A 112,500-nucleotide genomic window follows, 5' to 3' on the forward strand; every position below is an offset into this window, starting at 1 on the left:
GGGGACGGCCTACCCGAAAGTCATCGGCCTGCCCGAAAGCAAGGCGACGATGGTCGGCATGCCCGTGCGTGAACAGCGCCTGCCCCGCGCGGAAGCCCTGGCGCGGCTGGGCCTGCGGGACGGCCCGCTGACCCTCTTGATCATGGGCGGCTCGCAGGGGTCGCTGGCCCTGAACAACGCCGTGCCCGACATCCTGCGCGAGATTTTTGGACCGGAAGGGCGCTCGCCGGAGGGGCCGGTGCAGGTGCTCCACTCCACCGGGCCGCGCTGGCTGGAGGAGGTGGCCCCGCGTGTCGCGGACCTGCCCTGGTACAGGCCGGTCGGGTACACCGACGCGGTGGCGGCGTGGTCGGCCTCCGACCTGGCGATCACCCGCGCGGGGACGGGCACGCTGGCCGAGGCGGCCTTCCACGGCATCCCGCTGGTGATGGTGCCGCTGCCCGAGTCGGCGGAAAACCACCAGTTCCACAACGCGCTCAGCGTGCAGGAGGCCGGGGCGGGGCGGGTGGTCGAGCAGGCCGATCTGGCCGGGAAGCTGGGCGGGGCGGTGCTAGAGTGTGCGGTGCCTGGCACGCGCGCCGCGATGCGGGAGGCGGCCTGCTCGCGCTCGCCCGCCGGGGCGGCGGGCCGTTTCGCGGACCTCGTGGAGCGGCACCTGCGCTGAGGGCGGGCCTTGTTCCGCCGAGCGCGCGTGCCCCCGGACCCCTTCCACCATGACTGATTCCCCTCCCCCCTCCCCCGCTTCCCCGGCCCCGCCGTCCTCCTGCCCGCCGTCCCCGCCGCCGCACTACCACCTGATGGGCATCGGCGGCATCGGCGTGAGCGCCTTCGCGCGGCTGCTCGCGGCGCGGGGCGTGCGGGTCAGCGGGTGCGACGCCCAGACCTCCGAACTCACCGAGCAGCTGGAACGGGAAGGGATCGCAGTCGCGGTCGGCCATGACGCCGCGCACGTGGTGGGCGTGGACGTGCTGATCGCCTCCGAGGCGGTGCCCAAGGACCACCCCGAACTGGCCGCCGCGCGGGCCGCCGGGGTGGAGGTCCGGCCCCGCATGACCCTGCTGGACGAACTGCTGCGCGCCTCGCCCTCGGTCGGCGTGATCGGCACGCACGGCAAGACCACCACCACCTCGATGATCGCGGTCGCCATGCAGGGCGCGGGGCTGGACCCGGCGGCCTTCGTGGGCGGCATCGTGCCCGAGTTCGGCAGCAACGCGCGCGTCGGCAGCGGGCCTTTCGTGGCCGAGGTGGACGAGTCCGACCGGGCCTTCGCGGCCCTGCACTGCGAGACCGCCGTCTTCACGAACGCCGAGGACGACCACGTGGGCGGCAACCAGGCGACCTACTGGGAGACGGTCGAGGAGCAGCACGCGGGCTTCGCGCGCTTCGTGGGCCAGGCGCGGCGGGTGCTGTTCTGCGCCGACTGGCCGGGGCTGGAGGCGCTGTGCGCCGGGGCACCCGAACGCCTGAGCTACGGCCAGTCGGAGGGGGCCGACTACCGCGCGGTGAACCTGCGCCCCGACGCGGACGGCACGACCTTCACCGTGCTGAAGCGGGGGGAGCCGCTGGGCGAGGCCCGCGTGGGCCTGCCGGGCACCCACAACGTGCTCAATGCGCTGGCGGCCCTGGCCGTGACCGACCTGTACGGCGGGAACTTCGGGGCCGCCGCCGCCGCGCTGGCCGCTTTCCGGGGGCCGGGCCGCCGCTGGCAGCGCATCGGGGAACTGAACGGCGCCCTGGTCATCGACGACTATGCCCACAACGCCACCAAGGTCGCGGCGGCGGTGCAGGCCGCGCGGCAGACCGGCCGCCGGGTGCGGGTGGTCTTCCAGCCCCACCGCTACCTGCGCACCCAGCAGTCCTGGCCCCGCCTCGCCGACGCACTGATGGCCGCCGACGAGGTGCTGCTGCTGGACATCGCCGCCGCCTCCGAGACGCCCATTCCCGGCATTCACGCCACGCTGGTGAGTGGCCGCATGGTGCAAAACGGGCACGCGGGCGTGCGCTACCTGCCCGACCGCGCGGAGGTCGTGCGCTACCTGCGCGAGACGGCCGGCGCGGGCGACATCATCGTGACGATGGGTGCGGGCGACGTGTGGAAGCTTTCGCGCGAACTGGCCGGAGTGAGCGCGTGACCGCCCTCCCCGGGACCGTCAGCCGCACGGGGGCGCGGGTGGAGCGCCTGCCCCTGGCCCGCTTCACCACCCTGGGCGTGGGCGGCGAGGCCGAGGTGTGGTTCGTCGGCCACGCGGAGCAGCTCGCGGAGGCGCTGGAGGCCCCGTACCGCATCCTGGGCGGCGGCAGCAACCTCGTCATCGCCGACGAGGGCGTGCCCGAGCGGGTTTTGCGCCTGACCGGCCCGCTGGCGGTGGCCGACCTGACGCCCGACCCCGCCCTCAGCGACGCCGAAACGGTCGTGACCGGCTGGGTGGGCGGCGGCGTGCCCCTCCCCGGATTGATTCGCAAGCTGCAAAAGCTGGGGCTGTCCAACCTGGAAGGCACGGTCGGCATTCCCGCCCAGGTCGGCGGCGCGGTCTGGATGAACGCGGGCACCCGCTTCGGCGAGATGTTCGACGGCCTGCACACCCTGGAGATCGTGACCCCGGAGGGAAGGCGGCAGGTCACGCCCGCACAGCTGAGCTGGGGCTACCGTCAGAGCGGCATTCCCCGGGGCCACGTGGTCTCGCGCGTGCGCCTGAAGCTGCGCCGCGCCGCGCCGGAGGCGGTGCTGGCCAAGATGGACTTTGCCGACGTCGCGCGCAAGGGCCAGCCCAAGATGAAGACGCCGGGGTGCGCCTTCAAGAATCCCGGCGGCGTCTCGGCGGGCCGACTGATCGACGAGGCCGGGCTGAAGGGCACCCGCGTCGGGAATGCCATGATCGCCCCCGAACACGCCAACTTCATCGTGAACCTGGGCGGGGCCAGCAGCGCGGACGTGCACGCCCTGCTGCGGTTGATCCGGGAGCGCGTCGGCGTGCCGCTGGAACTGGAATACGAACTGTGGCCCGGGCAGGACTGAGGGGAACCCGGGCGGCCTGGCCGCTCTCTCCCGCTGCGCCCGATTTGATGACAGGATAGGCCCCATGACCGACCCTGAGCCGCGCGTCAGGAACCGCCGGATCACTGCCGTTCCTCCCGCGCCGGAACCCACCCCCGTCTCCCCCGACCTCTCCCCCGAGGTCCCGGCCCCCGAAGTTTCCCCGGAGGGCGCGCCCCCCCTCCCCCGGGGCCGGCGGTCCCGGATCAACCGCCGCCGGCTGTGGTGGAGCCTGGGGGCCGTGCTGGTGGCCGGGTTGCTGGCCGCGAGCTGGTTCGCGTTGCCGGTCCGCAGCGTGACTATCGGGGGCAACCACCAGCTCCCGGAGGCGCAGGTGCGGCAACTGGCGGGGCTGACGCCGGGCTTCTCGTGGCCGTACTACGGCGCGTGGCGGGCGCAGGGCCTCGCGCACAGCCCCTGGGTGCAGTCGGCGGTGGTCACGCGGCGCTTCCCGGACGCGGTGGACGTGCGGGTGGTGGAGCGCGTGCCGTTCGCGCGCTGGCAGCGCCCCGACGGGAGCGTGGTGGCCCTGGCCGAGGACGGGACGGTGCTGCCCGGCGCGCGCCTGCCGGACACGCTGCCGCTGCTGAGCGGCTGGGGACCGGACCGGCTGCGCGACGCCCTGTTCGTCGCGCGCGCCCTGGGGCAGTACAATGTCCAGTCGGTCGCCTATACGCCTTCCGGCATCACGGCGAAAACGGCGGGCGGGACGGTCTGGAGCGGCGACCTCAAGAATCTGCTGAAGTATGCTGGGGCCATCGTGCAATTTCCCAGCAAGCAAATCCACATCTACCCCTGGGGGGTGAGCGTCCAGTAATGAAGGACAACCCGATCATCGTGGGGCTGGATATCGGCACCACCAAAATCACCACCGTCATCGGCGAGGTCGCGCCGAACGGGACCGTCGACATCATCGGTGAAGGCAGCGTGCCCAGCGAGGGCATGAAGCGCGGCGCCGTCGTGAATCTGGAGCGCGCCACCCACGCCATCCGCCAGTCGGTGCAGAACGCCGAGCGCGTCAGCGGCGTGCGGGTCGGCAGCGTGTTCGTGTCGGTCGCGGGCAACCACGCCAAGGCCATCACCAGCCACGGTCTGGCCGCGATCCGGCGCAATCAGGAAATCACCCAGGCGGACGTGGACCGCGCCATCGAGAACGCGCGGGCCGTGCCGCTGGACCCCAACCTGGAGATCATCCACACGCTGCCGCAGGAATACGTCGTGGACGGCCAGGAAGGCATCAAGAACCCGGTCGGGATGCACGGCGTGCGGCTGGAAGTGGACGTGCATATCGTGGCCGGGACCGCCGGGCCGCTGCTGAACCTGCGCCGCTGCGTGCAGGAGGCGGGGCTGAAGGTCGAGGGCTTCGTGCTCCAGGCCCTGGCCTCGGGCCTCGCCACGCTGGAAGCCGCCGAGCAGTCGCAGACGGTCATCGTGATCGACATGGGCGGCGGCACCACCGACGTGGGCGTGTTCAAGCGCGGGAATCTGGCGCACTCGGCCTGCATTCCCATCGGCGGCGAACACGTCACGGCCGACCTCGCGCAGATCCTCAAGATTCCGCACGAGGAGGCCGAGAACGTCAAGCGCAAGTACGGCGCGGCGGTGCCCGAACTGGCCGACCCCGACCTCACGTTGGAGATCACCAGCGCGAACGGCAGCACCCACGCCATCAGCGCCTTCGAACTCTCGCGCATCATCAAGCCGCGCCTCTCCGAGATTTTCGGCCTGGTCCGCGACGAGATCGACCAGGCCCTCGGGCCGGTGGAACTGGTGGCGCAGGGCGTGGTGCTGACCGGCGGCGCGAGCCTGCTGCGCGGCATCCCCGAACTCGCCCGCGACCGCTTCCGGCTGCCGGTGCGGCTGGGCCGTCCGCGCGGTATCGGCGGCCTGACCGACATCGTGAGCGGCCCCGCGCACTCGACCGGGGTCGGCCTGGTGCTGTACGGCATCGGGCAGGACGGCAAGGTGCCCCTCTCGGTCTTCCGCGACGAGCCGGAAGCGGCACCCGCCCCCACACCGGCCACGACCGGCGGCAAGGGCAGCGCGCCCCAGGGCGGGACACAGAGCGGCGGAGCACAGGGCAGCGCAGGCCAGGGCGGCCAGCCCGAGGTCACGGTGGTCACACCTGCCGTAGCCGCTCCCAAAAAGGACAAGGACGACAAGGGCAGCAGCTTCATGGACCGCGTGCGCGGCATCTTCAAAGACTGGCTGTGAGGGAACGGGCGGTCAAGGCCACGGCCTTCTCCCCTCTTCCCGGCCAGTTCCGGCAGGTCCTGGCCTTGAACTCGGTTAAACTACAGCGCATGACAGTGGCCGCCACCAGAGGCAGGCCGCTTCCTAAGGAGACATGATGCAAGCGGCCAGAATTCGCGTGATTGGCTTGGGTGGGGCGGGGAACAATGCCGTGAACCGCATGATCGAATCGGGACTCGAGGGCGTCGAGTTCGTCGCCGGGAACACCGACGCGCAGGTGCTCGCCAAGAGCCACGCCGAGGTCCGCATTCAGCTCGGGGACCGCCTGACGCGCGGCCTGGGCGCCGGGGCGGACCCCGAGGTGGGTGAAAAGGCCGCCCTGGAGGACCGCGAGCGGATCAAGGAGTACCTGGACGGCACCGACATGCTGTTCATCACGGCGGGCATGGGCGGCGGCACCGGCACCGGCAGCGCGCCGGTCGTGGCCGAGATCGCCCGCGAGATGGGCATTCTGACGGTCGCCATCGTGACCCGGCCCTTCAAGTTCGAGGGACCCAAGCGCCAGCGCGTGGCTGAAGAGGGCATCAATAAGCTCACCGAGCGCGTGGACGGCATGATCGTGGTGAACAACGAGAAGTTGCTGACCGCCGTGGACAAGAAGGTCTCCTTCCGTGAGGCGTTCCTGATCGCCGACCGCGTGCTGTACTACGGCGTCAAGGGCATCAGCGACGTGATCAACGTGGAAGGCATGATCAACCTCGACTTTGCGGACGTGCGCAACATGCTCTCCAACTCGGGCACGGTGCTGATGGGCATCGGCGCGGGCCGGGGCGAGAAGGTGGCCGAAGAAGCCGCCATGAGCGCGATCCACTCCCCGCTGCTCGAACGCGGCATCGAGGGTGCCCGCCGCATCCTGATCAACGTGACGGGCGGCTACGACCTCTCGATGACCGACGCCAACGAGATCGTGGAAAAGATCCGCGAGGCCACCGGCTTCGAGGACCCCGACATCCTCTTCGGCATCACGCCCGACGAGGCCGCCGGGGACGAGGTGCGCGTGACCGTGATCGCCACCGGCTTTGGCGAGGGCACCTTCCCGACCGGGCTGAGCCTGGGCAAGCCGGGCAGCCGGGGCACCAGCATCGACACCATCGTGCGGCCCGTGCGCGGCCAGGGCAGCAGCTACGACCCCAAGGACTACGACATTCCCGCCTTCCTAAGAAACGTCGGGCGCGAGTAACAACCACAGGGGATAAGAGGGGTCGGGGCAGCTGCTCGCGGCCCCTCCCGCCTTTCAGGGCGCTGGGACTTTTCCGGGTGCTGACACCTTTCCGGGAGTGGGGAGCCGCAACTCGGTCAGCAGGGCGCGGTGGTCGCTCAGCACGTCGGGGAGCGGGGTGGACCGTTCGGCGGCGGCTCCGGCCGTCCAGAGAAAGTCAATGCGCGAATGCCCGAAGCGGGCGTGGTGCGTGAAGCCGAAGCCCACCCCGACGGCCGGAAAGGCGTCGGTCAGGCCGAGGGCACGCAGCCGCCGGTGCAGTTCACCGCGCGGCGGGGCGTTCAGGTCGCCCGCCAGGATCACGGGGCCGGGCGCCGTTCGCAGGACGCCCTGGACCACCCCCACGAAGTCGCGCCGCGCCGCGAGCCGGCGGGCCACCCGCTGCGGCAGGGAACGCCGCAGCCGGGTATCACTGGCACCGGGCAGGAGGCCCAGCGTGGGAAGGTGGGTGTTGACCACCGTCACCGTCTGCCCGGCGACCCGCACGGTCGTCACGAGAACCGCGTGCGGCGAATGCGGAAAGGTCAAGGCCCGCGACTTCAGGACGGGCCGCCGGGAGAGCGTCAGCAGCTCGTCGTGCCGGGTGAGGGTCCAGCCAGGAAAGGCCGCCCGCACCCGCGTCTCGTAGCCCGCCTGCCGGTCATGGTCCAGGGCTTCCTGAAGGGTCAGGAGGTCTGCCCGCTCGCGCCGGGCAAGGGCGGCCAGCCGCAGCGGGTCCGCACCCGCGAAGTCCGCATTCAGAGACAGCACGCGCAGGGAAATCCCGTTCGCTCCCTTTCCCGGAGGCACACGGGGCAGCACGAAGCCGACCTGCAAGACCGTGAAGACCAGGGCTGCCGCGATGTTCCACGCCGCCCAGCCCCACCGCTTTCGCCTCAGGGCCGCCCAGGCCAGCCCCAGCGGCACGGGGAGCAGGAGTTGCGGGGGCACACTGTCCAGGCCCGCCACCCACCACCACGTCTCCGAGCGGGCGCGGGCCAGCAGGCCCCAGGCGAGGGCCAGGAGGGCAAAGGCGAGCGAGAGGGCGGGCAGGCGGCGCATCCGGGGAGGGCGCGGCCGCCTACACGCTCAAGGTCTTGGCGCAGCTGTACAGGTCGCGGCTCACGTCCTTGCGGCGGTCCCAGGTTTCCGGCAGGGGCGTGAGGCTGATCTCGCCGTTGGTTCGCCCGACCATCACGTCACTGCGGCCGTCCATCAGGGCGTACACGGCGGCCTCACCCAAACGGCTCGCCAGCACACGGTCACTGCTGACCGGCGAGCCGCCGCGCTGGATGTGGCCCAGGATGCTGACGCGCGTTTCCAGCCCGGTCCCGGCCTCGATGGCCCCGGCCACGCCCAGCGCGCCGCCCGGATAGCCCTCGGCCACGATGATGATGGAGCTGGCCTTGCCCTTCGCCACGCTGTCCTTCACGATCTGCACGACGCCGTCCACGGGCTTGGGGTCCTCGGGGATGAAGACTTCCTCGGCCCCCCCAGCCACGGCCACCTCCAGGGCGATGTGCCCGGCGTGGCGGCCCATCACCTCGATCACGAAGATGCGCTCGTGGCTGGCCCCGGTGTCGCGCAGCTTGTCCACCGCGTCCAGCGCCGTCTCGACCGCCGTGAAGTACCCGATGGTGTGGTCGGTGCCGTACAGGTCGTTGTCGATGGTGCCGGGAATGCCCACCACCGGAATGCCGTGTTCCTGTTGCAGGAGGTGCGCGCCGTGAAAGCTGCCGTCGCCGCCGATCACGATCAGGCCGTCCACCCCCCACTCGCGGAGGTACTGCGCGCCTTTCGCGCGGCCCTCAGGGGTGCGCCAGGTGTGCGAACGGGCGGTCAGGAGAACCGTGCCGCCGCGCTGGATGGTGTTGGCCACGTCGCGTGGCCCGATCAACCGCAGGTCGCCTCGGTGCAGGCCGGAAAACCCCCGGCGCACGCCCACGACCTCGACCCCCTGATGGGTCGCGGTGCGGACGACCGCGCGGATGGCGGCGTTCATGCCGGGCGCGTCGCCGCCGCTGGTCAGGACGGCCAGGCGCTTGATCCCGGCGGGGTTGGGGTGTTCGGTCAGGTGGGGGATATCGGTCACGGGGAAACTCCTCGGGCAGAGGGCTTGGAGGGCCAGGCGGGTTCCGCTGGAACGCTCTCGCGGGGGGCTTCAACGCCGAGCGGCGGCGAGCAGGAACCGGGACGAAGTTCGGGAACTGGACGGAATCCGGATCAGGCGTCCTGCGTGACCTGAAGGGCCAACGCATAAGCGTCATTCTTACGCAAACCCCGGGCGGTCAGCAATTCCCGGATTTCCCGCGCGCCCCGGCCCTCGCCCGCCCAGGTCTGCGCCAGGGCCGCATAGTCGGGTTCCTCCTCGCCGGGGACAGCCTCGCCCACCGCGCGGCCCGCGACGACCACCACGATCTCGCCGCGCACCCCAGCCCCGAAGCGGGCGGCGAGGCCGGTGAGTGTTCCCCGGGCCGTCTCCTCGAACTTCTTGGAGAGTTCGCGCGTGACGCTGGCTTCCCTCGTCTCGCCGCAGACTCCGGCGAGATCGGTGAGGGTGGCGGCGAGGCGGTGCGGACTCTCGTACAGCACGGTCGTCTCGGGGCGGGCGGCGACGGCGGCAAGGCGCTCCTTGCGCTCGCGGCCCGACCGGGGCAGAAAGCCCTCGAAGGTGAAGCGGGCATTCGGCAGGCCCGACAGCACCAGCGCCGGAACAAAGGCGGTGGCGCCCGGCAGCACCTCCACCGGGATGTCGGCGGCCACCGCCGCCCGCACCAGCTCCGCGCCGGGGTCACTGATGCCCGGCGTGCCCGCGTCGCTGACGTAGGCCAGGCGGGGGTGCTGCTCCAGCACCTGCGGCGCCCGGTGCATGGTGTGCGCGTCCAGACGCACCAGCGGACGGCTGATGCCCAGATGCGCCAGCAGCAGGCCCGTGCGCCGCGTGTCCTCGCAGGCGACGGCGTCCGCCACGCGCAGCACCTCCACCGCCCGGAGGGTGATATCGCCCAGATTGCCCACCGGGGTCGGGACCAGCCAGACGTGCGGGGAGGCAGGCCCGGCGGTCACGGACGCCCTCCGCCGGACCAGTGCTCAGCCACCCGTCCGCTCCTAATCATTGCCCCCATTGCCCAGCCCGCCCAGGGCGGGCACCGCCTCGGCCACCAGGCCCGGTGTGGGCTTGAGGCGAATGCGGACCTTGCGGGGGCGATTCAGGGCGCTGGTGATGCGTGCGCGCAGCAGTTCGGCCTCACCGACCGTCACGGTCACGACCGTCCCCTCGGGAAGCCGCGCCCCGATCAGCACGACCACGCCGTCCTCCACGATGCCCTTGTAGGCCCTCATATGCCCCCCACTCTATGCCCAACGCCACGCGCCGCTGCCGGGGAGGCGCGCCGGGGGGATCCGGACCGCCGGTTCACCCTGCTCCGGCTCACGCTTCCCGTCCCTGGGCATGACGCTGCCGCCGCTCCGCACTGGAGAGGGCTTCACGCAGCGCCACGATCTCGCTCTCGCGGGCACCCCCCAGCCGGGCGTAGCGGTCGATGACCTCCGACGCCTCGCGCCGCCGGTCCAGCCGCAGCAGGATCGTCCCGAGGTGTTCGCCGCCCACGAAGTACGCGCGGGGATTTTCCGGGTCGGCCACGATCTGCGCCCGCGCCGCTTCCAGGCGTGCCAGCGTGGCCCGGTGGCGGTTGACCTGCCAGCGCACCAGATAGGTGGCCAGCGCAAAGGTCAGCAGCGCCCCCAGCACCGACGCGCTGTAGACCTCCGGCACCCCGAGCTGCACGCCCAGCCGCACCGTCAGCGGAAAGCAGAAGGCCAGCACCACCAGCACCGCCAGCGTCGCCGCGTAATTCACCGTAGCTCCGGCAGGAAGGCGAGCATGGGGAACAGTTTAGCGTGTGGGCTGTAGGATGGAAGGTGCAGGCAAGAAAAGCCGGGTGGGAGACGCCCCCTCCGCCTCCCACCCGGCTTTTTCCCACAGCCCTTACCCTCTATCCTCCCTCCCATGCGCCTGCACCTGATCACCGTCGGCGAACCGAAACTCGCCTATGCCCGCACCGGGTGGGACGAGTACGAGAAACGGCTGCGGCGTTATCACAAGGTGCAGGTGACGCGCGTGGCCGGCAAAACGCAGGCGCAGGAATCCGAAGCGGTGGCGAGGGCGGCGGGGCGCACCCCGCTGGTCCTGCTCGACCCACGCGGCGGCCAGTTCAGCAGCGAGAATCTCAGCGCCTATCTGGACGCCCAGGCCCTCGGCGGCACCGGCGAACTCGGCTTCGCCATCGGCGGCCCAGAGGGGCACACGGACGACCTGCGGTCCAGGGCGCACCGGCTCTGGAGCCTCGGCCAGCTCACGCTGCCGCACGACCTCGCCATGATCGTGCTGCTCGAAGCGCTGTACCGCGCGGCGACCATCAGCGCGGGGGAACCGTATCACCGGGGGTGAGTGGGCTGTGGGAAAAGAGGAAGGTGGGAGACGCACGCCGCGCCGCCCACCCCTCTTTTCTCTCCTGCCACTGGCAGACCCTCAGAACCGGAACAGCACCCCCGCCCGGTACACGTTCTGCCGCCCGAAGTTGCCCTCAGCAAAGCCGTCGAGGGGGCCGGGCAGGCCGAAGCGTGCGCCCAGGGTGGTGTGCAGGGACGTGCTGCTGACGGAGCCGAGCGGCACCGTGACGCCCACGCCCGCATAGGGCCGCAGCAGAAGCAGATTCACGCTCAGCAGCGCGTCCGCGCCTACCCACAAGCCACCTTGCCCCCGCAGCGAGGTCTCCAGGGTGCCGCGCACTTCGGTCTGTACGGGGCCGAAGCCCGCCACCCGGCCGTAGGCGCCCGCATGCAGGCCCAGATTCCCGCCACCCGCCGTCACCCCAGCCTGCACGCCGAACCGCTCCGCCCCTGCTGCGCCGCCCATCAGGGCCGCCAGCAGCAGGACTGTCCCAAGTCGCTTCATGCTCAGAGTGTCGGCAAGCGTCATGCGAGGGAGATGTGAAAGCACTCATGTGAGGGGTTGCAGGGTGTGGCCTGTGGGAAAAGACAGGGTGGGAGACGCTTCCCAAGCCGCCCACCCCTCTTTTTCTCCTCCAACCCACGCCCCACGATCTAGATCGCCTGCACCTCGAACCGCAGCCCCAGCGCCTCCGTCTCGGCGTTCGGATCGCGCCCCGCAACGAGGGCGTACCCGGCGCGGCCTTCGGTCAGCCAGGTGTCGGTGACGCGCTTGAGGTCGTCCAGTGTGACTTTCAGAAGCCGGGCCTTGTACGCCTCCTGCACCTCGGGTGTGTACCCGGCCTGATCGCCGTAGAAGCGCAGGCGGCCCGCCGTGTCGGGGCTGGTGAGGGGATCGAGGGTCTTGCTGGCCCCCAGGATGGCCTCGGTCAGCTCGCGCTCGCCGAGTTCCGTGTCGAGGAACGAGCGGACGGCGCGGAAGACCTCGTAGGTGCGCGTGATGTGCGGGTCGCGGTAGGAGCTGAGGCTGAACACGCCCGCGCGGGCATCGAAGGCCGCGCCGCCGCCGTATGCACCGCCCTTCTCGCGGATTTCCTTGAGCAGGTACTCGCTGCGGAGCAGGCGGGAAAGCACCAGCAGCGCCGGGCTGTCGGCGTGCGTGTAGGGCACGGTGCGGAAGGCGACCGCGTTGAAGGCGACCGGCGAGTCGGTGATGCGGGCCTGCGGGCCGCCCGCGAGGATGCCGGGGTTGGGATGGCCGACCGGCGCGTCCCCGGTAAACTCGCGCGTGACCGGCGTGAGATCGAGGCTCAGGTCGTCCTCGGTCGCGGTGAGGCACAGCAGGGGCCGCCCCTGCAAGAGCAGCTCGCGGACCCGGTTCAGGCGCTCCAGCAGGGCGTCCAACTCGTCGCCCTCCACGATGCTCTTGAGGTAGTCCAGGGCGCTCAGGCCACTGAAGTGTTCCTCTACAAACCCAGCGGGGCTGACCTGTGCGGCGGCCAGACGCTCGGCGTAGGCGTTTCCGGCGTTCACCACGCTGGCCTTGAGGCCCGCCAGGCGCTGCTTGAGCAGTTGCTCCAGCCGCTCGCGGGTGAACTCGGGCGCTTTGATCAGGTCGTGCAGCACGCCCACCAGCGCCTCGCCGTTGCGGGCCAGCGCCTTGCCGCTGAAGGTCAGGGACAGGCGCAGGGTGTCCAGGTCGTCGGGCTTCCCGCCCACGCCGACGCTCGCACTCACGCCGCCCGTCACGGCCTCGATACGGCGGGCCAGCGCCCGGGAATCCTGTCCGGCCGCGCCGCTGCGGGTGACGGCGTAGGCGTACAGCGGCAGCGTGTCCAGCAGGTCGGCGGGAAGGACGGGCAGCCTCACCTGGACGTCCAGATACGTCAGGCCCCCGGTGGGCTGGGGCACGCGGCCGATCAGCGCGCGGCCCGCCTCCTCGGTGGTGTAGGGCACGCGCTGGACGGTCGGGGGCACGTCGGCCAGGGTCAGGGTGGGCAGCACGTCGGGGCTGCTCTCCTGCCCCTGGAGGGACTGGAGTTGCAGGCTCTCGCGGACGATGCGGGCGCGGTCCTCGTCGGTGAAGTCTGCGCTCAGGCGCTCCACCAGTTCGCGCTCGGCCTGCTCGGTCCGCGCGGCGAGGTCGGGGTCGGGGGCCAGCACCAGCGTGACGCGGTGGGGGTTGTCCAGCAGCTCCGTCCGGATCATCGGCTCGAAGACCGGCCCGGCCTCCAGGTCGGCGCGCAGGCGCTCCAGTTCGGCGTCCAGGCGCAGGCCCGTCACCGGGTCGCCGCCGTAGAGCCACGGCCCCAGCAGGCGGAACATCATTTGCAGGCCGTAGGGGTAGCCGCTGTTGGACACCTCGCGCTGGCCGATCTCGAACTGGTGCAGGCTGCTCTCGATCAGCTCGGGGTCGATGCCGCCTTCGGCGATGGCCGCCAGCGTGTCCAGCACCAGCGCCTGCACCTCCGCCGCCTTGCCTGCGCTCAGCCCCTTGAGGCCCGCCGCGAAGGCGCCCTCGCGGAAGTCGTCGCGGTAGCCGGAGAGGTCGGCCAGCGCGCTGCCGATCCCCGACTCGATCAGGGGCCGGGTGAGGGGCGCGGCGGGATTTCCCAGCAGCACGTCACTCAGCACGCTCCAGCGCAGGTGCCCGTCGGGGTCGGTGGTGTGGCCCAGCTTCCAGGCCACGCTGACCTGCCCGCCGCGCTCCACGTCGCTGCCGGGGTAGGTCACGTCCACCCGGCGGGGTTCCGCGAAGTCCGGCTGGTCGGGGATGCTCACGTCCAGCGTCTGCGGGCCGAACCTGGACATCACCTGCGCCCCGATCTCCTCCAGCACGCGGGTCAGGTCGAGGTTGCCGTAGGTGTAGAAAAAGGCGTTGCTGGGGTGGTAGTGCGCCGCGTGAAAGGCCCGCAGCCCCTCATAGGTGAGGTTGGGGATGTCCTCGGGCGAGCCGCCGCTGTTGTTGGCGTAGGTGAGGTCCGGATACAGCGCCTTGCCGAATGCCCGCCACATCACCGAACCGGGCGAGGCCATGCCGCCCTTCATCTCGTTGTAGACGACGCCCTGGAGCTTGAGGGGCGTGGAGGGATCGTCGGGCGTCTCGAACTCGAAGCGGTGGCCGTCCTGGCGGAAGCTCTCGTAGCGCAGGAGGGGAAAGAAGGCCGCGTCGAGGTACACGCCCAGCAGGTTGTAGAAGTCCTTCTCGTTGCGGGTGGAAAAGGGGTAGGTGGTCCAGTCGCTCGCCGTCATCGCGTTCATGAAGGTGTTCAGCGAGCGCGGAATCATCGCGAAGAAGGGGTCGGCCACCGGATATTTCTGGCTGCCCATCAGCACGACGTGTTCGAGGATGTGCGCCACACCCGTGCTGTCCTGCGGAACGGTCGGAAAGGTTACGCCGAAGGCGAGGTTGTCGTCGTTGCGGGCGACGTGCGCGTGCCGCGCGCCGAGGTCGTGGCGCAACAGCACCAGCGTGCCCTGCATCTCCGGCAGGTCTTCCACGCGCTCGACGGTGTAACGGCCCAGCCGCTCGCCGGCGGCGGGCAGGGCGGGGAGGCGTTCGGTGGTGGTCATGGGAGGGAGTCTAGCGCCGGGGGGCCAGCCACTTTGGGTGCTCTCCCCCCGGGCCACCCGCTAAGGGCTGCCTCCCTCATGAGAGGCCGCTAGACTGCCGGGTATGCGACAAGCCTTTCCCGGAGGGGCGCTGCTGGCCGCCTCCGTGCTGCTCGTCTCCTGCGGCAGCAATCCTGCCAGCACCAGCGGCACGACCAGTGTCAAGGACGCCCTGTATTTCACGACGACGACCATGCCCGTCGGCTACCTCGCGGAACCCTACGACGCGGCCGTGACGGTCGCGGGCGGCGCGGGGCCGTACGGCGTACGGGTCACGTCGGGGGACCTGCCCCCCGGCCTCAGCCTGCGCAACCTGCATGTGATCGGCACCCCCACCCGGGCGGGCACCTACAGGTTCACGCTGGAGGCGTCCGACGCGAATCTCAGCAGCAAGGTGCAGGAGTACACGCTGAACGTGAACGAGCTGCCGCCGCTGGCCCTGAAACCGCAACTGCCTGCCGGCGAGCTGCGCGGTGAGACGCGGATTCCGCTGAACATCACCGCCCCCCGGACGGTGCGGGCCGCGCGGGTGACCTGGGACCTGCCGGAAGGCGTGGCCGTCACGCGCGTGCAGCCCGCCGACGCGGGGGGCGTGCTGTTCTGGAAACAGGCGGGGCGCACCCTGACGGTGGACGTGGGCTTCAAGGCCGTGCCGCGTTCGGGGGCGCGCGTGGCGCTGGTCAGCCTGAAACCCCAGCGGGTGGTCACCCTCGACGCGGCCCGCTTCGCCTTCGAGGCCCGTGACGGCGAAGGCAAGATGCTCGCGGAGGTGAAGTTGCCCGAGCTGGTCAAGCCGCCCGCGCCGGCAGCGCCCGCCAACGCCGCGCCCAGCACGCCTGCGGCGACCCCGACTCCAGCCGCGACCCCGGCCACACCTGCGACGCCTGCGGGCACCCCCACCACAACGCCGCCGGCTCCCTCCACTGCGCCGGAAACGACGCCGGGCACAGGCACGCCGGCCACGTCCCCGACCGACCCGGCGAATCCGGGCACCCCGGCTGCCCCGACCCCCGTCACACCGGCCCCGTCCACCCCTGGAGGCCCTTCGTGAGGCGGGGCAGCACTCTGCTGGCGGCGCTGGCCCTGGGCACCGCCGCGCTGACGGCCCAGGCGACGACCGCGCCCACCCTCACGCTCGCGCAGCAGGCGAAAAAGGCGGACGTGATCGTGCGGGCCAAACTCGGCACGTCCAGCACCGTGAAAGAAGGGGAAGTCTCGTGGCTGGTGTATCCGCTGACCATCACCGAAACCATTGCCGGAGACGCCGCCAGTCTGCCGCAGCGCGACGGTCAGCCCGTGCTGTATCTGCTGAGCGGTGTGGAAGGTCTGCCGCAGCTCCGCACGGGACAGGAAGCCTTTCTGCTGCTGTACAGCCAGCGACTGGACAGCCCCATCGTGGGCTTCAACCAGGGCCTCTACCCGGTTGAAAACGGGAAGGTAACACGCCTGGGTGAGACCGCCGGCACCAGCACTGGCACGGCGACAGGCGCGACGGCCAGCCCCGCGCTGCCCAACTCCACGACGCCTCCCACCCCGGCGACGCCCACTCCAGGTTCGTCCACTCCAGGCACCGCCACCCCCGTTCCGACGACCGGCCCCACGGCCCCCACCCCGGCCCCCGGCACCAGCGCGGCCACCGCCACCACGACACCCGCCACTGCGACCAGCCCAGCCCCCGCCCCGACCCCGGACAATCCCCTGACGGACCCGGCGAAGTTCCGCGACGTGCTGCGTGCGGCACGGGAGGCGAAATGAAGCGCCGGACGGGGCTGCTACTGGCCTTCACCCTCCTGCTAGGCGGCGCGCAGGGGGCCACCGTCAAGTTCCGTCCCCAGGGGGCGGACCTCACCCGGGCCGTGCAGGCGGCGCTGGCGGCGATCAGCACCAAGGAGACGCCGCTCACGCTGGACACCAGCGGCGGCCCCGTGCTGACCCTGGGCGGCAGCGGGGCCACCGCCGTGCCCTTCAGCCCGGATGTGGTGGCCCGGACCCTCAACGTGGGGGGTGAGCGCCGCATCGAGTTCAATCCGCAGGGGCCGGTGCCGCTGGTGCAGGCGGTCCGCGACGCCCTCGCCCAGGAACTCGGGCTGAAGGAATGGACGACCGCCGCCGCCCGCGTGCGCCTCAGCGGCGCAGACCTGAACGGCGACGGCCGGATCGACCTGACCGACCTGGCCCTGCTGATGAACAACTACGGCAAGACCGGCGTGACCGTCGGGGACCTCAATCAGGACCGCCGGGTGGACGATGCCGACCTGCGCCTGTTCAGCACGCAGTACCGGCCCTGAGGGGGCCTGCGGCCCGGTCCAACGGTCAAACGGTCTGACGCTGCGGGGGACACTTCCCCCAGGCTGTTGGACGGTCAGACGTGTTCGACCCTCAGACAGCGCTGTCGGCACTCCAGGCGCTACCCTGTACCCATGACCCCTCCCGAACAGCCCGCCGAGCGCGACACCATCGACCTGCAAGACTTCCTGAAGCTGCGCGGGCTGGTCGAGACGGGCGGTGAGGCGAAGTTCCGGGTGCAGGGCGGCGAGGTGCGGCTCAACGGCGTGGTGGAGACGCGGCGGCGCAAGAAGCTGCGGCGGGGTGACGTGGTGGAATACGCGGGCGAGCGCCTGGAAGTGGACTGGTGAGCGGCGCGGGCCACACAGACGCAGGCCACGCAGAGGCCCTCCTCGACTTCCGGCGGCGCAAGGACGACCACTTCGCGGCGGGACGCGGGCCGCTGTCGGGAGAGACGCTGACCCGTTTTCGGGGCCTGAGCTACTACCCGCCCGACGTGGCCTGGGCGTTCACGGTCCCGGTCGAGCGGGCGGACGGCGCGGAAGTTCCCCTGGGCACGAACAGCGGCGAGACGCGCGTGATGGCCCGCTTCGGCACGGCGACGGTCGATCTTCCGGGTGGGCCGCAGACCCTCACCCTGTATGCCCCTCCCGGCGACGAGGCCCCGGCGCGCGTCTTCGTCCCCTTCCGCGACGCGACGGGCGGGACGGAAACCTATGGGGCGGGGCGCTACCTCGACGCGCCGCTGACGCAGACGCCGGAGGGCCTGGCCGTGCAGCTCGACTTCAACCTCGCCTATCACCCCTACTGCGCGTATGGCGAGGGCTGGACCTGTCCCCTGCCGCCGCGCGAGAACTGGCTGGAGGGGCCGGTGCGGGCGGGCGAACGGTTGCCGGAAGCGTAACCGTTTTTCCTCAGCCGCCCACCCGTCCCGGATTCGGCCACAACCGCACGTTGGCGGGACCGGCGGCGTCACGCAGGTCCACCGGACCGTAGGCACGTGAATCCAGGCTTTCGCCCACCAAGCGGTTGTCGCCCTGCACCCAGACCCTGCCGGGCGGAACGCGCTGGGGCGGCTGGTCGCTCAGCACGCCGTCATTCACGTAGCTCTCGGCCAGAGGTCGCCCGTTCACGGTGACGCGCCCCCCCACGATGGCGACCGTGTCGCCGGGGAGGGCCAGCACACGCTTGACGTTGTAGGGCCGGTGCCGCACACCCAGCAGCGTCTCGTAGCTGTACGGGCTGTCCGCCGGGGCCTTGAAGATCAGCAGGTCGCCCCGGCGGGGGTAAGACGTAGGCAGGCCCCAGGCGCGCAGCCAGCGCGGATATTTCAGCAGCAGCAGCAGGTCACCGCTGTGCAGGGTGGGATTCATGCTGTTCCCGTCCACCCGGGCGAGGGTCGCCCCGAAGGTCGTGACCAGCCAGACCGGGAGCAGCGCCCCCAGCACCCAGACCCGCCAGAAAGCCCGGAACCCGCCAGGGTCGCGGCGGTGAGCGGTGGGTGGGAGCGTCACGCGGCGTATGGTAGCAGCCGCCCCGACAACTCAGGCGACCTTCACCGGGGCTTCAGATTCTGGGGGAACAGCGGAGGGCGGGTTTACGCTGGGCCGCATGACTGGACAGGAATTGGTCGTCGACAAGTACCACGAGGGCAACGGCACGCCCGCCCAGGCGGGCAAGATGGTGCGCGTGCATTACACCGGCACGCTGGAAAACGGGCAGAAGTTCGACTCCAGCCGTGACCGGGGCGAACCCATCGAGTTTCCGCTGGGCGTGGGCTACGTGATTCCCGGCTGGGATCAGGGCATCGCGCAGTTGCGGGTGGGCGACAAGGCACGTCTGACCATTCCCGGCCACCTCGCCTACGGGGCAGCGGGTGTGCCCGGCGTGATTCCGCCCAACGCCACCCTGGTCTTCGACGTGGAACTGATGGACGTCCGCTGAAGTCCGGCAACCCCATCTGAGGCGAGCGCCCCACACACATCGTTGTGGGGCGCTCGCCTTGCTCCGTTCATCCCTCAGTCGAGGGGGTCCACCAGATTGTCGTCGCGCTTGTAGTTGCCCTGGTCGTCCAGCAGGCTGCCGCCTTCCAGCTCTACGCCCGGTGTGCCGGGGCTGTCCTGCACCACCCGCTGCTGCTGCGGTGTGGGAAAGGTCGGCTGGGTGGCACTCTCGGAATCGGTGCTGCGCTGGGGCAGCGGCACATCCGTCTGTTCTTCGTCGCGGCGTCCGGTCATGGCAGGCAGCGTAGGCGCAGCCGGGCCGGGGCGCATGTGCCGGGCGTGAAGTGAAGTTCACGGCGCAGCCTGCACGGGCCAGATGTGGGAGGCTGAAGCGTGACCGAGTGGACGCTGGACCGCCCACCCGCCGACCTGCGCGTGCTGGTGAGCGGCTACCAGTCGTGGAGTGAGGCGGAACTGCGCCCCCTGACGGACCGTCCGTCGGTGCCGCTGATGCCCTGGCGCCATCAGCAGGGGCACGACCCGGCCTTTTTGCCCAGCGGCGAGGCGGGCGTGTGGCGCAGCCATACCCTGATCGCCCTGATTCGCCCGGATGGGGGCGGCTGGGTGGGCTGCGCGCTGGACGCCGCGCACACCTTCACCCACTGGGAAGCCCGCGCGGAGGGTGATGCCGTGCGCGTGACCTGCACGCCCGAGGGGCCACCCGTGGAGGTCGCCTGGAAGGAAACGCCCGACGTGATCGGCACCGTCGAGCGCCTGAGCGCAGAACTGGGCCGCCGGATGAACGCCCGGACGCCCGCGCCGCTGCGGGTCTGGTGTTCCTGGTACGCGTATTACCGGCAGGTAACGCTGGACGCCGTGGTGGACAACGCGCGGCTGGCCCGCAGGCTGGACCTCCCCTTCGACGTGTTCCAGCTCGACGACGGCTTCCATGCCGACCTGGGCGACTGGCTGGAACCGGGCGCGCACTTCGGCGGCCATGCCCGCGACCTGCCCGGGCGGCTCCGGGACCTGGGCTTCACGCCGGGGCTGTGGCTCGCGCCCTTTCTCGCCTCGCCCACCTCGCGGCTGTTCCGCGACCACCCGGGCTGGATGCTGCGAGGCCAGGATGGGCGGCCCCTCCCGGTCGGCCACAACTGGGGCGGGCCGTATTTTGCGCTGGATACCACACGCCCAGAGGTGCTGGACTGGCTGCGGAACCTGACGGCCACGGTGCGGGGGTGGGGCTATCCGTACCTCAAGCTGGATTTTCTGTACGGTGCAGCGCTGCCCGGCGTGCGCCACGACCCCGGCGTGGGCCGGGCGCAGGCCTACCGGAACGCGTTGACAGCGCTGCGGGAGGGAGCCGGTGAGGACGCCTTCCTGCTGGGCTGCGGCGCGCCGCTGGCCGCCAGCATCGGCCTGGTGGACGCCATGCGGACCGGGCCGGACGTGGCCCCCCTCTGGGACGACGAATCCCGCCGCCTGTGGCTGGGGGACGCCTCCGGGCCGAGCGCGCGCAACGCCGTCCACACCAGCCTCTCGCGCTGGTACCAGCACGCCTGGTATCAGCCCGACCCCGACGTGATGATCGCCCGGCGGGAACTCAGCCTGCTCAGCCGGACCGAACGCCACACCCTGCTGGGCCTGCTGGACACGGTGGGCGGCCTGCGCGCGAGCAGCGACCCGCTGGCGCTGCTGGACCCGGAGGGGCTGGACCTGTTGCGGGCCAGCCTGCGGGTCAGCAGGCCCGACCGTCCACGGACCCTGACTGAGAGCTTCGGCGGCGCGGTCACGCACTTCACGCGCGGCACCTTCAACCTGCTGGACGTGCCCATGGCCAGCGTCCCGCCCCACGGCTACCGGGAGCGGGACGCCTAAGTGGCAGGCGGCTACAGTTCCGCCCTTCCGGGAAACGACACCCGGAAGCGCTCCACCTCCGCCACCCGCCACTTTTTGGCTTCTCGCTCCGCTCGGGGTGATGATGGCATCATCACCCGCCAGCTACTTAGAATGCCCGCCATGACCTCCTCTGCCCGTCCCTCTCCTGGCCTGCCCGTGATTCTGGACGGCGATCCCGGCCTCGACGACGCGATTGCCTGGCTGCTCGCGCTGGGCAGCCCCGAGGACGTGCAGGTGCTGGGCGTGACGACCGTCCACGGGAACGTGGGCCTGGACCTCACCACGCACAACGCGGGGGTTACGTTGGCGCTGGCAGGGGCGGTGGGCGCGCAGGTGCCGGTGTACGCCGGGGCCGACCGCCCACTGGTTCGCCCGGCCATGACCGCCGCGCAGGTGCATGGTGACAGCGGGTTGCCCGCCTCCGGCCTGCCCGACCCCGTCCGCGCGCCGGAAGCGGAACACGCGGTCGACTTCCTTATCCGCACCGTCCGCGCCCGCCCGCACGAGGTCACGCTGGTCGCCACCGGGCCACTGACCAACGTGGCGCTGGCTTTCCGGCTGGCCCCCGACCTGCCTGGCCTGCTGCGCGAGGTCGTGTGGATGGGCGGCAGCACCGGCCAGGGCAACCGGACCCCCGCCGCCGAGTTCAACGCGCTGGCCGACCCCCACGCCGTCAGGATCGTGCTGGAGTCCGGCGCGCCCCTGCGGATGTTCGGCCTGAACGTGACCATGCAGGCCATCGCCACGCCCGAGCGCATGGAGCGCCTGCGGGGGCTGGGCAACCGCGCCGGGGCCGTCAGTGCCGAACTGCTGACCTTCTATGCCGCCGTATACCGTCAGCGGTATAGCCTCCCGGGCGGCGCACTCCATGATCCGGTCGCGGTCGCCGCCGTCATTCGCCCCGACCTCTTCCAGATGCAGGCCATGAACGTGCAGGTCGAGACACAGGAAGGCCTGAACTTCGGGCGGACGGTGTGCGACGTGTACGGCGTGACGGAGCAGCCCGCGAACGTGCAGGTGGCGGTCGGCGTGGAGGACGCGGCCTTCTTCGAGCTGCTCGTGGACCGGCTGGCGCGCCTGCCCTGAGGAGGGAGCACGCCTCACCCTTCCACAACCGCCGCCGCCTCATCCGCCCCCAGCGGCTCAAAGCGCGCCCGGAACAGCGCAAACGTCTCGCTTGTGATAAAGAGCGCGCCCGCTTCCAGGTTGCGCTGCCGCACCCGCCGCAACGCCTCCTCCTCCGGCAATGTCAGCGCGTACAGCGTGAGGGGAACGTTCAGAGCAGCAGCCTTCGCGCGCAGGGCATCCCGGCCCGCGCGGGTCCAGAAGCCATGATCCAGAATCACCGGGACACCGAGTTCCAGGGCGCGGGTCCACTGCGCCTCCATCACGGCCATCACGCGGGCGAAAGACACCGGAAAGAGGCCCTCGGGCGGGTCCGGGCCGTACAGGGCGACCATCCACTCGTCCGGCGTGAAGCGCATTCCCGGAAGCGTGCGCTCCAGGTGCCGCGCGAAGGTGGTCTTGCCGAGGCCGATAAAGCCGTGCAGCGCGTGGATCCCCGGCTCAGGCACGGCGGCCTTCTCCGTTCAGCGGCACCGGCGTTCCCTCGGGCAGACGGTACGCCTGGAGCGTGCGCGTGCGGAGGTCGGCGATCACGTAGGGGACGGGGTACGCGGCGAGGCGGGTATCCGTGGGGCTGGGCCACGCCGGGCCGCGCGGGTGGCTGTGGTACAGGGCCACCAGCGTCAACCCGCCCGCTTCCATGGCCCGCAGGGCGCGCAGCAGGTGGCCGGGGTCGGCCAGGTAGGTGCGCTCGGGGTCGGGCGACAGGTTGGCGAGGGGATAGAGGGCGACCGCCTCCGCCCCACCGGCGTCCACGTCCACATGCCCGCCGAGCGCCCCCACACATTCGCGGGGCGCGTCACGCTCGGCGTGCGCCCACAGGGCGTCCAGCAGGACGGGCGGCAGAATCAGGGCCACGCGGCCATTATCACGCGGCGCGCGGGCAGCCGGATACCCCGCGGCGCAGGCGGGGGCAGGCGGGACGGGAATTCTGAGAAAACCGCGCTGGGCGCGGAATCACAGGCCCTGGGCGCTCAGCTCTTCAGGTACACTGGACACCATGGCGAAGGCTCGTGCAAAGGTGGCTCCACCCGTCAACCGCTTCGATGGGGAGGCGCTGGGGCTGGTGCTGTTCGCGCTGGGCATCTTCCTGGCGGTCACCCTGATCCTGCCCCAATTCGCGGACGGCGGCTTCATGACCCAGGCGCACGCGGCCCTGACCGGCTGGCTGGGGTGGGGCGCGTACCTGCTGCCGGTCATTCCGGTGGCCTACGGCGTGCTGGTGTTCCTGGGCCGCGACCTCGCGGGCCTGACCCGCCGGGTGCTGGGTGGCGTGCTGGTGGTGGCGTCGCTGCTGGCGCTGCACGAGGTCTTCGTGCCGGGCGCGGCGGGCGAGGGCGCGGCCCGCCTGATGGCCCCGCTGACGGGGGGCCTGAGCTACGCGGCGGCGCTGCTCCCGCTGGTCACCCTCACGCTGGGGCTGGAAATCATGCTGCGCTATCCGGGCTTCACGCTGCTCAAGACTTTTTTCCGGGGCCTGAGCGTGCTGCTGGGCGGCGCGACCTCCCAGGTACAGGGGGCCATCGAGGCGCGGCAGGACGGACGCGACTCGGCGCGCACCCGGATTCCGGTGCGGCAGGCCCTGGCGGCCCACACCCGCGACCTGGAGTTGCTGCGCAAGCTCTACCCGGAAGACCGCGACCTGAAGGCGCAGCAGGGAGAGGTCCGCGCCGCCGGGCGCGAGTTGCGTTCTCTGGACGAGGCCGGCCTCAAGGCCCTGGAGCGCGACCTGGCCGGCTGGCGCGAGGTCACGGCGACCTTCGTGGCCCACGCCGCGCGTGACCTGCGGGAGGCCGTGGCCGCCGAAGCCCCCGCCGCAGGGGCGGACGCCGAGACCGCCGCGAACGATGTGCGGGCTGGGCGGCACGAGTTGCGGGTGGAACTGCCCAGCACGCTCGCCAGCGGCGCGGTGGAGCGCCTGCGGCGGGTCATGATCACCGACCTGCAACGCCTCGCGCAGCGGGCCGGGAAGCTGGAGCGCGAGCGGCAGGCCGCCGAAAAGGCGCTGGCAAAAGCCGACGCGGGCATCCTGACGCGCGAACTGCCCGCCCGACGCGAGCGCGAGCGGGCCTGGCGGGAACTGGCCGAGGACTTCACGGCCTGGCGGGCACGCGAGCGGCACTACCCCGGCTGGCCGGACCTCGCGGCGGCGTTCGACCGCGCCCCGACCGAACTGGCCGCCGCCCTGGCCGAGGCCCTGGCGGCCGACCCCGAAGGCACGCTGGCCGCGCAGGAGGAATGGCGCGCCCGCCTCGACCGCGCGCAGAAGGAGGCGCTGGAACGGGCGCAGGCGATGGCCGTCCAGACCCACGTCATGCCCACCGCCGAGGACGCCGGCCCCGCGCCGACCCTCGATTTCGACTTCACGGGAACGTTTCCCCAGGACCCGCCGCAGCCGCCAGAGGAGCCGGGCGGCCTCCCTCTCCCCTCCTCCACCACGGTCCTGACCGCCGTCATGCCCCGGCCCGAAGCCCCGCCCGGGGCGGGCGGCGGGCAGGCCAGCACCCCGGCCCGACCGGCGGCCCAAGCCACGTTGGAGACGCAGAAGGACCGGGCGCAGGAGGACGCCGCCCCCTGGGAAAGCGCGCAGCCGGAACGCCGCCGCCCCACTCAGGGGGCCGTGGATCTGGCGCTGCCGGGGTACGACCTGCTCGACCCGGTGCCGGCGGCGGCCCTCAACACCGCGCAGCTTGATGTGGCCGCACGGCAGCGGGCGGCGGTGATCGACCAGACGCTGCGGCACTTCAACCTCCAGGCGAAGGTGGTGGATTTCGCGCGCGGGCCGACCGTCACGCGCTACGAGATCGAACCGGCCCCCGGCGAGAAGATCAGCCGGATCGCTTCTCTCTCCAACGACCTCGCGCGGGCGCTGGCGGTGGGCGGCGTGCGCGTGGAGGCCCCGGTGCCCGGCAAAAGCGTGATCGGCCTGGAAGTGCCGAACGTGGACCGCGAGCCGGTCACCTTCCACCAGGCGGCGGCGGCCCCCAGCTTCCGGAGTTCGCGCGCCCGGCTGCCGATCATCCTGGGCAAGAGCATCGACGGCGAACTGATGGTCGGGGACCTCGCCAAGATGCCGCACCTCCTGATCGCGGGCAGCACCGGTTCGGGCAAGTCGGTGTGCGTGAACACGCTGATCACCTCCCTGCTGTACCGCTACCTGCCTGGCGAGCTGCGGTTTCTGATGGTGGATCCCAAGATGGTGGAACTCACGCCCTACGACGGCATTCCGCATCTGGTGCGCCCGGTGGTGACCAACCCGATGGACGCGGCGGGCGTGCTGCTGGGGGCGGTCGCGCACATGGAGCGCCGCTACAAGATGATGAGCCAAGTCGGCGCGAAGAACCTGGAGCAGTTCAACGCCAAGATGCGCCAGGTGAATGAAGCCGAACTCCCGCACCTCGTGATCATCATCGACGAGCTGGCCGACCTGATGATCACCTCGCCCAAGGAGGTCGAGTCGGCGATCATGCGCCTGGCGCAGATGGCCCGCGCGACCGGGATGCACCTGGTCCTCGCCACCCAGCGGCCCAGCGTGGACATCCTGACCTCGCTGATCAAGGTGAACGTGCCCGCCCGCATCGCCTTCGCGGTCAGCTCCAGCCACGACTCGCGCACCATTCTCGACAGCGTGGGGGCCGAGCGCCTGACCGGCATGGGCGACATGCTGTTCTACCAGCCCGGCCTGATCAAGCCGCTGCGTCTCCAGGGGCCGTACATCTCCGAGGTCGAGTCCGCGCGCATCACCGACGAGCTGCGGCGGCAGGTCTTCGACGACGCTTTCGTCGAGCAGTACGGCTCGGACTTCGACGGCACCGTCGAGGCGAGCGGCCCGACGCTCGACAAGGGCAATATGGACTTTTCCGACCCGCACCTGCGCCAGGCCGCCCTGATCTGTATCGAGGAGGGCCAGGGCAGCGTGTCGAGATTGCAACGCCGCCTCTCGGTCGGGCACGCCCGCGCAGGCAAGCTGATGGACATGCTCGAAGCCATGGGCATCGTCTCCAAGCACCAGGGCAGCAAACCGCGCGAGGTGCTGATCACCGAAGCCGACCTGCCGGAGTATTTCGGAAAGTAGCGGGGGGAGGGGCGCTTTCTGGCAGGAAGCGCCGTCCTGAAGGGCAGCCATTCGGAAGGAGGGCTGCCTTTTTGCCTATGGGAAAAGGGAGGAGAGAGACAGGACTCCTCTCCCCAGCCCCATCCCGGGAGCGCCCCTTCAGGACCGCAACGGGCACCGGAACGCGAGCAGCCTGAGATTCTCATGAGACGAGGCCAAAAGCCGTCCGGTCCTTCGTTTAGACGTTCTGTCTGAATCGCTCCCGAAGTTGCTTTTTGTACGGAGGTGGTGAACATTGGAAGGCGGACAGTTCCACCCAGAGGTGATTTCATGAAGAAGCAGACCAGCTTGATCACGCTTAGCCTGATGCTCGCCACGCCTGCCCTGGCCGGCGGCGCAGGTGCGCCCGTGGCCCGGCCCAGCACGCCCGCGACCTGCCGCAGCATCGCGCAGATCATCACGACCGATCCCCAGTTCAGCACGCTGCTCACGGCCGTGCAGGCGGCGGGTCTCAGCCAGACGTTGATGGGGGGCCAGTACACGGTGTTCGCACCCACCAACGCGGCCTTTGCCAAGGTCCCCAGCGACACCCTGGCCCAGGTGCTCAACGACCCGGACATGCTGGGAAGCGTGCTGCTGTACCACGTGGTCCCCGGCAAGGTCACCTCCAGCCAGGTCAAGAGCCTGCAAAACGTCAAGACGGCCCAGGGGGCCAACCTGGCCGTTCGCATGAGCGGCAATCGCGTGATGATCAACAACGCGAACGTGACGCGCACCGACATCCAGGCCTGCAACGGCGTGATCCACGTGGTCGACGCGGTCCTGATGCCGCCCACCATGGCGGGCACCGCGCCCGCGATGCCTGCGGCACCTGCACCTGTCACGGCCGCACCGGCGGCTCCTGCTGCGCCGATGGCGCCCGCCGCCACCGACGTGACCCGCATTCCTGCCCTTCCGCTCAGCGGCGCGACGATGAACACCGGCATGACCAGCACGGCGACCACGACCACCACGGGGACGGCGACCGATACCACCGCCGCGACCACCACGGACACGTCCGCGACCACGGATACGACCACAACGACCACAACGACGACGGACACCACGGCGACGGCCACGACCGACACGTCCACGGCCACCACCGATATGTCCACCGCGACCACCGGAACGGCGACCGACACCACCGCCGCGACCACCACCGAAACGGCGGCCGAAGCGAACACGCTCTATGACGTGATCGCCGACGACGACCGCTTCAGCACGCTGCGCGGGCTGCTCAGCGATGCGGGCCTCACCGAAATGCTGATGAGCGGCGAGTACACCATCTTTGCCCCGACCAACGAGGCGTTCGACGCCCTGCCCGCCGACACCCTGGCGACGCTGGAGGCCAACCCCGACGTTCTCAAGCAGGTGCTGTCCTATCACGTGGTGCAGGGCCGCGTGACCGCCGAGCAGCTCGGCAGCGGCACGGCCCTCAACGCCGTCGAGGGCGGCGCGCTGCCCGTCAGCATGAACGGCAGCACGCAGATGATCGGCACGGCCACCGTGGGTGACCCGATCACCACGGCCAGCAACGGCACCATCTACGTGATCAACCAGGTGCTGATGCCCCCCGGCCTGACGCTGCCCGCCCCCACCACCGTGGAAGCCGCTCCGGCCACCACTGCGGCAGACACGAGCGGAACGGCCACCACCGCCACAACCGCGACCACGACGACGACCACCACCACGGCGGCCCCCACGACGACCACCCCCGCCACCACCGCCACACCTGCGGCTGGAACGGCGACGACCGGGACCACCGGGACGACCACGACAACGACCACCACCACGGCGACTGCCCCCACCACGGGCAGCAGCACCAGCACCACGCCCACGTCGGGCGACAACACCACGCTGGCCTCGCTGATCGCCACCAACCCGCGCTTCACCACGCTGGCCCAGCTGGTGCAGCAGGCGGGACTGGCCGACACGCTCGCCACCGGGGAATACACCCTCTTTGCGCCGACCAACGACGCCTTCGCGAAGGTGGCCCCCGCCGACCTGACGGCCCTCTCGGCCGATCCGGCCCGCCTGAAAGACCTGCTGCTGTACCACGTGGTTTCGGGCCGCATCACCGGCACCGCGCTGGCCAGCAGCCCGCAGCTGAACAGCGTGCAGGGCGGCGCACTGACGCTCACGCGTTCGGCCAGCCCCGAGCGCACCATGATCGGCACCGCGATCATCGCACCCGGCTCGGCCATCGACACGGGCAACGGGACCCTCTATGAGATCGACACCGTCCTGATGCCCCCCGCGCGCTGAGCAGCGCCAGCCCCGGAACCGTCCGCCCCGTGCGGGCGGTTTTTCTATGCCCCTGACCCTGCGGCGACGGAGGCCCAGGCCCGTTCACCCGTGCAGGCCGGGATCAGGCCCGGGGCAGCAGGTGCTGACGCTGAAAGGCGGCCCAGGTGCGGGCGTCGCGGGGCTGGCCGTGGGCCTCGGTCCAGGACCAGTAGGGGGTGTAGAGGCTGCGGGCCGTGCGAATCTCGTCGCGGAAGATCTCGGCGCTCAGGCCGGTGGTCAGCAGGCCGCTGGTCTCGAAGCGGCGCAGGACGCCCGAGCGGTCGTAGGGCACGGCGCGGAACTCGGGCACCCACCCGGCGGGCGTGGCGGTTAGCAGGAGGTACTGGGCACGCGGGTCGCCGTTGGCGGGCGCACCGACCGCCCCGGTGTTCAGCACCAGCACCTCCCCACGCGTGGCCTGCGCCGGACGGTGGATGTGCGAACCGACCAGCACACCCGCACCGCCCGCCAGCTCGGCCACCCGGGCCGGGTCAGTCCGTTCGCTGAGGCTCTCGCGGTAGTGGGCGGGGGTGCCGTGCGCGATCCGCACGCCAGGCAGTGCAGGCCCGGTCAGCGTGAGGGTCATCGGCCAGTCCTGCGGCACATGCAGCAGGCCCGCGCGGTCAAGCTGCGCGGCGCTCCAGTCGGTCGCGCCCCAGAAGGGGTCGGTGAACCAGTCGCCGGGCAGCGTGTCGCTGCGGGTGTGCCAGAGGTGCAGCAGGTCGTCGTGGTTGCCCAGCGTAAAGGCCACGTCGTCCCGGGCAAGCAGCAGCGAGAGGGCCTCCACCGAATCCGGCCCCCGGTTCACCACGTCGCCGTTCACGATGACGCGCTCTGCGCCCTGCGCGTCCGCGTCGGCCAGCACGGCGCGCAGGGCGTCGGCGTTTCCGTGGATGTCAGCGATCAGGGCCAGGCGCACGGGGCGCATTCTAGGGTCGGTCGCGGTGTGGGCGGCGGCACGGATTTACACTTCCGGGATGATTGACGCACTCGTAGGAAACACGCCGCTCGTGCAGCTGCGGCGGGTGGTCGAACCGGGCATGGCGGACGTGTTCGTGAAACTCGAAGGCCAGAACCCGGGCGGCAGCATCAAGGACCGCACGGCCCTGGGGCTGGTCGAGGACGCCGAGCGGCGGGGCGCCCTGTTGCCGGGCGGCACCATCGTGGAGCCGACCAGCGGCAACACCGGGATCGGGCTGGCGCAGGTCGCGGCGGCCCGGGGTTACCGGCTCATCCTGTGCATGCCCGCCCAGATGAGCGAGGAACGCAAACGCACCCTGACCGCCTACGGTGCGCAGCTTGTCCTGACCGATCCCGAACGCCGGATGCTGGCCGCCATCGAGGAGGCGCAGCGCATCGAGCAGGAGCAGGGCGCGGTGATGCTGGGCCAGTTCACCAACCCCGCCAACCCCGCCGCGCACGAACGCACCACCGGCCCCGAGCTGTGGGAGCAGATGGACGGGCGGATCGACGCCTTTGTGTACGGAACGGGCACCGGCGGCACCATCAGCGGCGTGGGCCGGTACCTCAAACGGCAGGACCCGGACGTGCGCGTGGTGGCGGTGGAACCCGCCCGCAGCAACGTCCTCTCGGGCGGCGAGCGCGGCGAACACGGCTTTCAGGGCATGGGGCCGGGCTTCATCCCGGACAACCTCGACCGCAGCGTGATCGACGAGGTGATCCCCGTCTGGGAGGAGGACGCCTACCCTCTGGCCCGCCGCCTGGCCCGCGAGGAGGGGATCTTCGTGGGCATGAGCAGCGGCGCGATGGTCTGGGCCGCGCTGGAGGTGGCCCGCCGCCTCGGCCCCGGAAAGCGGGTGGCGACCATCGCCGTGGACACGGGCGCGCGCTACCTCACGACCAGCCTGTTCGACGGGGAACAGACCGGGACACCCAAGGGGTACAGACCCTACTCCCGCGAGAGGCTGGAGGCCGTCCCCGTAGCAACTGAAGGGTGAAGTGGAAAGGGCCGCCCCAACACCCCGGGCGGCCCTCCTTGCGCTTGAAAGCGGACGGCTCCCCTTACCTCCGCCGTCCGCCGAACATACCGATCAGGTCGTTGAGGGCATTGCCGTCACCATCGCGGTCGAGCACGTTGTTCAGCGTGCCGACCATTCCGCCCAGGTTGCCCATCTGGCCCGTCCCGGCGTGGCCCGGCTGACCGACCGGGTTCTGCATCCCGGCCGTCTGGGGATAGCCGGGCAGAACCGAGCCACCGCCCAGGCCGCCGCCCTGCGTCTGAGCCTGGGGTTGCGAACGGCTGCCCCCCAGCATGCCCCCCAGGCCGCCCCCGCCCAGGATGCCCCCGAGGATGCTGCCCATATCGATGCCACCCAGACCGCCCGTCTGGCTGCCCATCTGTCCCCCTATCTGGCCACCCATCTGCCCGCCGGCCTGGCCCTGCCTGCGGTGGCTGAGGTACCCCAGCACCAGCGGCGCGACCATCGAGAGAATCTGGAGGGCCAGTTGCGGGTCGATGCCCGCGCGGCGGCTCACGGCATTCGCGGCGGCCTGCTGCTGGTTGCCGAACACGTGCCCCAGAATCTTCTGGCCGTCCTGCACGTCCGGCACCTGCCCCTGCCCGAACAGGCCCAGGGCCTGACCGTCATGCTGGTCCAGCGCGCCCGCCAGGGCCTGCGCCCCGTCAGGGTCCTGTGCGTTGCGGGTCAGTCCGCTGAGGAGCAGGGGCACAGCGGCTTCCAGTGCGGCCTCCGTCTGTTGCGGCGTGGTGCCGAGCTGGCTACTGATCGTCTGCTGCGCCTGGCCCATGCCGCCGAGCATGTTGAAGATGTCCATCATGGTGAGGTCCTCCTGGGACTGAGTGGGGGGATGAAAACGGAAGTTCGGTTCTCAGCCTAAGGGGCTGCGGTGAGCGGGGGGACCGGGCGGGCATTGAGGGTTCCCTGACCTTTGCCGCGCCGGCCCTCCGCCATCCGGCGCATGTGCCGGGCTGGACACCCCACGTATCCTTCCCCTTCCCGGTTCGGCAACTGGAGAAGGGGAGGACTCTTGAATGCGGCACTTCTGAGGTGGGGCCTGCTGGGGCAGGCGGCTGGGATCAACGCGCGCCTATACTGCGCGGCGGCCCGGCTGAGTTTCCGGCGGCAGTTCGCCTACCCGGCGGCGACGTTCTGGGGCTTGCTGACCAACCTGTTTTTCGGGGCGCTGCGGGTGGCCGTGCTGCTCGCGCTGTTCGGGCTGAAACCCCAGGTGGCCGGGTATACCCCCGCCGACGCCGTGACCTACACCGGCCTGACTCAGGCCTTCCTGGCGGCCTTCAGCCTGTTCGGCTGGTACGACCTGATGCGCACCGTCCACCGGGGCGAGATCGTCACCGAACTGCTGCGCCCACACAGCTTCCTGGGGTTCTGGATGGCGCAGGACGCGGGCCGGGCGGCGGCACAGTTTCTGCTGCGCGGCGTGACCATTCTGACGCTGTATGCCCTGCTGTGGGGCCTGAAGCTCCCGGAAGGCGCGGCGGGCTGGGGGCTGACGCTCCTCAGCGCGGGGCTGGCCTGGGCCTGCGGCTTCGCCTTCCGCTTTCTGGTGAACGGCGCGGCCTTCTGGTCCCCGGACGCGGTCGGCATCGGGCGCTTTGCCTGGGCACTGATGGGCCTGGCCTGCGGCTTCCTGATGCCGCTCGCCTTCTTTCCCGCCTGGTTCCAGAGCCTGCTGGCCTGGACGCCCTTTCCCAGCATGATGAACAGCACCGTCGAGCTGTGGCTGGGCCACGTCAGCGGCACACAGGTCCTGCGCGTGCTGGGGGTGCAGGCCGCCTGGACGCTGGTTCTGCTGGGCCTGGCACGGCTGGTGCTGGCGCGGGGCCTGCGGCGGCTGGAGGTGGCGGGTGGGTAGGCAGGGCAGCCGCCCGCTCCCTGCCCTCTATCTGCTGCGCCTGTATTTCCGGCTGCTGGGCGCACAGATTCGCTCGCAACTGGTCTACCGCACGGCCTTCGCGCTCGACGCGCTGGCGGCGGCGCTGGTCACGGGAGCCGAGTTCGCGGCGTTCGTGCTGGTGCTGCCGCGTTTTGGCGCGCTGGGGGGCTGGACCCTGGGGGAAGTGGCGCTGCTGTACGGCCTGGCCGAACTGGCCTTCGTGCTGATGGACCTCGGCTTCGGGGGCTTCGACGCACCGAACCTCAGCGCGCACGTCCGCAGCGGCAGTTTCAGCACCTTTCTGCTGCGGCCCGTGCCGCTGCCCGTGCAGGTGTTCGGCTCGGACTTCGCGCTGCGCCGCCTCACGCGGGTGGTCCTGGCGGCAGGCATCGTCGCTTACGGCGTCTCGCGGGTGGACGTGGCCTGGAGCGTGGGAGACGTGGTGCTGCTGGCCGGCAGCGTCCTGGGCATGGTCGCCTTTTTCGGCGGCCTGTTCGTGGTGGGCGGCACCCTCACCTTCTGGACTGTGGAGAGCGTGGAGGCGATGAACGTGCTGACCTACGGCGGGCGCACCCTGATCTCCTACCCCATGAGCATCTACGGCGAATGGCTCCGCAAGACCTTCACTTTCCTGATCCCCGCCGCCTTCCTGAGCTACTTTCCCGTGCTGCACGTGCTGGGCCGGCCCCTGCCCGACGGCCTGCCGGGTTGGGCCGCCGGCCTCTCCCCCCTGGTCGGCCCGCTGCTGCTCGCCGCCGCGTTCGCCTTCTGGCGGGTGGGGGTGCGGCGGTATCACGGCACCGGGTCGTAGGTCGCGCCGCCTTTCCTCTAGCCCACAGCCCACAATGCGGCAGCCCACAGCCCCTCTGAAGGAGTTCCCATGATCGAAGTCGAGCACCTCCACAAGTCCTTCCAGACCCGCTCGGGCGGATTGCTGCGCGGCCAGCGGCGCACGGTGGAGGCGGTGCGGGACGTGAGTTTCCGGGTCGCGCGGGGCGAGGTGGTGGGCTACCTGGGGCCGAACGGCGCGGGCAAAAGCACCACCATCAAGGTGCTGACGGGGCTGCTGGTGCCCACGTCCGGGCGAGTAGAGGTCGGGGGGCTGGTGCCCTGGCGGGACCGGCGGCGGTATGTGGGGCGGCTGGGTGCGGTGTTCGGCCAGCGGACGACGCTGTGGTGGGACCTGCCGGTGCGCGACTCGCTGGACCTGCTGCGCGACGTGTACCGCGTTCCCCCCGACCGCTTCCGGGAAAACCTGAAGGCGTTCACGGCTCTGCTGGACCTGGGGCCGTTCCTGGGCACCCCTGCCCGCGCGCTCTCGCTGGGGCAGCGGATGCGGGCCGACCTCGCGGCGGCGCTGCTGCACGACCCGGACCTGCTCTTTCTGGACGAGCCGACGGTGGGACTGGACGTGGTCGCCAGGGAGCGCATCCGCCAGTTCGTGGCGCATGTGAACGCCGAACGGGAGGTGACGGTGCTGCTCACCACCCACGACCTGACCGACGTGGAGCGCCTGGCCCGGCGGGTGATGATTATCGACCATGGGGCGCTGCTGTACGACGGGAACCTGCCCGACTTGCAGGCCCGCTTCGGCAGCGCGCGGGAACTGGTGGTGGACTTCGAGGCCCCGCCCGCCGACCCCCGGGTACCCGGCCTGAAGCTCGTGAGCAGCGAAGGCCCGCGCGTCACCTACGCCTTTACCGGCGCGGCGGCCCGCCCCATTGCCCTGGCGACCGCGCACGCACCCGTGCGGGACGTGACCGTCCGCGAACCGGACATCGAGGCGACCATCCGCCGGATCTACGAGGGCGGGTTGCTGGGGACCGTAAGCTGAGGCGTGACGCCGGAAGACTGCGGCGTGAACACAGGCGATCTGCGTGGACCAGCACCCAGCGTGGGGCTGCCCGTCCTGATGCTGGTCTTCATGACCTTCGCGGGAATGTTCCTGGTGGCCGCGTTGGCCTTCCAGTCCGGACCTGACGCGCTGAGATTCGTCTTCATGGGGCTGACCCTCGCCCCCATCCTCGCTGGCTGGTGGCTGCTGTGGCGTTCGCGGCGGGACGGTCGTCTTCTCCCCCTGTTCCCCGTGGTGGTCGTGCTTGTTTGCCAGGTGGTGCAGGTGGTCGCCCGCCACACGTTCGGCCTCGTGGATGGCCGCCGCCCCAGCTCGGTTGACCGTGGGGCGCTGCTTCTTTTCCTCGGCGGGCTTCTCCTGGCCGTGTTCCGGAACCGGCGCAAGGCCTGATACGAACTTAAGGTGAGTCGAAGACGAACCCGAGCGGAGCGAGAATAAGAAAATACCGGCTGGCGGCGATGGAAGAACATCCGGTGTTGTGCCCGGATGTTCTGGAATCAGAGCAAGTCGGTATGACCCCTCACCACAACGTCTGCACCCGCACGCCAAAGCTCAGGCGGTCCAGCCGGGAGGTCAGCGAGGCGGAATTGGCCCCCAGCCGCAGGGTGCCGCCCGCGTACCAGCCCCGGTCATAGCCCAGCAGCACGCGCACGGGGCGGCCCTCGCCGGGCAGCACGGGCAGGGCGTATTGCGCCTCGCCCCGCAGCGCGCCTGCCGGGGCCAGGGTATATTCCGCCTTGAGCCGCAGGTAGTTCAGGGGAATCAGTTCCGCACCGACCGCCGACGAGCCGTCCAGATACCGGCCCCAGACCTCGCCGTAGCCGCCCAGCGCGACGGCCACACCGGCCACGGGGCCGCGCGTGCCGTACCCCATGGCCAGCGTGACCGGGGCGAGGTTATAGGCCAGGGTCGCGCCGCCGTAGGTCTCCCGGCCCCGCAGGAAGTTCAGCCCCAGCATGAGGCTCCCCTGCCGGACCAACAGCCGCGTGTCGCGCACGCCGCCCTGCCAGCCGAGGCTCAGTGCCCCCGACCCCACCAGCTCGAAGGCGGCGGGATTCCAGAGGGGCGGGGCAGCCTGCGCCGCGCCGGGTGCGCCCAGCAGGACGTTGCCGCCCAGCCCCAGCAGCACCGGCACCCGCAGGTCTAGCCCGGCCCCCGCCCGCAGCGGCAGCAGCCAGTCGTCCCAGGGGGAGGCGAGCGGGCCGGGGAGGGCGTACGGCTCGCCCCGCACCCCGAACGCGCCCCCCGCGCCACACGTGAAGCTCTGCCGGGCGGCCCGCCGCACCCGCGCGTCTTGCAGGTAGAAGGGGTAGGCCACGCAGGGCAGGGCCGCCTCACCCGGACCAAGTTCCCAGGCGAGGCGGCGGGGGGCCAGATCGATCAGCGCCGCGTGCGTGCGGGTATGCGAGCCGATCTCCCACCCGGCAGCGCGCAATTCGTCCAGCTGGGCCTGCGTCATGTGGCCGGGTTGGCCGATCAGGTCCAGAATCGGGTAGACGGTGGCGCGCACGCCCAGCTCGCGCAGCACCGGAAAGGCGACGCGGTAGATGCTCTCGAAGCCGTCGTCGAACCGGAGGGAAGCGGTCTTCACGGGGTGCGGATAGGTCAGCACCTCGCTGCTGGTCACGAACAGGTAGCCCTGCGCCCGCAGGTTCAGCACGCGCCGCCGCAACGTCTCGGCCGGCATGCCCAACGTCACGCCGCCCTGCTGGCCAATCTGGTGATACACGAGCGTCAGGTTGCCCGCCCGCGCCGGGGAAGGCAGGGTCAGGGCCAGCAGGGAAAGCAGAGTCAGGAACAGGGACAGCAGGCGCACGGGTGAGAAGTATAAAAGTTCCTTCATCTTCGGGGGTGTGAACCCCGTGGGCCAGCCGCCAGTTGAGCCAGGCGCGAACAGCACCCCTGGGCTACGCGGCGCGGTCCATCAGGTTCGAGCTGGGCCGCCGTTGAGGGCTGCTGGGCCTGGGCATGGTCGGCCTCAGCCTGGTTTTGCTGCTGGACCGGACACCCTCACTGCCCACAGGGTTTGCCTGCTGCTGTTTGGCCTCCTGGCCTCGGCTGGCCTGGGATGCAGGGGGCAAAGCCAGGGCGACTGGCCGCACCCTTCTGGTGGACTGCTCCCCCACTTCTGGGAGCTTTCCTCTTCCCCGGCAGCCAGGGCAGCGGCGCTAGGCTCTGGCCTATGCCCACGCCCCTCTCCCCCGCCTTCTTTGACCGCGACCCCGTGAAGGTGGCCCGCGAACTGCTGGGCGGCACGCTGGTGCGTGTCCTTCCGGGCGGTGAGGTGCTCTCGGGCCGCGTGGTGGAGGCCGAAGCGTACGACTGCCCGCGCGACCCCGCCTGCACCGCCGGACGCTTTCACGCCGCCCGCAGCGCCGGGATGGCGATTCCGGCGGGCCACTGGCTCTTCTGGACCGCGCATGGTCACCCGCTGCTGCAAGTCTCCTGCCGCGAGGAGGGCGTCTCGGCCAGCGTGCTGATTCGCGCGCTGGAACCCCTGAGCGGCCTGGGCACCATGCTCACGCACCGCCCCGTGACCCGCGAACGCGACCTTACCAGCGGCCCCGCCAGGCTCGTCTATGCGCTGGGCCTGAATCCGCTGGAGGTGTCGGGAATGCGCGTGGACAGCCCGGGCCTGCACCTCCTGCCCCCCGAACCGCCCCTCCCCGACGAGGCGGTGACGGTCACGGCCCGGATCGGCATCCGGGAAGGCCGGAATCTGCCCTGGCGTTTCGTGTTGCGCGGCAATCCCTGGGTGTCGCCGGCGGTGCCGAGCATGGACCTGCTGGCGGTGGACCGGCCGACGGCGGAAAGCTGACGGCTTCCCCACGCTACCCTCCCCCCATGCCCGACCATCCCGCGCCCCTGACGCCCGCCGCCCTGCGCGCCTTCGCCCTCCGCACGCTGGACAGGCAACCCACGCTTCAGGGGGCGCTGGACCGGATGGGCTTCGTGCAGGCCGACCCCATTCGTGCCCCGGCGCGGGCACAGGACCTCACGCTGATGGGGCGGGTGCGCGGCTACCGGGCGGGCGACCTGGAACGGCTCTACCCCACGCTGAACGCCGAGGAGGACATGCTTCCGAACTACGGCTTCGTGACGCGGCAGGTGCAAGCGCTGCTGCATCCGCGCGAACCGGGCGAGACGCGCGTGGAGCGCGAACACCCGGGGCTGCTGGCCGAGGTGCGCGCGCTGGTGCAGGCCCAGGCAGAACTCCATCCGCGTGAAGTGGCGGCGGCGGTGGGCCGGGGCCGGGTGGTGAACGCCTGGGGCGGGCAGTCGGCGGCCACGACGCGGGCGCTGGACGCGCTGCACCGCCGGGGCGAGGTGCGGGTGACGCGGCGGGTGGGGGGCGTGCGGCTGTACGGTCCGGCCCCGCATCTGGACACCCTGCACGCCTCGCCCCTGACCGATGCCGAGCGGGTGCGCGGCGCGGTGCATCTGCTGGCCGCGCTCTACGGCCCGCTGCCCGAGGCCAGCCTGGGCTACCTCGTGGGCCTCTCGCACTTCGGGCTGCCGCACCTGCGCGGCGCGCTACGGGGGGCCTACCGGACGGCGCTGCGGGAGGAATTGACCGGCGCGAAGGTGGACGGTGTGCGCTACGTCTGGCCCGCCGAATGGGACCCGGAGACCCGCGCCGGGCCACGTGGCGTGCGGATTGTCGGACCGTTCGATCCGCTGGTCTGGGACCGCCGCCGCTTCACCCACCTGCACGGCTGGACCTACCGCTTCGAGGCGTACACGCCCGCCGAAAAACGGCAGTTCGGCTACTACGCCCTGCCGGTCTTTCAGGCCGAGCGCGCCGTGGGCTGGGCGAACCTGAAGGTGGCGGGCGGCGAACTGCTCACGGACGTGGGGTTCGTGCCCGGCGTGCGCGAGACGGCGGCCCTGAAAAGAGGGGTGGAGGCGGAAGTGGAGCGGTACCGGCAGTTTCTGGGCCTGGGGACGGAAACGCCTAAGGGCTGAGGCCTTCCGCCTCGCCCCACGCCTCCGCCACCCGCCGCAGCGCCTCCCGCACGCCACTGCCGCCCCCCCGGCGGGCCTGCCGCGTGGTTGACAGCAGGTTCAGGGCCAGGCCCGCGCGTTCCTCGGCGGCAAGTCGGGGCGGCGTGAGGGGATGCCCGTGCGCCGCGAGTTCCGCCCGGTACGCTTCCCGCACGCCGGGACCGAGGCGGGCACGGTCCGCCGCGTCCAGCCGCACGTACAGCAGGTGGGCGAGGTCCTCACCCAGCGGGGCGGCGTGTGCCTGACCGTAGTCGATCAGGACGGGCGGGCCGCCTGTCGTGGGCCACAGCACCTGCCCGGCGTGAATATCCCCATGCGCGAGCGTCAGGCCCTGCGTCTGCTCCAGCAGCGTCGGAAGCAGGCGGGCGGCCTCTTCCACGGCGCGGCCCTGGGGGGACGTGCCGCCGGAAGCCGGCGCAGTGGCGGCGCGCTGTGCTCGCCGGACGGCCCGCTGCGCATCCCAGCCCCATTCGCCCCGCAGTTCCGGGCGGTTCAGCCAGAAGGCGTGGTGCCGGGCCAGCAGGCGCGCGACCTCCCGCAAGGCCGCCTCCCGCCCGGCGCCGGTCTGGAACGCGCCCCAGCCGGTCGTTTCGTCGGTCAGGTCACGGGTGACGAGATGCGCGCGAAAGTGCCGCCGGCCAGGGGGGCCGGGGTCCAGGGCCAGGTGCCGCAGCGGCGCGTGGGGCACGGGCGACAGCGGCGCGAGGTCGCGCAGGTAGACCGCCTCACGCGCCAGGCGGCGAAAGGCGCGTTCGTCCCGCCAGCCCGCCGGGAGGTACTTCAGAAAGAGGGGGCCGTGCGCGGTCGCGTAGCGGGCAAAGGCGGCCCCCTCGCCCACCCACGCTTCTACGCGGCGGCGGGGGCCGGGAAAGGCCGCGCGGAGGTCACGCGGCCAGATGGGGGCAGAAAGGGCAGGCCCCCGCCCCGCCAGCATGTCCCACCAGTCCGCCAGCCGCGCCCGCGTCAAGCGAGCAGCGAGAGCACCCCGGCGACCGAACCGCCCGCGAGCGCCGCGCCGGCCAGCAAGGCCCCCAGGCAGCCGCCCCGGCGGTGCGCCACCTGCCGGTAATGCCCGCCGCGCCCGTACTGCCCCCGGTGCCCGCTGCTGTGGCTGTGGCCCAGCACGCCCCCCAGAAAGCCCGTCCCGCGCCCACTGCTGTGGCTGTAACTGTGGCCGCGGGAGCCGGAGCGCCCACGAAAGCGCCCGCGACCGTGACTTCGGCTGTGGCTGAACGAGAAGGAACCGCCGGAAAATCCACTCATGTCCCCGGGTACGGGGGAACGGCCCTGCGGGTTCCCCGACCCTGCCTCATGAGCATCATGCACATCACACTCACGCGGGTATGATGGCCCCCATCATGAGTGAACGGAAGTATTTCGGGACGGACGGCGTCCGTGCCGTTGCGGGCGAGTTTCCCCTGACCGCCGCCTGGGTGATGGACCTCGGCGCGGCGGCGGGCGAGGTCCTGAAGCGGCAAAGTGGGCGGGCCAGCGTGGTGATCGGCAAGGACACCCGCAGAAGCGGCGACATGCTGGAAGCGGCGCTGGCGGCGGGCCTGACCAGCCGGGGCGTGACCGTGATCCACGTGGGCGTGCTGCCCACCCCGGGCGTCAGTTACCTCACGCGGCAGCTCGGGGCCGACGCGGGCGTGGTCATCAGCGCCTCGCACAATCCGTACCAGGACAACGGCATCAAGTTCTTCGGGCGGGACGGCCAGAAGCTCAGCGACGCGACCGAACTGGAGATCGAGGCCGCCATCGACGCCGTGCCGACCTTTGCCCCGGTGACCGGCGTGGACCTGGGGTCGGTCACCAACTACACGGAAGCCGAGCGGCTGTACGTGGATTTCCTGCGCGAACACGCGCCCGACCTGACCGGGTTGAAGGTGGCGCTGGACTGCGCGAACGGCGCGGCCTACCGGGTGGGGCCGAAGGTCTTTCAGGCGGCGGGGGCGGACGTGTTCGCGATCTACACCACGCCCGACGGGCGCAACATCAACCGGGGCTGCGGCAGCACGCACCTGGATCACCTCCAGCAGATCGTGCGGGAGGGCAACTACGATCTGGGCGTGGCCTTCGACGGCGACGCCGACCGCGCGCTGTTCGTGGACTCGCGCGGCCACGTGGTGCAGGGCGACCACATGCTGTTGCTGAACGCCCGTGCCCGCCAGGACCGCGCCGTCGTGACGACGATCATGGCGAACATGGCGCTGGAAGTGAAGCTGCGCGAGGCGGGGATTCCGCTGGAGCGGACCGCCGTCGGTGACCGCTACGTGCATGAGCGGCTGCATCAGCAGGGCCTCACGCTGGGCGGCGAGCAGAGCGGCCACTTGCTGTTTCTCGACGTGGCCCCCACCGGAGACGGCGTGCTGACGGCCCTGCTGACCCTGAGCGCGATGCGGCAGCTCGGCACGACCCTTGACGCCCTGTACGACGAGCTGGTGATGTTTCCCCAGACCCTGGTGAACGTGCGCGTGGCCGACAAAAAGGCCATTGCCCGTGATGCCCAGGTTCAACTGGCCGTCAGCGCCGCCGAGGCCCGCCTGAGCGGCAGAGGCCGCGTGAACCTGCGCCCCAGCGGCACCGAGAACCTGATTCGCGTGATGGTCGAGGGACCCGACGAGGCCGAGATCCACGAGATCGCTCGGACCCTGGCAGGCGTGGTCGAGGCCCGGGGACAGGTCGGAGCCTAAGAGCGAGGCGTTCGGAGTCGCAGGCCTTTCCGGGTCCGCATTCCCTGCTGTCCTAAGAACACGAACGAGAGCGGCTGTTCCTCCCCCTCTTGCCGGGAAGGAACAGCCCTCGGCGCTCCGCATCTTTGTCTAGACAACTCAGGACCGGGGCGGACTTTTTATGAGTCTGGCTTTCGTGTCGCAGGCCACATTAACAAAAATGCCTTTCCAGACAGCTTGGAGAGAGACAGAAGCCTTTTGACTGTAAAAAACCCCATAAAACTTCTGTGAGAAAGCTCATTCTTCCAAGAGGCAAAGGTGAGGTTTTCAGAAAAAATGATGAGACCTATTCACGACTGCTCATAAAGGCCTTATAATTAAAGCCAAGCTTCATCTTATCTTTACCTCACAGCCACAATGCAGCCTTCCGCTCGCGGCAGTGGGTTGCTCTTGTCCAGCAAGGAGACGCATGAAGAATGTGAAAAGTGCCCTCGGTCTGACCCTCGCCCTCACGCTCGGCCTGGTGGCGTGCGGGACCAGCCAGCCCAGCGAGAGCGGCAGCGCCAACCCCACCGGTACGCCCAGCGCCAGCATCCCGCTGACCCAGACCAGCAACTACCGGTACGACGGCTACAACCTCAGCCTGACGGTGGGCGAGAGTGTCAGCGGGACCTATACGGCCGGGGCCACCTGGAGCAGCACCAACCCGGCGGTTGCCCGCGTGACCTCGGCGGCCAGCGGTGTCTTCACGGTGACCGGCGTGTCGAACGGTACGGCCTATGTGCGCGCGTTCACGAACGGCACCGTCGCCGAGATGCGGGTCACGGTGACGGGCGGGACGACCGCCACGGTCAGCGGCGTGACCCTGAGCGCCAGCAGCGTGAGCCTGACGCCCGGCACCAGCAAGACCGTCACGGCTACCGTGCAGGGCAGCGGCAGCGTCAGCCAGGCCGTGACCTGGAGCAGCAGCAACACCGGCGTCGCCACGGTGGACGGCACGGGCCGCGTGACCGGCGTGGCGGCGGGGAGCGCCACCATCACCGCGACCAGTGTCCAGAACGCCACCAAAAAGGCCAGTCTGACGGCGACCGTCACCGCGCCCACGCCGACGCCCACACCGACCCCGACCCCCACTCCGACGCCCACCCCCACGCCCGGCGCCGACACCTTCAACATCACGGTGATCTTCCCGGCGAACAGCAACCTGACCGAGGGGCAGAAGGCCGCCTTCACCAGCGCCGCCAACCGCTGGTCGCAGGTGATCGCCGCGGGTCTGCCCGACGTGGCGAACGTGCGGATCTCCACCGGCCAGACCATCACCGTGGACGACGTGGCGATTGTCGCCAGCGGCGCCGACATCGACGGCCCCGGTCAGATCCTGGGGCAGGCCGGACCGCGTCAGGCCCGCTCGGGCGGCACGCTCCCGCTGTGGGGCGAGATGCAGTTCGACTCTGCCGACCTGGCCAGCATGGAGGCCAACGGCACCCTTCAGGGCGTGATTCTGCACGAGATGGGCCACGTGCTGGGCATCGGGACGCTGTGGAGCAAGTTCCTGAGCGCCAACGCCTCACCCTGCACCAGCGCCACCAAGGTGCAGTACAGCGGCACCAACGGCCTGCGCGAGTACAAGAACCTGAATGGGCAGGCGGCGGGCGTGCCGGTCGAGGACCAGTACGGCGCGGGGACCAAGTGCGGCCACTGGAAGGAATCGGTCTTCCAGTCCGAACTGATGACCGGCTTCGCCAGCCGGGGCGGAATGCCCATGAGCAAGATCACCCTGGGCGCGCTGGCCGACCTGGGCTACACCGTGAACTACGCCGCCGCCGACGCCTACACCATTCCCAACGTGGCCGCCCAGTCTCTCGGCGTGGAGATCAAGGAGCGCCTGATTACGCCCGACGGCATCATCAACCCCTGAGGGCCTGACACCCCCACACCGACACAGAGCAGGGAGCCGAGGCGAAAGATGCCCGGTTCCCTGCTCTTGCCGTGCCGCTCGCTGCCTCCCCGGGCGGCACGTTACGCCCACAGTAGAATGCCCGCATGACTGCCCCCTCTCCCGACACGCTGGTGCTGATCGACGGGCACGCGCTGGCGTACCGCTCCTACTTCGCGCTGCCGCCGCTGCACAACAGCAAGGGCGAGGCCACGCACGCGATCCTGGGCTTTTTGCGGCACACGCTGCGGCTCGCGAGGCAGGCGGCCAATCAGGTGATCGTGGTGTTCGACCCACCGGTCAAGACCTTCCGGCACGAGCAGTACGGCGGCTACAAGTCGGGCCGCGCCCAGACGCCCGACGACCTGCCCGCGCAGATCAACCGCGTCCGGGAGATCGTGGACGCGCTGGGCTGGCCCCGGCTGGAGGAACCCGGCTTCGAAGCCGACGACGTGATCGCCACCCTCACCAAGATGGCGGAGGGGAAGGGCTTTCAGGTCCGCATCGTGACCAGCGACCGCGACGCCTACCAGCTGCTCGACGACCACGTGCGCGTGCTGAGCAGCGACTTTTCCCTGATCGGCCCGGAGGAGGTGCTCGCCAAGTACGGCGTGACCGTGCGGCAGTGGGTGGACTACCGCGCGCTCACCGGCGACGCCAGCGACAACATCCCCGGCGCGAAGGGCATCGGGCCGAAGACGGCGGCCAAGCTCCTTCAGGAATACGGGACGCTGGACGCCGTGCTGGACGCCGCGCGGGCGGGCACGCTGGAACCGAAGGGCACCCGCGAGAAGCTGCTGGCCTCCGAGGCGGACGTGCTGTTCAGCCGCGAGCTGTCCTGCATGGTGACGGACCTGCCGCTGAAGGTGGAACTGGGGGCGCGGCGCGGCGCGGGCGATCCCGCCCGGCTGGAAGCCCTGCTGGACGAGCTGGAACTCGCCTCGCTGAAGCGCGACGTGCTGACGCTGACGCAGGGGCAGACCGACGCCGGTGCGGAGGCGGCCAGCGCGCCCAGCTCCACCGCTGACGCCGTCCAGACCCCCCAGCTCGCGGAGTGGCGTACCCCCGCTGGAGACGTGACCTGGGGCTACGTCCTGTCGCGTGAGGACGACCTGACCGCCGACCTGATCGCGGCGGCCACCTTCGACGGACAGGTGGCGCGCGTGGCCCCGGTGGAGGAACGCGCCGGAAGCACCGCCGGCGCGGTCGCCGTGCTGGATGCCGCCGCGCCGGGCGGACCGCTGTTCACTGACCCGGAGGCGGACGAGGCCCCGAAAAAGCCCAGCAAGGCGGAGCAGAAGGCCGCCGAGAAAGCCGCGAAGGCTGCGCAGAAGGCCGCCGAGCGTCAGGCGGCCCTGTTCCCCCCCATCGTCAACGAGGCGGAGTTCATCGGGCAGCGGACGGTGACGGCGGCGGGGGCGAAGGCCCTGGCGGCCCACCTCAGCGTGCGCGGCACCCAGATCGAGCCGGGCGAGGACCCGTTGCTGGTCGCCTACCTGCTCGACCCGGCGAACACCAACATGCCGGTCGTCGCGGAACGCTACCTGCGCGCGGCCTGGCCGGACGACGCCGCGACCCGCGCGGCCATCACGCACCGCCTCCTCGCGGAGCTGCCCCCGCAGCTCGACGGCGCCCGCCGAAAGCTGTACGAGGACATGGAAAAGCCGCTCGCAGGCGTCCTGAAGCGCATGGAGGTGCGCGGCGTACGGCTCGACAGCGCCTATCTGCGGGGGCTGTCGGAGGCCACGGCGGGCCGCATCGCCACGCTGGAGGCCGAGATTCACCGGCACGCGGGCCGTGAATTCAGTATCCGCAGCCGCGACCAGCTCGAAGCCGTGCTGTACGACGAACTGGGCCTCGCCAGCGGCAAGAAGACCAAGCTGACCGGCAAGCGCAGCACCGCCGTCAGTGCCCTCGAACCGCTGCGCGACGAGCATCCCATCATCCCCGCGCTGCTGGAATACCGCGAGCTGGAAAAGCTGCGTGGCACCTACCTCGATCCCCTCCCCAACCTGGTGAACCCGCGCACCGGGCGGCTGCACACCACCTTCAACCAGACGACCGCCGCCACGGGCCGCCTCAGCAGCCTGAATCCCAACCTCCAGAACATCCCGATCCGCTCGGAACTGGGCCGCGAGATTCGCAAGGGCTTTATCGCGGACGAGGGCTTCTGCCTGATCAGCGCCGACTATTCCCAGATCGAGCTGCGGCTGCTGGCCCACATCGCGGGCGACGAGCTGATGCAGCAGGCCTTTCAGGAGGGCGCGGACATCCACCGCCGCACCGCCGCGCAGGTGCTGGGGCTGGAGGAAACGGGCATCACGCCCAACCAACGCCGCGCGGCCAAGACCGTCAATTTCGGCGTGCTGTACGGCATGAGCGCCCACCGGCTCAGCAACGACCTGGGGATTCCCTATGCCGAGGCCACCGGCTTTATCGAGGTGTACTTCAGCACCTACCCCGGTATTCGCCGTTATATCGACCAGACGCTGGAATTCGGGCGCGAACACGGCTACGTGGAAACGCTGTATGGCCGCCGCCGCTACGTGCCCGAGCTGAAGGCACAGAACCGCACGCTCCGCGAGGCGGGCGAGCGGCTGGCCTACAACATGCCAATTCAGGGCACCGCCGCCGACATCATCAAGATCGCGATGGTGCGCCTGGCGGACGAACTCGACGCGCTGGGCGCACGGCTCCTGCTGCAAGTCCACGATGAACTGCTGATCGAGGCCCCCAGTGAAAAGGCCGACGAGGTGGCCCGCCTGACCCGCGAGGTGATGGAGGGCGCGGCGCAGCTGAGCGTGCCCCTGGCGGTGGAGGTCGGCACCGGACCGAACTGGTACGACACGAAGTGACCCCGCGCACCACCTGACCTTGAGGCCCTCTTCAGACGGGGGGGACGCCTACCGTCCACCCGGCAGGGGTGCAGTCTGCTGGGCGGCGGAGGTTCCAGAGTGAACGAACAACTTGCATCCACCCTCGCGCTGCTGACCGGCGGCGTGCGGAACATCGATCCCGGCGTCGCGGTGCCCCGGCTGCGGGCGACCCAGGCCGCTCTGGCGGGTCAGCCCCTCACCGACATGCTGGCCGCCCAGCTCGGCAAGGTGGCCGAACTGCTGGAGGCCCGCCAGCTGACCGAAGCCGCCGTGTCCATCCCGCCCATCGCCGCCGAGGTCGAGAACTACGCCCGCGCCCTGCCCGAGGAGGACCGTCCCCCGCTGATGGCCCTGGCCGAACGCCTGCACCTCGCGGACGGTGGCCCGGACGCCTGAACGGCCCGGCCGAGCGCCCACCTGACTGGACACCTGTTCAGGCAAGGGGGCGTTCTCTGGCGGCGCCGGGGTACCTTCAGGCATGACGATTCGTGCGGTGTTCTGGGATATCGGCGGCGTGCTGCTCACCAACGGCTGGGACCGGGAGCAGCGGGCCACCACGTCCGCCCGCTTCGGCCTGGACGCCACCGACTTTGCCGAGCGGCACAAGCTGGCCGCGCCCGAACTGGAACGGGGCCGCATGAGTCTGGCGGAGTACATGGAGCAGACGGTTTTCCACACGCCCCGCGACTTCACGCCCGGCGACTTCCGGGCCGCGATGGAGGCCGAGAGCCAGCCGCAGGCGGACACGCTGGCCTACGCGCGTGACCTGGGCCAGCGCTGGCGCATGTACGCCCTGAACAACGAGGGCCGCGACCTGAACGAATATCGCGTCCGGACCTACACCCTCAGCGACTTTCTGCTGGGCTTTTTCACCTCCTGCTATCTGGGCGTGCTGAAGCCCAACCCGGCGATGTACCGCCTGGGGCTGGACCTCGCCCATGTCCGCGCCGATGAGGCCGTCATGATCGACGACCGCCCGCAGAACGCCGAGGCCGCGCGCTCGGTGGGGATGCACGCCGTCCGGTACCAGAACGCCGCCCAGCTCCGGGAAGAACTGGCGGCGCTGGGCGTGAAGTAGCCGGAAAGGCGCAGGGCCGGCGCGCCGGGCCTCACAGCATTTCCAGCGGCACCGGCCCTGTCGGCGCGGGAAAGGCCCGGTCGAGCTGCGCGAGGTCTTCCCCGCTGAGCTGCACGGCCAGCGCCGCGCGGTTCTCGCGGACATGCGCCTCACGGGCGGCTTTGGGAATGGCGATCACGCCCGGTTGCCGCAGCACCCAGGCGAGCGCCACCTGGGCGGGCGTGGCCCCGTGCCGCCGCGCGACGTCCTGCAAGGCGGGCTGCCGCAGCAACCGCCCCTGCTCCACCGGCGAGTACGCCATCAGCGGCAGCCCGCGCGCCTGACTCTGCGGCAACAGGTCAAACTCGATCCCCCGCCGCGTGAGGTTGTAGAGCACCTGGTTGGTCGCGGGCTGCCCGCCGCCCGTGACCCGGTCCAGGTCGCGCAGATCGTCCGGGCCGAAGTTGCTGACCCCCCAGGCGCGAATGTCACCGGACGCCCGGAGGTCTTCGAGCGCCGCGACTGTTTCTTCCAGCGGCACCGCGCCGCGCCAGTGCAGCAGGTAGAGGTCGAGGTGGTCCGTGCCCAGCCACCCGAGGCTCCGGTGGCAGGCCCGCACGGTGCCCTGCCGGCTGGCATGGCCCGGCAGCACCTTGCTGACCAGAAACACCTCGTCGCGGCGGCCCCGGATGGCTTCCCCCACCAGGCGTTCCGAAGCGCCGTCGCCGTACATCTCCGCCGTGTCGATCAGCGTCAGGCCGAGGTCCAGCCCGGTCTGCAAGGCGCGCAGTTCTTCGCGGTAGTGCTCCGGGCGTTCCCCCATCATCCAGGTGCCCTGACCGAGCACCGGCACCGGCTGGCCGCCCAGCGACAGGCCGGGCAGGGGCTTATGCGGCTGGGACATCGTCTACCCCTCCTCTCTTTCCCCCTCAGACCTTGACGAACTCCTGCACGCCCATCACGAACATCACCGCGCCGCCCACCGCGACCTCCACCGGGTCGGCGGCCAGGCCCTCGCCCTGCTCGCCCATCGGGACGCTGGGGGACACCAGGCGGGTGCGGGTCCGGCAGGTCTGCTGCACGTGGCGTTTCAGCTCCGCGAGCCGCTCGTCGGAGACCCCGATCATCAGGGTGGTGTTGCCCTCGCGCAGAAAACCGCCGGTGCTGGCCAGCTTGGTGACCTCGAAGGCGTTCTCGGACAGCACGCGCACGAGGGCGGCGGCGTCGGCATCCTGAATCACGGCGAGAACCAGCTTCATGAAGCTCAGGATAGCAGAGGGGGTGTAAGGGGCCGGTCAGACGACTGGGCCAGGGCAACGGAGCCAGGAAAAGTGGCCCCCAGACAGGCGGCCTAACAAAAAGGCCCCCGCAGAGGGGGACCAGAACAATGGGGAGAGGCGCGCCGTGAGGCTTACGCGACCTGCTTTTTCTTGCCGCTGGCCGCCGGGGCCTGTTCCTGGCCGAGGGCCTGCGTTTCCTTGAGGCGGAAAATCACCAGGCTGCCCACGAAAGTGCAGGTGACCATGCCGTGCGCGTTCAGCAGCGACAGCGCGCGCATCACGTCTTCACGGGTCATGCGCAGCTGCTCGCTCATGTACAGCGCACTGTCGGCCCGGCCTTCGAGGTAGTCGCGGACCTTCCTGGCGTCCTCGGTCAGGGGCGTGGCGGGCACATCGGCCAGACCGGGATCGGCCAGGCCATACACGGCGCGGGTGCCGGTGCCGGGCAGACGGCGCACGCGCCCCTGGTCCAGCAGGCTGGCGAGGGCGGCGCGCAGGTGCGACAGGGCCAGGCCGGTCGTCTTGGCGAGTTCGGTCTCGACCCATTCGGGCTTGCTTTCCAGCGCCTTGAGAACCAGCTTCTCATTGGCGCGGCGGGTTTCTTGCAGATCTTCGAGGGTGGGGGGGTTGAACATGCGCTATCCTCCGAACAACCAGAGCGGCCAGATGACATCCAAGGGGAGGACCGCTGCGGTCAGGGCGTGAACTCGGTACAAGTGCGCTACTAGGCGCAACTTTCCTATTGTGACAGATTCTCATGCTGGTTGCATGAGGTCACTGATGCCGGGTTGATCTTTGTCAAGAGGGCGCCGCACAGGTAGAAGGGACAGCGCAGCAGGGACAGCACGGAAAAGAGGCGAGCCAGGGAAACCGCGTGGCCGAAAAGGTGGCCCATGGTAAACGGTCGCGGGGCGCCTCACCGTGAGCCGGGCTGCCTTTATGGGTAGACCCGGGGGCAGGCCATACGGGGCCGACCCGGTCGGCGGCAACGTTTTGGCCCCGACTCCCGTACCCGCTCCCTGGGAGGCACCATGCTGGAACTACGGAACCTGAGCAAGACCTACGGCAAACACGCGGCGCTGCGGGACGTGACCCTGGGCGCCCCAGAGGGCGAGGTGTTCGGCCTGCTCGGTCCGAATGGGGCCGGAAAAACCACGCTGCTGCGGATCATCGCCACGCTGCTGCAACCTTCTGCGGGCACGGCGGTGCTGGCCGGACACGACGTGGGGCGCGAACCGGAGGCGGTCCGGCGGGCGATCGGCGTGGTGAACGGCGGCATGGGCCTGCCCGCACGGCTGACGGGGCGGGAAGTGCTGCGCTCCTTCGCCGGCCTGTACGGGCTGACGCGCACGCAGGCCGACGCACGGATTGCCGAACTGGACGCCGCCCTGGACCTGGGCCGCACGCTGGACACCCGCGCGGGGGAGTACAGCACCGGCATGAAACAGAAGGTGGTGATCGCGCGCGCCGTCATCCACGATCCCCAGGTGTTGATTCTGGACGAGGCGGCCAGCGGCCTGGACATCTTCGCGCGGCGCACGCTGCTGGACTTCGTGGCGGCGGCCCGGCAGCCCGGCAAGCTGACCCTCTATTCCACCCACGTCATGAGCGAAGCCGAGGAAGTCTGCGACCGGGTGGCGATTCTGCACGAAGGCGCGCTGGTGACGGTCGGCACCATCCCGGAGATCCTGGCGCAGACGGGCGAACGGAATCTGGAACGGGCCTTTTTTGCCCTGGTGCGCGGTGAGGGGGTCAGGCATGCGTCCTGACTACATCTGGCGGGTGGCCTCGCGCGACCTGCTTTCCACGCTGCGCGACCGGCGCACCCTTACCAGCACCATCCTGATTCCGCTGCTGCTGATTCCGCTGTTCACGCTGGGCCTGCCGCTGCTGTTGGGCAAGTTCATAGGCGGCCAGGCGCAGGAACGGCAGCAGGTGGGGGTGGTGGGCACGCTGCCCGAGTCGCTGCGCGCGGCGCTCACCCGCGACGAGAAGACGCCGGACGGGACCGTCACCCGCGCCGGGGTGAGGCTCGTCCCCGTGACCGACCCGAAGGCCGCCGTGCAGTCCGGGGACGTGGACGCCGCGCTGCGTGCCCCCTCTCCCCTGCCGCGCCGCGCGGGGGACGGAACGGGCACCCTGGAGGTCTACGCCAAGCTGGGAAACCTGCGCGCGCAGACGGGCGCATTTGCCAAGGTGCAGTCCACGGTCGAGGCGTACAACCGGGAGCTGGCCGTGCAGCGCCTGGGGACGCTGGGCCTGGGCGCGCAGACCCTGACGCCGGTCACCCTCGCCCCCATCGACGCCAGCCCCGAGCAGGAGCGGCGCAGCGGGCAGCTCGCCTTCCTGATTCCGCTGCTGATGCTGAACTTCATCCTGACGGGGGCGATGGCGACCGCGCTGGACGCGACGGCGGGCGAGAAGGAACGCGGCACCCTGGAAAGCCTGCTGGTGTCCCCGGTGCGCCGCAGCGAGGTCGTGGCCGGGAAGCTGCTCGCCACCACCGTCACGGCCCTCACGACGGCCCTGTTCAGCGTGCTGGGCTTTTTGCTGAGCGGCGTGGTGATGCGGGCGGTGCTGGCACGCGGCGACACGCCCGCCGAACTCACGCAGGCGTTCGGCGGCCAGCTCACGCTGACCCCCGGAAGCGCGCTGGCCCTGCTGGGCACGGTCGTCAGCGCCGCACTGCTGATCAGCGCCGTCCTGATCGCCCTGAGCATCTACGCGCGCAGCTACAAGGAGGCGCAGACCTACGTCACGCCCCTGAGCCTGCTGATCGTCTTTCCCGCCGTGATGCTGCAATTCAGCGACTTCCTGACCCTGAGCAGCGGCATCTACGCCCTGCCGCTGTTCGGCAGCATGGTCGCCATTCTCGACACGGTGCGCGGCAACCTGAGCACCGGGCACGCCCTGACCGCCATCGCCGCGAACCTGATCGGCGCGCTGCTGGTCGGACTGCTGGCGCTGCGCTCGTTCGGGCGGGAGGAAGTGATTTTCAGAAATTAGCCCTGAAGACACGGGGCGGGCCTTCCACCTTCGGAAGGCCCGCCCTGTTCCGCTTTGTCCTCAGCTCTGGGTCTTGGGCGCCTGGGGATCGGTGATGATCCGGCTGGCGGCGGGCTGCTCCTGCTCGGCTTCCGGGGTCAGGTCGGGCTGACCTTCCAGGGCGGCGCTTCCCGTTTCGTGGGGGCGGGCGGCGAGGGGGTCGATCGTCACCGTCTCCTTGCTCACGCTGTCGAGCAGGATGTCCAGCACATTGCCCGAGCGGGCGGCGTCGATCGCCTTGTGGGTGATGATCTCGCCGACGTTCAGGATGATGCTGTCGTCCGGGGCCAGGATCACGCGGGTGACCGGGCGGCCCAGGGCGTCGCGGATACGCTGTTCCTGCATCTCCTCCTGCCGCTGTTCCAGGGCCTGCCCGGCTTCGTCACGCTTGTCACTGAACCAGGCCTTGGCGCGGTCGAGCAGGTTGCTGGCGCCCTCGCTGACGCTGGCGACCCCCCCGGCGAGGGCGGCGCTCGCCCCCGGCGTTCCCCCCGCCGCAGTGCCGCCGGTGGTGGCCGCGATCAGCGCCTGGTCCACGTTCAGGTGCCGGGCACGCTCGGCGATGGCCGGGGTGACGATCTGCCCCTGCGCGGCGACCAGGCTGCCCCCGGGGGCACGCACGTCGGTCTTCACGCGGCGGCCGATGGTGGCTTCCAGACTGTTCGGGTCGAGACCCTGCCGCTCGCGGATCTCCTGCACGCTGTCCCCAATGGCCCCGCCCGTCGCCGCCGCCACGAGCGCGCCCAGCTTCCCGGCCTGCTCGGCGCGCTCGGCCTGGAACGTGGTGATGGTGCTGCCCTTGTGGACAATCACCTCGCTGACGCCGTCGGCCATCTCGGCGGTCACGTCGTTTGCGGCGGTCTTGCCCACCACGTACTCCTTCTGGCGCTCGGCGGTGGCCCCCCGCAGGTCGTCCACGCTGCCCTGCACCCGGTCGCGGACGTTGCCGTACGCCTCACCGAGGACCCCACCGGTCGCGGCGGTGGCGAGCGCCGTCAGCTTGCCCGCCTGCTCGGCGCGCTCGGCCTGCGCGGCGGTGATGGTGTCCCCCTGGTGGACGATCACGGTCCCGTCCTCCAGGGTGATGTCGCCGCCCGCCGTCTTGCCGACCACGTATTCCCGCTGGCGGTCCTTGGTGGCCTCGGCAATGTTCTCGTAACCCTGCTTCACGCTGTCGGCGGCGTTCTGGTAGACCCCGCTGAGGCTCTGCCCCGCCGACTGCACCGCGCCCTTCAGGCCGCCCGGCTCCTGCTCCTGCATGGCCGCCGCGACGCTCACCGGCACGATGGCCGCGTCCTCGCCGATCTGCACGGCTTCGGGGGCGGGCACAAAGGTCCGGCCACTGCTCATGTCGCTGAACAGGCCGCCGGTCGCCTCGTAGCCCTCGACCTGGCCCGTCTGTTCGTCGAAATACACGTCTGCGATCTTGCCGAGGTTCTCGCCCTCGGTGGTCAGCAGCGTCAGGCCGATCAGGCTGGTCTTGGAATCCAGCACCTCGGCCAGCCGCCCGTCCTCGCGGGTGGTGGTGACCGAAGCGGCGCTGTCGACCATGATCGCGTCCTCACCGAACGAACGGACGGCCTCGAAGGGCACCACCCGCGCCGCGCGGAACCAGCCGCCCTCGTCCACCAGCAGGCCCAGCAACTGGTTGGCCTGGTGGTCGAAAATCAGGTCGTGTACGCTCTCCACGCGCTCGCCCGTATCGATGGCCACGATATTGCGTCCGAGCAGTTCCTTGCCTTTGATCATGGGGATTCTCCGTTCAGGGATGGGGGTGGGGCCGCGCGCCCTCGGCGCAGGCGGGAACAACAGAAAAATGGACCTGGGAATGAGGGTGTTCAGCGTTCTCAGGAAAGGGGGGCGGGCGAAGAACTTCCGTGGACCTCACCCCACAGAGGCGCGGCCCACCGCCCGCTCAGAACCCCAGATTGAGCAGACCCCGGGGCTTGAGGTACAGGAAATAGAGCAGCAAGAACAGCACCACCAGAATCAAGATGATGAGGACCGCTGTCCGGCCTCCGCCGCCCCCGTTGCCTTGCAATCGAGCCATCAGTATTCCTCCACTTTTCAGTCTAGAAAGGCCCCCGGCTGAATGTGAGGCCCGCCTGCTCACCCCGGGTTGACTGAACCTTGCGCCAGCCTTAAGGCAGCCGCTCGTCCTAGACTCCAGGCATGACCCTGCCGCTGGATCACCTGTATGCCGCTCCCCCGCGAGGCCCGCACCAGGCGCGGCTGGCGGACCTGCCCCTGACCGTGCTGGTGGGCGTGACGGGCGTGGGCAAAAGCACCGCGCTCGGGGCCCTGCGCGCGGCCAGTCCGCAGGCCCGGGTGCTGCCCGACCGCCGCGAGGTCACCGATCAGGTGATGATCCTGCCGCTGGCCGGTGGCCCGGTCACCGACCGCGCCGAACGCTTCCGGCTCACGGCCCGCTACCGGGAGCAGCATCCGGGGGGCATGGCCCACGCGCTGGGCACCCTGACGGCAGACACCGGGTACTGGGGCGAGCGGCCTCTCTTCGACGGGCTGCGCGGGCTGGCCGAGGTGCAGTACGCGGCGGACACCTTTCCCGCCTGGCGGTTCGTGGCCCTGCACGCGCCGGACACGGTCCGGGTGCGCCGCCTGCTGGGCCGGGCGGATACCTTCGACCGGGTGCGGGGGACGGCGGCGGCGGGAAGTTTACGCGCACAACTGGACACCCTCCCCGGCGTGGACAAAGTGTTCACGCCCGCCGACCTCGGTGCCCTCGCGGCGCTGGAGGCGGAGGGACACGCGCCCACCGACATCCTCGCCAAGACCCGGATCGTGGTGACCGAGCGCCAGCATTACGACCCGGACGCGGCGGCGGCCTTTCTGGGTACGCTGCCCCGGCAACGCGCGCTGCTGCTCGACACGGTCACCCTCTCGCCCGGGCAGGTGGCCGCCGCCACCCAGGCGTGGGCATGAGCGCACCCAGGGTCGCGCGGATCGAGGGCGTCCCCTACCGCCTTCCCCTCCAGGGCACGCTCGCCTGGGGTGCCCACAGCGCCCTGAGCGCCGCCGAACACGTCCTGGTCAAGGTCACGCTCGACGATGGAACGGTCGGCCTCGCGGAGGCCACGCCGCGCCCCACGATCTACGGCGAGACGCAGGCCAGCGTGGTCGCCATCCTGCGGCACCTCGAACCCGCGCTCAGGGGCCTGGCGATCACGGACGAGGCCGCCCTGAACCGGGGCCGCAACAGCGTGGCGAACAACCACACCGGACGCGGGGCACTCGATATGGCGCTGCACGACGCCCGTGCCCGCGCCCAGGGCCTCACGCTGTGGGACACGCTGCTCGGCCCGAACCCCCGGGTGCGTGTCAGCTTCATCCTGGGAATCGGCACTCCCGCCGGAATGCTCGCGGAGGCCGAGCGGGTGGTCGGGGCGGGGGTGCGCTGCCTGAAAGTGAAGGTGGGCCGCGACCATGCCCGCGACCTCGCGGTGATCCGGGACCTGCACCGCGCCTTCGGGAACGAGGTCCAGCTCTATGCCGACAGCAACGAGACGCTGACGCCGGAGACGGCCCCCGCCGCCCTCGCCGCCATGCGGGACGCAGGCCTGACCTACGTCGAGGAACCGCTGCCCGTGCGGGACCTGCGGGCCAGGGCCGACCTGCACGCGCGGGGCCTCCTCCCCATCGTCGCGGACGACTCCTGTTTCACGCCCGCCGACCTCGTCCGCGAACTGGGCTTCGGCACCTTCGACATCCTGAACGTGAAGACGGCCCGCAACGGCTTTACCGACGGCCTCGCCATGCTGCGGACCGCCGCCGCCCACGGCAAACGCGGCATGGTCGGCTCGCAGGCCAGCACCGGCCTCGGCACCCTGCATGCCGCCCTGCTGTCTACACAGTCGGAGGTCACCGAGCCGTGCGAACTCAGCTTCGTGCTGAAGCTGCAAGACGATCTGCTGGACCGGCCCATCACCTTTCAGGACGGCTGGCTCGATGTGGCTGGCCTGCGGCATGCCTCCCTTGACCCGGCCAGACTGGAGCGGTACCGGCTGTAGGCTGGGTGCGGCGCTCCTCCCCCTGTCTGGGGCACAGCACATTTGTCCCCGGCCCGCTCCCGTAAAAATGAGATATGAGCCAAGAAATGCTCAATGCCCTGGCCCTCCCCCTGCTGTTCAGCATGATCGGCGGCACCTATGCCTATCTGCGTTTTCCCGACCGGCGCTCGCGCGTGCTGCTCACGCTGATCCTGTTTCAGCTCGTCGGCGCGTACGGCCACGCCGTGCAGCCCGGCGCGGCCCTGTTCGGCCTGCTGGCCCTGCATATGCTGGTCGTGTTCGGCCTGCTGCTGCACGGCCTGCTCACGCCCAAGGCCGAACTCGCGCCCGAGCGGGTGCGGCGGGAGTAGAGGTCCGGGAGGTCGGGGGACGCGGTTTCGGCGACGGCTGGGGCCGCGTTTCCTTTGGGGACGGGGCGCGTAGCATGAAGGCATGAGCGACCCCTTGCTGCGCAAAATCAGCGAGGAAGACTACCTCCGCACCGAGGAAACCAGCCCGGTCAGGCGGGAGACGTGGACGGCTTCGTCTAAGCCCAGGCCGGAGCGAGCCTGCCGCACAACCGCATCGCCACCAACATTCAGGCTGTCCTTATTCCCGCGGCCAGAGGGCAGGACTGCTGGTCCTACTCGAGTGCTATGAAAGTGCGGGTCAGTCGCCCCGGACAGCTCCGTTACTGTTACCCCGATATCGTCGTGGTCTGTGAACCGCACGAGAACCTGAGCCAGGCCGAGACCCGCCCCTGCCTGGTCGTGGAAATCCTGAGCCAGTCCACGCGGCAGGTGGACATGACCTACAAGGCGCAGGACTACCTGAGCCTGCCGAGCCTTCAGGGCTACCTGCTCGTGGACAGTGAAAACCGGGCCGCCGAACTGTACAGGCGTCTTCCCCACGACTGGACCGTGGAAGCCGTGCAGGACGAGGTGACGTTGCCCTGCCTGACCATTCCCCTCTCGCTGAACCCGTCTACGCGGGTATCACGCTCTAGCCGCCCAACAAAGGGGAAGGGCCACCCGGCAGACTGGGTGGCCCTTCCTGCTTTTGCGGGGCGTCAGGCTTACGCCTTCACTTCACCCTGGCTGCGCTCCATGATGCTCCGCAGCACGGTCTGGAGGATGCCGCCGTTCTTGTAGTAGTCGATCTCGACCGGCGTGTCGATGCGGCACTGCACAGTGACGTCGCGGCTCTGGCCGTCCTTGCCGGTCACGCGCAGCGTCACGTCCTGACGGGGCTTCAGGTCCTGGGGCAGCAGGACATCGAACATCTCGTCACCCACGATGCCCAGGCTGTCGGCGGTGTCGCCGTTCTTGTACTGGAGGGGAAGCACGCCCATGCCGACGAGGTTGGAGCGGTGGATGCGCTCGAAGCTCTCGGCCACGACCGCCTTCACGCCCAGCAGGAAGGTGCCCTTGGCGGCCCAGTCACGTGACGACCCCATGCCGTAGTCCTTGCCTGCAAAGACGAGGAGCGGGATGTTCTGCGCCTTGTAGTTCTGGGCCGCGTCGAAGATGGAGGTCACCTGGCCGTCCGTGTAGTCGGTGGTGAAGCCGCCCTCGGTGCCGGGCGCGAGCTGGTTTTTGAGGCGGATGTTGGCAAAGGTGCCGCGCGTCATGATGCGGTCGTTGCCCCTTCGGCTGCCGTAGGAGTTGAAGTCCTTGGGCGCAATGCCGCGCTCCAGCAGGTACTTGCCGGCGGGGGTATCGGACTTGAACGACCCGGCCGGGCTGATGTGGTCAGTGGTCACCGAGTCACCGACCTTGACCAGCGCGCGCGCGCCCTCGATGCTCACAATGTCGCTGGGGCCGCCCGCCAGATTCTCGAAGAAGGGCGGGTTCTGGATGTAGGTGGATTCGGGGTTCCAGTTGTACAGCGCGCCCTCGCTGACCGGAATGGCGTTCCAGTCGGCATTGCTCTTCTCGATGCCGTCGTAGACGCGCCGGAACATCTCGGCGTTGATGGCCTGGTCCATGATGGTCTGGATTTCGGCGCTGGTGGGCCACAGGTCGCGCAGGTACACGGGCTGGCCGTCCGCGTCAGTGGCGATGGGGTCGTTCACGATGTCGTTCACGACGGTCCCGGCCAGGGCGTAGGCCACGACCAGGGGCGGCGAGGCGAGGTAGTTCGCCTTGATGTGGGGGTTCACGCGGCCCTCGAAGTTGCGGTTGCCCGACAGCACCGACGCGGCCACCAGGTCGCCTTCCTGAATCGCCTGCACGACAGGTTCGGGCAGCGGGCCGGAGTTGCCGATGCAGGTCATGCAGCCGTAACCCACCGTGTTGAAGCCGATCTGGTCGAGGTAGGTCTGGAGGCCCGCGTTTTCCAGATACTCGGTCACCACGCGGCTGCCGGGGGCCAGCGAGGTCTTGACCCAGGGCTTGGGCTTCAGGCCCTTCTCCACGGCCTTCTTGGCGACCAGACCCGCCGCGATCAGCACGCTGGGGTTGGAGGTGTTGGTGCAGGAGGTGATCGAGGCCAGCGTCACCGCGCCGTGTCCGATCCGGATGTCGGTGCCGCCGATGGTGCCCTGGGCGTCCAGTTGGTCCGCGGGCAGCTCGAAACCGCGCGCCTTGATGGGGGCCGTCAGCGCCTCGGCAAAGACGGTGTGCATGTCCGTGAGGTTCACGCGGTCCTGCGGGCGCTTGGGACCGGCGAGGCTGGGCACGATGGTCGAGAGGTCGAGTTCGATGGTGTCGGTAAAGACCGGGTCGGGCGTCTCGTCGGTGCGGAACATGCCTTGGGCCTTGTAATACGCCTCGACCAGCTCGATCTCGTCTTCCAGGCGGCCCGTGCGGCGCAGGTAACGCAGCGCCTCGTCGTCGACCGGGAAAAAGCCCATCGTCGCGCCGTACTCGGGGGCCATGTTGGCGATGGTCGCGCGGTCGGGGAGGGTCATGTTGGAAAGGCCCGCGCCGTAGAACTCCACGAACTTGCCCACCACGCCCTTCTGGCGCAGCATCTCGGTCACGCGCAGCGCGAGGTCGGTCGCGGTCGCGCCGCCGGGCATCGCGCCCGTGATCTTGAAGCCGATGACTTCGGGCATCAGCATGTAGATGGGCTGGCCCAGCATCACGGCCTCGGCCTCGATACCGCCGACGCCCCAGCCCACGATGCCCAGGCCGTTGATCATGGTGGTGTGGGAGTCGGTGCCGACGAGGCTGTCGGGGTACACGACCACACCGTCGTCCTCGGGGCGACTCTGCACGCCTTTGGCGAGATATTCGAGGTTGACCTGGTGGACGATCCCCGAGGCGGGCGGCACCACGCCGAAGTTGTCGAAGGCCTGCTGGCCCCAGCGCAGGAACTCGTAGCGTTCGCGGTTGCGCTCGAACTCCAGCGCCATGTTGTTGGCGAGCGCAAAGTCGGTGCCGAACTCGTCCACCTGCACCGAGTGGTCGATCACGAGGTCCACCGGAATCAGGGGGTTGATCTTGTTGGGGTCGCCGCCCAGGGCCACCATCGCGCTTCTCATCGCCGCGAGGTCCACGACGGCGGGCACGCCGGTGAAGTCCTGAAGGATCACGCGGGCGGGCTTGAAGGGAATCTCGATCTCCTCGTTGACGGGCTTCCAGCCTGCCACGGCGCGCACGTCTTCCTGACGCACGTCGTAGTCGTTGGCCTCGCGCAGCACGCTTTCGAGCAGCACCTTCACGCTGAAGGGCAGGCGGCTGATGTCGGTCCCCTGCTCCTGGAGCTTGTTGAGGTTGTAGTAATACAGGGTCTGGCCGGCTTTGGTGGTGAGCGTGTCGCGCGCACCGAACAGGTTCATCGCCATGTCTGGGTTCCTCCTTGCCCCGCAGGGGCAACCCGCGTCGGCGGGGTTGATGCGTCTATCATAAGCCGCCCCGCGCTGGGCGCACCCCGTTACTGCCCGAGGCACGCCGTTACCACTTTGGGGACAACAAATGCGGGGGGCTCCCACGGCCCCTTCAGGCTCAGCATGGCCCCGCCGGCCTGCTTCTGGTTCAGGATGGGAGCCATGCCCGGTCCCCTGCATGGTCTGACGGTCCTGAGTCTCGCGCTGAACCTGCCCGGCCCGCTGGCTGCCGCCGCGCTGCGGGACGACGGCGCGCGGTTGGTGAAGATTCAGCCGCCCGGCGGGGACCCCTTCGAGCAGTTCGCGCCGCAGTGGTACGCGGCGCTGACGCGGGACGTGGCGCTGCACACCCTCGACCTCAAGACGCCGGGGGGCCACGCAGCGCTACACGCCTTGCTGGCGGGCACGGACCTGCTGCTGACCAGCAGCCGTCCGGCGGCCCTGGCCCGGCTGGGGCTGGACGGCCCGGCGCTGGAGGCCGCGTATCCCCGGCTCTGCCGCGTCCTGATCGTGGGCGATTCCCGGGACCCGAATACACCCGGCCACGACCTGACCTATCAGGCTGAGGCGGGCCTGCTGGACCCGACCCGGCCCACCATGCCGCGCACGCTGCTGGCCGACATTCTGGGGGGACGCGATGCCTACGCGGCGGCCCTGGCCCTGCTGCTGGGGCGGGAGCGCGGGGGACAGGAACGGGAGCGGGTGGTGGGCCTGGCGGACGCGGCGAACCGGGCCGCCCTCCCGCTGCGGCACGGGCTGACCGCTCCCGGCGGGCTGCTGTCGGGCGCGTCCCCGGTCTACCGCCTGTACGCCACTGCGGACGGGACGGTCGCCCTCGCCGCCCTGGAAGAGCATTTCGCGCGGCGGTGGCTGGCCCTGACCGGCCCCGACCCGGAGGCCGCCGTGCGGGCACACCCCACCGCCTACTGGCTGGCGCTGGCGCTGGAACACGACCTGCCGCTCAGCGAGGTGCGGGCCGGACCGGGTTGAGCCGGACCCGGTATTCCCACTGTTCCGCCCGGGATGCGGCGTTGAGTTGGGGGCATGGACAGGGTAGACTGCGCTTATTGAGAATCATTCGCAATAAGCAATGATGAAGCCCCATTCGCCCTGACCCCGGAGGCCCCATGACCCTTCCCCTGACCTCTCCCCGGCAGGAGGCACCGGCCTCCGCCCGCTTTCGACCCGACCCCGGCCTGCGCCGGGCCATGCTGCTGACGGCCCTGACCCTGGTGGGACTGGGGCTGGGGCTGGTGGGCCAGCACTTGCTCGGCAGTCCGGCCCTGGCCTGGGGTGGCTTTGCCCTGGCGTATCTGGCCGGGGGCGTGCCCGCCGCGCGGGAAGCCCTGCACACGCTGACGCACGAGCGCAAGCTGGACGTGGACCTGCTGATGGTCCTCGCGGCGCTGGCGGCGGCCAGCATCGGGCAGGCGGCGGACGGCGCGGTGCTGCTGTTTCTGTTCAGCCTGAGCAATACCCTCCAGGACTGGGCGCTGGGCCGGACCAGGGGCGCGGTCCAGGCGCTGATGAACCTCAACCCCCAGGGAGCCACCGTGCGCCGGGACGGTGTGGAGCGGTGGTGCGCGCTGAACGACATCCGCGTCGGGGACCAGCTGGTGGTGCGGCCCGGCGAGCGGATCGCCGCCGACGCCCGGGTGGTGCGGGGCCAGACCAGCGTGGACGAGTCGCCCATCACCGGGGAGAGCGTGCCGGTGGACAAGGCGCCCGGCGCGGCCCTCGCCAGCGGCACCGTGAACCTGAACGGCAGCGTGGAGGCCGAGGTGCTGCGGCCCGCCGGGGAAAGCACGCTGGCGCGGCTGGTGGCCCTGATGGAGCAGGCCCAGACCCAGAAAAGCCGCGCGGAGACGCTGGGCGAGAAGTGGGAAAGCCCCTACGCGACGCTGGTGCTGCTGAGTGTGCCCGCCGTGTTCCTGGGGCTGCGGTACGCCTTCGGCCTGCCCGCCGATACCGCGTGGTACCGCGCGATCTCCTTCATGGTGGTCGCCAGCCCCTGCGCGGTGGTGATCTCCACGCCCGCCGTGATGCTCAGCGCGATGGCCGCCGCCGCCCGCGCCGGGGTGCTGTTCAAGAGCAGCGCCGCGCTGGAGGCGCTCTCTCACGTGCAGACCGTGGCCTTCGACAAGACCGGCACGCTGACGCAGGCGCAGATGACGCTGACGGAGGTGGTGGCGGACGACGAACGCGCCGCTCTGACCCTGGCCGCCGGGCTGGAGGCCCACAGCGAACATCCCATCGCGCGGGCCGTCGTGACGGCGGCGCAGGTGCGCGGGCTGGCCCCGCTGCCGCTGACGGACGCACAGGCGGTCCCCGGCCACGGCATCGTGGCGCTGACCCCGGACGGCGAGCGGGCCTGGGCCGGAAACCGCCGCCTGGCGGCGCGGGAAGGAGCCGGACTGACCGCCGCGCAGGAAACCGCGCTGGACGAACTGGCCCGCCGGGGCAGCAGCAGCGTGATCGTGGGGCGGGGGCCGCGTGTGCTGGGCGTGCTCGGGGTGGCCGATGCCCTGCGCCCCGGCATCGGCCAGGCCCTTGCCCGGCTGCGAGGCAGCGGCGTGCCCCATCTGGTGATGCTGACCGGCGACCGGCGCGAGGTGGCCGAGACGGTGGCCCGCGAGGTCGGCGTGAACGAGACGCACGCCGAGCTACTGCCGGAAGACAAATTGCGGATCATCGGGGAGCTGCCCGCACCCGCCGCGATGGTGGGCGACGGCGTGAACGACGCGCCCGCCCTGGCCCGCGCCGACCTGGGCGTGGCGGTCGCCAGCGGCACCGACGTCGCCATCGAGAGCGCCGACGTGGTGCTGATGCAAAACGACCTGGAGAAGCTGGCGGGAGCGGTGCGGCTGGCGAGGGCGGCGCGGCGCACGGTCACGCTGAATCTGACCTTCGCCTTCGGGGTGATCCTGCTGATCGCGCCGCTGGCGGTGGCGGGCCGGGTGCCGCTGCCGCTGGGCGTCCTGGCGCACGAGGGCGGCACGGTATTCGTGGTGTTCATGGGGCTGCGGCTGCTGCGCTTCCGGGTGTGAGGGGCGATTCCTAAAGCCTCTCCGCCCTTCCCCAACCCTTCTCCCACCTCGCGGGAGGGTAGGCTGAAACCTCAAATCCCACCGTTCAGGGAGGTTCACCTATGAGTGAGGACAAGCCCCAGCCGCCGCAGGACCGCAGCCCGCAGGGCGGTGCCAAGGACACCGACGATCTCAGCGACATCAAGGACGTGCAGCGGCCCGGCATGGCCGAGAAGGCCCGGCAGGTGGAGCAGACGCCCAAAGATGTGACCGGCGAGCACGACGCTCTCCAGCCGCAGAACCAGCGCCGCTGAGCGCCCAGAGGAGCCGACATGAGCGAGGGCAACCCCGGAACCGGACCGCAGGACAACGTGCCGCAGGAACAGGTGCAGACCAACGCCAACTGGGACACGGGCGGCGAGAAGACCCCCAGCCAGGGCAAGCAGGACCGTTACTGGGACCAGACCAGCGACAGCAACCGGGACGCCGGGGCGGGAACGGCGGTCACGGCCGATGACCAGCCCGGCGATCAGAGCGTCACCGGTGCCCAGGACCGCAACCCCAGCACCTACGGCGGTATGGGGGAGGGCCTCCCGGCCAGCGGGGCCACCACCAGCCCCGACAAGACGGTGGACGGCGAGCAGGGCAGCTGACCCCGCAAGGGGCAGGGGGCGGAGGCCACGCAGGCCCCGCCCCCTTGCGCTTCATGTTCCGGGAAACTCGATCAGCACGTGCTCGGCGCTGAAGCCCGGTCCCATCGCGCTGAGCAGGCCGCGCCCGGAGGGTCGGAGCTTCAGCACTTCCTCCAGCACGAACAGCACGGTCACGCTGCTCATGTTGCCATGTGCGGCCAGCACGCGGCGGCTGGCGTCCAGCGCCCCTTCCGGCAGGCCCAGCGCTTCCTCGTAGGCGGAAACCACCTTCGCGCCGCCGGGATGAACGACGAACGTCCCGATGTCCCCGCGTGACCAGCCCTGCCCGGTGACGGCCTCGGTGACGTTTTCCTGCATCATCGAGCGCACCAGGGTGGGGATATCGCGGGAAAAGCGGACCTTGAGGCCGTCGTCGATCACGTCCCAGCCCATGATGTCCTCAGAATCCTCGATCAGGGTGGAAAAGCTGCCGTGCAGGGCCAGCAGCGGGGGCGGGCCGGGCACGTCGGGAGCCGTCACGACCAGCGCCGCGCCGCCGTCCGAGAAGAGCGCCGTGCCCACGAAGTTGCTCTTGGACTCGTCGCCCGCCACCAGGGTCACGCTGCACAGCTCGACCGCCACGTACAGCACCCGCCGGTGCCCCGCCCGAACCAAGTCCGCTGCCCGCGCGAGGCCCGCCGCACCCCCCGCACAGCCCAGGCCCCACACCGGCAGCCGCGCCGCGTGGCGGTTGAGGCCCAGCGCGCCGATCAGGTAAGCGTCCAGGCTGGGGGCACTGATGCCGCTGGTGTTCACCACCACGACGGCGTCCACGTCGGCGGGCGCCACCTCGGCCCGCGCCAGGGCCTCGCGCGCCAGGCGCAGGGTCAGGGCGCGCGCTTCCTCGACGAAGACGGCGTTCTTCTCCCCGAACCCACGTTCTTGCTGATACCACTCCAGCGGGCGGGCCAGCGCGCGCGACTCGATCAGGGCGTTGTCGAACACGTCGAGCATGTGGGCGCGGGCCGCCATGCGCGGAAAGAGGGTGCGGGCCGCCTCGCGCACCTCGGCCTGCGGGGCGCGGTAGGGCGGGTTCCCGGTGACCAGGGAACGCACGACGGGGTCAGAAAGCATGGGGCATTCTCTCCCCTTCCCCCCGGCACACCGTGCGGGAAGGCACGGTGGACCTGACGCTTCCTTTACCTCCGGAAACATGGACCTCCGCAAAAGCCAGGATGGCGGGGCGGCGGCCCCACCCCCAGCGGGTCCCCCGGCGGCCCTCAGTCCTGCGGGGCTTGCTGCCGCTCCCATTCCTCGCGCCCCACCGCGTCCAGCGCGCGGAAGTCCTCGTCGGTGAGGTGCAGGGCGGCAGCGGCCACGTTTTCCTCCAGGTGCCGCACCTTGCCGGTGCCGGGAATGGGCAGCATCACGGAGCTGCGCCGCAGCACCCAGGCGAGCGCCACTTGCGAGGGGCTGGCCCCCAGCCGGGCGGCCACGTCAGCCAGCACGCTGCCGTCCCGCGCCAGGCTGCCCGCCGCGAGCGGGAACCAGGGCAGGAACCCGATCCCCTCACGCCCGCAGTAGTCCAGTACGGCCTCGGACTTGCGGTTGACCAGGTTGTAGAGGTTCTGAACGGTCGCCACCGGGAACACGCGGCGGGCGGCCTCGATCTCCTCGGTGGTCACCTCGCTGAGGCCCGCGTGGCGGATCACGCCCCGGTCCATCAGCTCGCGGACGGCACCGAACTGCTCGTCGCGGGGCACCTGCGGGTCGATGCGGTGCAGTTGCCACAGGTCGATGCGGTCCACACCCAGGCGGCGGCGCGACAGCTCCGCCTGCTGAATCAGGTATTCCGGGCGGCCACACGGCGGCCAGACGTTCGGCCCGGTGCGGGTCAGGCCGCCCTTGGTGGCAATGACCACCGTGTCGTAGGGGTGCAGCGCCTCGCGGATCAGTTCCTCGCTGACGGCGGGGCCGTAAGAGTCGGCGGTGTCGATCAGGTTGACGCCGAGTTCGGGCAGGCGGCGCAGGGTGGCGAGCGCGCCGTCCACGTCCGCCGGATCGCCCCAGATACCTTCACCGGTAATCCGCATCGCGCCGAAGCCCAGGCGGTTGACCATCAGGTCGCCGCCGATGGCGAAGGTGCCGCTCTGGGCCGCGTTCAGGGTGGTGATGTTGGTCATGTCCTCTCCTCCACCGCGCATTCTGACGGCCCGGCTGTGAGGGAAGGGTGGCGGGGCGAAGCGAGAGCACTACAGCGTCCCTTCATCTGTGGCCGCCCGGCAGGGAGAAGGGGGCACTCCAAACCACGAACGGCGTCTTCGGAAACCCGTCCGCCACATGAAACAGTTGCCATCTCGACTTCACCCCGTAGGTTCCGGCAGGCAGCTCCGCCAGGTTCCATTCCAGCCTGTTCCGCAACACGGCGGCCCTGGCATGCGGGGCGACGCGGATCGTCACGTACCTCGCCTGGCAGGCGGCATCTGGAGAAGGGGAATGCCGCACTTCCTGTCCTGCCGCATTCACCAGCCACAGGTCGAGCAGACACGCGTGCGCCGCCACAAAGGGCCGGTTCGTGGCGTTCTCCAGGAAATACCGATAGAACAGCGTGTTCCCTGTGCGCTCCACCTTCAGCGAAGCGCGCAGCATCGTCCGACTTTCCCCCGCCCAACTCCCCAGTCTGCATGCCAACGCGGCCAGCGCCAGTCCCTGCGCCACCCTCAGCCCTCGACCTCCGGCACATCGCAGGTCTCGCGGCTCACGAACTGCCCCAGCCGTTTGCGGTGACGGCTGCTCCAGTCGATGGTGGGGCGTTTCTCGCCTTCCGGCAGGTAGCCCAGGCGGTACACGGCCATCAGTTCGAGGTCGTCGGGCACGCGCAGCAGGTCGCGGATCGCCTGCCAGCGGTGCGGCAACTCCATCGGCGTGCTGATGAACTGGATGCCCATGCCCAGTGCGCCGACCGTGTTCCAGATGTTCTCGATGGCCGCGCCCAGGCCGAACACGCTGTAAAAGCCGCTGAGTTCGCCGGGGCGGTACTCGGTGCGGTCCAGCAGCGCGGCCAGCAGCAGCGGACTGCCCGCGACCAGCCTGCGGTTGTCCTCGCCCAGTTTCTTCGGCACGCCGAGCTGCCGCATCAGTTTCAGGCCGGCGTCCGAAAAGACCTGCCGCGTGAAGGGCCGCAGCGGTCCCGGCAGGTGGTCGATATGAATGCCGTCGCGCCGGGCGTCCATCTCGGCCGCACTGAAGCGGAAGTAGCGGCGGTAGCGCTCGAAGAACACGCCCGCCTCGATCAGCTCGGTCATGCTCGCGCCGGAGATGTCGGCCACCTGGGCGATGGTCTGGGGCTGCTCGACCAGCACGAAGCGCCAGGGCTGGCTGTTGAAGTGGCTGGGGGCCGCCTGCGCCACCCGCATCAGCAGATGCTGGTGTTCGCGGCGGACCGGGTCCGGCAGAAAGGGACCGTTGGTGGTGCGGCGGGCCAGTATCCCCTCGATCAGCGGGACTTGGGAAGGGTTCACGCGGGCAGGCTAGCAGGCCGGGGGTTAGCGCAGGGAGGACAGAAAGGCCAGCAGCGCCTGCCAGTACGGCTCCGGGGCGGCATTGCCCAGCGAGGTCAGGGCCGAGGCGCCATGCGGTCCCGCGCGCGGCACGAACTGCGTTTTTTGCGGACTCGCCACCGCCCGCAGGACGGCGCGGGCCGCCTCGATCTCAGTGGCCGAGCCGGCGGAGGTCACGAAGACGGGCACCTTCACGCGGGGCGCGGCCTTCAGCACGCTGTCCTCAGGGGTGGGCGAGAACGCCATCACGGCCCGCACGTCCTGCGGATGCTCGGCGGCCAGCCGGAACACCAGATTGGCGCTGTAGCTGCTGCCCAGCACCAGCACCCTGCGGCCCGGCGCCGCGGCTTTGGCCCACTTCAGGGCCGCCTCCAGGTCGGGATACGCCTGCTCGAACCCCGCCGTGGTCCCGGTCTTTTTCTCGTAGGCCTCGGCAGTCAGGTTCCGTTCGTCTCCGGCCTGGGTGGCGTGGCCGCTGCGGGCATCGACCGCGAGCGTGCCGAACCCCGCCCGGTTCAGCCGCGGCGTGACCTCACGGTACTCGCTCTTGTTGCTGTCGGCCTGGTGAAACAGCAGGATCAGGGGCGCACCCGCTGGGCCGGGCCGGTACTGCGCCGCGACGGGCAGGCCGTCGGCGGCCCGGAACGTGACCAGTCCGGGCTGGGCCTGTCTCGGTTGGGCCTGCGCGGCCTCGCCCACGTCGCCCGCTCCCAGGGCCGCCACCAGCACCAGCGCAAGATGTCGCATACCCCGACGGTAAGCCTAAGCTGGGTGACATGGACAGCGGCCCATCATGCAGCGCCCAGGCGCACGAACCGGTGGTCGTCAGGAGCGCGGCGGCGGCCCAGCTGCTGCTCGACCCCGACGCGCGCCGGGTGCTGAAGCCCTTTTTCGGCTCAGGGGCCACCGTGACGCAGGCGGCGCGGGCGCTGGGTCTGAAACCGAATACCCTGCTGCGCCAGGTGCAGAGGCTGGTGGCCCTGGGCCTGCTGCACGTCAGCGGCGAGGAGCGGCGGGCGGGGCGGGCCATCAAACACTACCGGGTGACGGGCGAGGACTTCTTCGTCCCCTTTCACGTGACGGACGCCCTGACCCTCGAAGACCTGCTGATGAGGGCGGTGGAGGAACCCAATCGCCTGATTGCGCGTTCGCTGGCGCGCCTCTGCGGCGCGCAGTCGCCGCGCCTGGGCTATCTGGTCACGCGGCTGCCGTCCGGGCGGATCGCCCACGACCTGAGTCTGGACGGCGCGGCGGCGGCCGCTCCCCTGGCGATGGAGCGGCCCTGGCTGCGGGACGGCCGGACGCTGCGGCTGACCCAGGGCCGCGCCCGCGAGTTCATGCGCGAGCTGGGCGCGCTGCTGGACCGCTACGACGACCCGGCGGGCGACCCCCACTTGGCCTTCGTGGCCGTAGCACCGCTGCGCTGAAAGAGGCCGCTTCCCCCGGCCCCGACCTACCAGGCCCCCCACAGGCCCAGCCCGAACGCCGCCGCACATACCAGCGCCAGCCGCCAGTGGTCCGCCCGTCCGGGCCGGGTGCGCGGCATCAGCAGCAGCAGGGCCAGCGCGGGCAGCAGCGCCCAGCCCCGCGCGCCCGCCCACGCGCTGAGGCCCGCCGAGAGCAGCACCCCCACGCACACCGCGAAAAACAGAGCATGGTGCGGCCAGCGGGCCAGCCGTGCCCCCGGGGCACCGCGCCGCCCGCCCACCTGCAACCTCAGGCCCAGCAGCAGCAGCAGGGCCAGCAGCGCGGCGGTCACGAGCAGGGCAAGGTGGGCGGCCAGGGGAACCACGCCCGCCATGCTCGCACACCGCCCCCCCATTTCGCGCCGACTCCGGGCGTATCGTGCAGGCCATGAACCGCCTGCCCGCCGCCGTCCTGATGCTCGCCGCGCTGCTGGGTCCGGGGCTGACCGGCTGCGGCCCCCGCGCGGAACCCGACCTGACGGCCCGCGTGCTGTTCACGGCCAGCGGCAGCTACGACGCCCGGGCCGACGTGCGGGAGCGGACCGGGGGCGGCCTGCGCCGGGTGGTGTGGCAGAGCCGCCCGCCCCTCCCCGCCGGGGCCGTCACGGTGCGCTATGACGGCGACGCCCGCACGCTCGCCTGGGACATGCGGGTGCAAGCCCCCCAGTTCAGCGCCCGCAGCCTCGCGGGGGAGGACGCCCGGACCGTGCAGACCCCGGCGGGCGAGGGGCTGCGGCCTACCGGAGGCCGTCTGGCCGAGGTGCTGATTCTGCCCACGCCCGAAGGGCTGCGCCTGCTGACGCGCGGCTACGCCACCCAGCAGGAACCGGCGCTGCTGCCCGCCTTCGGGGGGCGGTAAACAGCGGGCCAGCCCGGGCCGTCTCGTGATCGGCCCGGGCTGGGATGTTGACTGCTGCTCTCGGTGGAGCCGCGAGGTCAGACGGCTTCCGTCCGATTCCTTCTCGCGTCCACCTGGATTGAATCACCCCGTCAACACTTCAATGTCAACGCGTCAATCGGAGTTCGTCTCAGACCCGCGCGGGCACCTTCAGCAGCGGGGCGAGCGCCTCGGCAAAGCGGTCGTACCCGGCGAAGTCGAGTTGCTGTTCGTTGTCGCTGAGCGCCGTGGCGGGGCTAGGGTGGACCTCGACGTGAATGCCGTCCGCGCCGACGGCGAGCGCGGCCTTGGCGAGCGGAATCAGCAGGTCCCGGCGTCCGGCGGCGTGCGTCACGTCCACGATGACGGGCAGGTGCGTTTCCTGCTTGGCGAGGGCCACCGCCGAGAGGTCGAGCGTGTTGCGCGTCCACTTCTCGAAGGTGCGGATGCCGCGCTCACACAGAATCACTTCCGGGTTGCCTTCCGAGAGGATGTATTCGGCGGCGTAGAGCCATTCCTCGATGGTGGCGCTGAGGCCGCGCTTGAGCAGCACCGGGCGGCGCGCGCGACCCACCTCGCGCAGCAGGGCGAAGTTATGCATGTTGCGTGCGCCCACCTGCAGGATGTCGGCGTGCTCGGCCACGACCTCCACGTCGCGGGTGTCCATCACCTCGGTCACGAAGAGCATGCCGTTCTCGCGCGCCGCCCGCCCGCCGATAATCAGGCCGTCCACGCCCATGCCCTGGAAGCCGTAGGGGCTGGTGCGGGGCTTGTAGGCACCGCCGCGCAGAATCCGCACGCCCTTTCCGGACAGGTAGCGCGCGGTTTCCTCCATCTGCTCGCCGGACTCGATGGAGCAAGGCCCGGCGATGATCACGGGCGGCGCACCCCCGCCGATCTGCACCCCGTCAATGTCCAGCATGGTGTCGTCGGGCTTGACCTTGCGCGACACCAGGAGCTGCTTTTTGTCGTTGCTCTCCTCGAGGTCCAGGCTGGCCTTGAAGATCTCCTTGAAGATGGCCTTGACGGCGGCGTTCGTGAAGGGGCCGGGGTTCAGGCGCTCCAGTTCGCGGAACTGCTGTTCCTCACGGGCGGGGTCGTAGTGCTGGGGACGGCCTTCCATCGACTTGGCGCGCCCGATCTGCGCGACCACTTCGCCGCGTTTCGAGAGCAGGGTGAGCAGGTCGCGGTTAATGGCATCGACTTCCGAGCGGAGGTCATCAATGCTGCGTTGGGGTGAAGTCATTGCGCCAGTGTAGGAAAGAGGTTCACCCCCCGCCCCCACACTGCTAGTCAATTGAAAAAAGCTGTCCAGGTTCGGCGGCCTCCGGGGAAGGGTCCTCCAGCGTGTTCACCATGTGCGCCGCGACCCGGGCCAGTGCCGCGTACAGTTCGCGGGCGTCGGCCTCCGCGATTTCGGGCGTCTCGCGCAGCGCCGCATTCATGCAGGCCAGCCAGGCGCGGCCCCGCGTGGGCGTGATGGGGTGCGGCAGGTGCCGGGCACGCAGGCGCGGGTGCCCGAAACGCTGGTGGTACAGCGGCGGTCCCCCCAGAAACCCGGTCAGGAAGGCGAGCTGCTTCTCGGCGGTCAGGGTGAGGTCGGTGGGAAAGATGGGCGCGAGGTCGGAGTCGGCGGCGACGCGGGTATAGAAGCGCGTGACCAGGGCCGCGAGCGCTTCCGGGCCGATGCGGTCATACAGGCTGCCGCCCTCGCGGAGTGGGATGGGGGCCGTCATGGGCGCAGGCTAGCGCGCGGGCTGAACCGGGACTGGAGCCGTCTCCCGGTTGCCCCCCCGGCCCAGCCCGTACAGGCCCAGCCCCACGCTCATCGCCGGGCCGCTGCCCAGCGCAAAGACCAGCGTGCCCCACCCCACCAGCCCGCCCAGCAACCACCCCAGCCCCAGCACGAGCAGTTCGGTGCCGGTGCGGACCCGCGCCACCGGCCAGCCGGTGACCCGGCTGAGGCCCAGCACCAGCCCGTCGCGCGGTCCCGCCCCCAGCCCTGCGGCGACATAGGTGCCGGTCGCCAGGCCCAGCAGCGCCACCCCCAGCACGAACTGCACCCAGCGGGCAGGCAGCGAGGCGGGATCGGGGACCAGCGGCCCCAGCAGGTCCAGAAACAGGCCGATCAGCAGCACGTTGATGACGGTGCCCGGCCCGATGCGCTCGCGCAGCCGCAGCGCCGTGAAGGCCGCGACCAGCACGCCCGTCAGGATGCTGACCAGGCCGATGCTGAGGGGCAGCTGCCGGGTCACGCCCAGGTGAAAGGCTTCCCAGGGGGCCAGGCCCACCCGCGCGTCGAGCATCAGGCGCAGGCTCAGGCCGTACAGAAAGAGGCCGGACACCAGCAGCCCGTACCGCCCCGCCAGCGGGAGGCGGGTCAGGGCGGCCAGGGGCGCGGAGCGGGACACGGGGCGAGGGTAGCACCCCCACGTCCGCCCTCCCCCGGCGGGGCGCGTCGGCACAGGTCGGGGCCGGCTGTGTCTGGGCTGGCTGTGTCTGGGCTGTAAGAGGCGCTGGCATACTGTGGCGGTATGTCCACCATCCCAGGAGCCTGCCAGACCTGCCGGACTCCGCCGGAACGCCCGCTGGCGCTCGCCATGGCCTTTCAGCCGATCGTCGATGTCCAGGCGCGTGAAATCTATGCCTACGAGGCGCTGGTGCGCGGGCCGGAGGGCCAGCCCGCCGGGTGGGTCTTCGAGCAGTTGCGGGACGGGGACATCTATCACTTCGACCAGGCCTGCCGCGTCACGGCCCTGCGGTCGGCGGCGCGGCTGGGGCTGCATCGCCAGGGCCTTCCGACCCGGCTGTCCATCAACATGCTGCCGAACGCCGTGTACGAACCGGCCAACTGCCTGCGGTCCACGCTCCGCACCGCGCAAGAGGTCGGCTTTCCCCTGGAGCGGCTGATGTTCGAGATCACCGAACACGAGCAGGTGGGCGATCAGGCCCACCTGCGCCGCATCATCGACACCTACCGGGCGTACGGTTTAACGACGGCCCTCGACGACTACGGCTCGGGCCACGCCGCCGCCGGGCTGCTGCTGGCGCTGCGTCCGGACGTGCTGAAGGTGGATATGGGCATCGTCCGGGGCGTGCATCAGGACGCCTGGCGCGAGGCCCTGATCCGGCACCTGACCCACTTCGGGCGGGAAACCGGCCTGCTGATGATCGCCGAGGGCATCGAAACCGTGGAGGAAGCCCGCTGCCTGCTGGCCCTGGGCATCACGCACATGCAGGGGTATTTCTTTGCCCGGCCAGGCTTCGAGTGCCTGCCGGAAGTGCCCGGCGAGGTGTTCGACCAGCTGGGCCGCTGACCTCCCGGGACCCGGGCACGGCGCTGCCGGGGTCACATCCTCTACACTGACAGGGTTGCCGCGCCCGCGAGGGCCTGCGGAAAGAGAGGTTGTTATGGGACTTTCAATTGGAATCGTCGGTCTGCCGAACGTCGGAAAAAGCACACTGTTCAACGCCATCACGCGCGCGGGGGCGCTGGCCGCCAACTATCCCTTTGCCACCATCGAGCCGAACGTGGGCCGCGTGACCGTGCCCGACGAGCGCCTCAGCGCGCTGAGCCGGGTGTTTACCAAGGGCGAGCGGGTGCCGCCGATCATCCCGACCTTCGTGGAGTTCGTGGATATCGCGGGGCTGGTCAAGGGCGCCAGCCAGGGCGAGGGCCTGGGCAATCAGTTTCTGGCGAACATTCGCGAGGTGGACGCCATCGCGCACGTGGTCCGCTGCTTCGAGGACGGCAACGTGATTCACGTGGCGGGGCGGGTGGACCCGGTCGACGACATCGAGACGATCAACACCGAGCTGATCCTGGCCGACCTGGCGGGCCTGGAAAAGCGGCTGGCGAACCTCCAGAAAAAGGCCAAGGGCAACGACAAGGAAGCCCGCGAACAGGCGGCGCTGGCCGAGCAGATCCTGGCCGTGCTGGGCGAGGGCAAGCCCGCCCGCGCCGGGACCTACGACGCGCCCGTGCCCAGGGACTTCGGCCTGATCACCACCAAACCCGTGATCTACGTGGCGAACGTGGGCGAGAACGACCTGACCGAAGACAACAGCTACGTGCAGCAGGTGCGTGAATACGCTGCCCGCGAGGGCGCGCAGGTCGTAAAGATCAGCGCGCAGATCGAGGGCGAGCTGGCCGAGATGCCCGAGGAGGAGGCGCGCGAGTTCCTGGCCGACCTGGGCGTGCAGGAAAGCGGCCTCGACCAGCTCGTGAAGGTCGGCTACGAGACGCTGGGCCTGATCACCTTCATCACGTCGGGCGAGAAGGAAGTGCGCGCCTGGACGATCCACCGCGGCGAAAAGGCCCCCGAGGCCGCCGGAGAAATCCACTCTGACCTGGAGCGCGGCTTCATCCGCGCCGAGGTGATCGAGTGGGACAAGATGGTCGAGGCGGGCGGCTGGGCCAGCGCCAAGAGCAAGGGCTGGGTGCGCACCGAGGGCAAGGAGTACGTGATGAAGGACGGGGACATCATGAACGTGCTGCACAACATGTAAGGGGAAAGCAGAAGGCAGATGGCCGGAACTTCCCGGAGCCATCTGCCTTCCGCTTTCCCCCTTCTGCGTCAGTCTGCCGCGACCGGCACCATGTCCGGCGACGCTTCGAGGGCCGGGAGGTGGCGGCGCACCTCGCGCATGGCGCTGTGGATCACGCCCAGGGCCAGGCTCATGGTAAGCATCGAGGAAAAGCCGTAGCTCACCAGCGGGAGCGGCACGCCGGTCACCGGAAAGATGCCCGCCGCGACGGCCAGATTCACGAAGGCCTGACCCACCACCATGAACATCGCGCCGGTCGCCATGATGGTCGCGCCGTGGATCTCGGGCGTCATCGGGCGGACGCGGGTGGCCAGTTGCGAGACTTGCAGGGCGGTGGACACGATCAGCCAGTAGGCGAACAGCAGCATGGCGACGCCCAGCAGCCCGGTCGAGAAGCCCACCGAGGCGACCACCATGTCGGTGTGCGCCGCGAAATAGGTCCAGCGGGGGCCGTCCGGACCAAGGCCCCACAGCCCGCCGAAGTTCAGGTCGCGGTGCGCCATGCCGATCTGGTCGAGGCCGACCTCCATCGTCTCGCCGCGCTGCACGTGCCCGAAAAAGCGTTCGAGGATGTAGCTGTGGCGTTCCAGGTAGCGGCCCAGGAAGGGAATGCCGATCAGCCCCAGCGCGAACACGAACCCGGTGATGTTGGTGATGCGGACCCCGGCGGCGTACATCAGGATGATCCCCAGCCCGAAAATCAGGACGCTGGACCCCAGGTCGGGTTCCAGAATGACCAGCGCGGTCGTGAAGATGATCATCAAAGTGGCGCTGATCAGCTTGTGCTGCACGCCCCGGCGCGAGAAGAAGGACGCCAGTTGCAGCACCAGCCCCAGCTTGGCGAGTTCGGACGGCTGAAAGCGGACCGGGCCGAATTCCAGCCAGCGCTTGGTGCCCTCGCTCGTCTCGGTGCCGTGCCCGATAAAGAGGGTCAGCAGCAACAGCAGCAGCGTCACGCCCCAGAAGTAGGGGGCGACTTTCAGGAAGGCCCGGGGGCGCAGGCGGGCCGCCGCGAAGGTGAAGACCAGGGCCAGCAGCGCCTTGCTGCCGTGGTCCAGAATCAGGTCGGGTCGGGCCGTCGCCACTCCCAGCAGCCCCAGCGTGAGCAACAGCACCTGTGCGATCACCAGCTGAACACTCATGCCCGCACCTCTGCCGCTTCTGCGGCCAGGGCGCGCGCGGCCCGGGCAAAGCTCGCGCCGCGCGCCTTGTAGTCCGTGAACAGGTCGAAGCTGGTGCCGATGGGCGCGAGCAGGACCGTCCCGCCGGCCTGCGGGCCGCCCAGCGCCTCCAACCCCGCGCGGACGGCGGCCCTCATCACGGCGTCCCCATCCGCGCCCGTCACCACCTCGAAGGGCAGGCCCAGGGCACGGGCCAGCGCCTCGCCGTCCTCCCCGAAGGCGATCACGCGCTTCACCCGGTCCCGCGCCGCTTCCCGCAGCGGGGCGAGGTCCGCGCCCTTGTCCCGTCCGCCGACCAGCCAGGCGACCGGGGCCGGGGCGCGCGTCAGGGCCGCCTCGACCGCCAGCGTCCGGGTGGCGATGCTGTCCTCGATAAAGCGGACCTGGCCCACGCGGGCGACCGTCTCGAAGCGTCCGGCGACCGGGCGGGCGGTCCACAGGCCCTGGGCCAGCACCTCCATCTCCACCGGGCGGCCCAGGTGCGTCAGCAACGCCTCGGCGGCGAGAACGGCGGCGGCGGCGTTGGCGGGGTGCAGCCCTTCCGGGAGCCTTTCGGCGGGCAGCACCTCGCGCCCGTCCGCCAGGGCGATGCGGTCAGGCTGGAAGGGGCGCACCTGCGCGCGCGTGGGCACGGCCAGCCCCGCCGGGACGACCAGCACGTCCCCCGCCGCCTGCCCCGCCGTGATGTTCAGCTTGGCGGCGTGGTACGCCTCCACCGTGCGGTGGCGGTCCAGGTGGTCCACGCCCAGATTGGTGACCACCGCGACGGGCAGCCGCAGCCCCGGCACCCGCTCCAGCTGAAAGCTGGACAGTTCCACGACCGCCACCTCGGCCCCGTCCACCACGTCCAGCAGGGGCGGGTCGATGTTGCCGCCCTCGCGGGCGTTCAGGCCCGCCGCGCGCAGCAGGTGGGCGATCAGGACCGTCGTGCCGCCCTTGCCCGCCGTGCCCGTCACGCCGACCAGCGGCAGCTCCGGGCGCAGGCGGGCCGCCAGCGCGACCTCCCCGATGATTTCCGCCCCCCGCGCCCCCAGGGCCAGCAGGTCGGGGTGGTCGATGGGCACACCCGGCGCGGCCACCACCGTCCGGTAGGTCCCGCCCGGGTCGCCCCGCACCAGCCCCAGCTCCTGCATCAGCGCCTCGTCTTCTGCCGACGGGCGCGCGTCGTGCCACTCGGCCTCCACACCCTCCCGCGCCAGAAAGCGGGCCACACCGCGCCCACTGCGCCCCGCGCCGTAGATCAACACCCCGTTTGCCACACCTGTCCGCCCCCCACGCTTTGTCACCTCCTCACCATAGGGGAAAAAGGGGGGAGGCCTGGGGCGGCATGACGTGAGAAAAGTGAGGCCATTCTTCAGATCAGCACAGGAACTGACCGGACCCCCACCCGCACTCAGCGCAGGACGGGGAGGGCGTCCGCTTCAGGCTCAGGCACGGCGGGCGGTGTCACGGCCAGCCCCGCGTCCTGGCCGGCCCAGACCATGAAAGCCTCCAGGCCGCGCCGGAACATCACCGGGCGTTTCTCGCGCTTGCCCAGCTTGCGGGGCTTGCCGGTCTTCGGGTTCAGCTCGGCGGGCAGTTCGGGCACCAGCGCCCAGTTCACGTTCATGGGCTGGAAACCCCTGGGGTTCGCGGAGGCGAGGTAGCGCACCAGCCCGCCCAGCATGGACTCGGCGGGGGGCGTGAGGGGCAGGAGGCCCAGCGCCAGCCGCGCGGCATTCGTTCCGGCGAGCCAGCCGGTAGCCGCCGATTCCAGATACCCCTCGGTGCCCGCCAGCACGCCCGCGACGAACTTTTGCGGGTCGGCGCGCAGTTGCAGGGTCGAGTCCAGCACCTCGGGGGCGTTCAGGTACGTGTTGCGGTGCATCACGCCGTAGCGGACGATCTCGGCCTGTTCCAGTCCCGGGATCAGGTTCACAACCGCCTTCTGGTCGCCCCACTTCAGGCCGGTCTGGAAGCCGACCAGCGACCACATCCGCCCCTCGCGGTCCTCCTGGCGAAGCTGCGCGACCGCGTAGGGCCAGCGCCCGGTGCGGGGGTCGTCCAGGCCCTTGGGGGACATCGGGCCGAAGCGGGGGGTGTCCACACCCCGGCGGGCGATCTCCTCGATGGGCATGCAGCCCTCGAAGAACTCCAGCTTTTCCCAGTCGTGGGGCGTATGAGAACGGGCCTGCTCCAGCGCCCCCACAAAGCGCAGATACTCTTCCTTCGTGAAGGGGCAGTTGATGTAGTCCGCACTCTGGTCATAACGCCCGGCCCGCCACGCCACGTCCAGATTGATGCTCTCGGCGGCCAGGACCGGTGCGGCGGCGTCGTAGAAGCTGAGGCGCTCGCTGCCGGTCAGCCGCGCCACGTCCTGCGCCAGCGCGTCGGAGGTCAGCGGACCGGTGGCGATCACGGTGAGGCCCTCCGGCACGGCCTCCACCTCGCCCGCCACGACCTCGATCAGCGGGTGCTCGCGGACCGCCCGGGTGACGCGGGCGCTGAACTCGTCGCGGTCCACGGCCAGCGCGTTGCCCGCCGGGACGCGGCTGCCGTCGGCGGCCCCCACAACCGCGCCGCCCACGCTGCGGAGTTCGGCTTGCAAGAGGCCCTTGGCCTGCATCTCGCCCTCGCCACCCAGCGAGGTGGAACACACCAGCTCGGCAAAGTCGCCGGTTCGGTGCGCGGGGGTCATCCTGACCGGACGCATTTCATAGAGGCGCACCCGCACGCCGAGTCTGGCCGCCGCCAGCGCCGCCTCCGACCCCGCAAGGCCCGCGCCGATGACCGTGATTGCCGCGTCTTGACTGCTCATCAAAGAGGCAGTGTAGGGGAAGGCGGGTCCGTGGTTTGTGGTGAGGGGTCAGTGCGCTGCCTCTTTTCCCACGGGCCACTGTCCCCTTCCCGCCCTCCAACTACCGCTCCTCGCCCCGGCCCGGCGGCGTCCTCTCCAACGGTACCCCGCCGAGCTGCACCCGCATGCGAGGGAAGGGCACGTCCAGGCCCGCCGCCTGCATGGCCTCCTTGGCGGCCTCCAGCACCCGCATCCGGATGACCGGGGAGCCGGCGACATGGTCGGCACCGATCCAGAAGCGCAGCAGCAACCGCACCCGGCTTTCTTCCAGTTCCTGCACCAGCACGGCGGGGGCGGGGTCGGGCAGCACCTCGGGAAAATCGGGCAGGACGCCCAGCAGCAGCGTGCGGGCACGCTCCACGTGGTCGTGGTAGGCCAGGGGCACCGGCACGTTCAGGCGCAGCGTGCCGCCCTTGCTGAGGTTTTCCACGACGGCCCCCGCAACCTCCTTGTTGGGAATGCTCACGTGCTCGTTGTCGCGGGTGCGGATGCGGGTGGTCCGCAGCGTCAGGCGCGTGACCTGGCCCTCGTGCGCCTCGGTGCGAATCCAGTCCCCGATGCGGAAGGGCCGGTCCAGCAGCAGCGTGACGCCGCTGATCAGGTTGGCGAGGATGTCCTGGGCCGCAAAGCCCACCGCCAGCCCCACCACACCCAGGCCGCCCAGGATGGGCAGCAGATTGATGCCGAACTGCGCGGAGACGAGGTACACGCCCAGCAGCACCCACACCACGCGGGCGACGTTGCCGACCAGCAGCCGCAGGCTGGCGTCCAGCTCCCACTGCTCGGTCTGGACATGCAAAAACCGCTGGATGACGCCCCACCCCACGTACAGCAGCAGCAGCAGCAGATACACCCGGAACACCGCGCCGCTCCACTGCCCCAGCGCCGGAAACAGCGCCGTGACCGACAGCAGCACCAGCAGCCCGAAGGTCAGGCGCAGGACGGTCCGCAGCACGCGCCGCGCGATGGGATGCGCGTCCACGTGAACGAGGCGGCCCAGCAACGCGAACGCCACTTTCGACACGCCCCAGAACAGCAGCGCGTACAGCAGCGTCAGTCCCAGGGCCAGCAGGACATTCGGGCCGTAGCCGGCCACCACGTCCCGGACGCCCTGCCAGGTTTCCAGCAGGGCGTCCCGCAGCGCGTCCAGGCCCAGCAGGCGGGAGGTGTCCACGTCACCGGTCATTCCGGCCAGTGTAGCGGCCCCACCTGCCTGCCCTGATTCGTCTGCCCTGGCCCGGCGCTTCCTATACTCCGGGCATGTCCCGCCGCTCTACCCTGCTCGCGGCCATTGCCCTGCTCGTGGCCGCGCTGATGGCCGTGGTGCTGGCCTTCAGCCCCCGCAACGCCCTGCCGCAGGAGGGCAGCCCCGAGGTGCGCTTCGTGCGCGAGATGAGCCAGCACCACGCGCAGGCGGTGGACATGGCGACCCGCATCCGCGACCGTGACAGCCATGACCGCACGCTCAGAAGTGTCGCCCTGGACATCCTGCTCTCGCAGCAGGAGCAGATCGGGCAGATGCGCGGCTGGCTGACCCTCTGGCACCTTCCCTGGGGCGGGCCGGGCATGACCACCGCCCACGCCCGCAGCATGGGCATGGCGACCCCCGCCGAGCTGAAGGCGCTGGACACCCTGCCGACCAGAGACGCCGAACGCCTCTTTCTGCAACTGATGATCCGCCACCACCAGGGCGCGCTGGCGATGGTGGAGCCAGTGCTGGGAAAGGGCATCCGGCCCGAGGTACGGACCCTGGCCCGGCAGATTGCCGCCACCCAGGCCGGCGAGATCCGGTTGATGACGCAGATGCTCGCCGCGCGGGGGGCCAGGCCTCTGCCCGCCCCCGCCGCCAGCGACCCCGCGAGTATGGACGGAATGGACATGGGGGGCGAACACCAGCACTGAGGCGGGACGGGAACCCTTGCCCCCGCCTCAGCCATTCAGCCTGTTACCAGTTCTCGTCGTCGATGTCGCGGCGCTTGCCTTCCCGGCGTTCCTTGCGGCGCTCCTGTTTTCCGGCCTTCTTCTTCGGCCGGGGCGGGAGCAGCAGTTCGTAGGTTCGCGCCGGGTCGCAGGCGGCGGGCTGCTCGCCCAGGCGCTCGCCGGGGTCGGCGTTCCGCAGGTTCCCGGCGGGGTGAAAGTGCCGCCCGCCGCAGTAGGGGCAGTCCTCCACTACCCAGAACATGACCCGCGTGCCGGGCAGGTCACGCAGCGTCACGAAGGCCGTGTGGGCAGCATTCTGGTCCCTTTTCCCCATACCCGAAAAGCTAGGGCATGGCGGGGGCCGCGATTGTGCCGCTGCCCCGCGCCCGCTACGCTTCTCCCTCGGTGTCGTCGCGCAGGTAGGTCACGACCGAGCGGCAGTGGGCCAGGCCCGCGTGGGCGTACAGCGCACGGGCGGCCCGCGCGTGGTCGTGGGCGCGGGCGCGCAGGGTGCGGAGTTCGGGGGACGCGGCGGCCTCGGCAGCGGCCAGGGCCAGCAGGGTCCGGCCATGCCCCTGCCCCCGTTCGGCGGGATGCACCGCCAGATAGGTCAGGTCGGCGCGGGCCGCCTCGGCATTCAGCTCCAGCTCCGCGAAGCCCACCGGTTGCCCGCCGCGCAGCAGCGCCACCAGCCGCACGTCACCCTGCGCGAAGTGGGCCTGAATCTCCGCGTCGGTCCATTCCAGGCGGCCGGCCCAGCCGTCCTCGCTGGCACGGTACAGGGCGCGGTACGCCTCGGGCGCGAGGGTGCCCTCGACCCGGTAGCCCCCGGGGATGCGCGCAGCACGGGCCAGGTCCGCCACCCGCGCCTCGTAAAAGTCGGTGGCGTGCATGGGCGTGAACTCGGCCGCTTCCAGCGCCGCCCGCGCCGCGAGGTTGTCGCGCGCGCTGAAGGCATAGATGGGCAGGCCGTCGGCCCGTTCGACCGCGCGGGCGAGCAGGGTGTGCAGGTCCCCCGTCCCCAGCGGCCCCTCCAGCGCGAGGCCGTCGCGGAAGGGGGCAAGGGCGCAGTAGGCGCGGACCTCGCCGTCCACCCCCTCGGCGACGAGGCACACACGGTCCTCGCACTCGCCGCGCAGTTCCAGGGCGTCACGGGCGTCGGGGGCGAAGACCTCCCGTTCGGGGGCGTCGTCCATCCAGTGCAGCAGGGCAAGAACATCGGGCGCATCGGTCGCTTGCATCGGGCGGATCATGAAGGGCACCTCCGGGACAGCGGCTGAACATCTGTGAGAAGCTCCCCCAGCCTAGAAAGGGACGGGCGCCCGCGTCTGTCCGGCGCGTCACGCCGCCGCCGCCCCCGTGCGTGCTACACTCCATCTATGCCCTGAACAGGGTACGCCGCCTTCCTCCCCACGAACACGAAGCCGTGTTTGAGGGGCCTTTTCTTTTTGGAGAGGAAGGCGCGCCAACCCGCCCTTCCCACCCCGAACAAAGGAAGCTGGGAAGGTGAGCGATGGGAGGCCCGCCGTGACGAAAGCAGCTGCGTCCAGCACCACCAAGACCCACCCCGGCACCCGCCGCAGGCCCGAGCAGGCCGGCAACGACCTGCTGACCCTGCGTGCCCAGCTCGCCCGCGCGGAAAAGGAAGCCCGCCGCGCCCCCACCCCGCCCCCGGCGCGGCCCGCGAACCTGCACCTCAAACCCGTCAAGGCGCAGCGCGAGGCCGACCTGGCAGGCATCGACACCACCGACCACTCGCTGGCCCGCGCCCACGCCCGCCTGCGCGACGCCGTGTATGACGGCAAGTACACCCTGTGCCCCCACGCCATCGGCCACGCCCGCGCCGAGGGCTTTCTGGAACACGACATCATTCAGGTGCTCGTGGCCGGGCGCGTGCGGGCCGTGTATCCGGAGGACCGCCGCTGGCTGGTGTGCGGCTATTTCGAGGCGTGCGGCGTGGCGCTCCCGCTCCATGCGGTCGTGGAGCACCAGCGGGACGGCCACATCGACGTGGTCACGGCCTTCGTGCCCAAGCACCCCCACCACATCATCAGCCGCGCCCGCCTGGCCGTGATGCTCCGCTACGACGACGAGAAAATCCGCGCCCGCACCGCTGCCCCCGGCAACAGGCCGGGGAACCGCAGCAAGGGAAAGTGGAAGAAGGGGGCCTAGGTCAGGCCGGCAGGAGCGCGCCACCCAGGCCGGGGGAGGCACCGGGAGAGGTGGCCTCCTCCGGTCTGACGTTCAGGGCGTCCAGCAGCGCGCAAAAGCACGGGGGCGGCCTGGAGGACACCCACCTCGAAGAGAAGGGAGGTTCACAGCTTCCGCTCCGGAAGGTCGGAAGCCCTCCCCTCCCCCCCTTCAGCAGCCGATGTCCTGCCCGAAGTACTTGCGGCTCAGCTTGGCGTAGGTCCCGTCCTGCACGAGTTGCTGCAAGGCACCGTTGACGGCCTGGCGCAGCTCGCTATTCCCGCGGGCGAAGGCCATACCCACCTGCTCTTTCCAGAGGATGTCGCCCAGCGTCAGGTTGGCCTTGGCATAGGTCTTGAGGGCACCCAGCGCGGCAAAACGGTCGGTGACGATGGCGTCCACCTGTCCGGTGGCGACCGACTGAATGGCGGCCTGGCTGCTGGGGTAGACCTGCACCGTTTTCTGAAAGGGGAGTTTGCGGAGGAAGCCGAAGTACGTGCTTCCCGCTTCCGCACCGAGGTTTTTTCCGGCGAGCGCCTTGCTGGTCAGGGGACCGCCCGCCCGGGTCAGGATCACGCCGCCGGTGCAGTAGTGCGGCGTGCTGAAGTCGGCGCTTTGCTGGCGCGTGCTGGTGATGGCATGCGACGCGATCACCAGGTCGATCTCCTGCGGACGCTCGGCCAGGTCACGCAGCAGGCCGTCGAAGGGCCGCACCACCCACTGCGGCTGAAGACCGAGGCGGCGGGCCAGCGCTTCTGCCAGCTCCACCTCGAACCCGGTGGGCGAACCGGCTTTCAGGAAATTGAACGGCTCGAAGTCGGCACTGGTGGCGATCTTCAGGGTGCCGCTGGTGCGGGCGTCGGCCAGGGTGCGGGCCTGGGCGGCGGGAAGCGCGGCGGCGAGAAACAGAAGGGCGACGGTCCGTCGGGCAGGACGTGAACGCATGGTTGAACCTCCAGTTGAGAGTTCAAGTCTGCCCGCATGTCTGTCACAGCCCTATCACACTCCCATCACACGTGAAGACGGGAAAGAACGGCCCCTTCTGGGCAGCCCTCCCCTGCTACCCTGCCTGACGTGACGCGCACCGGCTTATCGGACACCATCGCCGCCATCGCCACGGCCCCCGGCAGCGCGGGCGTGGGCATCGTGCGGGTCAGCGGTCCGGGCGCGCTGCGGGTGGCCGACGGGGTGTTCCGGGGCCAGCGCCGCCCCAGCGCCACCCGCGCAGGCCGGTTCCTGTTCGGGCAACTGGTGGCCGGGGACGGTGAAGTGCTGGACGAGGGGCTGTGTCTGGTGTTCCGGGGGCCGCGCAGCTACACCGGCGAGGACGTGGCCGAACTCCAGACCCACGGCAGCCCCGCCGTGCTGACGCGCGTGCTGGCGCGGGTGCTGGAACTGGGCGCGCGGCCCGCCCGGCCCGGTGAATTCACCCTGCGGGCGTATCTGGCCGGTCGGCTGGACCTCGCCCAGGCGGAGGCGGTGCTGGAACTGGTCAATGCGGGAACGGACACGGCGCGGCGGCAGGCCGCCCTGGGGCTGTCGGGGGCGCTGGGCGAGCGGGTCGGGCGGGTCGCGGCCCACGTCACCCGGACGCTGGCCGCCCTCCAGGCCATGCTCGATTACCCCGAAGAAGGTGTGCCCGACGAGGACCGCGCCGCACCCCTGGCCGCCGCAGAGGCCGAGTTGGAGGCGCTGGTGGGCACCGCCCGCGCCGGGCAGGTCGCCACACGCGGCGCGCGGCTGGCGCTGATCGGCCGGCCCAACGCGGGCAAAAGCAGCTTGCTGAATGCCCTGCTGGGCTATGAACGCAGCATTGTCACGCCGATTCCGGGCACCACGCGCGACTATCTCGAAGCGGACCTGTCGCTGGCGGGCGTCCCCGTCACCCTGGTGGACACGGCGGGCCTGCGCGAGACGGGCGACGAGGTCGAGGCGGCGGGCGTCCGGCAGGCCGTGAGCCTCGCCGCCTCCGCCGATCTGGTGCTGGTCCTGGAGGACGGCAGCGGGCCGCGCGAGGCCCTGCCCACCGAGGGGCCGGAAGAAGCCCGCCTGCTGCGCCTGAGGACCAAGGCCGACCTTCCCCCCGCCTGGACCGACTCCGCCGCCCTCAGCGTGAGCGCGGTGACTGGACAGGGCCTCCCCGAACTGCGAGAGGCGCTGCAAGCCGCCCTGCTGGGCGACGTGGCGCGAGGCGAGGCGTGGCTGACCACCGAGCGGCAGGCCGATGCGGCGCGGCGGGCGCTGACGCATATCCGGGCCGCCCGCCGCCTGCCCGACGACCTCGCCAGCTACGAGCTGGAAGAAGCCCTGCGCGCGCTGGCCGACCTGACGGGCCGCGACGTGCAGGAGGACGTGGTGGACGCCGTGTTCCGCAATTTCTGCGTGGGCAAATGACAGAAGGGGGCCAGCGAGGTTCTCCCCCGCTGGCCCTGACCTTGCTTCAGACCTCGCTGTCTTTGGTGTTCAGCGAGTTCTCGTCGCCGGGAATGCTGCTGGCCGGGTCGCTGGCGATCATGCTGCCCGCCGAGGCCACATCCTGCTTGTTCAGACCGCGCTCCTCGTACTCGTCGGCGAGGCGGGCCTCGGCGCGGGCATCCTTGAGGGCGTCGCGGCGCTCGTCGGTGCGGCCCATGAATTGCAGGTCCACGTTACTGATCTCGTCCTCGGTCTTCGGGGTGCCGTTCTGCTCGTCGCCTGGCTTGGTCATGCTCCTACGCTAGCAGGGGTGCGCCGAGCGCGGCGTGAGCTTCCCTTTAGCAAAAGGTCCCACCCGCCCCCTCTGCACACCACAGGCGGGATTGAGCGGACTTGCTGCCTCCGGGGTGAACGGCCTGCCTCCAGGAGAGAGAGCACCCGAATGCAGGCTGGCTCAGTCCCCGCCCTCTTTGGTGTTCAGGGACGTTTCCTCGCCGGGCGTGGTGCTGGCCGGGTCGCTGGTGATCATGCTGTCTTTCGAGGCCACGTCCTGCTTGTCGAAACCGCGTTCCTCGTACTCGCCGGGTGCCCTGTTCTGGGCTTCGAGCTTGGCGTCCCGGTCCCGTTCCCAGTCGCGTTTCCCCATGAACTGCAAGTCCACGTTGGTGGGCTGATCTGCGGTCTGCGCCGCATCGGAGGGGCCGGACTGTTGGTCGTCACGTTTGGTCATGCTTCCATCCTCCTTCGCCCCGACCCTACAAGCGTTCCCGAGTGGCCGGATGAGCCGGCCTTCCCCCTCCCCTTACGCGCCCAGCCGCAGCACGCTCTGGTTGCCGCGCAGCACGTACACCAGCACGCCCGCCTCGGCCAGAATCCCGGCGCGGCGTTCCAGATCACGCACCGTGTCGGGCGCGCCGACCCACTGGCGGCGGGGCGTCTCGCCGGGTTCGAGGTAAAAACCCTCGGGAATGGCGGCGATCACCACCCGGCTGGCGGTGGCGCGGGCGCGCATGGCCTGCTCGACCAGCGCGGGACCGGCCCGCTGCGTCAGCACGATCAGGTTGCCGCCCGCGCGGGAAGGCGGAATCCGGGGCGGGGCGGGGTCGGGGGCGGCCCCCGCCAGAAAGGCCAGGGCGACCCGCAGGCTCTCGGGCGTGCGCCCCGGCGGCGTCGCCCCGGCGCTGCTGGCGACACTGACGGGCAGGTCCAGCGCCAGGGCCTCCTGAATCAGGCTGCTGGCGAGGCGCACAGCGCTGTCCACGAAGACCTCGCTACCGTTCAGGTCCAGAAAGACGGTCACGCTGCTCGCGGCGGTGCGGTCGAGTTCGCGCACCGTCAGCGTGCCCGTGCGGGCCGAGAGCCGCCAGTGGATGCGCCCGGGCGAATCCCCGGTCAGGTAGGGCCGCGCACCCCGCAGGCTGATGGGGTCTTCCAGCCCCAGCGTGCGCGAGAGGGTGCCCTCGCTGAGCAGCGGGCGCAGCAGGTCGGGGAGAATCAGGCCGTGGGTGCCGGGGTAGACCTCCAGCCGCGCGGGGCCGTGCTGGCTGGCCGGGGGCAGCGGGGCCGAGTGCCAGAACAGCCCCAGCGGATCGGCCCAGCGGACGCTGCCGCCCGGCCAGCGGTACTCGCCCCGCCGGTTCAGGGTGAGGGTCGTGGTCCGCTCGGTGACGCTGCGCCCCACCGTCAGCCCCCCCACCACGATCTGCTCGCCGGGCACGACCGTCAGGGGCGTGGGGTCCTCGACCAGCACACGCAGCGGCCAGCGCGACTCGACCACGACGCGCACCTGATACGGCAGGCGGGTGCCCTCGAACCCCTGCGCGGGGAAGTCGCGGGTCAGGGTCACACGCGGGGGGCGGCGGGCCACCAGAAAGGCCGCCAGCAGCGCGGCCAGCAGCGCCAGGACCGTGAGCAGCAGCGCGGGAAGGTTCAGAGCGCGGCACCTGCCGGAACGTGTTCACCGGGCAGGCGCCCGCCGGCAGCGGGGTCGGCGGGCACCGGTTCCTGCCGCAGCACGTCCGCGACGACCTCTTCGGGGCGGGTGCCCGCCAGACGCGCCTCGATGCGGAGGGTGAGGCGGTGCGCCAGCACGCCGGGGGCGGCGGCCTTCACGTCGTCGGGCAACACGAAGCCCCGCCCCGCGAGCGCCGCGAGCGCCTGCGCGACCCCCTGAAGCGCGAGGCTTGCGCGCGGCCCGCCCCCCAGCGCGACCTGCGCGTGCGAGCGCGTCCGGGCGCTCAGGGCCGCCATGTAGCGCCGCAGGTCGTCCGACACGCGCACCGCCTGCACCGCTGCCCGCGCCGCCAGCAGATCGGCGGGGCCAGCGACCGGCCCGAGGGTGTCGATCGGGTGCGCCCCCTGGAGCCGGGCCAGCATCCGCACCTCTTCCTCCAGCGTGGGATAGCCCACCGAGAGCTTGAGCAGAAAGCGGTCGAGCTGCGCTTCGGGCAGGCGGTAGGTCCCCTCGTGTTCGATGGGGTTCTGGGTGGCGATCACCACGAAGGGTTGCGGCAGGACGTGGGTGACGCCCGACTCGGTGACCTGCCCCTCACCCATCGCCTCCAGCAGCGCCGACTGGGTCTTGGGGGTGGCGCGGTTGATCTCGTCGGCCAGCAGCAGCCCCGTGAAGATCGGCCCCGGCACGAACTCGAACTCGCCCGTGGCGGGGCGGTACACGCTGACGCCGGTCACGTCCCCGGGCAGCAGGTCGGGCGTGAACTGCACCCGGCGAAAGCCCAGGCCCAGGCTGGCGGCCAGCGCGCGGGCCAGCATGGTCTTGCCGGTGCCGGGCGCGTCCTCCAGCAGCAGGTGGCCCCCCGCCAGCACGCCCGCCAGCGCGAGCCGGGTCACGTCCTCCTTGCCGACCAGCACGCGGGCGACATTCTCCAGCACGCGGGCGGCGTAGCCCTGCACGCGGCCCTGTTCCCCTTCTTTTGCGTTCGTCATGGTGTCTCGCTTTCCGTGTCTGCCGGATCAGGGCGGCTCTGACCGGGGGAAATCCCGGCGGTGAGGGTGGTGATGTCCTGCGCGGCCCGCTCGGCGGCGTCGGCGTCCTCGTCGGACACGCGGCCCCCGTAACGCACCGGGGCGTAGGCCGTGACCAGCGTGCCCAGCGGCCCGGCCAGCGTGGGCAACTCCCGCGCCGCGCGCCGGGCGTGTTCGGCGGGCGTCTCGGCCTGGCCGCGCCCCAGGCCCGCCCCGGCCAGTGAGGCCAGGGCCGCGCGGTAGGCCAGCCGGACGCGGTGCAGGGCCGCGCTGTCGGGGACCGGAGCCGGGTCGGCGTGGGCGGAGTCCGATTCCTCCCCCTCCCCGGTGTCCGGCCCCAGGCGCAGGCCCAGCCAGAAGACCAGCCCCGCCAGCGTGGTCAGGACGACAAAGGAGATCAGGCTCAGCCAGCGCAGCAGCTCGGCATTTCTGGTGGGGGGCTGGTCCGCCGCCTGGCTTCCCGTCCCCCCGGTGCGGGCGGCGTCTCCCGCCGCGTCACCCGCCAGCCCCCCTCCGCCCCCATTGCCGCCACCGGGAGCCGCGAAGATAAACGCGACGACCAGCAGGGCCGTCACCAGCAGGCCCGCCAGCGCGGCGATTTCCCACCACTGGGGACGCGTCCCGGCTCGCCAGCGGGCCACCCGCCCACGCAACACCGTGAACAGCAGCGCCAGCACCAGCAACAGGCCCCCCAGCAGCGCCAGATCCGTGCCGGGCAGCACCGTGCGCGGCCCCAGGACAGGCGACGTGGCCGCCGACGCGGGGGGCAACCCCCGCTCGGGGAAGACCTCCGGATGGGCGGCCTGTTCTCCGCTGGGCCGCGCCTGCCCGGTGGTCGCGGAAACCGCCGCCGGACGCTGACCGGGAGTCTGGGCGGGCCACGCCGCGAAGGCCAGCAGCCCCACCAGCGCCGCCCCCAGCAGCGCCGCGCCCCCCACGCCCAGCAGGGCACGCCCGGCGTTACCCAGCCGCAGGGACGGGCGATTCTCGTTGCCCACCGCCCCCAGCAGCGTCAGCACAAGGGCCAGCAGCCCCGCGCCCAGGACAGGCGACGACACCTGGGCGGGCCACAGGGCACCGAGCAGCAGCAGCACGCTCAGCCACGCGGCTCCCCAGGCGGCGCGCCCACCTTCCAGGGCCGTCACCGCCAGAAACACCAGCACCGCGCCGCCCATCACCCGGCCGAACAGCTGCGTAAAGGCCACGGCGCCTTCCGGCCCCCGCAATCCGGGCAGCAGCACCAGCAGCCCCAGGCCCGCACCCAGCAGCAGCAGCGGCCCGCGCACGCTCCGGGCACCCCCTTCCGGCCGGGACAGCGCCAGGGCCAGCAGCATGCCCAGTACCGCCCACCAGGGCAGCCAGCCCAAGCCCACCAGCGGGGCCAGGGCCAGCAGCCAGGAGCGGTCCCATCCGGCGGGACGACGCGCAACAGTCGGCGTGGAGGAAGAACCTTCGATGCCCCAGGCTAGCGCAAGACCAGAACGGGCAATGCCACATCTGGGCAAGACCCGGCCAACGAAAAACCCCCGCCACGAAGGACGGGGGCGGAAGTTGAGAGGAGAGCGGGAACCGAAGAGTCCAAGACGGTCAATCATCTTTTTATCAACAGTCGGGCGGGAAAACCCATGCGGATCTCGAATCCGCCACCATCTCCCGCCGTGAGCGCCCGCACGCCGAACCTACGACCTCAAACACAACCTATCAAGCAAAAATGAGCGGCCCCCGGAGGAACCGCCCACTTTCATCCCTGCCTCAATCGAGGAAGTCGCGCAGCTTGCGGGTGCGGCTCTCGTGGTACTTGAGCTTGCGCAACGCCTTGTTCTCGATCTGGCGGATGCGCTCGCGGGTCACGCTGAAGCGCTGGCCGACCTCTTCCAGCGTGTGTTCGCGGCCATCGACCAGACCCTTGCGGAACTTCAGGACCAGGGCCTCACGCTCGGTGAGCTTGGAGAGGGCCTTTTCCAGCTCCTCCGAGAGCAGCGTCTTGGCGGCGTTGTCCACCGGGGAATCCAGGTTCTCGTCGGGGATGAAGTCGCCGTAGAAGGAGTCCTTCTCGTCACCGATGGGGGTTTCCAGCGACACCGGCTCCTGGCTGACCTTCTGCACCTCCTCGACCTTGTTGGCGTCCCAGCCGGGTCCCATCGCCTCGGCGATCTCCTCGTAGGTGGCCTCGCGCGAGAGTTCCTGCTGAAGCTGCCGCGCGGTGCGGGTCAGCTTGTTGATGGTCTCGACCATGTGGACCGGGATGCGGATGGTGCGGGCCTGGTCGGCAATCGCGCGGTTGATCGCCTGACGAATCCACCACGTCGCGTAGGTGGAGAACTTGTAGCGGCGGCGGTACTCGAACTTCTCGACGGCGCGAATCAGGCCCTGGTTGCCCTCCTGAATCAGGTCGAGGAAGCCCAGGCCGCGCCCGGTGTACTTCTTGGCGATGGAGACGACCAGACGCAGGTTGGCCTCGATCAGCCCCTGGCGCGCGGCGGCCCCGTCTTCCATCTGGCGCATCAGGCGGCGGCGGGCGCGGTCTTCGAGGTCGGGTTCCTCGTCGAGGCGCTTGCGGGCCTCCTCGCCTTCCTCGATGCGGCGGGCGAGGGCGATCTCCTCTTCGAGCGTCAGCAGCGGCACCCGCCCGATCTCGTGGAGGTACTGCCGAACCGGGTCGTTGGACACGGCGCGCGGCATGTCGTCGAAGTACTTCTCCTCCTCGTCGTCATTCGCGGCGGCCGCCGCCGTGCCTTCTCCCTCTTCCTCGGTCTCGTCGTCCTGGTCGTCCTCGTCGAGGTCCTGCACCTCAATGGCCTGTCCGGCGAGGAACAGCTGCATATCCTCGAAGGCCTCGGCGCTTTCGGGATCCAGCCCGTTGGCTTCCAGAGCCACCGAGAGGGCCGCCGCGATTTCCTCGCTGGACAGCACGCCCGCCGCGCGGCCCGCCTTCAACATCTCCTGAATGCTGGGGTGCGCGTAGTAGGGCTTGTCGGCCGCCCCGGCCCCGACCTTGGCGGGCTTGGCCGGAGCGGCAGCTTTGGCCGCAGATTTCCTGGCCGGCGCGGCCTTGGCGGGGGAGGCGTCAGCTGGAGCCTTGTCCTCGGGGGAGGCCGGGGCCGTCTTGGCCGCCGCCTTCTTGGGAGCCGCTTTCTTCGGTGCGGCCTTGGCGGGGGCTGCCTCCTGGGCGGGATCGTCCCCGGTGGGCGCGGCCTTGCTGGCCTTGGGCGTGGCGGGGGCCTTCACGGGCCTGGCTGGGGCGGCTGTTTCACCGGTGACCGCCGTCTTGGCCGCACGCGGCTGGGTACGGGTGCGGGGCTGGGCCGGCGTCTTGATCTTGCTCTCTTCTGGGCTATCCGCAGGCGCGGGGGTACCGGTCACCGGGGTACCGGACGCGGGGACCTTGCTGCGGGCACGTGCTCTGGTCGGTTCTGCCATGCGTACTCCTGGGGTGCGGGGGCGGCTGTGGGCTGCTTGGAAAAAAGAGCGGCGGAAAGCCGGGCCGTAGCGCGTCAGTCTAGCAAACGCCCCTCCCGTGTTCAGGTGCGCGTCACTTTTCTGCCTAGGTGATCGGCGACACGGGGAGAACAGCAGATACGCGGAAAGCGGGCAGAACGTTCCCAGGCTCGAAGGGCTGAAAAAGCAGGGCCACTCTGCCCGGGTATGTGGGGAATACTGAACTGCCGCCAGCCCCGCTGCGTTGTCTCCCGGTTCATCCCCACGCACGTGGGGAACGCCGCCTGGGCGGGTGGTAATGCGGGCGGACAGGCGGTTCATCCCCACCCACATGGGGAACACGGGCGGGGGCTTCTGCTATTCACCTTCCCAGTCGGTTCATCCCCACCCACGTGGGGAACACACGCATGACTGCCAGGTGTCCCGCCGTGCCGCCGGTTCATCCCCACCCACCTGGGGAACACGGGGGTGTTCTGTCTCGGGTCTGCTGTGTCGCCGGTTCATCCCCACCCACGTGGGGAACACGAAACGACACCGTGAGCGCCCGTTCCCTCGGGCGGTTCATCCCCACCCACGTGGGGAACACCCCTGGAACGAGGAGGCAGGCGCACCCCGCCCCGGTTCATCCCCACCCACGTGGGGAACACGCGAACGCCGTGCGCCTCCAGCGCGCGGGCAGCGGTTCATCCCCACCCACGTGGGAACACGCGGGCAAGTCGGGGCACCGCCTGCCCGTGGGCGGTTCATCCCCACCCACGTGGGGAACACCGGCAGCTCGGCTCCCAGGGCGGAGGGAACCACGGTTCATCCCCACCCACGTGGGGAACACATCCCCCAACGCTGCGGCCAGTTGCAGGACCGCGGTTCATCCCCACCCACGTGGGGAACACGGTGACGGTGCAGTCGGGCCGCACGACCCGCTCGGTTCATCCCCACCCACGTGGGGAACACCTCACGCAGGCGAAAGCGCTGGCCGTCGGCACCGGTTCATCCCCACCCACGTGGGGAACACGCCCGCCGCGCCGACAATCCCGGCCTGGTCTTCGGTTCATCCCCACCCACGTGGGGAACACGCGTCCGCCGCCGTGACCTGCCCGGAGGCCATCGGTTCATCCCCACCCACGTGGGGAACACCAGGTGCGCGGCATCCCCTTCCCCGCCGTCAACGGTTCATCCCCACCCACGTGGGGAACACGGGAATAATTTGCGCCGCGACATGTCGAGCGTCGGTTCATCCCCACCCACGTGGGGAACACCGGTACGTCTCGCCGGGCGTGTAGGTCACGCCCGGTTCATCCCCACCCACGTGGGGAACACGAACAAGGGAATCGTGTTCAACTGATGCGGTACGGTTCATCCCCACCCACGTGGGGAACACGCCTCGCCCAGGAAGATGAACGGCACGTTCTCCGGTTCATCCCCACCCACGTGGGGAACACGCTGCGGCGGCTGCGGTGCGCGAGGTGCCAGGCGGTTCATCCCCACCCACGTGGGGAACACCCGCACCCGCCGGTCGAGTTCCGCGAGCAGCGCGGTTCATCCCCACCCACGTGGGGAACACCTACCCAGACCCCTGATACCGTCCTGGCGGGCCGGTTCATCCCCACCCACGTGGGGAACACGTCTTCCCCGATAACATCCCCAGATGAATAACCGGTTCATCCCCACCCACGTGGGGAACACCGGAGGAACGTGTAATTCACGTCCTGGCCCACCGGTTCATCCCCACCCACATGGGGAACACACGCAATGGAAGGCCCGCCCACATCGGCGGGCCGGTTCATCCCCACCCACGTGGGGAACACCGCCGTCCGCCGCGCATAGAACTCCCGGGAGGCGGTTCATCCCCACCCACGTGGGGAACACGGGGCGTCCAGGCCGGTCACCAGCGGGTTGAGCGGTTCATCCCCACCCACGTGGGGAACACCCGCCATCACCGCCGAGCTGAGCCTGCTCTGGCGGTTCATCCCCACCCACGTGGGGAACACAGGCTGTGGCCGCCTACGAGCGGCTGGTGAAACGGTTCATCCCCACCCACGTGGGGAACACAAGGTGGGCGCGCGGTCCAGGAAGAAATCCGCCGGTTCATCCCCACCCACGTGGGGAACACGCGTGGCGGACGTTCGGCATGCCAGCGCTCGCCGGTTCATCCCCACCCACGTGGGGAACACAGGTCCCGGACGTGCTGGGCGCGCTCGCGGGCCGGTTCATCCCCACCCACGTGGGGAACACCGCGGGTCAGAATACTCAGGGTTCATCACCTCCGGTTCATCCCCACCCACGTGGGGAACACACCGTCGAAACCCTGACCAGGGCCTCGACCCCCGGTTCATCCCCACCCACGTGGGGAACACTATGAACGCTGGCGGGACGGCGAGCGCCGCGTCGGTTCATCCCCACCCACGTGGGGAACACGGGCAGGTTCACGGTCGCCGGGGGCGTGGACGCGGTTCATCCCCACCCACGTGGGGAACACAAACAGCAGGCGCTCATGACGCTGATTCGCAGCGGTTCATCCCCACCCACGTGGGGAACACCGCGCTCACCGGGAGACACGGATGCAGCTCACCGGTTCATCCCCACCCACGTGGGGAACACGTAGGCGCTGTTCCAGTAATCGTCCTCGCCGCAGGTTCATCCCCACCCACGTGGGGAACACTTGACCAGCAGCAGAGCCTCCGTGCCGTACCGCGGTTCATCCCCACCCACGTGGGGAACACAAACCTGACATCGCCGCAGCCGTGGAATCGGGCGGTTCATCCCCACCCACGTGGGGAACACCCGACGAGGGGCCGGGAGATCGAGCTTAAGTTCGGTTCATCCCCACCCACGTGGGGAACACGCGTGGCGGACGTTCGGCATGCCAGCGCTCGCCGGTTCATCCCCACCCACGTGGGGAACACGGTAGGGAATCAGCATCTCCATCAGACAAGTCCGATTCATCCCCACCCACGTGGGGAACACCCAGTTCGTGATTGCAGGCGGCCCCCCCGGCCCGGTTCATCCCCACCCACGTGGGGAACACCAGGCCCCAGGCCGTCCCGGTGTCGGTGAGGGCGGTTCATCCCCACCCACGTGGGGAACACCTCTGGATCATTCTGCGTCTACTGCCCGCGCGCGGTTCATCCCCACCCACGTGGGGAACACCCCCAGTCCATGAACGATGTGGACTGGCCACACGGTTCATCCCCACCCACGTGGGGAACACACGGCCAACGACCTGGACGGCCTGGTGGTCAACGGTTCATCCCCACCCACGTGGGGAACACTGGCGGTCCTGAAGAAGAATCGGGACGGCAGTCGGTTCATCCCCACCCACGTGGGGAACACGAGATGACGGAACACGAACGCTGGCGGCACCACGGTTCATCCCCACCCACGTGGGGAACACCCCGAGAATGGATTCAAGGGCCTCCCAGACGGCGGTTCATCCCCACCCACGTGGGGAACACCTGGCCGGAGCCACCCCCACCCACCAGAACGACGGTTCATCCCCACCCACGTGGGGAACACCCGGGGCGGCCCCGGAGGGGGTTCCCCGCCACCGGTTCATCCCCACCCACGTGGGGAACACTCCACGCGGGTCGTCTGCTGGAACTGCACCTGCGGTTCATCCCCACCCACGTGGGGAACACGCTGGCCTTGCCTCTGAGGTACATGCGATGTACGGTTCATCCCCACCCACGTGGGGAACACGGGTCGTGCGTTTTCCAGGCGTCGGTGAAGCCCGGTTCATCCCCACCCACGTGGGGAACACGGTTTATCGCGGGGGCCGTTGCGCTCGCCGCGCGGTTCATCCCCACCCACGTGGGGAACACGGACGGCTGGCGGTGGCGCAGGCGGACGGCACCGGTTCATCCCCACCCACGTGGGGAACACTAATACCAGTTAGACCCCTGATGAAAGTAGAACGGTTCATCCCCACCCACGTGGGGAACACCTGACTGCCGCCGCCCCCGCGCAGCTGCCCAGCGGTTCATCCCCACCCACGTGGGGAACACTTCACGCCAGCAGCGGCATTCTGCGCCGCTTCCGGTTCATCCCCACCCACGTGGGGAACACAGGGGCGCGTCTTGCTGGATAGCAATGTAAGACGGTTCATCCCCACCCACGTGGGGAACACAAGTGGGGGAAAATCGGCGGCCAGGCGCTGGGCGGTTCATCCCCACCCACGTGGGGAACACGCCCGGGAACCGTAATCCCCGGGCCAGTCTTCCGGTTCATCCCCACCCACGTGGGGAACACGCGCGATCAGGGCCTGACGCTCTTTCGCGTGCGGTTCATCCCCACCCACGTGGGGAACACTCGGCAGAAGTGGCAATGTACGTCCCTGACGCCGGTTCATCCCCACCCACGTGGGGAACACAGGCACGCCTTGGCGTAGTTATCCACGTCGAACGGTTCATCCCCACCCACGTGGGGAACACCCGCTGTCTACCCCACAGGGCAGCAGGCACGCCGGTTCATCCCCACCCACGTGGGGAACACGAGTACACCACCAACACCAACGGCGAAGGCATCGGTTCATCCCCACCCACGTGGGGAACACGAGGATGATGACGGCCTGCCGGATGGTGCCGCCGGTTCATCCCCACCCACGTGGGGAACACTGCACGGACTGGATGACAGCCTCCAGCCATTCCGGTTCATCCCCACCCACGTGGGGAACACTGAGCCGCGACAACCGCCCCACCCCCACTGTGCGGTTCATCCCCACCCACGTGGGGAACACGCGCTGGCCGACACGAAAGCGCTGGTGCACCGCGGTTCATCCCCACCCACGTGGGGAACACGCGCGCAGCTCCTCCAGCGTCTGGGTGAACGGCGGTTCATCCCCACCCACGTGGGGAACACGCCCGCTGGGTCAGCGAGACGGGCCGCTGGGAAGGTTCATCCCCACCCACGTGGGGAACACCAGTATGCTGCCCAGTTCGGGTGCGGCGCGGTCGGTTCATCCCCACCCACGTGGGGAACACCTGGCGAGCACGGTCGCGCTGGGCATCCTGCCCGGTTCATCCCCACCCACGTGGGGAACACGGCCACGCAGGCCGGGCAGGTGCATTCCCCGGCGGTTCATCCCCACCCACGTGGGGAACACCAGGACCTGATGCACGCGCTCCTGCACCTGCACGGTTCATCCCCACCCACGTGGGGAACACGGCTCCCCTGTCACTGATGCCCGACCCCAAGACGGTTCATCCCCACCCACGTGGGGAACACGGCGTCGAAGCTCTCGGCCTTCGGGGCCAGCACGGTTCATCCCCACCCACGTGGGGAACACACCCAGCGCGACCGACAGAAGTGCGGCGTTTTCGGTTCATCCCCACCCACGTGGGGAACACTTGAACAGCTCAATGAGGCGGTTGCCGAGTTTCGGTTCATCCCCACCCACGTGGGGAACACGGGCGCGGCGAGGTGGTCGGGGAGGCCGTGAGCGGTTCATCCCCACCCACGTGGGGAACACGCTTTCCCCGTCTGCCAGAGCGCGCGCACCGACGGTTCATCCCCACCCACGTGGGGAACACCACGAGCTGGACCGGGGCCTGCTGCTGCACGCCGGTTCATCCCCACCCACGTGGGGAACACGGCGTTGAGAGGGCGGTGGGACTCGGAGTGACCGGTTCATCCCCACCCACGTGGGGAACACGTTCGTCGTGCCGCTGTCGTAGGCAAACACGACGGTTCATCCCCACCCACGTGGGGAACACTTGCTCGGCATGAAGGCCACGGACGAGTACAACGGTTCATCCCCACCCACGTGGGGAACACGCTCCCGGGAGCCTTAGTGCATGCGGGCCAAGCGGTTCATCCCCACCCACGTGGGGAACACGACCGCCTGCTGCGGCGCATCAAGGGCGTGGCCGGTTCATCCCCACCCACGTGGGGAACACCAGGCGGCGGTGGGGATAGGTGAGCAGCGCCACGGTTCATCCCCACCCACGTGGGGAACACACTGGGCAAGGTGGGGCAGAGCCTCAGCCTGGCGGTTCATCCCCACCCACGTGGGGAACACGTACAGCAGCGTGTGCTGGCGGTGTACAAAGCCGGTTCATCCCCACCCACGTGGGGAACACGCTTGCCCCTGACCCGCCCTGATGAATCACGCCGGTTCATCCCCACCCACGTGGGGAACACGCCGATTCTGGCGGCCCCACGGTGAGCCGGACCGGTTCATCCCCACCCACGTGGGGAACACGAAGCCAGCCGTCCGCGCCGTGCGCTCGCCCGCGGTTCATCCCCACCCACGTGGGGAACACCATCACGGACCGGCTGGTCGGACCGGAGGCGACGGTTCATCCCCACCCACGTGGGGAACACGGCGGCCTTGAGCTTGTCGGGTGCGGGATTCGCGGTTCATCCCCACCCACGTGGGGAACACATCACCCTCGTGCGGGCGCGCGGCTACACGGACGGTTCATCCCCACCCACGTGGGGAACACTCCCCGGAAAAGTAAGTAATTAGTAAATGTTTCGGTTCATCCCCACCCACGTGGGGAACACAACGGCAAGCCCACGAAGCTCAGCCGGGGGAGCGGTTCATCCCCACCCACGTGGGGAACACTACGACACCGAGGGCGGGGTCATGACGGCCGACGGTTCATCCCCACCCACGTGGGGAACACGGGTTGCAGGAGTCCAGCAAAAAGCTGCTGGCCGGTTCATCCCCACCCACGTGGGGAACACGCCGTGATGATCTGGAAGGAGTCGTGATACTCCGGTTCATCCCCACCCACGTGGGGAACACGCCACCACGCGGGCGGCCGGGTCCTCGATGCACGGTTCATCCCCACCCACGTGGGGAACACTCGAGGCCGGACGGCGAAAACGGGGCGCGAGCCGGTTCATCCCCACCCACGTGGGGAACACGTGCCGCCAGGGGTGTCCACCTGGCGGACACCCGGTTCATCCCCACCCACGTGGGGAACACCGGTGGGACATCGTGGCCCCGGGGGAGGACGACGGTTCATCCCCACCCACGTGGGGAACACCCGTCCACCTTCCCGCCCGGCGTCATGATCGTCGGTTCATCCCCACCCACGTGGGGAACACTAGTCGATCACCACCAGGCGCAGCGGCTCCTGCGGTTCATCCCCACCCACGTGGGGAACACCTGCACCACGACCTCGGGGTGGCCAAGCAGGTCGGTTCATCCCCACCCACGTGGGGAACACCTGCCCAGGGCCTCGACTTCCGTCCCTGTCGCCGGTTCATCCCCACCCACGTGGGGAACACCACAGCAGGGCCGCGCTGCGGGGGCCGTTCTGCGGTTCATCCCCACCCACGTGGGGAACACCTGGCGCTGCTCGGCGTTTCTGGCTCGGCCACCGGTTCATCCCCACCCACGTGGGGAACACCCTCTGCTGCTGGAGTTGATTGGTCTAATGGTCGGTTCATCCCCACCCACGTGGGGAACACCCGCCCGCACCGGCCCCCCGCGCCGAGGCGGGCGGTTCATCCCCACCCACGTGGGGAACACCGCCGGGCTTCTTTTTCGTAATCGGCCCAGGCCGGTTCATCCCCACCCACGTGGGGAACACCCGTCCCGGAGGTCACCCGTGTCCCCTGAACGCGGTTCATCCCCACCCACGTGGGGAACACCGGGATGACGTGGCCCGCGTCACGCGCGAAGCCGGTTCATCCCCACCCACGTGGGGAACACACGATCTCCGGCGGCGGCACGTTGACCGTCGTCGGTTCATCCCCACCCACGTGGGGAACACCGTGGGGGGTGAAGGCGCGGGCGGCGGGGGTGCGGTTCATCCCCACCCACGTGGGGAACACTGGAGGTAGCACTGTCGGGGGTTGTTGGTGCCCGGTTCATCCCCACCCACGTGGGGAACACCTGGAACGGCCGGCGCCAGCGGCGCGGGACAGCGGTTCATCCCCACCCACGTGGGGAACACGGATGGTGTTGCGAATAGCCTCCTGCGCGAGCGGTTCATCCCCACCCACGTGGGGAACACCCGACCGCTAGGTTCCCCCTGGCCCCGGCGGACGGTTCATCCCCACCCACGTGGGGAACACGCCCCAGGGGAGGCGGGCGAGCGCCTCGCGGACGGTTCATCCCCACCCACGTGGGGAACACGTCATCCCAGCTTCCTCAGGTGTCCGTGCATGCGGTTCATCCCCACCCACGTGGGGAACACGGTGAGGGTTTCATGGTGGGTGAAGCGCGTGACGGTTCATCCCCACCCACGTGGGGAACACAAATACTTGTAGGTGGCCCGCTGGCCGATGTACGGTTCATCCCCACCCACGTGGGGAACACACGATGCGGTTGGCCTTGGCCTCCGCGTCGGCCGGTTCATCCCCACCCACGTGGGGAACACCCGCACGCCGCGTACACCGGCACCCTGCGGGGCGGTTCATCCCCACCCACGTGGGGAACACAGAGCGCGGCTGCGCCGGTCAAGCTCGTTTTTCGGTTCATCCCCACCCACGTGGGGAACACCAGGCGGGCCAGAAGACGTTGACGATGAGCGACGGTTCATCCCCACCCACGTGGGGAACACGGAGCCGTGAGCTTCATTTCCAGCGGGCCGATCGGTTCATCCCCACCCACGTGGGGAACACATGACCCGGCGGAGCTTGCCCAGCAACTTGGCCGGTTCATCCCCACCCACGTGGGGAACACCCGGTTGGCAAAGCGCTGAATCCAGATCGCGTCGGTTCATCCCCACCCACGTGGGGAACACCACATAGGTCTTATCCAGGCAAACCCTCATGCCGGTTCATCCCCACCCACGTGGGGAACACTGGGGCGGGATTCTCCAGCGCGGTCACGCGGGCGGTTCATCCCCACCCACGTGGGGAACACGTTGTCGCCGATCAGGCGACCGACGACAAGAACGGTTCATCCCCACCCACGTGGGGAACACTGTTTCCGGCGCCTGCGGTCGGAGGCCGTCCGCGGTTCATCCCCACCCACGTGGGGAACACACCTCCACCTCGTCCACCGGCGCCACCGGGGGCGGTTCATCCCCACCCACGTGGGGAACACCCATTACTGTATCTCCCTGATTCTGAACGGACCGGTTCATCCCCACCCACGTGGGGAACACCACGACGCTGTGTCCGGCCTGTACCAACGCCCACGGTTCATCCCCACCCACGTGGGGAACACGGCTCCTAACCTCAAATTTACTGTTGGTCCTGCGGTTCATCCCCACCCACGTGGGGAACACCCCCTGCTCTATGCCCGCCTTCACCCGGCGGGCGGTTCATCCCCACCCACGTGGGGAACACTCGAGCTTGGCGTCCAGAATCTGACCGTCGTACGGTTCATCCCCACCCACGTGGGGAACACTCAACGGGGGCCAGGGGGATGGGGTCGGGGGTCGGTTCATCCCCACCCACGTGGGGAACACCGGGACGGGTACGGTGACCGCAGCGGCGGCACCGGTTCATCCCCACCCACGTGGGGAACACACGGGTCACCCGCTGCGACAGCCGCAACTCGTCGGTTCATCCCCACCCACGTGGGGAACACGACACGGCCACCCCGCCCGGGTGGCCGTCTGCCGGTTCATCCCCACCCACGTGGGGAACACTATGCCCGGCGCAACGGTACCCCCGCCGTCGCCGGTTCATCCCCACCCACGTGGGGAACACTTGCAGCCCGGCCTCTATGCCCTGCTGCTGCGCGGTTCATCCCCACCCACGTGGGGAACACACGACGCCGTGGAAGGTCACGACCCCGACCGTCGGTTCATCCCCACCCACGTGGGGAACACTACAGACAGTCCAGACGTGTTTCTCAGACGCCCGGTTCATCCCCACCCACGTGGGGAACACCCAGTTCGTGATTGCGGGAGGCCCCCCCGGCCCGGTTCATCCCCACCCACGTGGGGAACACCCCAGGACCGGGGCAAACGGTTTTCTGGGGGACGGTTCATCCCCACCCACGTGGGGAACACCTGATGAAGGCGGGCGGCGCGTCCGCTCTGGCCGGTTCATCCCCACCCACGTGGGGAACACTGCCGTCCAGCGTGATGACGGCGGTCGCAGCCGGTTCATCCCCACCCACGTGGGGAACACCACGTCCAGGCCCGCCGTGGCCGGGTCGCTGGCGGTTCATCCCCACCCACGTGGGGAACACAGCGAGAGCAGCGCGGGCGGCCTGCACGCCCTCGGTTCATCCCCACCCACGTGGGGAACACCCTGCGAACAACGCCGCGATGCCGGTGAAGGTCGGTTCATCCCCACCCACGTGGGGAACACAAAACCATTCCGCCGGAACGATGCTTTCAGGGCGGTTCATCCCCACCCACGTGGGGAACACAAGCCGCGCCGGGGGCCGGGGCGGCCCGCCGCCGGTTCATCCCCACCCACGTGGGGAACACCCCTGGACGGCCTGCCCCGGGTGGAGAAGATCCGGTTCATCCCCACCCACGTGGGGAACACCTGGGGCAACCGCTGGCCCAGGCGGTGGCGGACGGTTCATCCCCACCCACGTGGGGAACACGCCCTCCTGGCCGTCCTGGGCCGCCGCCTGGGCGGTTCATCCCCACCCACGTGGGGAACACGCAGACATCACCACCCGGGGCCGGGTGGCCGCCGGTTCATCCCCACCCACGTGGGGAACACCACACCCGCATGGACGAGGGGGACTACAAGGTCGGTTCATCCCCACCCACGTGGGGAACACCCCCCTACGGCAGAGATCCTGCAGCTGGGCTTCGGTTCATCCCCACCCACGTGGGGAACACAGGGCCTCGAAGGCCAGCAGTGCCCGTGGGTACGGTTCATCCCCACCCACGTGGGGAACACGGCAATGATGGCGTTAGAGACTGCGTGCGCCGCGGTTCATCCCCACCCACGTGGGGAACACGGTCTGCGCGATGCGCGCCTCCAGGCCGGGGGCGGTTCATCCCCACCCACGTGGGGAACACGAAGCGGCCCGCCTGCGCGGCGGCCAGGGCTTCGGTTCATCCCCACCCACGTGGGGAACACAAGGAAGCGGCCGCGATCATGAAGGAGCTGAACGGTTCATCCCCACCCACGTGGGGAACACGGCTGGAAGTCACCGGCAAGGATGGGGAGCGTCGGTTCATCCCCACCCACGTGGGGAACACCTGATCGCGGCGTACCTCGGCGTGGACCGCATCGGTTCATCCCCACCCACGTGGGGAACACTTGTCTAGGGTCAGGGTCATGCCCTCCCGGGCCGGTTCATCCCCACCCACGTGGGGAACACCTGCGCTGGAGCGGGGCCGCCGACGCGGTGCCCGGTTCATCCCCACCCACGTGGGGAACACCGGTTTGCTGGCCTGCATCAGGGCACGCAGCACGGTTCATCCCCACCCACGTGGGGAACACCAGAGTGAGTCTGTTCCCCTGTGTGGTGATGGCGGTTCATCCCCACCCACGTGGGGAACACGATTTCGTGCAGGTGGATGGCCGCGCCGTGGACGGTTCATCCCCACCCACGTGGGGAACACCGCGGCCACCATCGGGCGGCGCGAGGGCCGGCCGGTTCATCCCCACCCACGTGGGGAACACGCCGCCGATGCCCTCCAGCAGGCGGCGACGCGCGGTTCATCCCCACCCACGTGGGGAACACCTGCTGGCCCACATGCCGGACGCCTCCCCGTACGGTTCATCCCCACCCACGTGGGGAACACTAGGTGCCCCTGGCTCTCATCCCAGGGGCGTTCGGTTCATCCCCACCCACGTGGGGAACACACACCCTCGTGGGTAACGTCGTCCCCCCTCGCCGGTTCATCCCCACCCACGTGGGGAACACCGAGGTCGAGGGGTGGGGGCCTTTTTTCGTGCCGGTTCATCCCCACCCACGTGGGGAACACGCGCCGAGGTAGGTGCGGGGCAGGGCCGTGGCCGGTTCATCCCCACCCACGTGGGGAACACAGTATTCAGGACTGTGAGGGCAGCGTTGTGGGCGGTTCATCCCCACCCACGTGGGGAACACATGTGTCAGATGTTGAAGTCAAAGCCGCTCGCCGGTTCATCCCCACCCACGTGGGGAACACACGCCCTGGTCCCGCGCCGAGTACGAGGCCGCCGGTTCATCCCCACCCACGTGGGGAACACCTCCTCCAGGCGCACGCGTCGCGCTTCCGTCACGGTTCATCCCCACCCACGTGGGGAACACGGCGTCGAGGTTGAAGCCGGCGTAGAGATCGCCGGTTCATCCCCACCCACGTGGGGAACACACACCGGTGGGCCTGATCGAACTCCCCCTGTACGGTTCATCCCCACCCACGTGGGGAACACCCACACGCCCAGTTTGACCAGCGGGATGTCGCCGGTTCATCCCCACCCACGTGGGGAACACGTGCCGTGCCGTAGGCGACCAGCACGACACGGCGGTTCATCCCCACCCACGTGGGGAACACGCAACGCCGGCGCACCGTCTCCAGCAGGTCGCCGGTTCATCCCCACCCACGTGGGGAACACACAGGGCAGGGCGGCGCTGCGACTCTGCCTCTCGGTTCATCCCCACCCACGTGGGGAACACCCAATTCCCGCTCAATCGATTCGCGTTCTCGGCGGTTCATCCCCACCCACGTGGGGAACACGTGCCGGGCGGGCAGTCCACCGGCCGAAGGTCCGGTTCATCCCCACCCACGTGGGGAACACTGGCGCCGGAGGATGCTCAGCCCCTCCCCGACCGGTTCATCCCCACCCACGTGGGGAACACGAACGGCCATCGTCGTCACCTCCCGGGCCAGACGGTTCATCCCCACCCACGTGGGGAACACTACTGCGCAGGGGCCGAACCCGAGCGGATCGCCGGTTCATCCCCACCCACGTGGGGAACACTCGCGGTCGGCGGCATCGGAGATGCTCTTCAGCGGTTCATCCCCACCCACGTGGGGAACACACGCACAGTAAATAAAAGAGACAGGGACACCGCGGTTCATCCCCACCCACGTGGGGAACACTAGGGCGGGTGTGTCCGTTTCCGACAGCTCGACGGTTCATCCCCACCCACGTGGGGAACACAGCGCGGGCCACCCCGGCAGGGGAGGGGAGACCGGTTCATCCCCACCCACGTGGGGAACACGTGGTGATGATTTCGGTGCGGAGTTCCTGGGCCGGTTCATCCCCACCCACGTGGGGAACACGTTGGGGGAGTCGTGGTCCCTGCGGCCACGACCGGTTCATCCCCACCCACGTGGGGAACACCCAGCGGGAGCCGGGGCGGGTCGGGGCGCAGGCGGTTCATCCCCACCCACGTGGGGAACACCCTCGTCGAATCGCAATTTTTCCATGGAGTGAAGGTTCATCCCCACCCACGTGGGGAACACTAGGTGCGGGAGGCGACGGCAACCGCGCTGGCCGGTTCATCCCCACCCACGTGGGGAACACGTACCTGGGCGAGACGCGCGACTGGACAACCTAGGTTCATCCCCACCCACGTGGGGAACACTCCCCACGTCCCGAACGTCGGCGGCTTCACCGCGGTTCATCCCCACCCACGTGGGGAACACACGATGGCGTAAGAGCCTGACCAGAACACAGGCGGTTCATCCCCACCCACGTGGGGAACACCGTGGCCCCCGCACCCTGAACCCCTTTCGGGCCGGTTCATCCCCACCCACGTGGGGAACACACCCAGCCCGCGCCCCAGAGCGTGTCCTACATCGGTTCATCCCCACCCACGTGGGGAACACGTAAAGCCCGCTTCACGAGCCTTCTGGTTCTGCGGTTCATCCCCACCCACGTGGGGAACACCTCGCGGCGCAGCTGCGTCAGGAACCCCTCGGCGGTTCATCCCCACCCACGTGGGGAACACTGCTGGAGGCGCTGGGTGGCGTCCGCCTGATGCGGTTCATCCCCACCCACGTGGGGAACACGCGGCGGCTCTTGAGGTATCCCGCGAGGTCGCCGGTTCATCCCCACCCACGTGGGGAACACCCCGAACACCTGAAGGAAGGGGAAGACGGCGGCGGTTCATCCCCACCCACGTGGGGAACACAACGCCGGCTGAGAAGGTCACAGCCGCCTGGGCGGTTCATCCCCACCCACGTGGGGAACACCCGCCCACATCCTCAAGCGGGAGCTGGGCAGCCGGTTCATCCCCACCCACGTGGGGAACACAACTGCTCGAAGGTGGCTCCGTTGGGGGCGGTCGGTTCATCCCCACCCACGTGGGGAACACTCCCCTTGAACTGGTCGAGCTGCTGCGTCAGGCGGTTCATCCCCACCCACGTGGGGAACACCCCCACATGGAGTTGAGCAAGTTCGTCGGCAACGGTTCATCCCCACCCACGTGGGGAACACAATTGCCCGGGCCGAGGCTGGCCCTGGGACCGCGGTTCATCCCCACCCACGTGGGGAACACAGGACGCCCCAGAGCAGCGTGATGGGCGGGGACGGTTCATCCCCACCCACGTGGGGAACACCAGGACCGTCATGAGCGTGATGCCTCCCACGCCGGTTCATCCCCACCCACGTGGGGAACACTTCGGCCCCCAGGCGGGCGCCACGGCAAATAGCGGTTCATCCCCACCCACGTGGGGAACACACCAACCTCAGCCGCAACACCCGCTGGGCCAGCGGTTCATCCCCACCCACGTGGGGAACACGAGTTGTTCCAGGCCAGGGACGCCGCCCTGCACGGTTCATCCCCACCCACGTGGGGAACACCTTGACCCGCGCACCCTGCAGGTGAGCTACAACGGTTCATCCCCACCCACGTGGGGAACACGAATCCTCCAAGCCATGCAGGACGGGGCAAGCCGGTTCATCCCCACCCACGTGGGGAACACCCGGCCCGCTCACGAATGCTGGCGCTAATGGCCGGTTCATCCCCACCCACGTGGGGAACACGTGAAGGCAGGCGAGAAGCCCGGCTATCCCCGCGGTTCATCCCCACCCACGTGGGGAACACCCCCTCAATGGGGGGCAACTTCCGCCCGATCACGGTTCATCCCCACCCACGTGGGGAACACGTGAAGGCAGGCGAGAAGCCCGGCTATCCCCGCGGTTCATCCCCACCCACGTGGGGAACACACTCCCATGACTGCCTCCCTCCCCGGCAGTGACGGTTCATCCCCACCCACGTGGGGAACACCGCTGCTCTACACCCACGGTCCGTGCGCGGTCGGTTCATCCCCACCCACGTGGGGAACACCCCCGCAGGCTCAACTCTGCCTGGGCCTGGGCCGGTTCATCCCCACCCACGTGGGGAACACCAAACCATTAACGCGCATGCCCGCGTATGGGACGGTTCATCCCCACCCACGTGGGGAACACGCGCTGCCGTTCCGCCTCGGTGCCCTTGAACGCGGTTCATCCCCACCCACGTGGGGAACACACTTCAGAAACACGATGTTTCTCCCACTTCACCCCCTGCCAGGGCCCCCGTGCAGCCCTGGATTCAGATCACAATTTGTCATCGTCCTCGGGAGGGGCATACTCCTGGTCCAATTCTGCATGACGGGCATTGCGGACAGCAATAAGCTGAAAGCCGTCCAACTCAATGACGCGGCGTTTCGGGTCGCCGTGCATGCGGACGGCAAAGCCCTGCTCGTTGTTCGCGCGGTAGAGCTGGGTGCAGCGGCCGGTGCGGGCGTGCTGCACGACCTTGTCCCACAGCAGGTCGCGGACGAGGGCGGAAGCGTTGCCGACATACACGCCGGGCTGGACTTCCAGCAGCCAGCGGCTGAGTTCGCCGCGCAGAGAGGGCGGCACGGCTTCGAGCGTCATGACGATCATCCGTGGTTCACCCCGCCGCGCACGTCGCCTTCGGGGTCCCAGAGGTCGCCGGGGGCGAGGTCGTCCGCGTCGGGTTCGTCGCCGCCGAGGAGGTGGTGGAGGTCGGCGGCCATGCGTTCGAGCAGCTTCAGACCCGTCATATGGTCGCGCAGGCCGGTGCGGACGCGGCGTTCCAGGTCGTCGCCGGGCGTGGCGGCCTCGCGGAAGGCGATGGGCAGGACAACCTCCACCTTGTACAGGTCGGCCACGTCGTACACGAAAGACAGCATCTTGCCGGTGTGGACGAAGCCCAGGGCCGGACTGTACCCGGTGGCGAGGATGGCCGCGTGGGCGAGGCCGTACAGGCAGGCATTCCCGGCGCTCACCGCCTTGTTGAGGGGCGTGGCCCGGTCCCAGTCCTGCACCCTGTACTGCCGGGTGTCCCATTTGACGCCGTGGGCCTTGCTGTACCGGGCATAGGTGTCCCGGACGCGGGCACCCTCGCGGCCCCGGATCTGCTGGAGGGTCAGGTTGTCCGGCAGACCTTCGGGAAAGCGCAGGGTGTACATCTGCCGGACCACCCGCAGGCGGCTGTGCGGGTTGGCCCAGAGCCGGGCCTGCCGCTGAAGGCGCGCCGCGCTGCGCGTCTCCCCGATGCCGCTCGCGTACAGGCGGACCCCACCCTCGCCCACCCACAGCAGCGAACACCCCGTGTCCGACATCGCCTTGACGGCCTCGTGGCTGACGCTGCACCCGGGGCCGAGGAGCAACACGCTGAGGCTCGCGACCGGCAGGATCACCATGCCGTCCGGGTGATAGGCGCGCACCCCCCGCCCGTCCTGTTCCAGCCGCGTATGTTCGAGGTAAAGGTACGTGGTGCCGTCGCGGAACTTGGGAAGCTCGCGCAGGTTCTGTCTGTGCCAGATGATGGTATTGGAAGCAGGGACGTCGGTCATGGAACACCTCATAAGTGGCAGGCGGCTACAGTTCCGCCCTTCCGGGAAACGGCACCCGGAAGCGCTCCACCTCCGCCACCCGCCACTTTTTGGCTTCTCGCTCCGCTCGGGGTGATGATGGCATCATCACCCGCCAGCGACTTACCCACTCCGACTTGAATCCTGTCGAACCAGGATGAAATCCGAGCGAACGCGAGAAGGAGAGCAGCCGGTTTCCGCGACGGGGACGCAGAGTCGGAAAAGCACCGACTCTGCCGGAATGAAGCGGAGTCCGGCTCAGGCGGGCAGGAGACTCAGCAGGCCGCAGCCGAGCGCCTTGGCGTGCCCCAGGCCACCCTGGACGGCCGCCGTGAGGGCGTCCGGGTCCGTGACGCGCAGGACACCCTCGAAGGTGACGGTGTGGAGGGTGAGGGTGGCGCCGCCCTTGCGGGTTTTCAGCGTGCCGCTGTGGGTGATGTCTGCGCCTTGCAGGTCGAAGCCGCAGCGTTCTCCCTGGCGGGCAAGCCAGCCCAGCTGTTCGTGTGGCCCGCGCAGGGCGTGGCGGCGGCTCTTGGGGGCGGCGTCGCCCTCGTGCAGGGTCGGGCGCCGGACCGTCACGTTCGCGCGCAGGCGGAAGCGCAGGGGGCGACCCGGCCGGAGGGCGCCCGCGAGGTTCAGCACGCCCACGTCCCAGTGGTCCAGATACCCGGGAAAGCGGGCGTTCAGGGCGCCCCAGTCGGGAGCCGTGACGCTCTGGACAAGCAGGGCGCGCTCTTCCAGACGCCAGAGGATGCGCTCGCCGGCGGGGAGGGCCTCGCCTTCCACCCCGGCCCCCGGGAAAGCCCAGCGGAGCGTCTGGTGAAGAGCGTAGGGACTGCGCCGGTCCCGGGCCGCCTGCTCGCTGGCCGGATTCAGGCTCAGGCGGGAGAGGTGCAGCGGCGTGTGGGGCGCAGCGTGAGGCGCAGTCACGCGGTCCCCAGTTCCAGGTGGCCCAGCAACGGGTCCGGTTCGGGCGTGAGGCATCGCGTCAGCGTCAGCACCTCGCGCGCCCTGTAGCGGCGGGCGGCGAAAGGACCGTCGGGCACGTCCTGCCGCCGGGAGGGAGACGCCCCGGCCCGCAGCTGTTCCGGCACCCTCTCCCGGTCGAGGACGAGGCGGTAGGGCAGGTCCTCCGTGTTCTCCTCCCACTCCCTCAGGGGCGGGCGGCGGAGGCTGGGGGCGATCAGCAGGGTTTCCCAGAGCGGCAGGTCCAGGGGCGGACGCTCGAAGACGGGCAGGCTGGGCTGGAACGCCTTGCGGCCCAGCGAGAGGGGCCAGTGCGGGTTGCGCAGGGCGGCGTGCAGGTCCGTCAGCAGGGCGGGGTCACCTTCCAGCCCGGCCCAGAACGCCGCGTCGGCGAGGTACGCGCGGCGGGTCACGTCCGTCCTGGTCTTCGGGGAGCCGGGGGACAACTGGGCCGTGTGGTAGTCGGTGCCCACCACCCCCTCGCGGTCCACACGCACGCCGAAGGCGAGGCGGGCGAGGTGGTCGACCGGCTCGGCGCGGTCGATGCCCAGGGCCGCCGCCGCCAGGCCCAGCACACCGCTCCGGCTCGGTTCCGCCTCGGAGTCGCGGTCATCGAAGCGGCTGCGGGTGCCCCACGCCTGCATGGGGGCGGCCAGCCGCAGAAGCAGGGTCGCCACCTCAGGCCCCCAGACTGCTCAGCGCGTCCGCCACCGTCGCGTCGATAAGGGCGTCCACGCTGTCCATCTCCTGCCCGAACACCTCGTGCCCCCCGTGCCGCGCCACATACCGGCTCTGCCCCGTGTCCCCGAACACCCGGTTCTGCCACGTCATCTCCCCGGCCAGCGCCTCGGTGCTGGGCTGCATGTAGCCGCCGCCGCGCTCGGCAGAGACGCCCTTCTCGAAGGCGTTGGCGAGGTTGCGGGGCGAGGCGTCCCGGCGGACCACCTGCACCATCAGGCCCGGGAGGTTGTGCGCCGCGAAGGTGTTCTGTTTGCCGGTGGGCGCCGCGAAGATGGAGGCATACAGGAAGGCGCGCAGGCCGCGTTCCAGCAGGTCACGGTCCCCTTGCAGGTTCCTGAGCAGGCCGGCCAGATCGAGGCAGGCGTACCGGTAGACAGTCGCGCTGGCGAACTCCACCGTGCCCAGCATGTCCGCCCCGGCATTGTCGTCCGGCTTGAGGTCATCCACGGCGGTGTAGAAGTCGTACTGCCGTTCGCGCAGCGCGTGGGTGCTGAGGGCGTGTGCGACCTGCGCCGCCGCGTCCGCGTTCTTGTCGGGCAGGTCGGCCAGCATCCGCCCGAAGAGGGCCACGTCCACGGCCTTGCTGCCGTTCAGCGCGCCCGCCAGTTGCTTGCCCAGGTCGCCGCTGAGGGTCGCCTTCTTGCTCGCCTTCTTCTTCCTGGCGTCCCCCTCGTCCGCCGCAGGAGCCGCCGCCGAGAACTCGGCCCAGTTCACCCCGATAATGTCGGCCACTCGCTGCAACTCGTCGCGGCCCAGGAACAACAGATACTGGTTCTTGCCGTCCTTGACGGGCAGGCCCAGACCACCCAGGGCCAGTTCGGCGGCGGCGCGGCACTGCTCCTCAGTCCGGCCCTCGGCCTTCAGCAGGTCGGCAATCGCCTCATGCGCCCGCTTGGTCCGCTGCCCCAGTTCCGCAGGCTCCAGAATCTGCCGGGCGCCGAAATCCTGCCGCATCGCCCGCTTGAAGCTCTGCGAGCTGATCCGCAGCCGCCGCGTGCCGCCGAAAAAAGCGTCCTTCGGACTGCCGGTGTCGTCCCGATTGAGGTTGCTGGGCGCGAAGTTCTGAAGGTAGTGGAGTTCGAGGAGTGCTTTCATAACGTGTCTCCGTCGGCGTGGTCGTCGCCTGGGGTGCTGGGGGGGCGAGAGGTCGGGTGCGCGGGTGCGGCCGGTGCGGAAGCCCGATCGCCAGCACCGGGAGGGCTGGCCGGTTCTCTCGGCTCCCGGCTGATTTCCTGGTAAAAGTCCCGCGCCCAGGTGCGCCGCACGGGATCACTCCAGCGCAGCAGGTCGGTGGTGAGGCGTGCCCAGTCGGGCGAGAGGTCTTCGGTGGCGAGCAGCATCACGGTCTGCCGCATCTGGTAGTTCAGGCCGTCGCGGTCGGCGTCCAGCAGCGCCAGAAAGCGTTTCTCGGTGCTGGGCCGCTCCCCCTGCGCGAGATACAGCCGGCCCATCAGCGTGCCGGTGGTGGGGGCTTTCCCGGCCTGCCGGGCAGCCTCCTTCTGGGCAGCCTCCGGGGTGGTCGGCGTCTCCTCCTCTGCCCCGTCCCCCTCGTCCTGCCGGACCTGCGGCTTCAGCGCATACAGGCCCGCGACCAGTTGCAGGACCGCTTTCTCGAAGTCCTTCGCCTCGCCGTAGCCGCTGCGGACATAAAGGCTCTCCAGCCAGTAGGTGCCGCGCTCCTCGCCGCCCAAGCCGCGCCGCAGTTGTGCGAGCGGGCCGCGTTCCAGCTTTGCCAGCTCGGCCACGAAGCGGGCCGGGCGGTCGTCTGTCGTCTGCGTCATGTCGTCTCCGGATCCTGCGGGGTGGTGATGGCGGCCAGAGCCTTGCCCAGCGGCCCCCCCGCCTTCTGCACGGCGCGCAGGCCCACCGCGTTCAGGCCGGCCGCTTCCTGCGCCGTTCGCCACCCGGCGTGGGCTGACTGCCGGAGCGCCGAACGCCACCGGGCACGGGCCTGTCCCCGGGGCAACCGGTCGAGGTCGGCCAGGAAAGTGCGAAAGGGCGTGTCCAGTCCCGCCCAGTACGTCGGCTCGGCGGGAATCTGCGCGGCGAGCTTGCCCACGTCGTCCTTGTGCGGCTCACGCTCGCCCCCCTTCGACAGCAGGCCCGAGGCGAGCCAGCGCACGGATTGCCGCAGGCCGTCTCCCACCACTCCGGCGTCCTCCAGAGCCTCCTTGACATCGTCCCGGAACCTCCCGGGGTCCTGGAGAAACACCTCAGGCAGCGTGTAGGTCTCCTGCCGCATGGCAAACGCCTTGCCCTGGTCGGTAAGCTGGCCGAATACCACGACCGGAATGACAGGGTGCGCGGCTGTGGCGTCGGGCGTCCCCTCGGGCACGAACGCCTCCTCGGCCTCGTCCTGCGAGAGGGGCGGGGGAACCGGCGGGGGGGCAGCCTCACGGCGAACCGCGAGCATCACGGCGCGGGCATGGCTCACCGTCTCCGGGGGACGGCCCGGGCGCACCTTCAGTTTGCCGTCCTGCGCGTTCTCGGCAGCGGCGTCGGGCAGCAGGGCATTCATGTCACGCCACAGCAGGCGGTCACGGCGCAGTTTGTAGGGAAAGGGCTGCTCGTTCTTCGGGTCGCGGCTGGGCCGCAGGCTGACCATGGGGTCGATGTTGGTCCCCGTGCCCTCACCGGGGCCGTCCAGCGGTTCGCCCGCGCCGAAGCCGACCGTGCGGACCAGGGTGCCCGCCTCCTCAGGCAGCAGCAGAACGCTGCGGCTGAGCCAGGCGTAGCGGCCCACGTACCCGCCGGGCACCCGCGACAGCTCCTTCTCGGGGGCATAGATCGCGCGGATGTCGGCCACGGTCAGGGGAGGCCGCTCCCAGGGGGGCGTGTCTGCCGGTCCCCCCGGGTAAGGCACGAGGTTCAGGCAGAGCGTCTGGTGCAGGTTGCTCCCCTCCGCCAGAAAGAGCGCGGCGGTGGCGACGGGGGCGGCCTTGGACGACGTGGTGAACCGCTTGATGAGGCCGCCCAGGGCAAAGGACTGGTGTTCCAGCAGGCGCAGTGCGGCCTGGGCGGGAAGCAGGGCATCGGTACGGTCCCCACCCGGCCGGGCCTCCACGTTGTAGAGGGCGGTGGTGTTCGGGCTGCCCTCCTCGGCGCTCAGCCGCACCCAGTGGCTGCGAAAGTTCTCCCCGACCTCTGCCGGGTTCAGGTCCGGCACCTGCATAAAGGGCTGCGGGCCGAACAGGTCGAAGCGGTCGGCATAGCGGTCCAGGTACGCTTCCAGCCGGTCCGCCGGAAACCCGTCCCGGTACCAGCGGGCCGACGTTTCCACGTCCCCTGGTCCCTCCAAGGCCCGGTGCAGCAGCGCCAGATGCAGGCGGTACAGGGCGGCGGTCTGAAGGGGATGCCCCGCGTCGATCCGGCGGTACTGCCCGGCGTTGACCAGCGATTGCCGCAATGAAACGAACTTGCGCTCATCTTCAAGGGAAACGACGGGAACCCAATCCCTGTCCAACAGGGAAAACCTATCCAAGAGTCACCTCCGACTCCATTCTGAGAATCGGCTGTCGCATAAGTGTCACAGATTTTCAAAGATGATGACGCTTGGCAGATTCTTTGAGTACATGTAAGTCAATGTTGACCCGGGTGACCTCGCGTGCGCAGATGCGGCACGATTTGACGCCTCCGCCCTTTACGCTCCAGGCATGCCTGCTCCCAATCCCATCAATGCGGCGGCCCGTACCCTCTGGGCCAAGAGTCCCCGGACGAATGCGGACGGTTCTCCGGGGGCCAAATTGCCCGTGCTGAATCACCTGCTCGATGTGGCCGCGTGTGCGGCGGAGCTGCTGGCGCTGGAGCCGCCGCACACGCGGGCGCAGTTCGTGGAGGACCTGGGCCTGCCGGAGGGGGAGGCGTTGCCCTGGCTCTACGCGCTGGTGGCCCTGCATGACCTCGGCAAGGGCAGCCCGGCTTTTCAGGTGCTGTGGGAGGGAGGCCGGCAGGAGGTGGACCGGGCGCTGGACTTTGCCCCGGAGCTGCAAGCGAACCGGGCGACGCCGCACGGGGTGGTGTCGGAGGCCGTGTTGCCCGGCTTCCTGACCGCGCTGGGCTGGCCGGAACCCCTGGCCCGCCGGGTGGCCGATGCCGTGGGCTGTCACCACGGGTTCCGGGTGGGCAAGCATGAGCTGGACCTGCCGGAAACGCAGCGGGGAGACCAACGCTGGGCACAGGTTCGCAAGGAACTCTGCCGCCTGGTGACGAAGGGCACCGGGGCGCGTTACGGCGCCGTTCCCACCGCCCCCGACCTCTCCCCCGCCGCCTTCATGCGTCTGGCGGGCCTGACCAGTTTCGCGGACTGGCTGGGAAGCAGTTTCCCGCTGCCCCCGGTCACGGACTTCTCGGCCCATGACGACCCGGCGGACTATTTCCGGCGGGCACGCGAACGGGCCAGGAAGACGCTGGCCGCGATTCACTGGCCGGTGTTCGCTCCGCTGCGCCCTGACGTGCCGCCG

The 112,500-nt window shown here is 70.0% G+C and carries 98 protein-coding genes and 1 CRISPR repeat array (1 of these 99 only partly in view); of the genes, 47 read left to right on the top strand and 51 right to left on the bottom strand.

Going from position 1 to position 112,500, the window contains the following annotated elements; all coding sequences use genetic code 11:
- The 6 genes from DEIPH_RS00270 to ftsZ form a co-directional block, all read left to right on the top strand.
- A partial coding sequence (locus tag DEIPH_RS00270; protein ID WP_034351991.1) for a UDP-N-acetylglucosamine--N-acetylmuramyl-(pentapeptide) pyrophosphoryl-undecaprenol N-acetylglucosamine transferase occupies positions 1–664 on the top strand: 664 nt, incomplete at its 5' end.
- Between the two features lie 49 nt (positions 665–713).
- Positions 714–2,132, top strand: coding sequence for a UDP-N-acetylmuramate--L-alanine ligase (murC, locus tag DEIPH_RS00275; RefSeq protein WP_034351994.1), 1,419 nt, complete (start codon positions 714–716; stop codon positions 2,130–2,132).
- The gene (locus DEIPH_RS00280; RefSeq protein ID WP_034351998.1) at positions 2,129–3,016 is read left to right on the top strand and encodes a UDP-N-acetylmuramate dehydrogenase; all 888 of its coding nucleotides are present in this window, start codon (positions 2,129–2,131) and stop codon (positions 3,014–3,016) included. Before murC ends, DEIPH_RS00280 begins: the two co-directional genes overlap by 4 nt.
- Positions 3,017–3,368: 352 nt before the next feature.
- Positions 3,369–3,851: a cell division protein FtsQ/DivIB gene (locus DEIPH_RS20895; protein ID WP_407636483.1), complete on the top strand. Its 483-nt coding sequence runs from the start codon at positions 3,369–3,371 to the stop codon at positions 3,849–3,851.
- Positions 3,851–5,248 carry a cell division protein FtsA gene (gene ftsA, locus DEIPH_RS00290; protein WP_034352004.1) on the top strand — a complete coding sequence of 466 codons (1,398 nt, stop codon included), beginning with the start codon at positions 3,851–3,853 and terminating at the stop codon, positions 5,246–5,248. The genes DEIPH_RS20895 and ftsA overlap by 1 nt, the downstream gene beginning before the upstream one ends.
- A gap of 136 nt (positions 5,249–5,384) precedes the next feature.
- Complete coding sequence (gene ftsZ, locus DEIPH_RS00295) at positions 5,385–6,467, top strand: cell division protein FtsZ (RefSeq protein ID WP_034352256.1); 1,083 nt, start codon at positions 5,385–5,387, stop codon at positions 6,465–6,467.
- Positions 6,468–6,521: 54 nt separating this feature from the next.
- Here the strand turns inward: ftsZ and DEIPH_RS00300 are convergent, their stop codons facing one another.
- The 5 genes from DEIPH_RS00300 to DEIPH_RS00320 all read right to left on the bottom strand — a co-directional run bounded on the left by DEIPH_RS00300 (position 6,522) and on the right by DEIPH_RS00320 (position 10,344).
- A complete protein-coding gene (locus DEIPH_RS00300; protein ID WP_034352007.1) occupies positions 6,522–7,547 on the bottom strand; it encodes an endonuclease/exonuclease/phosphatase family protein in 1,026 nt (341 codons plus the stop codon).
- A 19-nt stretch (positions 7,548–7,566) separates the two neighbouring features.
- Positions 7,567–8,577: a 6-phosphofructokinase gene (gene pfkA, locus DEIPH_RS00305; protein ID WP_034352010.1), complete on the bottom strand. Its 1,011-nt coding sequence runs from the start codon at positions 8,575–8,577 to the stop codon at positions 7,567–7,569.
- Positions 8,578–8,708: 131 nt separating this feature from the next.
- Positions 8,709–9,551, bottom strand: a complete 843-nt coding sequence (rsmI, locus tag DEIPH_RS00310) for a 16S rRNA (cytidine(1402)-2'-O)-methyltransferase (protein WP_034352013.1) — start codon at positions 9,549–9,551, stop codon at positions 8,709–8,711.
- A gap of 42 nt (positions 9,552–9,593) precedes the next feature.
- Positions 9,594–9,827, bottom strand: coding sequence for a hypothetical protein (locus DEIPH_RS00315; RefSeq protein WP_034352016.1), 234 nt, complete (start codon positions 9,825–9,827; stop codon positions 9,594–9,596).
- 88 nt (positions 9,828–9,915) lie between these two features.
- Entirely contained in the window at positions 9,916–10,344 is a 429-nt protein-coding gene (locus tag DEIPH_RS00320) for a hypothetical protein (protein ID WP_034352019.1), read from the bottom strand.
- 150 nt (positions 10,345–10,494) lie between these two features.
- Here DEIPH_RS00320 and DEIPH_RS00325 point away from each other — a divergent pair, with 150 nt between their 5' ends.
- Positions 10,495–10,935 (top strand): 23S rRNA (pseudouridine(1915)-N(3))-methyltransferase RlmH, encoded by a 441-nt coding sequence (locus DEIPH_RS00325; RefSeq protein ID WP_034352022.1) that lies wholly within the window; start codon positions 10,495–10,497, stop codon positions 10,933–10,935.
- Between the two features lie 81 nt (positions 10,936–11,016).
- On the opposite strand, the gene DEIPH_RS00330 is transcribed toward DEIPH_RS00325, so the two are convergent.
- Both DEIPH_RS00330 and DEIPH_RS00335 read right to left on the bottom strand, forming a co-directional pair.
- Complete coding sequence (locus DEIPH_RS00330; RefSeq protein ID WP_235183129.1) at positions 11,017–11,442, bottom strand: hypothetical protein; 426 nt, start codon at positions 11,440–11,442, stop codon at positions 11,017–11,019.
- Positions 11,443–11,591: 149 nt separating this feature from the next.
- Positions 11,592–14,510, bottom strand: a complete 2,919-nt coding sequence (locus tag DEIPH_RS00335) for an insulinase family protein (RefSeq protein ID WP_034352028.1) — start codon at positions 14,508–14,510, stop codon at positions 11,592–11,594.
- Positions 14,511–14,613: 103 nt separating this feature from the next.
- On the opposite strand from DEIPH_RS00335, the gene DEIPH_RS00340 reads away from it, so the two are divergent.
- The 5 genes from DEIPH_RS00340 (at position 14,614) to DEIPH_RS00360 (ending at position 17,739) form a co-directional block, all read left to right on the top strand.
- The gene (locus DEIPH_RS00340; RefSeq protein ID WP_034352031.1) at positions 14,614–15,600 is read left to right on the top strand and encodes an Ig domain-containing protein; all 987 of its coding nucleotides are present in this window, start codon (positions 14,614–14,616) and stop codon (positions 15,598–15,600) included.
- Positions 15,597–16,304: a hypothetical protein gene (locus DEIPH_RS19515; RefSeq protein WP_034352035.1), complete on the top strand. Its 708-nt coding sequence runs from the start codon at positions 15,597–15,599 to the stop codon at positions 16,302–16,304. Before DEIPH_RS00340 ends, DEIPH_RS19515 begins: the two co-directional genes overlap by 4 nt.
- Complete coding sequence (locus tag DEIPH_RS00350; RefSeq protein WP_034352038.1) at positions 16,301–16,837, top strand: hypothetical protein; 537 nt, start codon at positions 16,301–16,303, stop codon at positions 16,835–16,837. The genes DEIPH_RS19515 and DEIPH_RS00350 overlap by 4 nt, the downstream gene beginning before the upstream one ends.
- Before the next feature lie 132 nt (positions 16,838–16,969).
- Positions 16,970–17,185: an RNA-binding S4 domain-containing protein gene (locus tag DEIPH_RS00355; protein ID WP_034352042.1), complete on the top strand. Its 216-nt coding sequence runs from the start codon at positions 16,970–16,972 to the stop codon at positions 17,183–17,185.
- Complete coding sequence (locus tag DEIPH_RS00360) at positions 17,182–17,739, top strand: DUF1684 domain-containing protein (RefSeq protein WP_034352045.1); 558 nt, start codon at positions 17,182–17,184, stop codon at positions 17,737–17,739. Before DEIPH_RS00355 ends, DEIPH_RS00360 begins: the two co-directional genes overlap by 4 nt.
- Positions 17,740–17,749: 10 nt before the next feature.
- On the opposite strand, the gene lepB is transcribed toward DEIPH_RS00360, so the two are convergent.
- On the bottom strand, positions 17,750–18,358 hold the full coding sequence (gene lepB, locus DEIPH_RS00365; RefSeq protein WP_081790694.1) for a signal peptidase I: 609 nt from the start codon (positions 18,356–18,358) through the stop codon (positions 17,750–17,752).
- Between the two features lie 88 nt (positions 18,359–18,446).
- On the opposite strand from lepB, the gene DEIPH_RS00370 reads away from it, so the two are divergent.
- Positions 18,447–18,779, top strand: a complete 333-nt coding sequence (locus DEIPH_RS00370) for an FKBP-type peptidyl-prolyl cis-trans isomerase (protein WP_034352052.1) — start codon at positions 18,447–18,449, stop codon at positions 18,777–18,779.
- Between the two features lie 74 nt (positions 18,780–18,853).
- Here the strand turns inward: DEIPH_RS00370 and DEIPH_RS00375 are convergent, their stop codons facing one another.
- Positions 18,854–19,072 carry a hypothetical protein gene (locus DEIPH_RS00375; protein ID WP_034352055.1) on the bottom strand — a complete coding sequence of 73 codons (219 nt, stop codon included), beginning with the start codon at positions 19,070–19,072 and terminating at the stop codon, positions 18,854–18,856.
- A gap of 99 nt (positions 19,073–19,171) precedes the next feature.
- On the opposite strand from DEIPH_RS00375, the gene DEIPH_RS00380 reads away from it, so the two are divergent.
- Together DEIPH_RS00380 and DEIPH_RS00385 are read left to right on the top strand one after the other, a co-directional pair.
- Complete coding sequence (locus DEIPH_RS00380) at positions 19,172–20,656, top strand: glycoside hydrolase family 36 protein (protein WP_034352059.1); 1,485 nt, start codon at positions 19,172–19,174, stop codon at positions 20,654–20,656.
- A gap of 132 nt (positions 20,657–20,788) precedes the next feature.
- Positions 20,789–21,763, top strand: a complete 975-nt coding sequence (locus DEIPH_RS00385; RefSeq protein WP_051517035.1) for a nucleoside hydrolase — start codon at positions 20,789–20,791, stop codon at positions 21,761–21,763.
- Between the two features lie 14 nt (positions 21,764–21,777).
- Here the strand turns inward: DEIPH_RS00385 and DEIPH_RS00390 are convergent, their stop codons facing one another.
- On the bottom strand, positions 21,778–22,251 hold the full coding sequence (locus DEIPH_RS00390; RefSeq protein ID WP_051517036.1) for an AAA family ATPase: 474 nt from the start codon (positions 22,249–22,251) through the stop codon (positions 21,778–21,780).
- On the bottom strand, positions 22,244–22,660 hold the full coding sequence (locus DEIPH_RS00395) for a Mov34/MPN/PAD-1 family protein (RefSeq protein ID WP_034352066.1): 417 nt from the start codon (positions 22,658–22,660) through the stop codon (positions 22,244–22,246). The genes DEIPH_RS00390 and DEIPH_RS00395 overlap by 8 nt, the downstream gene beginning before the upstream one ends.
- Before the next feature lie 142 nt (positions 22,661–22,802).
- On the opposite strand from DEIPH_RS00395, the gene DEIPH_RS00400 reads away from it, so the two are divergent.
- Positions 22,803–25,877: an FtsK/SpoIIIE family DNA translocase gene (locus tag DEIPH_RS00400; RefSeq protein WP_034352068.1), complete on the top strand. Its 3,075-nt coding sequence runs from the start codon at positions 22,803–22,805 to the stop codon at positions 25,875–25,877.
- Between the two features lie 309 nt (positions 25,878–26,186).
- A complete protein-coding gene (locus DEIPH_RS00405; RefSeq protein WP_034352071.1) occupies positions 26,187–28,160 on the top strand; it encodes a fasciclin domain-containing protein in 1,974 nt (657 codons plus the stop codon).
- A gap of 103 nt (positions 28,161–28,263) precedes the next feature.
- On the opposite strand, the gene DEIPH_RS00410 is transcribed toward DEIPH_RS00405, so the two are convergent.
- The gene (locus DEIPH_RS00410) at positions 28,264–29,109 is read right to left on the bottom strand and encodes a metallophosphoesterase family protein (RefSeq protein WP_034352074.1); all 846 of its coding nucleotides are present in this window, start codon (positions 29,107–29,109) and stop codon (positions 28,264–28,266) included.
- A 49-nt stretch (positions 29,110–29,158) separates the two neighbouring features.
- On the opposite strand from DEIPH_RS00410, the gene cysK reads away from it, so the two are divergent.
- Positions 29,159–30,139, top strand: a complete 981-nt coding sequence (gene cysK, locus DEIPH_RS00415; protein WP_034352077.1) for a cysteine synthase A — start codon at positions 29,159–29,161, stop codon at positions 30,137–30,139.
- Between the two features lie 64 nt (positions 30,140–30,203).
- Here the strand turns inward: cysK and DEIPH_RS00420 are convergent, their stop codons facing one another.
- Positions 30,204–30,980: a DUF937 domain-containing protein gene (locus DEIPH_RS00420; protein ID WP_034352081.1), complete on the bottom strand. Its 777-nt coding sequence runs from the start codon at positions 30,978–30,980 to the stop codon at positions 30,204–30,206.
- 210 nt (positions 30,981–31,190) lie between these two features.
- On the opposite strand from DEIPH_RS00420, the gene DEIPH_RS00425 reads away from it, so the two are divergent.
- The 4 genes from DEIPH_RS00425 (at position 31,191) to DEIPH_RS00440 (ending at position 34,302) form a co-directional block, all read left to right on the top strand.
- A complete protein-coding gene (locus tag DEIPH_RS00425; RefSeq protein WP_051517037.1) occupies positions 31,191–32,036 on the top strand; it encodes an ABC transporter permease in 846 nt (281 codons plus the stop codon).
- On the top strand, positions 32,029–32,868 hold the full coding sequence (locus DEIPH_RS00430; RefSeq protein ID WP_051517038.1) for an ABC transporter permease: 840 nt from the start codon (positions 32,029–32,031) through the stop codon (positions 32,866–32,868). The genes DEIPH_RS00425 and DEIPH_RS00430 overlap by 8 nt, the downstream gene beginning before the upstream one ends.
- 69 nt (positions 32,869–32,937) lie before the next feature.
- Positions 32,938–33,891, top strand: coding sequence for an ABC transporter ATP-binding protein (locus DEIPH_RS00435; RefSeq protein ID WP_034352085.1), 954 nt, complete (start codon positions 32,938–32,940; stop codon positions 33,889–33,891).
- Between the two features lie 24 nt (positions 33,892–33,915).
- Entirely contained in the window at positions 33,916–34,302 is a 387-nt protein-coding gene (locus DEIPH_RS00440) for a hypothetical protein (RefSeq protein WP_152544714.1), read from the top strand.
- A gap of 130 nt (positions 34,303–34,432) precedes the next feature.
- Here DEIPH_RS00440 and DEIPH_RS00445 read toward each other — a convergent pair whose 3' ends face one another.
- Positions 34,433–35,728 carry a polysaccharide deacetylase family protein gene (locus DEIPH_RS00445; RefSeq protein WP_034352092.1) on the bottom strand — a complete coding sequence of 432 codons (1,296 nt, stop codon included), beginning with the start codon at positions 35,726–35,728 and terminating at the stop codon, positions 34,433–34,435.
- Positions 35,729–36,094: 366 nt separating this feature from the next.
- Here DEIPH_RS00445 and DEIPH_RS00450 point away from each other — a divergent pair, with 366 nt between their 5' ends.
- Both DEIPH_RS00450 and DEIPH_RS00455 read left to right on the top strand, forming a co-directional pair.
- Positions 36,095–36,730 carry a DNA-3-methyladenine glycosylase gene (locus tag DEIPH_RS00450; protein ID WP_034352095.1) on the top strand — a complete coding sequence of 212 codons (636 nt, stop codon included), beginning with the start codon at positions 36,095–36,097 and terminating at the stop codon, positions 36,728–36,730.
- 26 nt (positions 36,731–36,756) lie between these two features.
- Complete coding sequence (locus DEIPH_RS00455; RefSeq protein WP_034352100.1) at positions 36,757–37,878, top strand: DNA glycosylase AlkZ-like family protein; 1,122 nt, start codon at positions 36,757–36,759, stop codon at positions 37,876–37,878.
- On the opposite strand, the gene DEIPH_RS00460 is transcribed toward DEIPH_RS00455, so the two are convergent.
- Entirely contained in the window at positions 37,868–38,884 is a 1,017-nt protein-coding gene (locus DEIPH_RS00460) for a phosphotransferase family protein (protein WP_235183130.1), read from the bottom strand. The genes DEIPH_RS00455 and DEIPH_RS00460 overlap by 11 nt on opposite strands.
- On the bottom strand, positions 38,881–39,180 hold the full coding sequence (locus DEIPH_RS19520; protein ID WP_034352103.1) for a hypothetical protein: 300 nt from the start codon (positions 39,178–39,180) through the stop codon (positions 38,881–38,883). The genes DEIPH_RS00460 and DEIPH_RS19520 overlap by 4 nt, the downstream gene beginning before the upstream one ends.
- A gap of 95 nt (positions 39,181–39,275) precedes the next feature.
- Here DEIPH_RS19520 and glmM point away from each other — a divergent pair, with 95 nt between their 5' ends.
- The 5 genes from glmM (at position 39,276) to DEIPH_RS00495 (ending at position 46,479) form a co-directional block, all read left to right on the top strand.
- Positions 39,276–40,610: a phosphoglucosamine mutase gene (gene glmM / locus DEIPH_RS00470; RefSeq protein WP_034352269.1), complete on the top strand. Its 1,335-nt coding sequence runs from the start codon at positions 39,276–39,278 to the stop codon at positions 40,608–40,610.
- A 448-nt stretch (positions 40,611–41,058) separates the two neighbouring features.
- Complete coding sequence (locus tag DEIPH_RS18530; protein ID WP_051517039.1) at positions 41,059–42,507, top strand: Ig-like domain-containing protein; 1,449 nt, start codon at positions 41,059–41,061, stop codon at positions 42,505–42,507.
- 125 nt (positions 42,508–42,632) lie between these two features.
- Positions 42,633–45,380, top strand: coding sequence for a DNA polymerase I (gene polA, locus DEIPH_RS00485; RefSeq protein WP_034352106.1), 2,748 nt, complete (start codon positions 42,633–42,635; stop codon positions 45,378–45,380).
- A gap of 99 nt (positions 45,381–45,479) precedes the next feature.
- The gene (locus DEIPH_RS00490; protein ID WP_034352109.1) at positions 45,480–45,797 is read left to right on the top strand and encodes a hypothetical protein; all 318 of its coding nucleotides are present in this window, start codon (positions 45,480–45,482) and stop codon (positions 45,795–45,797) included.
- Positions 45,798–45,879: 82 nt separating this feature from the next.
- A complete protein-coding gene (locus DEIPH_RS00495; RefSeq protein ID WP_034352113.1) occupies positions 45,880–46,479 on the top strand; it encodes an HAD family hydrolase in 600 nt (199 codons plus the stop codon).
- 31 nt (positions 46,480–46,510) lie between these two features.
- Here the strand turns inward: DEIPH_RS00495 and DEIPH_RS00500 are convergent, their stop codons facing one another.
- The 3 genes from DEIPH_RS00500 to DEIPH_RS00510 form a co-directional block, all read right to left on the bottom strand.
- Positions 46,511–47,362, bottom strand: coding sequence for an aldo/keto reductase (locus tag DEIPH_RS00500; protein WP_051517040.1), 852 nt, complete (start codon positions 47,360–47,362; stop codon positions 46,511–46,513).
- Positions 47,363–47,387: 25 nt separating this feature from the next.
- Positions 47,388–47,717: a cyclic-di-AMP receptor gene (locus DEIPH_RS00505; protein ID WP_034352116.1), complete on the bottom strand. Its 330-nt coding sequence runs from the start codon at positions 47,715–47,717 to the stop codon at positions 47,388–47,390.
- Between the two features lie 152 nt (positions 47,718–47,869).
- Positions 47,870–48,373: a transcription initiation factor IIE subunit alpha family protein gene (locus tag DEIPH_RS00510; protein ID WP_034352120.1), complete on the bottom strand. Its 504-nt coding sequence runs from the start codon at positions 48,371–48,373 to the stop codon at positions 47,870–47,872.
- Between the two features lie 396 nt (positions 48,374–48,769).
- Between DEIPH_RS00510 and DEIPH_RS00515 the strand changes: the two genes are divergently transcribed.
- Positions 48,770–49,507, top strand: a complete 738-nt coding sequence (locus DEIPH_RS00515) for an ABC transporter ATP-binding protein (RefSeq protein ID WP_034352124.1) — start codon at positions 48,770–48,772, stop codon at positions 49,505–49,507.
- Positions 49,497–50,744, top strand: coding sequence for an ABC transporter permease (locus DEIPH_RS00520; protein WP_034352127.1), 1,248 nt, complete (start codon positions 49,497–49,499; stop codon positions 50,742–50,744). The genes DEIPH_RS00515 and DEIPH_RS00520 overlap by 11 nt, the downstream gene beginning before the upstream one ends.
- 60 nt (positions 50,745–50,804) lie before the next feature.
- Here the strand turns inward: DEIPH_RS00520 and DEIPH_RS00525 are convergent, their stop codons facing one another.
- Positions 50,805–52,532 carry a PRC-barrel domain-containing protein gene (locus DEIPH_RS00525; protein WP_034352131.1) on the bottom strand — a complete coding sequence of 576 codons (1,728 nt, stop codon included), beginning with the start codon at positions 52,530–52,532 and terminating at the stop codon, positions 50,805–50,807.
- 166 nt (positions 52,533–52,698) lie between these two features.
- On the bottom strand, positions 52,699–52,833 hold the full coding sequence (locus DEIPH_RS20755; RefSeq protein WP_267134636.1) for a hypothetical protein: 135 nt from the start codon (positions 52,831–52,833) through the stop codon (positions 52,699–52,701).
- Between the two features lie 122 nt (positions 52,834–52,955).
- Between DEIPH_RS20755 and DEIPH_RS00530 the strand changes: the two genes are divergently transcribed.
- From DEIPH_RS00530 to DEIPH_RS00545, 4 genes are all read left to right on the top strand, one after another.
- Entirely contained in the window at positions 52,956–53,726 is a 771-nt protein-coding gene (locus tag DEIPH_RS00530) for a hypothetical protein (RefSeq protein WP_034352134.1), read from the top strand.
- Positions 53,723–54,811, top strand: a complete 1,089-nt coding sequence (locus tag DEIPH_RS00535; RefSeq protein ID WP_034352139.1) for an enolase C-terminal domain-like protein — start codon at positions 53,723–53,725, stop codon at positions 54,809–54,811. The genes DEIPH_RS00530 and DEIPH_RS00535 overlap by 4 nt, the downstream gene beginning before the upstream one ends.
- A 74-nt stretch (positions 54,812–54,885) precedes the next feature.
- Positions 54,886–55,161 (top strand): hypothetical protein, encoded by a 276-nt coding sequence (locus tag DEIPH_RS00540; protein WP_034352142.1) that lies wholly within the window; start codon positions 54,886–54,888, stop codon positions 55,159–55,161.
- Positions 55,162–55,359: 198 nt separating this feature from the next.
- Positions 55,360–55,941 carry a Uma2 family endonuclease gene (locus tag DEIPH_RS00545; RefSeq protein ID WP_081790697.1) on the top strand — a complete coding sequence of 194 codons (582 nt, stop codon included), beginning with the start codon at positions 55,360–55,362 and terminating at the stop codon, positions 55,939–55,941.
- On the opposite strand, the gene acnA is transcribed toward DEIPH_RS00545, so the two are convergent.
- Positions 55,866–58,580: an aconitate hydratase AcnA gene (gene acnA / locus DEIPH_RS00550; protein WP_034352149.1), complete on the bottom strand. Its 2,715-nt coding sequence runs from the start codon at positions 58,578–58,580 to the stop codon at positions 55,866–55,868. The two genes, DEIPH_RS00545 and acnA, sit on opposite strands and share 76 nt — an antisense overlap.
- Before the next feature lie 204 nt (positions 58,581–58,784).
- Here acnA and DEIPH_RS00555 point away from each other — a divergent pair, with 204 nt between their 5' ends.
- The 4 genes from DEIPH_RS00555 (at position 58,785) to DEIPH_RS00570 (ending at position 62,301) form a co-directional block, all read left to right on the top strand.
- Positions 58,785–59,612, top strand: coding sequence for a CoA transferase (locus DEIPH_RS00555; RefSeq protein WP_034352153.1), 828 nt, complete (start codon positions 58,785–58,787; stop codon positions 59,610–59,612).
- A gap of 137 nt (positions 59,613–59,749) precedes the next feature.
- The gene (locus DEIPH_RS00560; RefSeq protein ID WP_081790698.1) at positions 59,750–61,669 is read left to right on the top strand and encodes a heavy metal translocating P-type ATPase; all 1,920 of its coding nucleotides are present in this window, start codon (positions 59,750–59,752) and stop codon (positions 61,667–61,669) included.
- Positions 61,670–61,770: 101 nt separating this feature from the next.
- A complete protein-coding gene (locus DEIPH_RS00565; RefSeq protein WP_034352156.1) occupies positions 61,771–61,962 on the top strand; it encodes a hypothetical protein in 192 nt (63 codons plus the stop codon).
- A gap of 18 nt (positions 61,963–61,980) precedes the next feature.
- Positions 61,981–62,301, top strand: a complete 321-nt coding sequence (locus tag DEIPH_RS00570) for a hypothetical protein (RefSeq protein ID WP_034352159.1) — start codon at positions 61,981–61,983, stop codon at positions 62,299–62,301.
- Between the two features lie 51 nt (positions 62,302–62,352).
- Here DEIPH_RS00570 and DEIPH_RS00575 read toward each other — a convergent pair whose 3' ends face one another.
- The 5 genes from DEIPH_RS00575 to DEIPH_RS00595 all read right to left on the bottom strand — a co-directional run bounded on the left by DEIPH_RS00575 (position 62,353) and on the right by DEIPH_RS00595 (position 66,587).
- Positions 62,353–63,414, bottom strand: a complete 1,062-nt coding sequence (locus DEIPH_RS00575) for a type III polyketide synthase (RefSeq protein WP_034352162.1) — start codon at positions 63,412–63,414, stop codon at positions 62,353–62,355.
- A gap of 146 nt (positions 63,415–63,560) precedes the next feature.
- Positions 63,561–64,463, bottom strand: a complete 903-nt coding sequence (locus tag DEIPH_RS00580; RefSeq protein ID WP_034352166.1) for an aldo/keto reductase — start codon at positions 64,461–64,463, stop codon at positions 63,561–63,563.
- Positions 64,464–64,545: 82 nt separating this feature from the next.
- A complete protein-coding gene (locus DEIPH_RS00585; protein WP_034352169.1) occupies positions 64,546–64,929 on the bottom strand; it encodes a hypothetical protein in 384 nt (127 codons plus the stop codon).
- Between the two features lie 71 nt (positions 64,930–65,000).
- On the bottom strand, positions 65,001–65,801 hold the full coding sequence (locus DEIPH_RS00590) for a nitroreductase family protein (protein ID WP_034352171.1): 801 nt from the start codon (positions 65,799–65,801) through the stop codon (positions 65,001–65,003).
- 24 nt (positions 65,802–65,825) lie between these two features.
- Positions 65,826–66,587 carry an alpha/beta hydrolase gene (locus tag DEIPH_RS00595; RefSeq protein ID WP_081790699.1) on the bottom strand — a complete coding sequence of 254 codons (762 nt, stop codon included), beginning with the start codon at positions 66,585–66,587 and terminating at the stop codon, positions 65,826–65,828.
- Positions 66,588–66,616: 29 nt separating this feature from the next.
- Between DEIPH_RS00595 and DEIPH_RS18535 the strand changes: the two genes are divergently transcribed.
- Positions 66,617–67,267 carry a winged helix-turn-helix domain-containing protein gene (locus tag DEIPH_RS18535; protein WP_152544716.1) on the top strand — a complete coding sequence of 217 codons (651 nt, stop codon included), beginning with the start codon at positions 66,617–66,619 and terminating at the stop codon, positions 67,265–67,267.
- A 26-nt stretch (positions 67,268–67,293) separates the two neighbouring features.
- On the opposite strand, the gene DEIPH_RS00605 is transcribed toward DEIPH_RS18535, so the two are convergent.
- A complete protein-coding gene (locus DEIPH_RS00605) occupies positions 67,294–67,641 on the bottom strand; it encodes a hypothetical protein (RefSeq protein WP_034352174.1) in 348 nt (115 codons plus the stop codon).
- 53 nt (positions 67,642–67,694) lie between these two features.
- On the opposite strand from DEIPH_RS00605, the gene DEIPH_RS00610 reads away from it, so the two are divergent.
- Positions 67,695–68,165 (top strand): hypothetical protein, encoded by a 471-nt coding sequence (locus DEIPH_RS00610; RefSeq protein WP_034352178.1) that lies wholly within the window; start codon positions 67,695–67,697, stop codon positions 68,163–68,165.
- 169 nt (positions 68,166–68,334) lie between these two features.
- Here the strand turns inward: DEIPH_RS00610 and DEIPH_RS00615 are convergent, their stop codons facing one another.
- The 3 genes from DEIPH_RS00615 to DEIPH_RS00625 are packed head-to-tail and all read right to left on the bottom strand — an operon-like array spanning position 68,335 to position 70,594.
- Complete coding sequence (locus DEIPH_RS00615) at positions 68,335–69,429, bottom strand: bifunctional 3-deoxy-7-phosphoheptulonate synthase/chorismate mutase (RefSeq protein ID WP_034352181.1); 1,095 nt, start codon at positions 69,427–69,429, stop codon at positions 68,335–68,337.
- A 43-nt stretch (positions 69,430–69,472) separates the two neighbouring features.
- The gene (locus DEIPH_RS00620; RefSeq protein WP_034352183.1) at positions 69,473–69,919 is read right to left on the bottom strand and encodes a globin domain-containing protein; all 447 of its coding nucleotides are present in this window, start codon (positions 69,917–69,919) and stop codon (positions 69,473–69,475) included.
- A 9-nt stretch (positions 69,920–69,928) separates the two neighbouring features.
- On the bottom strand, positions 69,929–70,594 hold the full coding sequence (locus DEIPH_RS00625) for a YczE/YyaS/YitT family protein (protein WP_034352187.1): 666 nt from the start codon (positions 70,592–70,594) through the stop codon (positions 69,929–69,931).
- A 123-nt stretch (positions 70,595–70,717) separates the two neighbouring features.
- On the opposite strand from DEIPH_RS00625, the gene DEIPH_RS00630 reads away from it, so the two are divergent.
- Both DEIPH_RS00630 and ychF read left to right on the top strand, forming a co-directional pair.
- The gene (locus DEIPH_RS00630) at positions 70,718–71,500 is read left to right on the top strand and encodes an EAL domain-containing protein (RefSeq protein WP_081790700.1); all 783 of its coding nucleotides are present in this window, start codon (positions 70,718–70,720) and stop codon (positions 71,498–71,500) included.
- A 94-nt stretch (positions 71,501–71,594) separates the two neighbouring features.
- Positions 71,595–72,692 carry a redox-regulated ATPase YchF gene (gene ychF, locus DEIPH_RS00635; protein WP_034352193.1) on the top strand — a complete coding sequence of 366 codons (1,098 nt, stop codon included), beginning with the start codon at positions 71,595–71,597 and terminating at the stop codon, positions 72,690–72,692.
- A gap of 68 nt (positions 72,693–72,760) precedes the next feature.
- On the opposite strand, the gene DEIPH_RS00640 is transcribed toward ychF, so the two are convergent.
- The 4 genes from DEIPH_RS00640 to DEIPH_RS00655 all read right to left on the bottom strand — a co-directional run bounded on the left by DEIPH_RS00640 (position 72,761) and on the right by DEIPH_RS00655 (position 77,934).
- Positions 72,761–73,873, bottom strand: a complete 1,113-nt coding sequence (locus DEIPH_RS00640; RefSeq protein ID WP_034352197.1) for an FtsW/RodA/SpoVE family cell cycle protein — start codon at positions 73,871–73,873, stop codon at positions 72,761–72,763.
- The gene (gene murD, locus DEIPH_RS00645; protein ID WP_152544717.1) at positions 73,870–75,198 is read right to left on the bottom strand and encodes a UDP-N-acetylmuramoyl-L-alanine--D-glutamate ligase; all 1,329 of its coding nucleotides are present in this window, start codon (positions 75,196–75,198) and stop codon (positions 73,870–73,872) included. The genes DEIPH_RS00640 and murD overlap by 4 nt, the downstream gene beginning before the upstream one ends.
- Before the next feature lie 107 nt (positions 75,199–75,305).
- On the bottom strand, positions 75,306–76,709 hold the full coding sequence (gene trmFO / locus DEIPH_RS00650; RefSeq protein WP_034352204.1) for a methylenetetrahydrofolate--tRNA-(uracil(54)-C(5))-methyltransferase (FADH(2)-oxidizing) TrmFO: 1,404 nt from the start codon (positions 76,707–76,709) through the stop codon (positions 75,306–75,308).
- Between the two features lie 100 nt (positions 76,710–76,809).
- Positions 76,810–77,934, bottom strand: a complete 1,125-nt coding sequence (locus DEIPH_RS00655; protein ID WP_034352207.1) for a mechanosensitive ion channel family protein — start codon at positions 77,932–77,934, stop codon at positions 76,810–76,812.
- 74 nt (positions 77,935–78,008) lie between these two features.
- Between DEIPH_RS00655 and DEIPH_RS00660 the strand changes: the two genes are divergently transcribed.
- Complete coding sequence (locus DEIPH_RS00660; protein WP_034352210.1) at positions 78,009–78,650, top strand: DUF305 domain-containing protein; 642 nt, start codon at positions 78,009–78,011, stop codon at positions 78,648–78,650.
- Between the two features lie 43 nt (positions 78,651–78,693).
- Here DEIPH_RS00660 and DEIPH_RS00665 read toward each other — a convergent pair whose 3' ends face one another.
- Together DEIPH_RS00665 and DEIPH_RS00670 are read right to left on the bottom strand one after the other, a co-directional pair.
- The gene (locus DEIPH_RS00665) at positions 78,694–79,002 is read right to left on the bottom strand and encodes a hypothetical protein (protein ID WP_034352213.1); all 309 of its coding nucleotides are present in this window, start codon (positions 79,000–79,002) and stop codon (positions 78,694–78,696) included.
- Between the two features lie 55 nt (positions 79,003–79,057).
- Entirely contained in the window at positions 79,058–79,921 is an 864-nt protein-coding gene (locus DEIPH_RS00670; protein ID WP_034352217.1) for a GNAT family N-acetyltransferase, read from the bottom strand.
- Positions 79,922–80,195: 274 nt separating this feature from the next.
- Between DEIPH_RS00670 and DEIPH_RS00675 the strand changes: the two genes are divergently transcribed.
- A complete protein-coding gene (locus DEIPH_RS00675) occupies positions 80,196–80,840 on the top strand; it encodes a DUF4258 domain-containing protein (protein WP_034352219.1) in 645 nt (214 codons plus the stop codon).
- A 189-nt stretch (positions 80,841–81,029) separates the two neighbouring features.
- On the opposite strand, the gene DEIPH_RS00680 is transcribed toward DEIPH_RS00675, so the two are convergent.
- The gene (locus DEIPH_RS00680; protein ID WP_034352222.1) at positions 81,030–81,803 is read right to left on the bottom strand and encodes an ABC transporter substrate-binding protein; all 774 of its coding nucleotides are present in this window, start codon (positions 81,801–81,803) and stop codon (positions 81,030–81,032) included.
- A gap of 129 nt (positions 81,804–81,932) precedes the next feature.
- On the opposite strand from DEIPH_RS00680, the gene mnmE reads away from it, so the two are divergent.
- Positions 81,933–83,252, top strand: a complete 1,320-nt coding sequence (gene mnmE / locus DEIPH_RS00685) for a tRNA uridine-5-carboxymethylaminomethyl(34) synthesis GTPase MnmE (protein ID WP_034352227.1) — start codon at positions 81,933–81,935, stop codon at positions 83,250–83,252.
- A 46-nt stretch (positions 83,253–83,298) separates the two neighbouring features.
- On the opposite strand, the gene DEIPH_RS00690 is transcribed toward mnmE, so the two are convergent.
- The 13 genes from DEIPH_RS00690 to casA form a co-directional block, all read right to left on the bottom strand.
- Complete coding sequence (locus DEIPH_RS00690; protein WP_034352230.1) at positions 83,299–83,565, bottom strand: hypothetical protein; 267 nt, start codon at positions 83,563–83,565, stop codon at positions 83,299–83,301.
- Between the two features lie 162 nt (positions 83,566–83,727).
- Complete coding sequence (locus DEIPH_RS00695) at positions 83,728–84,003, bottom strand: hypothetical protein (protein ID WP_034352233.1); 276 nt, start codon at positions 84,001–84,003, stop codon at positions 83,728–83,730.
- Positions 84,004–84,075: 72 nt separating this feature from the next.
- Positions 84,076–85,140: a DUF58 domain-containing protein gene (locus DEIPH_RS00700; RefSeq protein WP_235183131.1), complete on the bottom strand. Its 1,065-nt coding sequence runs from the start codon at positions 85,138–85,140 to the stop codon at positions 84,076–84,078.
- Between the two features lie 62 nt (positions 85,141–85,202).
- The gene (locus DEIPH_RS00705) at positions 85,203–86,219 is read right to left on the bottom strand and encodes an AAA family ATPase (RefSeq protein WP_034352238.1); all 1,017 of its coding nucleotides are present in this window, start codon (positions 86,217–86,219) and stop codon (positions 85,203–85,205) included.
- Positions 86,216–87,625, bottom strand: coding sequence for a DUF4129 domain-containing protein (locus DEIPH_RS00710; protein WP_152544719.1), 1,410 nt, complete (start codon positions 87,623–87,625; stop codon positions 86,216–86,218). Before DEIPH_RS00710 ends, DEIPH_RS00705 begins: the two co-directional genes overlap by 4 nt.
- Before the next feature lie 385 nt (positions 87,626–88,010).
- Positions 88,011–89,678, bottom strand: coding sequence for an RNA polymerase sigma factor RpoD (gene rpoD, locus DEIPH_RS00715; protein WP_034352241.1), 1,668 nt, complete (start codon positions 89,676–89,678; stop codon positions 88,011–88,013).
- Positions 89,679–89,948: 270 nt separating this feature from the next.
- Positions 89,949–104,979: direct repeats of the CRISPR family, unit length 29 nt; unit sequence CGGTTCATCCCCACCCACGTGGGGAACAC.
- 68 nt (positions 104,980–105,047) lie between these two features.
- Positions 105,048–105,371, bottom strand: coding sequence for a type I-E CRISPR-associated endoribonuclease Cas2e (gene cas2e, locus DEIPH_RS00720; protein ID WP_051517047.1), 324 nt, complete (start codon positions 105,369–105,371; stop codon positions 105,048–105,050).
- A 5-nt stretch (positions 105,372–105,376) separates the two neighbouring features.
- The gene (gene cas1e, locus DEIPH_RS00725) at positions 105,377–106,315 is read right to left on the bottom strand and encodes a type I-E CRISPR-associated endonuclease Cas1e (RefSeq protein ID WP_081790701.1); all 939 of its coding nucleotides are present in this window, start codon (positions 106,313–106,315) and stop codon (positions 105,377–105,379) included.
- 276 nt (positions 106,316–106,591) lie between these two features.
- Positions 106,592–107,263 (bottom strand): type I-E CRISPR-associated protein Cas6/Cse3/CasE, encoded by a 672-nt coding sequence (cas6e, locus tag DEIPH_RS00730; protein ID WP_235183132.1) that lies wholly within the window; start codon positions 107,261–107,263, stop codon positions 106,592–106,594.
- Positions 107,260–107,976 (bottom strand): type I-E CRISPR-associated protein Cas5/CasD, encoded by a 717-nt coding sequence (cas5e, locus tag DEIPH_RS00735; RefSeq protein WP_034352243.1) that lies wholly within the window; start codon positions 107,974–107,976, stop codon positions 107,260–107,262. Before cas5e ends, cas6e begins: the two co-directional genes overlap by 4 nt.
- Position 107,977: 1 nt before the next feature.
- The gene (gene cas7e / locus DEIPH_RS00740) at positions 107,978–109,135 is read right to left on the bottom strand and encodes a type I-E CRISPR-associated protein Cas7/Cse4/CasC (protein WP_034352245.1); all 1,158 of its coding nucleotides are present in this window, start codon (positions 109,133–109,135) and stop codon (positions 107,978–107,980) included.
- On the bottom strand, positions 109,132–109,821 hold the full coding sequence (gene casB, locus DEIPH_RS00745) for a type I-E CRISPR-associated protein Cse2/CasB (protein WP_162833985.1): 690 nt from the start codon (positions 109,819–109,821) through the stop codon (positions 109,132–109,134). The genes cas7e and casB overlap by 4 nt, the downstream gene beginning before the upstream one ends.
- Positions 109,818–111,521 carry a type I-E CRISPR-associated protein Cse1/CasA gene (casA, locus tag DEIPH_RS00750; protein WP_051517043.1) on the bottom strand — a complete coding sequence of 568 codons (1,704 nt, stop codon included), beginning with the start codon at positions 111,519–111,521 and terminating at the stop codon, positions 109,818–109,820. The genes casB and casA overlap by 4 nt, the downstream gene beginning before the upstream one ends.
- Before the next feature lie 172 nt (positions 111,522–111,693).
- On the opposite strand from casA, the gene DEIPH_RS00755 reads away from it, so the two are divergent.
- Positions 111,694–112,500: the beginning of a CRISPR-associated helicase/endonuclease Cas3 gene (locus DEIPH_RS00755; RefSeq protein WP_034352246.1), read on the top strand. It continues 2,049 nt past the right edge of the window; 807 of the gene's 2,856 nt are visible here — the first part of the coding sequence; it begins with the start codon at positions 111,694–111,696; its stop codon lies beyond the right edge, outside the window.

This window comes from Deinococcus phoenicis, assembly GCF_000599865.1.
GTDB classification, from domain to species: Bacteria; Deinococcota; Deinococci; order Deinococcales; family Deinococcaceae; genus Deinococcus; species Deinococcus phoenicis.

What these genes read in the sequence shown, in the direction of transcription:
- DEIPH_RS00400 (WP_034352068.1), top strand. Translation starts at nt 22,803, where the DNA reads ATGGCGAAGGCTCGTGCAAAGGTGGCTCCACCCGTCAACCGCTTCGAT.
- DEIPH_RS00330 (WP_235183129.1), bottom strand. Translation starts at nt 11,442, where the DNA reads ATGAAGCGACTTGGGACAGTCCTGCTGCTGGCGGCCCTGATGGGCGGC.
- DEIPH_RS00355 (WP_034352042.1), top strand. Translation starts at nt 16,970, where the DNA reads ATGACCCCTCCCGAACAGCCCGCCGAGCGCGACACCATCGACCTGCAA.
- ftsZ (WP_034352256.1), top strand. Translation starts at nt 5,385, where the DNA reads ATGCAAGCGGCCAGAATTCGCGTGATTGGCTTGGGTGGGGCGGGGAAC.
- DEIPH_RS00680 (WP_034352222.1), bottom strand. Translation starts at nt 81,803, where the DNA reads ATGCGTTCACGTCCTGCCCGACGGACCGTCGCCCTTCTGTTTCTCGCC.
- DEIPH_RS00580 (WP_034352166.1), bottom strand. Translation starts at nt 64,463, where the DNA reads ATGACCAACATCACCACCCTGAACGCGGCCCAGAGCGGCACCTTCGCC.
- cysK (WP_034352077.1), top strand. Translation starts at nt 29,159, where the DNA reads ATGATTGACGCACTCGTAGGAAACACGCCGCTCGTGCAGCTGCGGCGG.
- DEIPH_RS00375 (WP_034352055.1), bottom strand. Translation starts at nt 19,072, where the DNA reads ATGACCGGACGCCGCGACGAAGAACAGACGGATGTGCCGCTGCCCCAG.
- DEIPH_RS00340 (WP_034352031.1), top strand. Translation starts at nt 14,614, where the DNA reads ATGCGACAAGCCTTTCCCGGAGGGGCGCTGCTGGCCGCCTCCGTGCTG.
- DEIPH_RS00620 (WP_034352183.1), bottom strand. Translation starts at nt 69,919, where the DNA reads ATGACGGCCCCCATCCCACTCCGCGAGGGCGGCAGCCTGTATGACCGC.
- DEIPH_RS00585 (WP_034352169.1), bottom strand. Translation starts at nt 64,929, where the DNA reads ATGCTGCGCGCTTCGCTGAAGGTGGAGCGCACAGGGAACACGCTGTTC.
- ychF (WP_034352193.1), top strand. Translation starts at nt 71,595, where the DNA reads ATGGGACTTTCAATTGGAATCGTCGGTCTGCCGAACGTCGGAAAAAGC.
- DEIPH_RS18535 (WP_152544716.1), top strand. Translation starts at nt 66,617, where the DNA reads ATGGACAGCGGCCCATCATGCAGCGCCCAGGCGCACGAACCGGTGGTC.
- DEIPH_RS00565 (WP_034352156.1), top strand. Translation starts at nt 61,771, where the DNA reads ATGAGTGAGGACAAGCCCCAGCCGCCGCAGGACCGCAGCCCGCAGGGC.
- DEIPH_RS00630 (WP_081790700.1), top strand. Translation starts at nt 70,718, where the DNA reads ATGTCCACCATCCCAGGAGCCTGCCAGACCTGCCGGACTCCGCCGGAA.
- DEIPH_RS00405 (WP_034352071.1), top strand. Translation starts at nt 26,187, where the DNA reads ATGAAGAAGCAGACCAGCTTGATCACGCTTAGCCTGATGCTCGCCACG.
- DEIPH_RS00410 (WP_034352074.1), bottom strand. Translation starts at nt 29,109, where the DNA reads ATGCGCCCCGTGCGCCTGGCCCTGATCGCTGACATCCACGGAAACGCC.
- DEIPH_RS00595 (WP_081790699.1), bottom strand. Translation starts at nt 66,587, where the DNA reads ATGCGACATCTTGCGCTGGTGCTGGTGGCGGCCCTGGGAGCGGGCGAC.
- DEIPH_RS00560 (WP_081790698.1), top strand. Translation starts at nt 59,750, where the DNA reads ATGACCCTTCCCCTGACCTCTCCCCGGCAGGAGGCACCGGCCTCCGCC.
- DEIPH_RS00520 (WP_034352127.1), top strand. Translation starts at nt 49,497, where the DNA reads ATGCGTCCTGACTACATCTGGCGGGTGGCCTCGCGCGACCTGCTTTCC.
- cas2e (WP_051517047.1), bottom strand. Translation starts at nt 105,371, where the DNA reads ATGACGCTCGAAGCCGTGCCGCCCTCTCTGCGCGGCGAACTCAGCCGC.
- DEIPH_RS00605 (WP_034352174.1), bottom strand. Translation starts at nt 67,641, where the DNA reads ATGGCGGGCGTGGTTCCCCTGGCCGCCCACCTTGCCCTGCTCGTGACC.
- DEIPH_RS00610 (WP_034352178.1), top strand. Translation starts at nt 67,695, where the DNA reads ATGAACCGCCTGCCCGCCGCCGTCCTGATGCTCGCCGCGCTGCTGGGT.
- acnA (WP_034352149.1), bottom strand. Translation starts at nt 58,580, where the DNA reads ATGGCGATGAACCTGTTCGGTGCGCGCGACACGCTCACCACCAAAGCC.
- DEIPH_RS00495 (WP_034352113.1), top strand. Translation starts at nt 45,880, where the DNA reads ATGACGATTCGTGCGGTGTTCTGGGATATCGGCGGCGTGCTGCTCACC.
- DEIPH_RS00525 (WP_034352131.1), bottom strand. Translation starts at nt 52,532, where the DNA reads ATGATCAAAGGCAAGGAACTGCTCGGACGCAATATCGTGGCCATCGAT.
- DEIPH_RS00695 (WP_034352233.1), bottom strand. Translation starts at nt 84,003, where the DNA reads ATGACCAAACGTGACGACCAACAGTCCGGCCCCTCCGATGCGGCGCAG.
- DEIPH_RS00420 (WP_034352081.1), bottom strand. Translation starts at nt 30,980, where the DNA reads ATGATGGACATCTTCAACATGCTCGGCGGCATGGGCCAGGCGCAGCAG.
- DEIPH_RS00640 (WP_034352197.1), bottom strand. Translation starts at nt 73,873, where the DNA reads ATGAGTGTTCAGCTGGTGATCGCACAGGTGCTGTTGCTCACGCTGGGG.
- DEIPH_RS00385 (WP_051517035.1), top strand. Translation starts at nt 20,789, where the DNA reads ATGCCCGCCATGACCTCCTCTGCCCGTCCCTCTCCTGGCCTGCCCGTG.
- DEIPH_RS00350 (WP_034352038.1), top strand. Translation starts at nt 16,301, where the DNA reads ATGAAGCGCCGGACGGGGCTGCTACTGGCCTTCACCCTCCTGCTAGGC.
- DEIPH_RS00535 (WP_034352139.1), top strand. Translation starts at nt 53,723, where the DNA reads ATGAGCGCACCCAGGGTCGCGCGGATCGAGGGCGTCCCCTACCGCCTT.
- murC (WP_034351994.1), top strand. Translation starts at nt 714, where the DNA reads ATGACTGATTCCCCTCCCCCCTCCCCCGCTTCCCCGGCCCCGCCGTCC.
- DEIPH_RS00530 (WP_034352134.1), top strand. Translation starts at nt 52,956, where the DNA reads ATGACCCTGCCGCTGGATCACCTGTATGCCGCTCCCCCGCGAGGCCCG.
- DEIPH_RS00515 (WP_034352124.1), top strand. Translation starts at nt 48,770, where the DNA reads ATGCTGGAACTACGGAACCTGAGCAAGACCTACGGCAAACACGCGGCG.
- DEIPH_RS00450 (WP_034352095.1), top strand. Translation starts at nt 36,095, where the DNA reads ATGCCCACGCCCCTCTCCCCCGCCTTCTTTGACCGCGACCCCGTGAAG.
- DEIPH_RS18530 (WP_051517039.1), top strand. Translation starts at nt 41,059, where the DNA reads ATGAAGAATGTGAAAAGTGCCCTCGGTCTGACCCTCGCCCTCACGCTC.
- DEIPH_RS00575 (WP_034352162.1), bottom strand. Translation starts at nt 63,414, where the DNA reads ATGCTTTCTGACCCCGTCGTGCGTTCCCTGGTCACCGGGAACCCGCCC.
- casB (WP_162833985.1), bottom strand. Translation starts at nt 109,821, where the DNA reads ATGACGCAGACGACAGACGACCGCCCGGCCCGCTTCGTGGCCGAGCTG.
- DEIPH_RS00555 (WP_034352153.1), top strand. Translation starts at nt 58,785, where the DNA reads ATGCCCGGTCCCCTGCATGGTCTGACGGTCCTGAGTCTCGCGCTGAAC.
- DEIPH_RS00300 (WP_034352007.1), bottom strand. Translation starts at nt 7,547, where the DNA reads ATGCGCCGCCTGCCCGCCCTCTCGCTCGCCTTTGCCCTCCTGGCCCTC.
- DEIPH_RS20755 (WP_267134636.1), bottom strand. Translation starts at nt 52,833, where the DNA reads ATGGCTCGATTGCAAGGCAACGGGGGCGGCGGAGGCCGGACAGCGGTC.
- DEIPH_RS00705 (WP_034352238.1), bottom strand. Translation starts at nt 86,219, where the DNA reads ATGACGAACGCAAAAGAAGGGGAACAGGGCCGCGTGCAGGGCTACGCC.
- DEIPH_RS00615 (WP_034352181.1), bottom strand. Translation starts at nt 69,429, where the DNA reads ATGACTTCACCCCAACGCAGCATTGATGACCTCCGCTCGGAAGTCGAT.
- DEIPH_RS00435 (WP_034352085.1), top strand. Translation starts at nt 32,938, where the DNA reads ATGATCGAAGTCGAGCACCTCCACAAGTCCTTCCAGACCCGCTCGGGC.
- DEIPH_RS19520 (WP_034352103.1), bottom strand. Translation starts at nt 39,180, where the DNA reads ATGAGTGGATTTTCCGGCGGTTCCTTCTCGTTCAGCCACAGCCGAAGT.
- DEIPH_RS00670 (WP_034352217.1), bottom strand. Translation starts at nt 79,921, where the DNA reads ATGATCCGCCCGATGCAAGCGACCGATGCGCCCGATGTTCTTGCCCTG.
- DEIPH_RS00660 (WP_034352210.1), top strand. Translation starts at nt 78,009, where the DNA reads ATGTCCCGCCGCTCTACCCTGCTCGCGGCCATTGCCCTGCTCGTGGCC.
- polA (WP_034352106.1), top strand. Translation starts at nt 42,633, where the DNA reads ATGACTGCCCCCTCTCCCGACACGCTGGTGCTGATCGACGGGCACGCG.
- DEIPH_RS00325 (WP_034352022.1), top strand. Translation starts at nt 10,495, where the DNA reads ATGCGCCTGCACCTGATCACCGTCGGCGAACCGAAACTCGCCTATGCC.
- cas7e (WP_034352245.1), bottom strand. Translation starts at nt 109,135, where the DNA reads ATGAAAGCACTCCTCGAACTCCACTACCTTCAGAACTTCGCGCCCAGC.
- DEIPH_RS00335 (WP_034352028.1), bottom strand. Translation starts at nt 14,510, where the DNA reads ATGACCACCACCGAACGCCTCCCCGCCCTGCCCGCCGCCGGCGAGCGG.
- DEIPH_RS00540 (WP_034352142.1), top strand. Translation starts at nt 54,886, where the DNA reads ATGAGCCAAGAAATGCTCAATGCCCTGGCCCTCCCCCTGCTGTTCAGC.
- DEIPH_RS00315 (WP_034352016.1), bottom strand. Translation starts at nt 9,827, where the DNA reads ATGAGGGCCTACAAGGGCATCGTGGAGGACGGCGTGGTCGTGCTGATC.
- trmFO (WP_034352204.1), bottom strand. Translation starts at nt 76,709, where the DNA reads ATGAGCAGTCAAGACGCGGCAATCACGGTCATCGGCGCGGGCCTTGCG.
- glmM (WP_034352269.1), top strand. Translation starts at nt 39,276, where the DNA reads ATGAGTGAACGGAAGTATTTCGGGACGGACGGCGTCCGTGCCGTTGCG.
- DEIPH_RS00500 (WP_051517040.1), bottom strand. Translation starts at nt 47,362, where the DNA reads ATGTCCCAGCCGCATAAGCCCCTGCCCGGCCTGTCGCTGGGCGGCCAG.
- DEIPH_RS00510 (WP_034352120.1), bottom strand. Translation starts at nt 48,373, where the DNA reads ATGTTCAACCCCCCCACCCTCGAAGATCTGCAAGAAACCCGCCGCGCC.
- DEIPH_RS00505 (WP_034352116.1), bottom strand. Translation starts at nt 47,717, where the DNA reads ATGAAGCTGGTTCTCGCCGTGATTCAGGATGCCGACGCCGCCGCCCTC.
- DEIPH_RS00570 (WP_034352159.1), top strand. Translation starts at nt 61,981, where the DNA reads ATGAGCGAGGGCAACCCCGGAACCGGACCGCAGGACAACGTGCCGCAG.
- DEIPH_RS00655 (WP_034352207.1), bottom strand. Translation starts at nt 77,934, where the DNA reads ATGACCGGTGACGTGGACACCTCCCGCCTGCTGGGCCTGGACGCGCTG.
- rpoD (WP_034352241.1), bottom strand. Translation starts at nt 89,678, where the DNA reads ATGGCAGAACCGACCAGAGCACGTGCCCGCAGCAAGGTCCCCGCGTCC.
- ftsA (WP_034352004.1), top strand. Translation starts at nt 3,851, where the DNA reads ATGAAGGACAACCCGATCATCGTGGGGCTGGATATCGGCACCACCAAA.
- cas1e (WP_081790701.1), bottom strand. Translation starts at nt 106,315, where the DNA reads ATGACCGACGTCCCTGCTTCCAATACCATCATCTGGCACAGACAGAAC.
- DEIPH_RS00690 (WP_034352230.1), bottom strand. Translation starts at nt 83,565, where the DNA reads ATGACCAAGCCAGGCGACGAGCAGAACGGCACCCCGAAGACCGAGGAC.
- DEIPH_RS00370 (WP_034352052.1), top strand. Translation starts at nt 18,447, where the DNA reads ATGACTGGACAGGAATTGGTCGTCGACAAGTACCACGAGGGCAACGGC.
- DEIPH_RS00665 (WP_034352213.1), bottom strand. Translation starts at nt 79,002, where the DNA reads ATGGGGAAAAGGGACCAGAATGCTGCCCACACGGCCTTCGTGACGCTG.
- DEIPH_RS00455 (WP_034352100.1), top strand. Translation starts at nt 36,757, where the DNA reads ATGCCCGACCATCCCGCGCCCCTGACGCCCGCCGCCCTGCGCGCCTTC.